Source organism: Bacteroidota bacterium (genome assembly GCA_016713925.1).
Classification (GTDB): domain Bacteria; phylum Bacteroidota; class Bacteroidia; order AKYH767-A; family OLB10; genus JAJTFW01.
Map to the genome: position 1 here is coordinate 1,095,760 of JADJOH010000008.1, position 83,180 is coordinate 1,178,939.

Annotated in this window: 69 protein-coding genes and 4 pseudogenes (1 of these 73 running past the window's edge); 29 read left to right on the top strand and 44 right to left on the bottom strand. The window is 42.2% G+C overall.

Annotation, left to right across the window (positions count from 1 at the left end):
• The 8 genes and pseudogenes from IPJ86_18465 to dcm all read right to left on the bottom strand — a co-directional run.
• Positions 1-2,168 carry the 5' portion of a hypothetical protein gene (locus IPJ86_18465; protein ID MBK7889203.1) on the bottom strand. Its footprint begins 1,207 nt before the window's first position, so only the first 2,168 of its 3,375 coding nucleotides appear in the window; its start codon is at positions 2,166-2,168; the stop codon falls past the left edge of the window.
• A 1-nt stretch (position 2,169) separates the two neighbouring features.
• Positions 2,170-3,351, bottom strand: coding sequence for an ATP-binding domain-containing protein (locus IPJ86_18470; protein MBK7889204.1), 1,182 nt, complete (start codon positions 3,349-3,351; stop codon positions 2,170-2,172).
• Positions 3,330-3,908, bottom strand: a complete 579-nt coding sequence (locus IPJ86_18475) for an NERD domain-containing protein (GenBank protein ID MBK7889205.1) — start codon at positions 3,906-3,908, stop codon at positions 3,330-3,332. Before IPJ86_18475 ends, IPJ86_18470 begins: the two co-directional genes overlap by 22 nt.
• Positions 3,908-6,433 (bottom strand): hypothetical protein, encoded by a 2,526-nt coding sequence (locus IPJ86_18480; GenBank protein MBK7889206.1) that lies wholly within the window; start codon positions 6,431-6,433, stop codon positions 3,908-3,910. Before IPJ86_18480 ends, IPJ86_18475 begins: the two co-directional genes overlap by 1 nt.
• Positions 6,434-6,456: 23 nt before the next feature.
• On the bottom strand, positions 6,457-7,698 hold the full coding sequence (locus IPJ86_18485) for a DNA cytosine methyltransferase (protein ID MBK7889207.1): 1,242 nt from the start codon (positions 7,696-7,698) through the stop codon (positions 6,457-6,459).
• 2 nt (positions 7,699-7,700) lie between these two features.
• Positions 7,701-8,132 carry a DNA mismatch endonuclease Vsr gene (gene vsr / locus IPJ86_18490; protein MBK7889208.1) on the bottom strand — a complete coding sequence of 144 codons (432 nt, stop codon included), beginning with the start codon at positions 8,130-8,132 and terminating at the stop codon, positions 7,701-7,703.
• A 680-nt stretch (positions 8,133-8,812) separates the two neighbouring features.
• Positions 8,813-9,570 (bottom strand): annotated as a pseudogene (locus tag IPJ86_18495) (hypothetical protein).
• Positions 9,557-10,540: a DNA (cytosine-5-)-methyltransferase gene (gene dcm / locus IPJ86_18500; protein ID MBK7889209.1), complete on the bottom strand. Its 984-nt coding sequence runs from the start codon at positions 10,538-10,540 to the stop codon at positions 9,557-9,559. The pseudogene IPJ86_18495 and the gene dcm overlap by 14 nt, the downstream one beginning before the upstream one ends.
• A gap of 453 nt (positions 10,541-10,993) precedes the next feature.
• Between dcm and IPJ86_18505 the strand changes: the two genes are divergently transcribed.
• From IPJ86_18505 to ggt, 5 genes are all read left to right on the top strand, one after another.
• Positions 10,994-12,136, top strand: coding sequence for a DNA polymerase III subunit delta (locus IPJ86_18505; GenBank protein MBK7889210.1), 1,143 nt, complete (start codon positions 10,994-10,996; stop codon positions 12,134-12,136).
• Positions 12,137-12,203: 67 nt separating this feature from the next.
• Positions 12,204-13,913 (top strand): hypothetical protein, encoded by a 1,710-nt coding sequence (locus tag IPJ86_18510; protein ID MBK7889211.1) that lies wholly within the window; start codon positions 12,204-12,206, stop codon positions 13,911-13,913.
• 12 nt (positions 13,914-13,925) lie between these two features.
• Complete coding sequence (locus tag IPJ86_18515; GenBank protein ID MBK7889212.1) at positions 13,926-14,432, top strand: gliding motility lipoprotein GldH; 507 nt, start codon at positions 13,926-13,928, stop codon at positions 14,430-14,432.
• A 238-nt stretch (positions 14,433-14,670) separates the two neighbouring features.
• Positions 14,671-15,156 carry a thioredoxin family protein gene (locus tag IPJ86_18520; protein ID MBK7889213.1) on the top strand — a complete coding sequence of 162 codons (486 nt, stop codon included), beginning with the start codon at positions 14,671-14,673 and terminating at the stop codon, positions 15,154-15,156.
• An 8-nt stretch (positions 15,157-15,164) separates the two neighbouring features.
• Positions 15,165-16,886 (top strand): gamma-glutamyltransferase, encoded by a 1,722-nt coding sequence (gene ggt, locus IPJ86_18525; GenBank protein ID MBK7889214.1) that lies wholly within the window; start codon positions 15,165-15,167, stop codon positions 16,884-16,886.
• Positions 16,887-16,932: 46 nt separating this feature from the next.
• On the opposite strand, the gene IPJ86_18530 is transcribed toward ggt, so the two are convergent.
• Both IPJ86_18530 and IPJ86_18535 read right to left on the bottom strand, forming a co-directional pair.
• The gene (locus IPJ86_18530) at positions 16,933-18,459 is read right to left on the bottom strand and encodes a hypothetical protein (GenBank protein ID MBK7889215.1); all 1,527 of its coding nucleotides are present in this window, start codon (positions 18,457-18,459) and stop codon (positions 16,933-16,935) included.
• Positions 18,456-20,897, bottom strand: a complete 2,442-nt coding sequence (locus IPJ86_18535; protein MBK7889216.1) for a T9SS type A sorting domain-containing protein — start codon at positions 20,895-20,897, stop codon at positions 18,456-18,458. Before IPJ86_18535 ends, IPJ86_18530 begins: the two co-directional genes overlap by 4 nt.
• 412 nt (positions 20,898-21,309) lie before the next feature.
• Between IPJ86_18535 and IPJ86_18540 the strand changes: the two genes are divergently transcribed.
• The 7 genes from IPJ86_18540 to IPJ86_18570 all read left to right on the top strand — a co-directional run bounded on the left by IPJ86_18540 (position 21,310) and on the right by IPJ86_18570 (position 27,901).
• Positions 21,310-21,669, top strand: coding sequence for a four helix bundle protein (locus tag IPJ86_18540; GenBank protein MBK7889217.1), 360 nt, complete (start codon positions 21,310-21,312; stop codon positions 21,667-21,669).
• Positions 21,670-21,985: 316 nt separating this feature from the next.
• On the top strand, positions 21,986-22,900 hold the full coding sequence (locus IPJ86_18545; GenBank protein MBK7889218.1) for a TerC family protein: 915 nt from the start codon (positions 21,986-21,988) through the stop codon (positions 22,898-22,900).
• Between the two features lie 60 nt (positions 22,901-22,960).
• Positions 22,961-24,568: a sulfatase-like hydrolase/transferase gene (locus IPJ86_18550; protein MBK7889219.1), complete on the top strand. Its 1,608-nt coding sequence runs from the start codon at positions 22,961-22,963 to the stop codon at positions 24,566-24,568.
• 510 nt (positions 24,569-25,078) lie between these two features.
• Positions 25,079-25,873, top strand: a complete 795-nt coding sequence (locus IPJ86_18555; protein ID MBK7889220.1) for a class I SAM-dependent methyltransferase — start codon at positions 25,079-25,081, stop codon at positions 25,871-25,873.
• A gap of 434 nt (positions 25,874-26,307) precedes the next feature.
• The gene (locus IPJ86_18560; GenBank protein MBK7889221.1) at positions 26,308-27,009 is read left to right on the top strand and encodes an ABC transporter ATP-binding protein; all 702 of its coding nucleotides are present in this window, start codon (positions 26,308-26,310) and stop codon (positions 27,007-27,009) included.
• 2 nt (positions 27,010-27,011) lie between these two features.
• Positions 27,012-27,560: a cob(I)yrinic acid a,c-diamide adenosyltransferase gene (locus tag IPJ86_18565; protein ID MBK7889222.1), complete on the top strand. Its 549-nt coding sequence runs from the start codon at positions 27,012-27,014 to the stop codon at positions 27,558-27,560.
• 119 nt (positions 27,561-27,679) lie between these two features.
• Positions 27,680-27,901 (top strand): DUF2795 domain-containing protein, encoded by a 222-nt coding sequence (locus tag IPJ86_18570; GenBank protein MBK7889223.1) that lies wholly within the window; start codon positions 27,680-27,682, stop codon positions 27,899-27,901.
• A 181-nt stretch (positions 27,902-28,082) separates the two neighbouring features.
• Here IPJ86_18570 and pbpC read toward each other — a convergent pair.
• From pbpC to IPJ86_18590, 4 genes and pseudogenes are all read right to left on the bottom strand, one after another.
• A pseudogene (pbpC, locus tag IPJ86_18575) lies at positions 28,083-30,373 on the bottom strand (penicillin-binding protein 1C).
• A gap of 13 nt (positions 30,374-30,386) precedes the next feature.
• A complete protein-coding gene (locus IPJ86_18580; GenBank protein MBK7889224.1) occupies positions 30,387-30,620 on the bottom strand; it encodes a 4a-hydroxytetrahydrobiopterin dehydratase in 234 nt (77 codons plus the stop codon).
• Between the two features lie 222 nt (positions 30,621-30,842).
• Positions 30,843-33,167, bottom strand: a complete 2,325-nt coding sequence (locus IPJ86_18585; protein MBK7889225.1) for a hypothetical protein — start codon at positions 33,165-33,167, stop codon at positions 30,843-30,845.
• Positions 33,164-36,238, bottom strand: coding sequence for a hypothetical protein (locus tag IPJ86_18590; protein ID MBK7889226.1), 3,075 nt, complete (start codon positions 36,236-36,238; stop codon positions 33,164-33,166). The genes IPJ86_18585 and IPJ86_18590 overlap by 4 nt, the downstream gene beginning before the upstream one ends.
• Before the next feature lie 287 nt (positions 36,239-36,525).
• Here IPJ86_18590 and IPJ86_18595 point away from each other — a divergent pair, with 287 nt between their 5' ends.
• The gene (locus tag IPJ86_18595; GenBank protein MBK7889227.1) at positions 36,526-36,891 is read left to right on the top strand and encodes a DUF983 domain-containing protein; all 366 of its coding nucleotides are present in this window, start codon (positions 36,526-36,528) and stop codon (positions 36,889-36,891) included.
• Positions 36,892-36,952: 61 nt separating this feature from the next.
• Here IPJ86_18595 and IPJ86_18600 read toward each other — a convergent pair whose 3' ends face one another.
• Positions 36,953-37,948, bottom strand: a complete 996-nt coding sequence (locus tag IPJ86_18600) for an NAD-dependent epimerase/dehydratase family protein (protein ID MBK7889228.1) — start codon at positions 37,946-37,948, stop codon at positions 36,953-36,955.
• Between the two features lie 205 nt (positions 37,949-38,153).
• Between IPJ86_18600 and IPJ86_18605 the strand changes: the two are divergent.
• From IPJ86_18605 to IPJ86_18630, 6 genes and pseudogenes are all read left to right on the top strand, one after another.
• A pseudogene (locus IPJ86_18605) lies at positions 38,154-39,430 on the top strand (tyrosine--tRNA ligase).
• 243 nt (positions 39,431-39,673) lie between these two features.
• Positions 39,674-39,886, top strand: a complete 213-nt coding sequence (locus tag IPJ86_18610; protein ID MBK7889229.1) for a hypothetical protein — start codon at positions 39,674-39,676, stop codon at positions 39,884-39,886.
• 40 nt (positions 39,887-39,926) lie between these two features.
• Complete coding sequence (locus IPJ86_18615) at positions 39,927-41,618, top strand: thioredoxin domain-containing protein (GenBank protein ID MBK7889230.1); 1,692 nt, start codon at positions 39,927-39,929, stop codon at positions 41,616-41,618.
• Positions 41,619-41,951: a hypothetical protein gene (locus IPJ86_18620; protein ID MBK7889231.1), complete on the top strand. Its 333-nt coding sequence runs from the start codon at positions 41,619-41,621 to the stop codon at positions 41,949-41,951.
• A gap of 37 nt (positions 41,952-41,988) precedes the next feature.
• Entirely contained in the window at positions 41,989-44,037 is a 2,049-nt protein-coding gene (locus IPJ86_18625) for a M13 family metallopeptidase (protein ID MBK7889232.1), read from the top strand.
• 47 nt (positions 44,038-44,084) lie between these two features.
• On the top strand, positions 44,085-44,312 hold the full coding sequence (locus IPJ86_18630; GenBank protein ID MBK7889233.1) for a hypothetical protein: 228 nt from the start codon (positions 44,085-44,087) through the stop codon (positions 44,310-44,312).
• Here IPJ86_18630 and IPJ86_18635 read toward each other — a convergent pair.
• Together IPJ86_18635 and IPJ86_18640 are read right to left on the bottom strand one after the other, a co-directional pair.
• On the bottom strand, positions 44,290-45,876 hold the full coding sequence (locus IPJ86_18635; GenBank protein ID MBK7889234.1) for a DUF2330 domain-containing protein: 1,587 nt from the start codon (positions 45,874-45,876) through the stop codon (positions 44,290-44,292). The two genes, IPJ86_18630 and IPJ86_18635, sit on opposite strands and share 23 nt — an antisense overlap.
• 34 nt (positions 45,877-45,910) lie before the next feature.
• Complete coding sequence (locus IPJ86_18640) at positions 45,911-46,774, bottom strand: RnfABCDGE type electron transport complex subunit D (GenBank protein ID MBK7889235.1); 864 nt, start codon at positions 46,772-46,774, stop codon at positions 45,911-45,913.
• A 188-nt stretch (positions 46,775-46,962) separates the two neighbouring features.
• Between IPJ86_18640 and IPJ86_18645 the strand changes: the two genes are divergently transcribed.
• The gene (locus IPJ86_18645; GenBank protein MBK7889236.1) at positions 46,963-48,210 is read left to right on the top strand and encodes an ABC transporter permease; all 1,248 of its coding nucleotides are present in this window, start codon (positions 46,963-46,965) and stop codon (positions 48,208-48,210) included.
• 550 nt (positions 48,211-48,760) lie between these two features.
• On the opposite strand, the gene IPJ86_18650 is transcribed toward IPJ86_18645, so the two are convergent.
• The 6 genes from IPJ86_18650 to IPJ86_18675 form a co-directional block, all read right to left on the bottom strand.
• Entirely contained in the window at positions 48,761-51,610 is a 2,850-nt protein-coding gene (locus IPJ86_18650) for a VCBS repeat-containing protein (protein ID MBK7889237.1), read from the bottom strand.
• Positions 51,611-51,639: 29 nt separating this feature from the next.
• Positions 51,640-52,890: a T9SS type A sorting domain-containing protein gene (locus IPJ86_18655; GenBank protein ID MBK7889238.1), complete on the bottom strand. Its 1,251-nt coding sequence runs from the start codon at positions 52,888-52,890 to the stop codon at positions 51,640-51,642.
• Positions 52,859-53,578 carry a hypothetical protein gene (locus IPJ86_18660; protein ID MBK7889239.1) on the bottom strand — a complete coding sequence of 240 codons (720 nt, stop codon included), beginning with the start codon at positions 53,576-53,578 and terminating at the stop codon, positions 52,859-52,861. The genes IPJ86_18655 and IPJ86_18660 overlap by 32 nt, the downstream gene beginning before the upstream one ends.
• A gap of 228 nt (positions 53,579-53,806) precedes the next feature.
• Positions 53,807-54,853, bottom strand: coding sequence for a M42 family metallopeptidase (locus tag IPJ86_18665; GenBank protein ID MBK7889240.1), 1,047 nt, complete (start codon positions 54,851-54,853; stop codon positions 53,807-53,809).
• Between the two features lie 146 nt (positions 54,854-54,999).
• Positions 55,000-56,433: a pyruvate kinase gene (gene pyk, locus IPJ86_18670; GenBank protein MBK7889241.1), complete on the bottom strand. Its 1,434-nt coding sequence runs from the start codon at positions 56,431-56,433 to the stop codon at positions 55,000-55,002.
• A complete protein-coding gene (locus tag IPJ86_18675; GenBank protein ID MBK7889242.1) occupies positions 56,430-56,909 on the bottom strand; it encodes an IPExxxVDY family protein in 480 nt (159 codons plus the stop codon). Before IPJ86_18675 ends, pyk begins: the two co-directional genes overlap by 4 nt.
• A gap of 380 nt (positions 56,910-57,289) precedes the next feature.
• Between IPJ86_18675 and IPJ86_18680 the strand changes: the two genes are divergently transcribed.
• The 4 genes from IPJ86_18680 to IPJ86_18695 all read left to right on the top strand — a co-directional run bounded on the left by IPJ86_18680 (position 57,290) and on the right by IPJ86_18695 (position 59,470).
• On the top strand, positions 57,290-57,940 hold the full coding sequence (locus tag IPJ86_18680) for a hypothetical protein (GenBank protein MBK7889243.1): 651 nt from the start codon (positions 57,290-57,292) through the stop codon (positions 57,938-57,940).
• Between the two features lie 56 nt (positions 57,941-57,996).
• Entirely contained in the window at positions 57,997-58,368 is a 372-nt protein-coding gene (locus IPJ86_18685) for a hypothetical protein (GenBank protein ID MBK7889244.1), read from the top strand.
• A gap of 137 nt (positions 58,369-58,505) precedes the next feature.
• Positions 58,506-58,817, top strand: coding sequence for a T9SS type A sorting domain-containing protein (locus IPJ86_18690; protein ID MBK7889245.1), 312 nt, complete (start codon positions 58,506-58,508; stop codon positions 58,815-58,817).
• A 209-nt stretch (positions 58,818-59,026) separates the two neighbouring features.
• The gene (locus IPJ86_18695) at positions 59,027-59,470 is read left to right on the top strand and encodes a nucleoside deaminase (protein ID MBK7889246.1); all 444 of its coding nucleotides are present in this window, start codon (positions 59,027-59,029) and stop codon (positions 59,468-59,470) included.
• On the opposite strand, the gene IPJ86_18700 is transcribed toward IPJ86_18695, so the two are convergent.
• Positions 59,471-59,911 (bottom strand): response regulator, encoded by a 441-nt coding sequence (locus IPJ86_18700; protein MBK7889247.1) that lies wholly within the window; start codon positions 59,909-59,911, stop codon positions 59,471-59,473.
• Positions 59,912-60,138: 227 nt separating this feature from the next.
• The gene (locus IPJ86_18705) at positions 60,139-60,489 is read right to left on the bottom strand and encodes a hypothetical protein (protein ID MBK7889248.1); all 351 of its coding nucleotides are present in this window, start codon (positions 60,487-60,489) and stop codon (positions 60,139-60,141) included.
• A 139-nt stretch (positions 60,490-60,628) separates the two neighbouring features.
• Here IPJ86_18705 and IPJ86_18710 point away from each other — a divergent pair, with 139 nt between their 5' ends.
• Positions 60,629-61,060 (top strand): BrxA/BrxB family bacilliredoxin, encoded by a 432-nt coding sequence (locus IPJ86_18710; GenBank protein MBK7889249.1) that lies wholly within the window; start codon positions 60,629-60,631, stop codon positions 61,058-61,060.
• Positions 61,061-61,559: 499 nt separating this feature from the next.
• On the opposite strand, the gene IPJ86_18715 is transcribed toward IPJ86_18710, so the two are convergent.
• Positions 61,560-62,327, bottom strand: coding sequence for a 1-acyl-sn-glycerol-3-phosphate acyltransferase (locus IPJ86_18715; protein MBK7889250.1), 768 nt, complete (start codon positions 62,325-62,327; stop codon positions 61,560-61,562).
• 44 nt (positions 62,328-62,371) lie between these two features.
• On the opposite strand from IPJ86_18715, the gene IPJ86_18720 reads away from it, so the two are divergent.
• Both IPJ86_18720 and trpS read left to right on the top strand, forming a co-directional pair.
• Entirely contained in the window at positions 62,372-63,166 is a 795-nt protein-coding gene (locus IPJ86_18720; protein ID MBK7889251.1) for a phosphatase PAP2 family protein, read from the top strand.
• Positions 63,167-63,189: 23 nt separating this feature from the next.
• Entirely contained in the window at positions 63,190-64,182 is a 993-nt protein-coding gene (gene trpS, locus IPJ86_18725; GenBank protein MBK7889252.1) for a tryptophan--tRNA ligase, read from the top strand.
• 251 nt (positions 64,183-64,433) lie between these two features.
• Here the strand turns inward: trpS and IPJ86_18730 are convergent, their stop codons facing one another.
• The 12 genes and pseudogenes from IPJ86_18730 to IPJ86_18785 form a co-directional block, all read right to left on the bottom strand.
• Positions 64,434-64,682, bottom strand: a complete 249-nt coding sequence (locus IPJ86_18730; GenBank protein MBK7889253.1) for a hypothetical protein — start codon at positions 64,680-64,682, stop codon at positions 64,434-64,436.
• A 160-nt stretch (positions 64,683-64,842) separates the two neighbouring features.
• Entirely contained in the window at positions 64,843-65,346 is a 504-nt protein-coding gene (locus IPJ86_18735) for a DinB family protein (protein MBK7889254.1), read from the bottom strand.
• Between the two features lie 185 nt (positions 65,347-65,531).
• Complete coding sequence (locus IPJ86_18740) at positions 65,532-66,227, bottom strand: capsular biosynthesis protein (GenBank protein ID MBK7889255.1); 696 nt, start codon at positions 66,225-66,227, stop codon at positions 65,532-65,534.
• A gap of 46 nt (positions 66,228-66,273) precedes the next feature.
• Positions 66,274-67,284 carry an SDR family oxidoreductase gene (locus tag IPJ86_18745; protein MBK7889256.1) on the bottom strand — a complete coding sequence of 337 codons (1,011 nt, stop codon included), beginning with the start codon at positions 67,282-67,284 and terminating at the stop codon, positions 66,274-66,276.
• A 113-nt stretch (positions 67,285-67,397) separates the two neighbouring features.
• A complete protein-coding gene (gene rfbB, locus IPJ86_18750; GenBank protein ID MBK7889257.1) occupies positions 67,398-68,456 on the bottom strand; it encodes a dTDP-glucose 4,6-dehydratase in 1,059 nt (352 codons plus the stop codon).
• 140 nt (positions 68,457-68,596) lie between these two features.
• The gene (galE, locus tag IPJ86_18755) at positions 68,597-69,640 is read right to left on the bottom strand and encodes a UDP-glucose 4-epimerase GalE (GenBank protein MBK7889258.1); all 1,044 of its coding nucleotides are present in this window, start codon (positions 69,638-69,640) and stop codon (positions 68,597-68,599) included.
• A gap of 45 nt (positions 69,641-69,685) precedes the next feature.
• Positions 69,686-70,975, bottom strand: coding sequence for a nucleotide sugar dehydrogenase (locus tag IPJ86_18760; protein ID MBK7889259.1), 1,290 nt, complete (start codon positions 70,973-70,975; stop codon positions 69,686-69,688).
• Positions 70,968-72,028: pseudogene (locus IPJ86_18765) on the bottom strand (Gfo/Idh/MocA family oxidoreductase). Before IPJ86_18765 ends, IPJ86_18760 begins: the two are co-directional and overlap by 8 nt.
• Entirely contained in the window at positions 72,028-72,600 is a 573-nt protein-coding gene (locus IPJ86_18770) for an N-acetyltransferase (protein ID MBK7889260.1), read from the bottom strand. The pseudogene IPJ86_18765 and the gene IPJ86_18770 overlap by 1 nt, the downstream one beginning before the upstream one ends.
• Before the next feature lie 196 nt (positions 72,601-72,796).
• Positions 72,797-73,771 carry an SDR family oxidoreductase gene (locus IPJ86_18775; GenBank protein MBK7889261.1) on the bottom strand — a complete coding sequence of 325 codons (975 nt, stop codon included), beginning with the start codon at positions 73,769-73,771 and terminating at the stop codon, positions 72,797-72,799.
• Between the two features lie 15 nt (positions 73,772-73,786).
• Entirely contained in the window at positions 73,787-75,118 is a 1,332-nt protein-coding gene (locus IPJ86_18780; GenBank protein MBK7889262.1) for a UDP-glucose/GDP-mannose dehydrogenase family protein, read from the bottom strand.
• Positions 75,119-75,178: 60 nt separating this feature from the next.
• Positions 75,179-76,294 (bottom strand): DegT/DnrJ/EryC1/StrS family aminotransferase, encoded by a 1,116-nt coding sequence (locus IPJ86_18785; GenBank protein MBK7889263.1) that lies wholly within the window; start codon positions 76,292-76,294, stop codon positions 75,179-75,181.
• Between the two features lie 285 nt (positions 76,295-76,579).
• On the opposite strand from IPJ86_18785, the gene IPJ86_18790 reads away from it, so the two are divergent.
• Together IPJ86_18790 and IPJ86_18795 are read left to right on the top strand one after the other, a co-directional pair.
• A complete protein-coding gene (locus IPJ86_18790; protein MBK7889264.1) occupies positions 76,580-77,197 on the top strand; it encodes a hypothetical protein in 618 nt (205 codons plus the stop codon).
• Positions 77,198-77,338: 141 nt separating this feature from the next.
• On the top strand, positions 77,339-78,622 hold the full coding sequence (locus tag IPJ86_18795) for a 3-deoxy-D-manno-octulosonic acid transferase (protein MBK7889265.1): 1,284 nt from the start codon (positions 77,339-77,341) through the stop codon (positions 78,620-78,622).
• Here the strand turns inward: IPJ86_18795 and IPJ86_18800 are convergent.
• From IPJ86_18800 to IPJ86_18825, 6 genes are all read right to left on the bottom strand, one after another.
• Positions 78,606-79,262 (bottom strand): hypothetical protein, encoded by a 657-nt coding sequence (locus tag IPJ86_18800; GenBank protein MBK7889266.1) that lies wholly within the window; start codon positions 79,260-79,262, stop codon positions 78,606-78,608. The two genes, IPJ86_18795 and IPJ86_18800, sit on opposite strands and share 17 nt — an antisense overlap.
• Before the next feature lie 174 nt (positions 79,263-79,436).
• Positions 79,437-80,324, bottom strand: coding sequence for an ORF6N domain-containing protein (locus IPJ86_18805; GenBank protein ID MBK7889267.1), 888 nt, complete (start codon positions 80,322-80,324; stop codon positions 79,437-79,439).
• A gap of 270 nt (positions 80,325-80,594) precedes the next feature.
• Complete coding sequence (gene rodA / locus IPJ86_18810; GenBank protein ID MBK7889268.1) at positions 80,595-81,857, bottom strand: rod shape-determining protein RodA; 1,263 nt, start codon at positions 81,855-81,857, stop codon at positions 80,595-80,597.
• 381 nt (positions 81,858-82,238) lie between these two features.
• Entirely contained in the window at positions 82,239-82,586 is a 348-nt protein-coding gene (locus tag IPJ86_18815) for a hypothetical protein (GenBank protein ID MBK7889269.1), read from the bottom strand.
• Positions 82,587-82,608: 22 nt separating this feature from the next.
• Complete coding sequence (locus IPJ86_18820) at positions 82,609-82,809, bottom strand: hypothetical protein (protein ID MBK7889270.1); 201 nt, start codon at positions 82,807-82,809, stop codon at positions 82,609-82,611.
• A gap of 202 nt (positions 82,810-83,011) precedes the next feature.
• The coding region (locus tag IPJ86_18825) for a hypothetical protein (GenBank protein ID MBK7889271.1) at positions 83,012-83,180 on the bottom strand (169 nt) is incomplete at its 5' end.

The window sequence follows — 83,180 nt, forward strand, 5'->3', positions numbered from 1 at the left end:
TTTGCTGTGCAAAGTTCTTCAATCATTGTTTCATACAAACCAACCATGGAACCTAACGGACCCGAAATTAAATGCAACTCATCCTGTATAATTAATTCCGGAGGTGAGAATGGTCTTTCATTTTCTCTGAAACCAAAAATTGTTTTTGCTTCCGGTCTCCATGTCAGCATTGCGAATTTGTCAACCGTTCCGATTAAAAGAGTAGGGGGATTGGTATAAATATCTTCATCAATCACTACCAAGGGCAAATTGAAATCTGCTTTTGAAAAATCGCATTGCTGATTGTCGCACTGATAAATGATTGTTTCTTTCGTTCCAACTCTCCTTCGCTTATAACCTTTTACTTTGTTTGTTCTTGCTTCTTTCAGATAGCCCATTTGTGAACCACACCAAGGACATTTCAAAACGATGAAAGGATTATCTTCTTCTCTGCCTTGCTCCATTATTTGAAATGCTTTCTTCGCTGCATCTCTTTTGTTTGGAGTTGAATCAGAACCAACCCAAAGTCCAATTGTAATTCTCGGTGTTCCTAATTCTTCTTCGTTTTCTTTTCTGATTTTATCACATGCACAAATCAATGATGCTGCTCTTTGAAATTGTTGTGCTGTTAGCAGTCGCAATGTGTAACGCATCAATACAGTTGTGCCTGAATCGTTTTTGTCTTTTAACCTTTTGAGAAAAATTGTAAACGCTGACAAACCCAAATATGCTTCTGTCTTTCCCCCACCTGTCGGAAACCAAATCAAGTCCACCATTTCTCTGTCTTGATGTTGTGCATCAAACATTGAATTCAAATTCATAAGAATAAAAGCAAGCTGAAAAGGTCTCCATGCTCCAAGTCCTTGTTTCCAGGTTGAACTGTCATTGATGTTTGGAATGATTGCATCTTTCAATCCTGTGATGCTTCCTCTTTCAACAATCCAGTTCCGTGTTTCAATGCTGTAATTAAGTTGTTGCAACAACATTGCTCTGTTCATCAATTTGAAAGCACGATTAACTTTTTCATTCGTGTTCAATAGTTGAACTCCTTCTTTCATTCTTGACAAACACAAACGGCAACTTTCAATGTGTCGCAATGCAGTTTCTAAAAGTTCGTCTTTCAATTCTGCATTTGCAATTCTCTCTTGTTCGTTTATCCATGTTATGTATTCTGAATTCAGTTTGACAAGATTGGTTGTAATATCTTTGCCTGACAAATCGCTTAGGTCAAACATTTTCAGTTCAACACTTTTCAATTCATTCGGAACAATTGGTTTTATTTCATAAGAAGGAATTGCATTTGTTGTAATTGAACTTGTAAAAGTTTCATCGCTATCATTCCATGAAGGTGAACAACCGTGTCCAACCGCAAAAGTTTTCTTCTTTCTGAAAAGTAAAAGGTTTGATTTTTCATCTTCCTTGTCTGTCTTTGCTGATGCTGCTTTGTAAGGACAAAAACATTTTTCATCCGCACTCACCGAAAATGAAACTTGAAAAAAACAATCTTCGTTTTTGATATTTTCTGTTCCGCCTGTGTTTAAATTTATGAGAGTAAAAGTTAGCAGATGAATGTTTTTACCTAAACTTTCTCCGTGTGTTCTGTTACGGATATTCAGTTTCAGATTTATTTCCTTTCCGTCTTTGTCAACCAAAACTTTGTCAACGAATTTCCCTGACTGTAACGGAATTTCATTTGCATTCAAAGTGAATTCTTGGTCTAATGGGATTCGGTAATATGCTTTTCGTGTTACTGCTGTTCCATCTTCTTTGGTGTAGGAATATTTTTTGATTTCATAAACTGCAACATTCGCTTTCACTTTGAAACCGTCTTTCGGAATTTGTGAAAAGCAACTGAACCCCATTGCTGACGGAAGAAAACTATTTGCCAATCCTATTTCTTCTTCAAAGTCCTCACTCATGTCAACTGGTGCTTTGCTATCTTCAGTTTTTACAGGGTTATCAGTATTCTTTTTTTCTTCTTCAATTTTTTCTAAAACTTTATCTTCATCAGAAGAAGTTGAATCGGCTTTATCAAAAGTCGCTGCTCTCGGAAATAAAACCCCTGCACCGTATCTCAACCGTGGTGGCTCGTTGATTAAAATTTCTTCCCCGTTCTCCTGTATGTGTGGCTTCACGGGGTCAGGACCAATCAATTCCCTTTTTATAAATTTCAGAATATCGTCTCTCATTTTAATTGAGTTTTCTTTTTAGAAGCTCTCGGTAATCGTTTCGCTTTGATTCCGCAATGAGCAATATCAAACCATATCTTGCTCTGCTCATTCCAACATACAACAATGACTTTGCAACTTCACTTGTCAAATCTTCAATGTCTGTAATCACAACATAATTGCTTTCCATTCCCTTGTATGATTGGACTGTTGCAAAGCCAAAGAAATTTTGTGTGGCTGCAATCTCATTTGTGTTTTTTATTTCTCTGATTGTAAAACCGGAAAATGAATTGGGACATGAGTTCTCAAACTTTCTTGGTGAAATAATTATCAATTCATGCAATGGCAATTTGCTTTCGGAAAGATTTTTCAACTGCTCAGCTAATAATTTCTTTTGCTCTGCTTCGTCTTTGTAGAAAAGATATTCAACTGGAATACCTTCTAAATGTTCAAGTAAAAAAGGTGGCTTTTCAAATCCTGAAATCAAAGAAGTTTCTTCTCCAACTTGTTTTGTGTTTCGGCAATTTATTTTCAAAAGAAAGTTGGAATGTTGTCCTGAACTTTTAAGCAAGTCAATCATTTCCAATTTTGAAAGCTGTGCATAGATTGCTTGCCTTTCAAAGTCACCGTAAATTTCCCAATCTCCATTTTCTAAACCGCCTGTTACCATTGAATCAAACAAACTCAAATATTCTTCTCTAATTAAGTCCTGACCTTCATCAACTATCAACTTGTCAAACTTCTTGCTGATTCCTTTTTGATAAATGTTCTTCAACAATGTCGGTAAATACTTTGTGTAAAAAATTTGTTTGCTGCTTTGCGATTTATCGTAATCAAAACCTTTTGATTGCTCAAATAAAAAACTGTGTAAACTTGAAACTGTTATTTTGTCTTTCCATTCTTCAACTTGCTTTTGCATCCACTCACCAATTAAACGGTTGTAGCAGGTAAGAAAAACTGTTTTGCCTTCTGACGCTGCTCTCACTGCTGATTCAAGAGCAATCATTGTCTTTCCTGTTCCGGCACTTCCTTGTGTTACGCTTCTCTCATTGAGTTGAATTGAATCAAGAATTCTGTATTGTTCCTCTGTGTATTGTTTTACTTCCTTATCAAACTCTGTCAAACGTTCTTTAACTGTTCGCACTCTTTCAAAATCTCCTCTTAATAAATTACACAACAAATTCAAATCGTTTGTATTTGGCAAAGAATCTTTTTCTGAAAACCATCTTTGCCTCTGTGCTTTTGTGTAAACTGCTGAACTAAATTCTTGAAGAAATTTTCTATTCCGTTTTGCATTGAATCTTTATCAAGTATTTGCCAAGGTTCATATTCAACACTGTGCTTGTCAAAACTGATGTGAGGAAACGCACAAAGAAAACCGGATAAAACTTTTGTGAACTTGTGTCCTCTGCCAAATTCTTTTTCAATTGCGGAACGCAATGAAAACATTGCATCCCTTGCCTGATTGAACGGTCCCACATTGCTTGTGTTTGTGACATTGAATTTGTTTGTGTAATGCCAAACACCATCAATACATTTTACATCACCGCCTTTTACTTCCATCACGAAAATTCCACCGCCAGGAATTAAAATCAGAAAATCAATTTCACCATACAAGCGAACCGTGTGTTGAGATAAGTTAAGTGAGTGCAACACAATCCAATCTTTAGAGAAAGGGCTGTTCTTGAGAATTTCAAACAGCATTTTCTCACCTGTGCTTTTGCAATTCTTGTCTATGTATGGTGGTAATAGTTTCGCCATTAGATAATTTCCTTTTGCAGTAATCTGTTTACATATTTCACATCAATATTCTCCCACACATTTGAAACCTCATTAACTTTCAAAACGATTACACTTCCCAATCCTTCAACCAAAATTTTCTTGTTGATTATTGAACTGTCTGCAAACTCGTGAATCTGTGCTTTGATTTTGTCAGTGATAAGGTCAGAAGCTTTCATTCTCCAACCTGTCATTTTCCTAATCGCTTCTCTTACTGTGTTGATGTTATCATTCAGAAGATTTGAGTTTGTCAAAAGTGCAATACTGATTAAGTCAGCGTTATCATCAGGACCAATTCTGTTTTCGTCTTGTAACCAAGTTCTGATAGTAACTTCATGCTTCTTACAATCATTTTTCCGCAAGTCCTCAACTAATATTTTGAAATCATTTCCTATTGAAGCATAGTATTCTTTCATAAGATTTTTCCAAAGTTCTGTCCACTGTTTTACAGAAGCTAATTCTTTGGTGTTGATGTTCTTCTCAACTAATTCAACCAAAATATCTCGGTCGGTATTTATCAATGCAATTACATCACCGGTTTTCAATCCTTCAACTTTTCTCCTGTGAAGATTTGCTTTTGCACCATGTTTTTCAATCAATTCGTTTATGACTAAAAACTTATGCGATTCGGTTGTGTAAATAAAAAGGTCGCTTTCAAAGACAATCCGTTTTGCTTTGATACTATCAATCATATTTCCCTTCGCTATGTATTTTGAATACTGTGCGTTGTCAAGTTTGAATTCAAAATCTAAAATGTCAAAGGAGTTTTCAGAAGTGGTTGAAACAACTTCATCACCTGAATACAAATCAGAAAAACCTTTTGTTTTTTCTGATTCACCTGCAGAACGAATGCCTTTGCTGTTAATCGTTGCCTTGATGTTCTCACTGTATTGTCTGTTTCTTCTTTGCAATGAATTGTAATACCTATTTTCAAACTGGTAGAGCAAAACTGTGAGTTCTGAAAAAAGAAATGAAGATAGAATTCTGTTAATGTTATTTGACTTTGCCCAACCTGTAAGAATCCCTTTTATTGGTTTGCTTGAAAGTAAACTGTCGTTCACATCAGCTACGGAGATTACTTTCGGTCTGTGTGTGTATGCAGGTTTAGGAAGTGAATTATTTAATGCCCTTGCTTCTTCTTCTGTTGGGCAAATGATGTAATCATAATGCGTTGTACTCATTAGCACTTTCAATCTTGTACATTTTTCAGATGGATTTGAAGCGAAATTTTTAATTACAGATTTGAGAAGTGAAATACTTTCTTCAATCGGTTTGTGTGAATCGCCTAACCACATTCTGCACCGAAGAAACAAGGTTTCAATACTGTTGATTTTAGAATTGAAAACTGAAATTTCATTAGCAGTTGGTAAGTGAGAAATTCTTGAAACAAGATTAGTGAGTTGAATAAGAGAAATTTTCAGTAAGGTCAGATCATTGTTGGATTCATCTTTCACTATGGAATGAATTTTCTGTGTCGTGGTTTCAAGTTCTGTGTTCTGGCAAATCTCTTTTACAAGATTGAACGCAAGATATTTTCTCAGCTTCTTGTCAAATGAATGGAAGGGAGAAAGGTTTGCCGTTGTTTCAAGTTGCAAATTCTCTTTTGTGAAATTAAAAAACTCAAAACCAAAGTTGCCGATAGTTTCAAAACTTTCTATCTCTGATAAATCAGTTATTAAAATTGTCGGAATGCCTTTTACATCAATGTCTGAAAAGTCAGTTCCTCTTTCCTGAATAGTTGCAAAACCGTCAATGATAATTTTAGAAACAGAAGTTGCTGAAAGCGTTACATACAAAGCAAGAGTTGAAAGGTTATTTGAAATGAGTAGCGGACTGTTTATGTCTGCTGCTCCATTTTCATCAATCTTTCCTTCCCGAAAATATTCCGGCAATGAGGCAAGGTTCATTTCAATTTCTGCAATTGAATCATCATAGGATTTGAATTTGCTTACAAGGCAAATTTTATTCTTGATAAATTCTTTGTTGCCGTAAGCGTCAATATTTAAAAGTTTTTCTGTCGGCGTAATGTTTCTTGATGGCAAAGCTTCTTTGACTGTTTTGAGAGAAGATAAAACCTTTCTGCTTGCTGGTGCTTTCTGCAACATGATTACATCAGAGAATCTGATTGTAATTTCTGCGCCGGAAGAATCTTTAGTTCCCTTTGTTTTGAAAGTAACTCCGTTTGATTTTATTCCTCCCCATTCTACTATTGCAATGTTGTTTAGAATAAGTTTTTCTCCTGGTTTATATTGTCTGTATGATTCAAAGATTTCTCCTTTGAAATGTGCAAAGTCGTTTTCAATGAGAAATAGAACTGTTGGAATAGAAAGCCATTGAGCAGCAAATTCCTTTGAAGGAAAAACTAAACAAAGCTTGTTTGTTGTATTGCTTGCGAAGAAATCCGAAATGAGTTGAAGCGAATCTTTCAGAGGCAATGGAAGTGAATGAGCTTCATCGTGTTGCCCTGCATAAGAGTATTGCAGTTTCTGAATTAGTCCTTTGTTCATCGTTGTTCACTTTAAAAGTGGGTTTAGCCATTTAGTAATAGTTCCTTTATTGATGTTGCAATTTTTTCAGCCATCAATGGCGGAACTGCATTTCCAATTTGTTTGAATGCTGCTGTTCTTCCACCTTCAAAAAAATAATCATCAGGGAACGATTGAATTCTTGCTGCTTCACGAACGGAAATTGAACGAACTTGTTTCTTGTCTGGATAAATGTAATAGTGTCCGTCCTTCGCAATGTGAGCAACTACAGTATGAGAGTGACCAGTTGGGTCAACTACTTTATAACGGTCAAGAAATGCTAAAACATTTTTATGGGTTTGTAATCGATATGGTAGTTCGTCATATTTCAACCGTTGCTTTCCATTCAACCATTTATCAATTGCGATGCAATAAATTTCCAAATCTCTTTCGTTGTGTTGTCTTGTAATGTGTTGCGTAACGAAGTCAACTCCATTTCTCGTTCCTGTTTTTTTAAGATATTCGTTAATTGGTTTTGTGTAATTCGCAATATGTAATTCTTCTCCTGGTTTTAATTTCGGCAAGTCGAAGAATAAATCTTTTTTTGTCTCCCAGTTATTTACTACTGTTTCAAGTTCTGGAAAATTGAATTTCTTTTTTCCTTTATGTCCGATAATGATAACTCTTCTTCTTTTTTGCAGCACTCCATATTCCTCTGCATTCAAGACGGTAGGCTTTGCAACTGAATAACCAATTGATTCAAAAAGTTGCATCATTTCGTTTAGATATTTTTTGTTTCCGGCTGTGAGTATTCCTAAAACATTTTCAAACACAAAATATTTCGGTTTGTAACGAATGAGAAATTCAGCATAGTAGCGAAACAAAAAATTTCTTTTATCGCCTTCCATTCTGTTCGGGTCTCGGCTTCTGCCTACAAGTGAATAGGCCTGACAAGGCGGGCCTCCAATAATTACATCAACTTTTTTTAAATCAAGTTGCAAGTCAATTTTTGCGAAAATATTTTCAATGCTCTTTTCAGTGATTTCCTCATTGATGACTGATTCAAGTAATTCTTGTGGAATGGAATTCCACAATTCATTTCTTGAAATTTCTTGTTTCAAATAAGCGAAATACTGATTGAGTTTTTTCTTCTGCTGAAAATGATGAAACGCAACTCTTGTCCGTAAAGTGTCGGATGCTTCTGTACTCATCTCAACATGAGCAATTGGCTCAAAATTCTCTCGGATAAATCCTTCAGAAAGACCACCTGCTCCCGCAAAAAGATCTATATATGTGAGTTTACTCATACTTATATATCTAATGATAATTTGTTAAATCGTGTCAATATTTTATTCAAAGTACTCTTTTGTTTTAATTTCTTAAGTTCACATTCAAAGATGGTAAATGCTTTCCAACCCAATTTCTTCAATTTGGCAAAGTTTTTCAGGTCATTAGCCTTGTTTTTATTAATTTTCTTTAAACACCAGTCTGTCCTTGTTTTAGGTATAACAAAATACTTGCAATTGTCATGTCCATGCCAAAAGCAGCCATGAACGAACAGAACTGTTTTAAATTTAGGGAAAACCAAGTCTGGTTTTCCCGGCAGTTTATTGTCGTGTAATCTGTATCGCAAGCCGCTTGAATGTAGAAATTTTCTTATTACTAGCTCTGGTTTTGTGTCCTTGCTCCTAATCTGGCTCATGTTAAAACTTCTTGTCAGCTTATCGTGAACATCTGCCATGGTTCGAAGTTATTAAAGCATTAATGAAGAGGCTCTTATTAGAGTTTATTAGGTTGTATGTAACTTGAATTGAACTCAAAAATAGGGATTGTAGTGATGCGGACGTAAAGTTTTTTAAAGACTATAAGAATCCCCTCTGTTAATCCCCTACGACAATCCCCCTCCTCCCAATCCTCCCCCCCATTCAATTCCACGATGTAATAGGTCAGCAGGCCGTTAAAGTAAGACTCCTTACCAGTAGTCGTGAGGGGCGGGTGAGTCATGCCTTGTTGTTTTTTGGGTAGCCCGGTTCAGCTGTCTTATCACTGCAGCAGGCCTTTACCCAGTTTCTGAATTGTGATTCCCCACTGGAGCACGATAGCTGCGGTCGCGAGGTTTCGCGATAGCTCCTGTAAGCGGGCAGCGAAGAGGATGCATGCCGATTTTTACTTTGTGTATATTTCCGGCGGCAGGGTATTTCAACTGTTTCCTTCCAAAGTGATGCAATCGCGAAGCCCGATTCACCGATTTACCTAGCGGGTGCCAGTTTTGAAGATGTGAAATGTTATGATGGGTTGGATAATTGAAGCTGTATTCAGGGAATAGTGCGTTTAAAAGAAAACACGGATTTAATGAATTGGCGGATTTTTGCAGACTTGTGCAACGGCTACCTGTGTTAAGTGCTGTTGCGCTCCCTCTCGTCAAGGATTTCTTATCTTTTGAGTGACTGTCACCCAAGATTTGTCGAACCCAAGTGCTTTTAAAATTTGGTCTTTGTCAAGCGTTTTTGGCTTCTTGATTTTGATTACTAAACATTTTTCTGGAACGTCTTCAACAATTGTAAACTGTGAACCGTGCGGTTGCCAAGTAAAACAATGTTCTCCTGCCTTTTTGTTTGATCCAACAAGGTTATTATTCTTGTTCCATTCCCAATTGTATAGTTCGTAGTCATATCGAATGGTTTCAAACTCAAACACAACAACTTCGGAAAGGTCGTTTGACTTCACCATAACTACCGTTCTTAAATGTTTATATTTTTCTCTGATTGCTGAAACTCGCTCGTTCCAAATTTCAAGAACAAGTTTGCCGATTAAAGTCGGGTCTGCTTTTGGTCGCTACGCTCGCCAAATGAATAGTTCGGGGAATTTCGTCCTGAAATTAGTCTTACTTGTTTTTGGGTTGATGGCTTTGTAGCTTTTACAGTCTTTGCACCCCAAGCGGTGTTGCCCAATACAACATCGTCAAGCCCAACATTTGAAGGTTTCCAGTCAGCACCAATGCAAGTTGCAAAAATGCTTTCCCATTCAGTGCCTTCAAGTTCGGGTTTACCTTTTGAAGCCAATAAATAAATTAACTCTTTGCCAAGCAAAAAGGGAAAGTCCTTCGGGAATTCGTTTAACGGAAAAGCCGAAACAGACTTGCTTACTGTTCGTAATTTTGGTAATTTATTGTTCTCCATATCTGACTTCATATTCTCTTAAAACCGAAGTTATATCTATAGAGTTTGCTACAAACGGTAATAGTTTTAAAATAACTGCCTTTACTAAATTCACTGGAACTGCATTTCCAGCTCGCCTTCTTGCTTGCCCGTCCGCAACTACAATTTTATAACTGTCGGGAAAACCCTGTAAGCGGAACAATTCTCTTGGCGTTAATCGTCTTTCTCCGTTTACAAGTAAATAGTTGTATGATGCTCCTGCACGCAATGCACAGGAATATGGATAAGAACAAATATTGCCTGCTTTGTTTTCGTGCCAAATAGAAAGTTTGTAAGCTGACTTGTGAGTTTCTTTACGTTTTTGCGCAATATATTCAGATGCGTAATGCTTCTTGTCAACTTTTTTTTCAAGAATTTCTGAAAGCGGCTTGAATGGTCTAACTGGTGAAGGAAAACTGAACATGATTGGCTCTCTGTGCCCAACGATAATAACACGTTCACGTTTTTGAGGAAGTCCGTAGTCAAGTGCATTTAGTACTGCAAATTTTATGGTGTATCCTAAATCTTTTTCTAAAGTCTTGATAATAGTTTTAAGCGTTTTACCACCGTTATGTCCAACAAGTTGTTTGACATTTTCAAGCACAAAAGCCTTTGGCTTTTTGTGTTTTATTATTCTTGCAATGTCAAAAAACAAGGTTCCCCTGATGTCATTAAACCCTTGCATTTGTCCGATGATGCTGAATGGTTGGCAAGGAAAGCCTGCAAATAAAATGTCGTGGTCGGGAATATCTTTTTCGTCAACTTTTGTGATGTCACCTGTAGGTCTATGTCCAAAGTTGGCTTCATAGCTGTCTTGGCAATATTTGTCAATGTCCGATGAGAAAACACATTCAGGGATGAGGTCGTTTTCTATGCAGGCTTGGTCCATCGCTGTCCGAAAACCACCGATGCCACAAAAAAGGTCTATAAATTTTATTCTTTCCATTGTCATGGATGTTAGATGGTCAAAGTTAATATTTTGGCCTATATGGTTTTCGTTTTGTGTCAAAAGTTATCCAGACTGTCTGTTGATGTAGGGTTTTCCTGCAATTTCGCCTAACATTCACTTACTTGCAGCAATGCCCTCCTCGCTCTGTCCCTCGTACTCGCTCTGTTCCTCGCTCTGTTCCCCCCTCCTCCCAATCCTTCCCCCCCCATACAATTCCGCGAAGTGATCGGTCAGCAGGCCGTTAAAGAAAGACTCCTCACCAGTAGCCGTGAGGGGCGGGTGAGTCATTCTCTTCTGTTTTTTGGTCAGCCCGGGTCGGGGGTGTTGCACTTTAACCGGTTTTCTCGCAGTTTCTAGCCCTCTCCCTCGTTACCCTTCCTCCCCCTCCTCCAATCTCGTCAATTGACGAGAGTTCCTCCCCCCCCCATTCCCCCTCACTTCCCTATCTTTGCCCCCATGCAATTCCGCGATGTGATCGGTCAGCAGGCCGTTAAAGAAAGACTCCTCACCAGTAGTCGTGAGGGGCGTGTGAGTCATGCTCTTCTGTTTTTTGGTCAGCCCGGCTCGGGAGTATTGCCGCTGGCACAGGCCTTTGGGCAGTTTCTGAATTGTGAATCTCCCCTGGAAGATGATAGTTGCGGAGTTTGCGGTTCCTGTAAGCGGGCGGCGAAGATGGTGCATCCCGATATTCATTTCGTGTATCCGATTGTGACGGGCGGTGGAATTCAAAAGCCGAAGAGTATGGATTATATCGCGCAGTGGCGGGAGCTGTTGCTGGCCAATCCCTACGCGAACCTGAATGAGTGGGTGGACTATATCATGGTGGGCGACTCGAAGTCGAAGCAGGGTTTTATTCCGGCAGAGGAGGCGCAGGAGATTGTGCACAAGATTAATCTGAAGGCCTTCGAGGGAAAGTATAAGGTGATTATCATCTGGATGCCCGAGAAAATGAATACGGTCTGTGCGAATAAATTGTTGAAGAGCTTCGAAGAACCTCCTGCCGATACCGTTTTCATCCTCGCCTCCGAAGCCCGCGATCAATTGCTGGTGACGATTCAGAGCCGGATGCAGTTGGTAAAGTTGTCGCGCTTGCAGGAAGAAGAGGTCGTGGCCGGACTGCAAAGTCAGTTTGATTTTCCGGAACCCGAGGCCTATGATATTGCCCGGCTTTCGGAAGGGGATTATAACCTGGCGCTGGAAATTGCCGGAAGGGAAAAGGGTGCCGGGAGTCATGAAGAAGCGTTCCTGAATTGGATGCGTCTCTGTTTCAATCCGTTGAAAGTGATGGACAAACTCCTCGCCTGGGTAGATGGGATGGCGGCGGAAACGCGCGAAGAACAGAAGCAGTTTCTGGCGGCGAGTCTGCAGGTTATCAGGGAATGTATGTTAGTAAATGTCAGCGAAGGTCCGCTGGTGCGGCTCGAGGAAACGCAACGGGCTGCTCTTCAAAAGTTTATACCGTTTATCAACCTGAATAATGTGGATCTTTTTTCCGAGGCTTTGAGTGAGGCGTCGTATCATTTGGAAAGGAATGCCTATGCAAAGATCTTATTCTTAGATTTGTCGTTGAAGGTCAGTCGGATTCTTCAGATAAAATGATTACCCGGTCCGGATTCGGATCGTCTCTATATATGCCAAATGGCAATGAACATAAAAAAAGCAATCTATGGGATGTAGCTCGTGTTCAACTGCCACCAGTACCGGAACTCCTGCAGGCTGTCGTAGTAATGGCACTTGCGGAACAGGTGGATGCAATAAATTAAACGTCTATAACTGGCTCTCTGATATGTATCTCCCCGAAGGACAAAAGTCTTTCGATATAGTGGAAATACGATTTAAAGGAAGCCGTAAAGAGTTTTACCGGAATATCAATAACCTCGAGGTGCACGTCGGGGAAATGGTGGCAGTTGAAGGAAACCCCGGTCACGATATCGGGGAAGTTAGTATGGTGGGGGAGTTGGTGCGGTTTCAGTTGCGTAAGCGTGGACTGAAGGAAGATTCTCATGAAATAAAACAGTTGTACCGTACCGCCAAGCAAGCGGATGTGGACAAGTGGAAGGAAGTAAAGGACCTGGAGTTTACCACGATGCATAGCTCGCGGAAAATGGCATTGGCGCTGAATTTAAAGATGAAGATCAGCGATGTGGAGTATCAGGGCGATGGCAAGAAAGCCACCTTTTTTTATACCGCCGATGATCGCGTCGATTTCCGTGAACTCATCAAGCGTTTAGCCGATCAGTTTAAAGTGCGTATCGAGATGCGTCAGATCGGTATGCGTCAGGAAGCAGCCCGCCTCGGTGGTATCGGCTCCTGCGGAAGAGAGTTGTGTTGCTCGACATGGCTCACCGATTTTAAAGTGGTGTCTACGAGTGCTGCACGTTATCAGAATTTAAGTTTGAATCCCATTAAGCTCGCCGGACAATGTGGTAAGCTGAAGTGTTGTCTCAATTATGAGCTGGATACGTATATGGATGCCGTTAGAGATATTCCTGATTCCGGAATTAAGTTGCTGACAGGAAAGGGAACTTTGCTGCATCGCAAGACGGATATCTTCAAACGCATCATGTGGTACGCCCTTCTTCCTGAACCAAGGGAAGGCGATGAGCGTACTTTCTTCGGCGCGGAGCAATGGGTGCCGATGGATGTGGATCGTGTCAAGGAAATTATCGCGTTGAATAAACAGGGTGTGAAACCGGATGATACCGGTGCCATTGAGATGGAAGAGGAAGAGGATGAATTGGGTTACGATGATGTGGTGGGACAAGATAGTCTGACCCGCATGGACCGGAAGAAAAAGAAGAAGAAGAAAAAGAAACCGGGTGCAACATCTTCCGCTACTCCTTCAGAAGCAGGCGCTCGTCCGCAACAGCCGCAACAAAAAAATCCGCAAGGTCAGGGACAACAACGTCCCCAGCAGAAACCTGCAGGTGGTCCTCCTCAGCGTGGCGCAAATCCGCGTCAGCAACCGCAGCAGGGAGATGCATCGCAAAAGCCACAGCAGCAGAAGCCACAGCAGGAGCAACGCAATACTGCTCCCGGTCAACAGCCGCCCCAAAATAAACCACAGCAGGAGCAACGCAATGCACCGCCCCGCCGACAGCCTCCAACGGGCAATCAGCCTCCGGCGCAGACCTCTGCTCAGCCAGCGCCGCAGCAAAAGCCGCAGACAAATCCGCAGCCGGCCCCGCAAGCGCCTAAGCCCGCTCCTGTTTCTCCGGCTCCATCTCCACAACAACAGGGCGCCCGTCCACAGCGTCAGGCACCTGCAGAAAATGGAAATGCTTCGGGAAGTCCGGCAACGCCTCCGGCAAATCCAACACCGGCACCTTCAGGAAATCGTCCGCCGAGGAAAGCGCCGGGAAGTGATAACGCATAAATAGTAACAACAATGAACCGCGTACCAACTATCGGTCAGGCCGTAACGAAAAGTAAAAACGTTTCGAAGTTTATGGTTTTCCTGCTGCTTGTATTTTTTTCCGCTTGTGATTCTTCCGTAGTGTACGAAGAGAATCATAAAATTGAAGACAACAACTGGTCGGCGGATAAACCCATGACCTTCCTGGCCTCTATCGACGATACGACCAGCGCACACAATGTCTATATCAACCTGCGGAATGCCAGCCATTATCCGTTCAGCAATATTTTTCTCTTCCTCAACACCACTTTTCCGGGAGGAGAATTAGATCGCGATACGCTGGAGATTATGCTGGCCACTCCTGATGGGAAATGGTTGGGTGAAGGCTTAGGTGATATCTGGGATAACCGTGTATTGTTTAAGAAGAATGTCAGCTTCCCTCAAAAGGGAGAATATCGATTTGAATTTACTCAGGCGATGCGATTGAATCCATTGCCGGGAGTAATGGACGTCGGAATAAGAATTGAGAAATCGAAATAATAGGCCGTTAGCAAAACGAAGCTACCGGCTTCCGGCTACCAGCTACCGGCTTTGGGCTTTCTGCGAAGGGCGGAGGCAGTGGGCTGCAAGATAGGAGCGGAGTACTGGACTCTACAATCCATAAATTATTCCCAAAAGAGAATTAATTCGCAATAAAAATAAGCCGGAAGCCCGAAGCCCGAAGCCGGTAGCCGGAAGCCCGAAGCCGGTAGCCAAAAATCAGCTAATAAATAAAAACATGCTCCGTATACTATTTCTTTTAACAATTATAAATTCCGTTGCAATTGCGCAGAAGGATTCGGTATTGATCTATCGTCCGGAGGCTGATGCGAAAATGGAAATAGGGGAGAGCGTGAAGAAAGCAAAGGCAGAGAAAAAGCATGTGATGTTGATGATCGGCGGGAACTGGTGCCGCTGGTGTAAAATGTTTGATAGGTTTAGTCATTCGAATGCGAAAGTGGATTCAACAATGAAAGCCGATTTTATCTTTCTGCATGTGAATTACAGCAAGGAAAATAAGAATCTGGATGTTTTAAAATCACTTTCTTATCCGCAGCGCTTTGGATTTCCGGTCTTCGTGGTGCTGGATGATGAGGGTAAAGTAGTGCATACACAGAACAGTGCTTATCTGGAAGAGAAGGAAGGCTACAGCGAGGAGAAAGTAGTCGACTTTTTGCATCAATGGCGTAAGGATGCTTTTAATCCGGAGTATTATCTGAAATAAAATTAAACATGACTTCATTGAGAAAGTACTCTTGTCGTTTTACCTGCTGCTCACTGTTGTTCAGTTTACTTTTTCTGTTTTCGTCTTCTTCCGCGCAAACGAATTATTCCTATTCTTCAAAGAAAAACCTGAATGGACTTTCTGCTGCAGTCGTTGCTGCTCATCCCCTCGCTGCCGATGCCGGGACATTGATGTTCAGCTATGGCGGGAATGCTTTCGATGCGGCTGTGGCTACTCAACTGGCGCTGGCTGTCGTTTATCCACGTGCGGGAAACCTGGGCGGCGGCGGATTTTTAGTGGCCTTGATGAAGGACGATGTGGCATTTACCATCGACTTCAGAGAAACTGCTCCGTCTAACGTTCACGCCAATACGTACGTGGATACCCTCACCGGACAGGCCGACACCGGCAGATCATTGAATGGTCCTTCTTCGAGTGGTGTACCGGGAACTGTTGCGGGTTTGATGGAGACCAATCGCTATGCCCGTTTACCCTTTGATTCATTGATCGCTCCTGCTATCCGTTTAGCTGAGCAGGGATTTTGTATTACCGCACTGGAAGCAGAAAAGCTGAATAGCAATCGTGCTGTTTTTCTGAAGAATAATAAGGAGAAAATACTTTTTGTGAAAGATGTAAATTGGAAAGAAGGAGATACCCTTCGGCAGCCGGTTTTGGCGAACACCCTGAGACGAATAGGGAAGAAGGGGCTCAATGATTTTTACCGGGGAGAAACGGCAAAGTATATTGTGGAAGAAATGCAGCGTGGCGGTGGTTATGTCACGGAGAAGGATCTGGAAAATTATCGGGTGAAGAATGGTGATGCCATGCGTTTTGATTACAAGGAGTATTCGCTGATTACGATGCCCCTGCCTTCTTCCGGAGGAATAATCATGCAGCAGGTCCTCACGATGATGCAGATCCTTGAAAAGAAATATGGGAAACCGGCCAACCTCGTTCAGTTTTATCAACGCTTCATAGAATCCGAACGCAGAGCCTATGCCGATCGTTCCCAATGGCCCGGTGATCCTGCTTTTGTGGATGTTCCGGTCGATACCTTGATTTCTAAAAAATATCTAACGGCAAGGATAGCCGACTTTAATCCAAACAAAGCCGGAAGCAGTAAAATCACTGAACCCGGAGTCATCGAAAGTGAAGAAACCACGCATATCAGTGTCGTGGATACATTTGGAAATGTCCTCTCCATTACCACCACGCTGAATGGCAACTATGGTTCTAAGACGATGGTGAAAGGAGCAGGCTTCTTCCTGAACAATGAAATGGATGACTTCAGTATTCAGCCCGGTGTAGCCAATCAGTTTGGTGCAGTCGGCGGAACGGCCAACGCCATTGAACCCGGCAAACGTATGCTCAGCAGCATGTCGCCCACCATCGTTTTAAAGAACGGTAAATTTTTCGCGGTCCTCGGCGCACCCGGCGGCACCACTATCCCCAGCTCTGTAATGCTTACATTTTTGCGAATAGCAGATTTAAAACAAGACCCGTCCACCTCAGTCAACGATCCCCGCTTGCATCATCAATGGCTACCGGATATCGTCAGCGTTGAAAAAGGATTTCCATCTGACATTGCATCTTCCCTTGAAAGTAAAGGCTATGTCGTCAACTACAGATCACCATTCGGAACGATAGAATTAATCGTCGCAGATCAGGATGGTAAACTAAATGGTATTGCGGATTCGAGGGGAGATGATAGTGTAGCGGGGGAGAAGTAGAATGGTTGCGGATTGATTTCATATCCTCAACACAATTTTTTACCACTTACCTGGAATTAATCACCGCAAATTTATTTCTATGTGCCGATGCATCATTACCGAGATGAAGTAAATAAATTCCGTCACTCAAACCAATATTCAAATCTACCTTATATTCTGTTCCCTGGTTAGCCGGTAAGATGCCGTTTTGAACCAACTGGCCATTGGAACTAAAAATACCATAAGGCAACTGCTGCGATTGTGCTTTTCCCAGTTGAATAAAAAGACTGTTGTTGCTATAATAACTTTTCATTTCAGGTAATATATTGTTTTCGGTTTCTAAACCGACCGTTAACGTATCGCATCCACTTCCTGCCGCCGCTCCCAATCTATAATAAGGAAAAGAAGGTATGCTCGATCCGTGATAGGAGATCAGTTGCAGTTGATGTTGTACAAAATTGCAGTTCGTATCCGGCTGGTCAGGGTCGTTGATGACATGCAGGAATCTTGATCCACCCCAGCAGACCATGTAGATTTTATTATCGGGGGCCAATTGCATCCTGTAGAAGTAGTTGGGAAAGGGATCCGTAAAACCATCGAAAGTGCCAAGGTGTTTCTTTCCCGAATCCAAGGGTGCAGCAAGAAGATCATATTGGTAGAGATCATAAGAAGTAGAGATATAAAGGTAGCGGGAGTTTGGTGAAAACGCACATCCCAATACAGCACTATCAATAATCGGTGTGTAAATAATACTGTCTTTGAAGGAAAGCGTTCCATTGCAGCGATCGAAATCATAAAGGATCACTTTGTTTTTTGCCACAGGTTGTCCGAGGTCTGAAGAAGTATAGGCGAAGAAGTTTCCATCCGGCGAAAAATTACTTTGTCCGCGGATTAATCCATTTCTTATTGAAACAACATTGCCGGATTTAATGATGGTGTCTATTCCTGTAGGAGTGACCAGCACAGAGTAAAATTTGCGTGATTCATTTTCACCAATTACGACCCACCAGTCGCGTCCGTTCCCATGTTTCACCGCGTTCAAGGTGCGATAGGTAAGTGTATCGTTAATGACGACCTGCTTCTTTACCGTCATCGCGCCCGCACCGCCCTGAAGACTCATGTCAATTTTACTTAGTCGCAATTCAAGTGGAAGAAGGTTGTTTCCTGCAATTGCACCGCCAATGTGAAAGATGAGATATTCGGTGGAAGAACCAGGCTGGGGCAGAATGAGGGCGCATTGTTCGATGTTTAATGAATTTGCACCGTTGGTAATATCATCCATATTAAAGGTGTCGGCATTAAATAAAGGTGCATCAAATTTATTTGCAACGAAAACACCATTGGTATAAAATTGTAGTAAACCTTGCGCATTGCAAATAGAAGTGGATGTTCCAAACATGGGGAAGTATCCGTAATATCCAATGGTGTCTGGTTGTCCGAACATAAAGTCCAGGGCAGGATATGCTTGCCATGCAGAATATTGATAGCCCATCATCCATTTGTTGTCATACTTCTGTGCAGAACTTGTAAAAGCAGTACAAAGTAGAAGTATGAAAAGTGATGTTGAAGTAAACCAGGAGTGTTTTTTGCTCATTGCCTGATAAGTTTTATAGTTTGACGGGATGATTTACTGATCAGCTCTACGAGATAAAGTCCTTTGGCGAGATCACCCGAAGAAACAATCCTGTTTTCATTGCCTGCTATTTGAACAGTTTGAACAATCACACCTTGCAGGGTTCTGATAATTGCATTTACCACATCCCGAGAATTGTTTTCTATTGAAAAATTATCGGTGAATGGATTCGGAAAAATGCGAATGGAAGCTGGCGCTGAATTTTCATCCTCTCCGGTAATGCAGTTTTTAACGTTTATATTTCCCGGTAAAAAGTAGGTGTTTGTTCCGGAAAGGTTAGAAATGGTAAGACTTACAGGGTAATTTCCTGCAGTGTTATACTGAACAATTGGATTTTGTTGTGTAGACCAATCCGGAAGTCCGCCGGGCAAATTCCAGTCGTATTGGGCAAACAGGTCATCAGTAGTGCAATAGTAAAATACATATTGGTATTCGCAGATAGAATCTTTGTTACTTGAAATGACAGCTGCAGGCGGAGTGAATTCCAGTATACCGATATTGTTCAGTTGTTTTTCGCCGGAAGCAGAATTGATGTAAGGAAAAAATCCTCCGATCATGACATGCGTGGAATCCAGATTTAAACTGGTATAGGGAAATATCCCTTCTGCTTGTAACCATAAAGTATCATTCACTTCTTTGAATATCCCGTAATTTTCATCAACGGAGAATAATTCATCTCTAAGATTCAGAGGATTGAAGGTGTCAAAGTAATCAGCATTGACCATGCCTAAAGTATCTAATGAATTATCTGTTACCTTGTACATCCGGGTTTGTGATCCAACAAATAAGGTGTCGTTTAGAATCAACATTTTTCCGGTTTCCTGTTGTATTCCCACACTCACCCAGGTATTGCCATTCAGATAATACAAGTCGTCATAAAGTACGGATGCGTACAATTTGTTGTGATACCAGGCTAGCTCGTATGCGCCCAATCCCCAAAGTTGTGAACCGATATTCAAATCATAAAAGGAAGTGCCGTCATATCGTGCAATATATTCAATAGAGTTGCCTCCAATGTTGTAGAAGTTTCCGGCAATCATTAAATCGTTGCCAACGACTAATAATTTTAAAATAGTTTTATCTGCTCCGGTTGAAACCGGTTGCCATACTGTTCCATTCCATTTTGCAAGTCCATTGACAACCGTTGTTCCGGCAAATCTAAAACTACCTCCTGCATACAGTTCTCCATTATAAAACGCAAGTGAACGCACCGTACCTGTAAAACCACTGTCCATCGGATGCCATTGATTGCCGTCCCACATGGCGATCATAGGTGCGAATTGGTTACCGGCGAAAATGAAAAATCCTCCAACGTATATATTGCCCGTCACCGTATCTTTCGCGATAGTTGCTACACTGGCATTTTGCCAGGGATCCACATAAGCAGCCGCACATTTCCCCGTGTTGGAAATGACCTGATTTTTATAACTGATGATGCCAGGGTTGATGACTGAATTGATGGAATAAAAGTTTCCTGCAATGTATAGCGTAGAGTCATAGCTCAAAAATGAATAGTATTCAGGACGGAATGTCGCGCCGGTGCCTGTGATTCTTGAGTAACATACGCGTTCACCCAATTGACCGTTGTCGATTTTTCGGATGATATTATCCTTTGTATTGGTGGATGCGACGGAGTACATACTGTCATAGGTAATATAAATATCACCCATGTGAGAAAAGGCATGGTCAATGCCAACCGGAAAATAGTATGCAGCTATGCGTTGTTGTCCGCTCCATCTGACTATGGTGTCGTTTACTATACTGTACAGCGTATCTTGTATTGAAAATAAATCATTGCATTGATACCATGTTCCGCTAGGAATTGTTATTCCTCCGGTATTTCCGAAACCATCCACCCATCCCGGTGCACTCACGGAGTCTCCGTTAAAGGTGGTGAATTGTCCACCCAGGAATAAAGTGTCGTGCACGATTTCCATTTCTTCAGGCGGATAGTTAAAACCATTTCCAACTGCAGACCATGTCCCGTTTTCGTATTTTGCAAAATACCGGGCGTTGACTCCGTCGATGGAAGTGAAGTTGCCGGAGGCGTAGAGCGCACCTTTGTACATTTTAACACACCATACCGATCCTGAAGGAGGAATAGTATAAAGCGATTGCCATTGGGTCCCGTCCCAGGAAGCCAGATGACTGATTCCCGGATAGCCGTCAATGGTAAAATTTCCTGCACAGTATAAAATACCATTGTCACTGTGTAAATTGTAAACAGCTCCAATCACCCCGGATTGCAACGAATCCCACGAGACACCATTCCACATGGCGATATTGTTTGTCTTCAATTCATTCATCGCATCAAAATATCCGCCTGCATAGATGTTTCCTGAAAGGCTGTCAACGCACATGGTATTTATTAAGCCCTGGCACTTGATGCCCTCTCCCATTGGCAGTAGCTTTTGACAATAAGCAGTAGGGCAGATGCAAAGAGAAATGAGAAAGATCCGAATAAATGGAATGGTATTCATGATCTAAATAGTTGAAGGTGACAGGTTCATTTCTCAAATGTAAGAAAATGTTGATTGAAAAGTCCCCGTACATCACATTTTTCCTTTAATCCGTCATTTGAATAGGTTAACCATCTTTTACGAGGGGATAAATGAACAAACCTCATGGGATGAGCAGGGTAATTGCGCTACCTTAAAAAATGAGTAGTACAAGATTTTTCAAGTCCGTAAGGGGAAAATTATTCTGAAGCGCTCGTCAAAGATTTATGTTAATCATTTGTATTCGTTTAGAGACGAGTAATGGCTTTCGTCCACCTTATTTTTGCGTTCAAATTAAAATCATATGGCATACATAGATATTCATGATATGGAAGTTTATAAACTTTCCAGAAAACTCTCTTCAATGGCTTGGGATATATACGTCTCCTTGCCCCAGTATTTAAAATTTCACATGGGCGATCAGCTCCTACGCGCCAGCGACTCTGTTGGCGCAAATTTAACGGAAGGTTATTTTCGTTACACTTACAAAGACAAAAATAAATTTTATGTCATTGCAAGAGCATCCCACGGAGAAGCCTTTAAACATTGGATGTCACTACTATTAGAGCGCGAGTTGATTAGTCTTGAGTTGCATGATGATTTTTTAGCAACCTCCAAAGATCTGAATGTAAAACTGAATAACTTCATTACAAAAACCAGAGGTCAGTCCTGAATAATTTCATCGGTACATTGAACCAGGTTGAGATACTTTGAGATACTTTGATATACAGTTGGAATACAGTTGGAATACAGTTGAAATACAGTTGAAATACAGTTGAAATACAGTTGGAATACAGTTGAAATACAGTTGGAATACAGTCGATATACAATATAAGACCGTATATCAAAGTATATCAAAGTATCTCAAAGTATATCAAAGTATCTCAAAGTATCTCAAAGTATATCAAACTATCTCAAAGTATATCAACTGTATATCAAAGTATCCCAACCGTATATCAAAGTATATCATTTTCACCTAATTTCGCGCCATGGATAATTCTGCCTTCTGGATCGGCTTCAATCTCTTTATTCTCGCTATGCTGGCTTTTGATTTGGGTATAGTGAACAGAAAAGAAAAGGCGATATCGTTCAAGGAATCAATTTTATGGGTGGCTTTCTGGTCATCGCTGGCATTGGCGTTTAATGGACTGGTGTATTATTGGTTCGGTCCTGAAAAGGCATTTGAGTTTCTAACCGGTTATGTGATCGAATGGTCGCTGAGTGTGGATAACCTTTTTGTGTTTATCGTGATCTTTAATTTTTTCAAAGTGCCGAAGCAATACCAGCATAGAGTATTGTTCTGGGGAATTTTGGGCGCCTTGATCCTGAGAGGAACATTTATCGTGGTGGGAGTAGCCTTGTTTAACAAGTTTGAATGGATGATCTATATTTTTGGCGGCATCCTCGTCTTTACCGGTTTGAAGATGTTGTTCTCAAACGAGGAGGAGGATCCGAAACTGGATAAGAATATTTTTGTGCGCGCCTGCAAAAAGATTTTACCCGTGACGGAAGAATACCATGGCAAGGATTTTTTTGTGAAGAGTAAGGGAAGATGGCTGGCTACTCCGCTCTTTATCGTGCTGGTCGTGGTGGATTTTACAGATTTAGTGTTTGCCGTTGACTCTATTCCGGCAGTACTTTCCATCAGCAGTGACCCTTTTATCGTATATTCCAGTAATGTATTTGCGATACTCGGACTTCGATCTCTTTTCTTTGCCTTGAGTGGGATGATGGATTTATTCCGCTACCTGAAGTACGGTCTCGCGATTATACTCTCCTTCGTCGGCGTGAAAATGTTGATCTCTCATTATGTGCATATCCCGGTAGAATGGGCCTTGTTCGTGGTCGTGATGATTCTGGCCACGAGTATTATGATTTCGTTGGTGAAGAAAGAAAAAGTTTAACCGGGTTATTTAAACCTTTGCAATTGGAATAGATCAAAGGATGCTGTTAACACTGCCTATATGAAAAAAAATCTCCTGTTTACGCTCTTCGTTTTCGTTCACTGGTTCGGCTATGCTCAGCAAAATACCATTATCATTATCGCCGATGATCTGGGTACTGATTATCTCGGCTTTTATCCCAATGATGGCGATACTGCCAATACTCCTGTTCTTAGAAGTCTGTTAGACGAGGGCGTGTTGTTTTCTAATGCCTGGTCGAATCCGGTATGTTCTCCAACACGTGCAGGATTATTTACGGGTCGGTATTCGTTTAGAACAGGTGTTGGATATGTTGTCGGATTATCTAACAGTCCTCAGTTGGATACTGCGGAGATGAGCGTTGCAAGACTCCTCCGCGATTTTGCCCCTGTAAAATATGCTACAGCGAATGTGGGGAAATGGCATTTGCATACCACAATGCCTCCGGCCAAAAGAGTGTTTCCAAATTATATGGGCTATGATTTGTACTCCGGGAATTTTAATGGCGCCATCACCGATTTCTATCAATGGACCCGGATTAAGAATGGCGTGATGGATACTGTTTCCACCTATGCAACCACTCAAAATATTAATGATGCCATTGACTGGCTGGATACTTTAAGTTCCAATAATCCATTCTTCCTCTGGGTCGCATTCAATGCACCGCATACTCCTCATCATAAACCTCCTGATAGCCTGATCAGCAATCCCGGACTTCCCGGTACTCCCGGACATATCAATGCAAATCCTTCCTTGTATTTTAAAGCAGCCATAGAGGCGTTGGATACAGAGGTAGGAAGGTTATTTCAGTACCTGGATCAGAATAATCTGCGGGATAGTACCAATATTATTTTTATAGGAGATAACGGTCAGGAAAAATCAGTGGCGAAAATTCAGGATACCACTCATGTGAAAGGGACTTTGTACGATTACGGTATTCATGTGCCGATGATCATCTCCGGACCTGCTGTAGTAAATCCAAACAGGAGCAGTACAGCACTGGTAAATACCGTCGATCTTTTTGCAACCATGCTGGAGATGGGTGGATTTAATAACTGGCTCCCTTTTATTCCTCCTGCAAAACTTCCTGTGGATGCAGTGAGTCTGATGCCGCTCTTGAAGAATGATACAACTGCCGTTCGGAACTGGGTATTTTCAGAGCAATTTCAGCCGGTCAGCAATCCCAAAGACGGGAAGACCATCCGCAACATCGATTATAAACTCATCGATTTCGATAATGGCACGCAGCGTTTTTACAACCTCACCATCGATCCGTTGGAACAAGTAGATTTATTGTCGCAAACTTTAATGACCTTCAACGATACCCTGAATTACAACGAACTCTGTAATGCCTTGAATACATTGGTGGGCGCGCCGCTCTGTTCCCTGCAAACTACAAGTATTTCAGAGGGCCTTAATCCACACAACAACGTACTATTAGTCCCCAATCCTGCAAATGAAGAAGTGCAGGTGATACTGCACGATATGAACCAGCTATCATCTGTTCATGTCACCGATGTAGCAGGCCGTACAATTCATATTTCAACCATCGGGTCAATCGATACGAAGCCTTTACCGGATGGAATTTACCATCTCCGTATATCCACGCTAAAAGGAATCTTCCACCGCCAATTGATCGTGAGACATTAAAAAAAGGAAACATAATTATCATTTAATCCTTTGCGACCGCTGCGCCTCCGTTGCGCTCTTTGCGCCTGCCGACCGCAGCTTGCTCCTTCGCTCAAGCTTTGGAGCACACAGTTAGCGAAGGTGGGTTTAAACTTAAATTCATATATAGCCGAAAATATGAATGGGCCACAGATTATTATGATTGAATATGATGTATCATGATTTTACGCTACGACTTCATTGCTTTAGTTAAGTTAGCTGTGTCTCAATTTCTCTGCGGCTCCGCGTCTCTGCGAGAAACCTTTAAATAAATGATAAAGTAGCTGCGGCTACTGTGCTTCCCTGCTTCGCATTCCACACAGGATCTTCACTTCGCTTAGATCCTCGTCTCTAAACTTTGCGTCTCCGCGTCTCCGCGAGAAACTTTTAAAAGTTGATTTTGGTTTTGTATTTGTAAATGAAATAGAGGTAACTATTTATTATCCGTTTGAGTGATTATCATTATTTTCACCCCGTTAATTATTCATTCAAGTGAAAATCCTTCCATCTCTTCAAATGATAATTCGCTTTGCCAAATACTATATTTCGGCAACCAATCGTCATGGACTTCAGGGACCATTTGCTTACCAACTCAACGAAGCCGTTTTTCGCCATGACAGGAGAGAAGCTGTGCATAAAGAAATTGAAGCAACACGTGATCATCTTTTAAAGAACCACCGGAAAATAAATGTACTTGATTTTGGCGCCGGCTTTGGAGGAAGGGTGTACAAGGAAAGAACAATTTCATACATCACTAAAAATTCGTCAAAGCCTCCCCGTTATGCCCGGATGCTTCATCGTTTGGTAAAACATCTGAAGCCAAAGCTCATGTTGGAACTCGGAACATCCGTCGGGATAAGTGCGCTCTATCAGTCTGCCGGAAATCCGCAAGGCCGAATGATCACGATGGAAGGCTGTCCCGAAACAGCGACGATCGCCCGGGCTAACGTTCAGCAATTTCCTTCTTTGAACATTGAAATAGTGGAAGGTGCTTTTGAGGAAAGTCTGCCGCAATTGTTAACGAAGATCGATCAGATCGATTATCTTTTTATCGATGGTCATCATCGTCTTGAACCGACTTTGAAATACATCGATCTCTGCTATCCAAAACTAAGCGCTGAAGCAGTCATCGTGGTGGATGATATCAACTGGTCACCTGAAATGCAAGAGGCCTGGAAGCAGCTCAAGACGGATAAGCGTTTTACATTAAGCATTGATGTTTTTATGATCGGGTTGCTCTTCGTGAATAAAAATTTGAGTAAGGAAGATTTTGTTATTCGGTATTAAAGATCAATCAACGTTTTTAGCGAGCTAGACTTTTTTTCTCAATCGGGTTGGATTTAGACAAGAAGTTTGCTACATCTCTAGACAAGGAATCGTGGATTTAGATAGAAATAGTAGAAAATATAGATCCTGTCTCCAATCATAGGGAGCATTAATTCCAAGGCGGATTTTAGGTGAAACCAATTCTGATTTAAACCCGCCTGCGCCGAGGCTTCGGTAGTCAGGCGCAACGTTAGCAGCGATGAAGCAGCGATTTATCTTAACAAATCATAAAAATCATAACCAATCTGCGGCACATTAGATTTTTATTGAGCTGGCAGTTGATTTATCCTGAGGTATCCAATCTCTGTACTGAAATGCTTTTTAAACCCCCTCACCTAAGCTGATGAAACCATTTTCTTCCCTATTTTTGAAGCAAAGCCGTTAACGTGGAACCCATCATCAAAGTCAGAAATATCTCCCGGATTTATAAAGTAGGACTGGAAACCATTCATGCCCTGCGCTCCATTACCCTCGATATTAATAAAAACGAATATGTGGCACTCATGGGCTCCTCCGGCTCCGGTAAATCAACACTCATGAATGTCCTGGGCTGCCTCGATACGCCTTCAGGTGGCGAGTATCACCTCAATGGAATCGATGTATCTCACCTGAACGATAATGAATTAGCAGAGATTCGAAACAAACAGATTGGCTTTGTGTTTCAAACATTCAACCTCTTGCCGCGGAGTACGGCACTGGAGAATGTGGCGCTCCCCCTCGTCTATGCCGGCTTGAGTAAGGAAGTCCGTGACGCCAGAGCCTTGAAAGCATTACAGGATGTAGGCCTCGGTGATCGGGTGACACATCGTCCCAATGAACTCTCGGGAGGGCAACGTCAGAGGGTAGCCATCGCCAGAGCATTGGTGACAAATCCTGCCATTATCCTCGCCGATGAACCTACCGGAAACCTGGACTCCAAAACCTCCGGTGAGATCATGGGCCTTCTCGCTGAAATCCACGATAAGGGGAATACCGTTATTCTGGTGACGCACGAGGAAGATATCGCGCGCTATGCCCATCGCATCGTTCGCTTGAAAGATGGCCTAGTGGAATCAGATGGGGAAAATCAGAAGCGCAATTCGTTAACAACAGCTTAATCATGAAAATTTATACTAAAACCGGAGATAAAGGTCAGACCTCATTGATTGGTGGAACAAGAGTCCCCAAGCATCATCTCCGCATAGAAGCCTATGGCACAGTAGATGAACTCAATTCCTGGATCGGCCTCCTCCGCGATCAGCCCATTGACGACCATAGCATCACCATCCTGCTCGAAATTCAGGATCGGCTGTTTACCATCGGCTCTCATCTGGCTAGTGATCCTGAAAAAAGTCGCATGAAATTGCCCGAAATCACAAATAACGACGTGCAACTTCTCGAAAAAGAGATCGATTTGATGGAGGATGAACTTCCGGAGTTAAAATCTTTTGTGCTTCCGGGAGGTCATCCCGTCGTTTCTTTTACCCATATTGCCCGTTGTGTTTGTCGCCGATGTGAACGCTTAGTGACTCATCTCAATGAGGAAACACCTATAAATGAAGTCATTGGAGTGTATCTGAACCGGCTTTCAGATTATTTATTTGTCCTCAGTCGATTCCTGGCGAGTCGAAATAATGCCGCCGAAAGCCCCTGGATGCCGAAAGTGTGAAAAAAACATCATAAAAATATTTGGTTTATTAGTATTTCATTTTATTATTTTTGCGCCCCCTCCTTGAGGATTTAAACTATTCTTCTCACTAATCGTAAAACGACAATTAAATTTCAAATATGTACTGGACCCTCGAACTTGCACAACACCTTGAAGATGCCCCATGGCCGGCAACAAAGGATGAATTAATCGATTATGCTATTCGTTCAGGTGCTCCGATGGAAGTGATCGAAAATCTTCAGGAATTGGAAGATGAAGGTGAACCCTACGAGAACATCGAGGAAATCTGGCCGGATTATCCTACAAAAGATGACTTCTTCTTTAATGAAGACGAGTATTAACTACTTCAGCATTAGACCCCTTCTCAACAAGGGGTTTTGTTTTTTTCTACGATGGGGTATATACATTTGAATTGCGAGTGCTGATTTATGCCGGAGGTTTTATTTGATTTGTCCGGGATGTAGTGGATTAAAAAATGTTTCCTGCCGGCGAATGCTTTTGTGAATGCTGTACTTCAGGTATTCAATAAAAAACAACCTGAATAGAAACATCACTGTTCCTGCCTTTATCATCGGTGCAGGAAATTTTAATTTTTCCTTCTACCGGACTAAAAAAATATTTGTCGCCTGCTTTAGCCGTTTTATAAAAATTATCATTGATGAACCAACTCACCGTAGTCACATCTGCCGCAACAGCACAACTCAGCTCCAGCGATCGCGGATCATCTTTTTCGATGAGATATTCCTGTCCTTCTATTAAACTAAGAATGCGCGGTTTGCTTCCTTCAAAGAGTCGCGTGCAAAGCGGATTATGCGGAGGAGGTATTTTTACGGGGACATTATTTTCTCTGTAGAATTTCAGAATTTCAGCCGGAGGGTTTTCGTAGATTTTTTGCTGAGAACCCTCTTCAGGTAGACAGGCGGTACAATAGCTGATGGTTTCTTCATGATCGACAGCATAAGCGGTAAGGTGCGTGCAGGTGGCAGTGCTGCTCATCCCGGGAAGAAAATAATCAATGACTTTTTCCGTACAGCGTTCGCCGGGGATATATCCACTCTGTGGACAAACATACCGGAGGTCTAAGTGCGCGTCGGGTTTATACCAGTTTCCTGTTCCGTTGTAATCAATACTGTTAAAAACCTGGAAGAGGAGGGGAGTGGCCATATCCGCACCCGTTAGTTCAGGAATTCCTTTTCCATCGAAGTTGCCTATCCACACCCCAACTGTATATCGCTTGTTGTACCCAATGCTCCATCCATCCCTGCGACCGTAGGAAGTACCCGTTTTCCATGCTACTTTCGGAATATGTAAACTGTTTTCAAAGAGATGGGGTAAGTCGCTCCTGTTCATTTTGGTGAGAATACTGCTCAGGAGATAGGCGGCAGAAGTACTGATGATTTGCACGGAATCTTTGTTTCTGTGATCAGCCTGGTTATAACGGTTAGGGAGATACGAACCATTGTTGGCGAAAGCAGAATACACGCCGCATAGTTCTTCCAGCGTCATGCCGCAGCCTCCGAGTATGGTGGACAACCCCAACTGATGTTGTTTGGCAAATGATCTGCAGCCTGCTTCCAATAATTTTTCACGGAAATCAGGAATGCCGATTTTTTCCAGCAGATGCACCGCCGGAATGTTCAATGATGCCGATAAAGCATCTTCGGCACTGATCAATCCATGATAACGCATGTCAAAATTCTCCGGACTAAATCCATCGTAATTCACAGGGACATCGGCCAACATGGTTTTTGGGGTGATTAATCCACGGTCGAATGCAAGTGCATAAGCCAATGGTTTCAAAGTACTGCCCGGAGAACGAATCGCTTTTATGCCGTCTACCTGTCCCGAATAATAGGGATCGGAATAATCCTGACTTCCGGCGTAAGCAAGTACAGTATGTTGTAAATTATCGATGACCAATACAGCCCCGTTGGCGATGCCGATATTTTGCAATCGCTTGAGATGGTTGTAGCAGAGCTGAGAGATTTTCTCCTGCATATCCGCATCAAGGGTGCTGTGAATTTCATGATCGGCAGTTTCGGCGGTTAGTCGTCTGGAAAGATGGGGAGCTATGAAAGGCAATGGACGACGATGCATCTCGATGGGTTCCGTCATGGCTTCTTCCAGATCACTTTGATGAATGACACCTTCGGCATTCAATTTCTTCAGCCAGCGGTTTCGCTCACTGAAAAGAAGCGCATTGCCGTTGCCGGGACGCAAGGAAGAAGGGCGGTTGGGGATAATGGTCAATGTCACCGCCTCCGCAGGACTCAATAACGCCGGTGCCTTACCGTAATAGATGAGAGATGCCGCCTTTACCCCTTCAATATTACCGCCATAGGGGGCGAGGGAGAGATAAAACCCAGAATTTCATTTTTGGAATAATGCAGCTCCAGTTGAATCGCCCTGAATACTTCAATGAATTTACTCCCGATGTTCCGCGATCGGGGTTCAAGTAATCGAACCACTTGCATAGTAATCGTAGAGGCTCCCGAAGTCCGTTGTCCTTTGATGACATTATTAAAGGCTGCCCTCACAATAGCCATCGGATTGAATCCCGGATGATAATAAAAGAACCGGTCTTCCTTACGAATCAATGTCTCCAGCAGTAAACGATCTACCGATTCCGGCATACAAGCCATTCTCCATTTATCATCTGCACTCAAAAATACATTGAGCACTTTTCCCTTTCGGTCATACACCACCTTCGACCATGAAGGTTGCGGAATGAAGGAAAAGGTCAAATCCAGGATGCCAAATACGAACGCAACGAGTATCAAGGAAAATAAAATCCGCCGGACAGTTGCTTTCATCTATAGCCGTTCACTAACCGATAATTTGATCAATCTTTTCTGCCAGATTTTTATCGCGATCAGTAATGACCCCTCCGGCATCGTGCGTGTTCAGACTTATTTCAACGGCATTGTACACATTTCTCCAGTCGGGATGATGATTCATCTTTTCTGCAATAAAGGCGACACGCGTCATGAAACCAAAGGCTTCGGTAAAATCCTTGAACTTGAAAGTCTTCGTTAATTTATTATCTTTTTCGATCCACATCATACTATTATTAATTAAAATATTTCACTGTATATTAACCTAAAAACTTCATGCTAATTAGGAACTGACTTTTTTACCACCGAGGCACTAAGAGCACAAAGTTGCACAGAGCTTTTACAAAATAATCTCCACGAACCTCAACGTATCCCAACATACCCCCACGTATTTCAACGTATATCCATCTATATCCATCTATATCCATCTATATCCACGTATATCATTCTACTGCGAAACGATAATCCTACCCGCACCATGTATAGAATGGTATTCTCCGGAGTACATGGCGTCAGCACTGACGGGGCCCATGACGTAGTTGCCGGGGCTTACGGCACGTACAACGTAATAATAGTACTGTGGCTGTTGTCCTATCGAAGTGTAGATGTTAATGCGGTCATCACGCATGTCAATATATTCAGAAGCACTATTGTTCTTGATCCAGTCCAGATCAGGGATGCTGCTTACTCTTGGATTTTCGATTTCAAATCCTGCGGGGAGTAAATCGGTGACCACAACATTTTCGACGAAGGTTCTGCTGTTGTTTTCGAGTGCGATTTTGACAACAATTAAATCGTTTTGTTTGAAACTATTGCCGGTAATTTCTTGTCCGGTTCGGCTGTAAAAAGTTTTTCTGACTTTTAGTATTTTATCTTCCTGTAAGAAACTTCCATCTGAAGTAAGACCGGAGCTGGTCCAGAAATAATAGAGGTTTCCATTGCCGTTGGTCGTAATGTTTACCTTGTTATTTACTAATCCTTTTCTGATGATCAGATCTTTTCCATCAAAACTATAGGGTTTGCCTCCCTCTGTAGTAAGATTGGCGGTGATAGTAGATTGAGCCACTTTCTTACTGAATTTTCCCAATGCCAGGAAACTGAGCGCGCGTTCCTGCGTATTCATCCAACTGTTTTTCTCCAATTCCTTGCTGAGATTTCTGACGAGTTCTCCTACTTGTGGATGGTCCGGATCTGAGTGAAGCAAGGCGTTTAGGGCCATCGCCATGTCACGGATGTAACTGTAAAAACTTCCGCCGGTAGAGGATATACTGCGTTCCCCTTCAAAAGCCTTTGGCAATAACTCGTTGTACGTTTTTCGATCACCAATGGCCAGGTACGTGCAGGCCAACAGGTATTTAGAATCAATCGCCAGCTCTTTAAACTTCGATTTATAATAATTCATACTGCTCTTGTCGGCTTTGTTGTTTAAAGCCAAAACATAAAGAGAGTAGAAAATATCTTTCGCAGGAGATTTTCGGATGACCGTTTTGTTTGAGCTGTCATAATACCAAATCTCTTCTGTGTTTTTTTCCTTGATATTTTTTTGCAGAAATTTTAACAGCTTCTCCATTGCAGCCGCGTTGACCTGATACCCTGCTTTAGCCGCCTCCGTTAAAAAGTGTGCTGCATATACGCTGGTCCAGTTATTACTCATGCTGCTTCCCGGCCAGGTGACAATACCGCCATTGTAGTGCTGCAGACTGATAATTTTACTAATGCCCGCCTGTACATTCGTTTGCACGTTGATGGTATAGCCCGGTTTATTGGAGATGGTTTTTGCAAGATCTGCAAAGTATATCTGTGGAAAGGCAGTACTGATCGTTTGTTCCGCACAGCCATGAGGATAATCTAAAAGGTAGTTGAGGTGGTCTGCGAAATTGACCAGCGGTGATTTGCTGATGTAGAGTTCAGCACTTGCAGAAGAGGGGATAAATCCGGTTTTCATATTTATTTCTGCTACCGCTCCTCCTTTTATACTGCCACTTCCGTTTTGTTTTTGCAAGCTCGCCGGTGGACGAATTGTAATTTCCGTCTTGTCACGATAACTTTCATTCCCGTTTTTCACCTTCATCGTAAAGCTTCCTGTTCCACTGAGGGCTCCGGCAACCACTTTATAGAGGATGCGCTCTTCTTTACCCGGCTCTACACGAATGGAAGTGTTGGGAGTATTCACAATTTTGATTTGCCCCTCAGTTTCCGGTTGCAATGTAGCATTGATGAGTTGTTTGGTGGTATTACTGAATGTTACCGGTACATAAACCGTATCACCAGGACTCGTAAATCGGGGAAGTGAGCTGCTGATAACAATAGGATCAGCAACTTTAATATGTGCTTCAGCACTGCCAAAGGCATTGTCCTGATAGGCTACAGCCATCACCCGCAGGTCACCGCTAAAGGAAGGGATATCCATGGTGTAGGAGGCAATACCCGAAGCATTGGTTTTTAAGAGGCCACTCCAGGCAGAAACCAGTTTGACCCGTTTATTGGTGATGGGATTTACTCTTTTTGCCAGGTCATAACCGTCTCCACCGCTGCTGGACCTACGCTGTTTGATATCGGGTAGTAAATAAGGATAGAGGTTGTAGGATTCCACAGCCAGCGATCTCTTTTGATAAAAATATTCGTAGGGATCAGGCGTTTTTGAATTGCGTAGTTGCAGGATACCCTCGTCAACAACTGCAAGCGTTAGCTCCACATTTTTTCCGGGCGTGGTTTTAACCTGGATGACTTGTTTGGTGATGGAACGGGATTTCTCAGCAGCGGTAATGGTCAATGGGATTTTATTGTTTTTTCTTCTACCATCACCGGAATGACACCATGAGCAACCGTAAGTGGAATAGATCCATCATCGGCTTTTCGGAACAGCGTGGCCGTTATATAGACGTTTGGAAGTAAGTCCTTAGTGATAGGGAGAACCAGTTCTGCGGCCTTTTTATCCGTGTTGATGTAATAGTACTTCAGTACTTCGTTTTGCTCCACCGTGATGAGCAGCTTGCCGTTGAAGGGTGTTTTAAAAAGGAATCGGGCGTTTTCACCCGGACTATAGCTTTCTTTATCGCTGCCGATGTCAATGGTGCCTTCAGTATTTACTGCAAACGAATTGCTTCCGGTGAAGCCCCATCCATAGGCATAAAAATCCTGCTGAATAAACCGGTCAGATCCCGGAGCACTTACCCGCATCACATATTCTCCGGATTCATTCGGCGTAAATGGGATCACTAATTCACTGTTACCAATATTGACCTGTCGGTCCTGAAGTACCTTTTCCTCTCGCTGTGACACATAATAAAGTCGGTTACCATAGTCGCGTTGTAAAACATTGTGGTAATTGATTTTTATAATTCTGATTCTTGCTGTGGAAGCAACGGCTTGTCCTTTATTGTTCAGTGCGATCAAACCTAACTGAAGAGATTGCCCGACACCGGCATAGTATTCACTCGTTCTTGATCCATAATAAACCGCTTGTGTTTCTACGTCAAAAGCAGCTACGCGATTGACCGGTCGTCCGGTTTCATCGAATACAGTGACAAATGCTTTGCCCTGTAGTTTGCCGGTTTCCCGATACATGGGATCAAGAAATAGGGATTCAGTAATACTTCCGTCATTTCCTGTCTTGCCTTGTTTAAATACCGCGGGGAAATTAATATGATCAATTCCTCTGATGCCAAAATTGAATCCTTCATAACCCTTCGGTTGAAAATAAGTTTTGCTCAAATTGAATTGTATCTCATAATTGCGACCTGCTGCTGCCGTGCCGAAGAGGTTGTTCGCCATTGCCGACAATTTTACGGAGTCGCCAATCGCATATTGTGCTTTATTGGTTGTAGCTTTTACACTGATACGGTCCGGCATAAATTCTTCTACACTGATGGCTTTACTGCTGAGTAAAATGTCATTGGCAGCATAGAGCTCAAGGGTATACGTTCCTGTAACTGTTCCGGCAGGAAGTTTAAAATCCTGGGTGGAGGCTCCTTGTGCGTTGAGTGTTTTGCCTTGTGTACTGAATTCTCTTCCATTCGGCAAGACCAGCTTAAATTTCACAGGCATATTTTTCATCGCTTTCCAATCGCGGTTTCGAACCACGGCATTGAAATTCATAGTTTCTCCCGGACGATATATTTCCCTGTCTCCATAGATGAAGGCCATGTATCCATTATCGTTTTCGCGGTAGCCACCGGTTTCAAAGCGACTGGTTTCAACACGTGTGTCCGATAAGAGCATGTAGTTGTAATCGTTCCCGCTCTTTGCCGTAATCAATGCCGGCTTAAATTGTCCAAAACGCTCCTTGAGTCCGGTAAATTTCACCATCCCTTCATCGTTAGTCTTTCCGGAAAAGAGAACCTGGTTGTTGGAACTGATGATGTTTACATTCAAGTGCTGAAGGGGCGTGGCTTCCTTCACTGAATTGGCGAAAACGATGATCTGATCCGTTCCTGTTCGGGCAATTAATCCGATGTCAGATACGGAAACCAGTTTCGTGGCTTTCATCCAGTTGTTTTCAGAGGATCGTGCACTGATCAGATAAATACCTTTGAAGGGAAGCTCATCATCAAAATTCAGGCTCAGCAAACTCTGACCGTTTTGTCGGGGCAGATCCTTGACTTCATACTCCTGATCCATGATCTTATTGCCATACCGTTCCGGCTCATAGTCATTGTAGACATAGCTATAGCCATTCTCTTCCCCTTGCCAGTCTTCATATCTATTGTTATTCATGAAAGCAAGAATGTTGTTCTCATAAATTTTATAAATGGAAACTTTTATTTTTGGAATATTGACAATTTGCAAAGCAATTTTCCGACTCCCTTTCGAGGTCAGGTACATCCCCTTGGTATTGACAAAACCAATGCCCGGCTCCTGTTCTCCGAAAGAAATGTCACTGTAGTAGTCGTTGCCAAATGTGCCACCCAGCACCCCTTGTAAATTTTTGTTGATGGTAATGGAGTAGGAAGAGCCTGCGGAAAAGCCGCCCCGAAGAAGAATCCCTGATTCCATTGTCTCCACTCTATAAATTGGAGAGGGTTCTACAGCAATTAGTTTTTCAAGATCATTGGGGATAACCGGCTGGTTGGTATAAAGCCGGATGATTCCTTCTCCATTTTCAAAAGTGGTTTCTGTACTTGTAATTTCTAAAGAGGATACAGGGTTTACAGGGGCACTGTATGTAAGTAGAGGCGCGACTTCGGTACATTCAGTACACTTGAGCCCTTTATTGATAGTTATGATGATTTGACCATTTAAGGCTTCACCGCGTTCTATCCCCTCTGTACGGATCTGCAGGCTTTTCGAGACCGGCTGATCGCCCACTGCAACAACTGCACTTTTCCCGTTAATCTCAACACTTAAAAGTTGAGCCAGTGAAGAGGGGTCTATATCATAATTAAAATGCAAGGTGGCATTTAATGTTAGTTTATCTGTAGATCCCGGTGAAAGTGTCCACCAGGTTTGAATCCCTTTTATCTGCAGCGCACCCGTGCTGAAACCGATTTCCTGCGCTTCAAGATTCAGCGTTCCGGAAGAATATTTAAGCAGAGCGGTACTGAGGTTGATTTTGTAGTTGGTAGCCGGTTTAAATCCCGCTGCCGGACTAAAAACCAATTGCTTTGAAGAACTCCATTTAAAGACTCCCTTTACCGCAGGTTCGATGCCCACATAGGCGGTCGAATCCCAAATCCCCAGCACACTATCCGGTGCAAGGCCGTGGCTGAAATCAAATACAAGGTTTTGAAAAATATCAAGGGTGTCACTGAGGTTAGAATCTACCAGAGTTACACGGTTTCCGGGAGAGCAGGAAATGATAAACAGGATCAGGCAAGTGCCGGATACAAGAAATAAGCGTTTCATAAGTTGGTTTAGGTTTGCTGGGATAACGGAATTGTAAATGGATTGATATATCTGTGTAAAAATAATTTTTTTAGCGGTTCAAATTGGCTTTTCGAGTCTTTCTTTAAGATATTTAATTTCTCACTTGCAGACTCCTGAATCGAACGGGTTTTATGGATTTAAGGCTTGCTCGATAGATATGAACATTCATTTTTTTAATGAGATGGCATGGATTTGTTGCTTTCCTGTAACCTTAGTTACTTAATCACTCCTCAAAGTTCACGACCTTTGTAGCCTTATCTATAGTTATGCTGAACAAACTGAAAAGTTCCTTCTTTCATAAATGTCCCCGTTGTCTGGAGGGAGATATGTACGCGGATATGAATCCCTATCATTTAAAAGAAACTGCAAATATGTACACCCATTGCCCGAAATGCAATCTCAATTTCATCCCCGAGCCGGGTTATTTTTATGGGGCGATGTATGTGAGTTATGCTTTTACGGTAGCCGTTTCCGTGGCTGTGTTCATTGCCCATTATCTCTTCTCCTGGGAGCAGGGTACTTTGTTTTTTATCATCATGCTGACCATCGTCTTAGCCGCACTGGCCCCATATACTTTCCGGACATCCCGGGCTATCTGGTTGAATTTTTCATTAAGTATGATCCGGAACTGAGGAAGAAAGTACTTAAAGGCAGTTAATGTGATCTGCATTCGACGATTTACAGAAATAGGGATCAGCTTTGTTTTCTCAGGAAGGGAAGTGTGAATGCAATAGATTCATCTATACTCCTGAATTGAAAACCTTCCGCTTTTATCTTTTCCGCTGAATAATGAAACCGGCTGCGCGCTGATCGTGCCGTTTCCCTTGTGATGAATGGCTTGCCACCGGTGAGCTTACAACGGATAAAGTCTATAGGCCAGACGAGTGAAGTCATCCAGGATTGAATCTTTATGGAAGGGGCTTTAACTTTGAGTCCGGCTGCTATTTTCTCAAAGAGCTTTTTGAAACTTAAGTCTTCTGCATTGAGAATGTAGCGTTCACCGGTCTTGTTCTTCTTCCATAAAAAAAGTATGGCGTCACAAACATCTCTTACATCAACAAACCCGCTTACACCCTCTGTATAAAACGGAAAACCATTTGCTACCTTTTTAAATAGTTCGGAACTGCCTTTATTAAAATCACCAGGTCCTAACACAATGCTTGGGTTAACCATGACTCCGGGCAATCCTTCGGCTACTCCTCTCCAGACTTCCCTCTCCGCACCATATTTACTGATCGCATAGTTCGAAGGATGTGTGGTGGGGTCCCAATGCGAATGTTCATCTAATTGTTGATCTCCGGAACTCCGGCCCAGTGTGGCTACAGAACTTACAAAACAGAAGTAACGGAAATTCGTGGTTTCGAGACATAAATTTACAAGATTTGCTGTTCCTTCTATATTCACCCGCTCCATCTTTTGCGCTTCTTTGGGAATAAAAGAGATCATGGCAGCACAGTGGAAAACGGTATCTATGCCTTCGCATGCCCTTTCTAATGTGTCCAGGTCGAGCAAGTCTCCCTCCAGCCATTCAATTTGAGCACTAAATTGATCTTTTTGGCTGAGGTACTGATCAAAAAACCTCGTGCTCGCTCCCTTTCTTTTCAATGCCCGAACGGTATGGCCTTCAGAGAGGATGGCATAAAGCAGGCGGGCGCCAATCATGCCGGTTCCTCCTGTAACTAAAATCATTGGACAAAGATAGTGCATTCGGGTAGGCAAATATATTTCCGGCGGGGCAGGAGGGAACTTCGGCTGTGTAAAATTTGTACGATTCCCTAATGATAAAGAAACCCTGACGAAGACCCTTCGCGTATTCGTAATATGTAAATTTGCAGCGGACCAAATCAGGATATAAAAGCCATTAAGGAATAGAGCTATGACATTACCGCAACCACTGAATTTTATTGAAGAACTGAAATGGCGGGGGATGCTGCAGGACATCATGCCGGGTACTGAGGAAATGCTCAGCAAAGGACCTGTAAAAGGCTATATTGGATTTGATCCAACTGCAGATTCACTGGGTGTAGGAATCTGGTACAGGTAATGACCTTGTTGCATTTCCAACGCTGTGGTCATCAGCCGGTTGCCTTGGTGGGAGGTGCTACCGGAATGGTAGGTGATCCTTCCGGTAAATCCGCTGAAAGGAATTTGCTGAATGAAGAACAGTTGCAAATTAATCTGAATGCCCAGCGCAAACAACTTGAAAAATTTCTTGATTTCTCTGCCGGACCATCTCAGGCGATGATCGTTAATAACTAATACTTATTTAAAAACTTTTCCTTTCTTGATTTTATCAGAGATGTAGGCAAGCATATTACTATTAATTATATGATGGCGAAGGACAGTGTCCAGCGCAGAATGGAGACCGGTATTTCGTTTACAGAGTTCAGCTATCAGTTGGTGCAGGGATATGACTTTTACTACCTGTGGAAGCATCTGGATATGAAATTACAGATGGGCGGTTCTGATCAATGGGGGAATATTACTACCGGCACTGAACTGATCCGGAGAATGGAAGGCGGCGAAGCGTTCGCCTTAACCACTCCGCTGATAAAAAAAGCCGATGGAACTAAATTCGGAAAAACGGAAGGTGGAAATATCTGGCTTGATCCTGCAAGAACATCTCCCTATAAATTTTATCAGTTCTGGATGAATAGCTCTGACGAAGACAGTAAAAATTATATCCGCATTTTTACTACTATGACTAAGGCAGAGGTGGAAGCCCTGGAATCTGCCCATGATCAATCACCGCATCTTCGCCTGTTGCAGAAAGCCATCGCTAAAGAAGTCACGATACGAGTGCACAGTGAAGAGGATTATAATGCAGCAATGGAAGCCTCTGAGATTCTCTTTGGAAATGCACCAACAGAAGCGCTAAGCAAATTGGATGAAGATACCCTGCTCAGTGTTTTCGAAGGAGTCCCTCAAGTCAATATTTCAAAGTCAGATTTGGAAGCCGGCATCGCTCTTTTGGATCTGCTCGCTGATAAATCCGGTATATTTCCCTCTCGCGGTGAAGCAAGGAAGTTGGTGCAAAGCGGTGGTGTGAGTATCAATAAACAAAAAGTCAGTGATCCCAATGCACAACAAACAGCCACTGATCTCCTGCAAAATAAATATCTGCTCATCCAAAAAGGCAAGAAAAATTATTACCTCATCATCGCAAATTGAAATCGGTTCATTAAACTGTATCCCAACAGTAGCCCAACCATCTCTCATCAGTATATCAACCGTCTCCCAACAGTATATCAACCGCATCCCAATCGTATCCCAACAATATATCAACCGTATCCAAAAAGTATATCAACCGTCTCCCAACAGTATATCAACCGTCTCCCAACCATCTCCCAACCATCACCCAACAGTATATCAACAGTATATCAACAGTATCCCAACCGTATATCCCTCCCTCCCATGTCTCCTCTCCGTCGTGTTATTATCGTTCTCCTCTCAGTAGGAGGTGGTTCAGTACTCTCCTATGGAATTTATAAATTACGTCGAGGTGGTGGTGAACTGACAACACAGGATACTCATTCCTTATTGACCAATATTGTTTTTTCAGTGGGTATTATTCTGGGAGTTGGATTTATGTTTTTATGGCGGAAGAAGAAAGGTCTTGATAATTGAATCCTCCGATTGTTTTAACCCTCGCTAACCCCTATACAGAATGAAAATTCCGAATGCGCTTATTCATTCCACATCTCCCTACCTGCTCCAGCATGCGTATAATCCGGTGCAATGGTTTCCCTGGGGGGAGGAAGCCCTGAATAAAGCGCGGGAGGAGAATAAACTCATTATTGTGAGTATTGGTTATTCCGCCTGTCACTGGTGTCATGTGATGGAGCATGAAAGTTTTGAAGACGAAGAAGTGGCGACTGTGATGAATAAGTCCTTCGTATGTATTAAAGTCGATCGCGAAGAACGTCCGGATATCGATCAGATTTATATGGATGCCGTACAGTTGATGACGAGTAGAGGGGGATGGCCTTTGAATGTGATCACCCTGCCCGATCAGCGTCCTATTTATGGAGGTACTTACTTTCCAAAGGAACAATGGCGAACCAGTTTGCTGAAGGTTGCCGCTTTTTTTCGAAATGATCCCGACAAGTGTACGGAGTATGCCAACGAACTGACGGAAGGTGTGAATAAGATCAGTAAAGTTGTTCTGGTACCGGATAATGCCGATCGTTCTTTTCCTGACCATGCGGAACTGCTTCAACGTTGGGCGAAACAATGGGATAGGGAAGAAGGAGGTATGTTGCGTGCGCCGAAGTTTCCACTTCCCGATAGTTATCGCTATTTAATGGCAGCAGCATTTATACGGAAAGATGCAGATGCTATAGATTATGTGAAGATGACATTGAGTAAAATGGCATTCGGTGGTATTTATGATCAGGTGGGAGGAGGTTTTACCCGCTATAGTACAGACATGACCTGGAAGGTACCGCATTTTGAAAAGATGCTCTACGACAATGCGCAGATGGTCTCGCTTTATTCAGATGCCTTTAAACTGACAGGAAATAAATTGTATCAGGATATTATCACAGAGACACTGGAATTTATCGCGCGCGAAATGACCTCGGTAACCGGTGGATTTTATTCAGCGCTTGATGCAGATAGTGAAGGAGTAGAAGGAAAGTTTTATTGCTGGACGATCGATGAAGTGCAGGAGGTAACCGGAGATGATTTTAAGTTGGCAAGCGAATATTTTAATTTTAATGAGCAGGGCTATTGGGAACATGATGTATATATTCCACTTCGGAAGAATAGCGATGAAGAAATTGCCGGACGTTTTGGTTTGAGTTTATCCGAATTGAATATACGTATTTTCACGATCAAAGAAAAATTATTTCAGCGGCGTTCCGGCAGAGTGCGTCCCGGACTGGATAATAAAATGCTCTGTTCCTGGAATGCCCTCATGATTTCCGGGTATCTCGATGGGTATGCGGCATTGCAGAAGGAAGAATATCTAAACGCTGCGATCAATGCTGCATCGTTTATAGAGAAGGTCTTCCTGAAGAACGATGCGCACTTACTGCATAGTGCGAAGGAAGTGAATGGAGAAGTGATGGCTACAGTTGATGGATTTCTGGAAGATTATGCTTTTGTCATTGATGCATTTATTTCGCTTTATTCGGTGACAATGGAAACTTCTTACCTGGAGTTGGCCTCTCGTCTTACACAAACGACGATGGAAGAGTTTCATGACAAAGATTCCGGTTTGTTTTGGTTTACTTCTTCAAGAGCTGAAAAATTAATTGCCCGAAAACACGAAGTGCAGGATAATGTTATTCCTTCTTCGAATGCTGTTATGTCGCATAATTTGCTGGGTTTGTCGGGGATTAATGGTGATATATGAATGGAAACATTGTACAGGAAGATGCTGGTGCAGATGAAAGACGAGGTCGTGCGTGCTACACCCTGGCATAGCCGGTGGGCGAGGGTGTTTTTGGAATTGGAACAGGGCACGGAAGTCGCCATTTGCGGAGATGATGCTGCAATAAAATTAAGAGAAATACTGCGGAATTATCTCCCAACGAGTGTAATAGCAGCCGGTGTATCTTCTTCTTCCATCGCTTTGCTGGAGCACCGTTTTGTTGCCGGAAAAACTGGTATTTATGTTTGCAGGAATCAATCGTGTCAGCAACCTGTATTTTCTTCAGCCGAAGCGATCTTGCTGATTCAGGATTAAAGTTTTGAATTACCTTTGGTCGCTCTTAAATGATACTATGAAAAAAAACCTATGGGTAAGTATTGCTATTGTCGGAATACTATTCACCTCTTGTAACGGCCCTAAAAAAGATAAAGAGGCCCTCGCCTTTGCAGATCCATTATTGGAAAACAGAGATACCAGTCTCTCTCCCGGCAACGACTTTTTCCGTTATGCCTGTGGTACCTGGTTGAAGAATAATCCCATTCCCACCGCTGAAAATTCCTGGGGTATCTGGAGTTTAGTGCAGGAAGAGACGTATAACCGCATGCGAAAAGTGAGTGAGGAAGCGGCAGAAAAGAAATCAGCAGCCGGTAGTAACGAGCAAAAAATTGGCGATTTTTATTTTTCGGGTATGGATACCGTTACCATTGATAAATTAGGTATTACTCCTTTGAATGCCGACTTGCAACGCATAGATGCGATAAAGGATTTGAAGTCGCTTGGAGAGGTGATTGCGCTGCATCAGACCTATGGTGTTGGGCCTGTTTTCGGTGCATATATTTTTCAGGATGAGAAAGCCAGTGAACAACAGGCGCTGCATTTTTATCAGGGCGGAATTGGCTTACCGGACCGCGACTATTATTTTAATACTGATAGCCGGACTAAGATGATCCGTAATGAATATGTACTTCATCTGGCCGCCATGTTTAAGTTAATGGGAGAAGATAGTGTAAAGGCTAAGTCGAATGCTGCTACTATCATGAAAATTGAAACTACGCTTGCAAAAGCTTCCAGAAAACTCGAAGACCTCCGTGATCCGTATTTGAATTACAATAAAATGCAGGTCGATGGATTGAATTCCCTGACTCCTTCCATTGACTGGAAGTCGATGTTAGAAGGGATGCATATTAAAAATGTAGATTCCGTGATCGTCGGTCAACCTGAATTTTTCCGTGAGGTAGAGAAGAGTTTGAAAGCCTATCCCATCGAAGACTGGAAAGTGTATCTGCGCTGGCAACTGGTAAATACTTTTGCGGCCTATCTCAGTAAGCCATTTGATGATCAGAATTTCAAGTTTTATCGCACGGTATTGAGTGGAGTCAAAGAACAACGTCCGAGATGGAAGAGAGTAGTGGTTGAAGTGGAAAATTCTATAGGTGATCTGCTCGGACAATTGTATGTTCAGGAATATGTTTCTCCTGCATTTAAACAACGTTATCAGGATCTTACCAATAATATTCTTGAAGCATATCGGGATCGTATAAATATGTTGAGTTGGATGTCGGATTCTACAAAGCAAAAGGCGTTGGTGAAGTTGAATTCAATTACAACGAAAGTCGCTTATCCGGATAAGTGGAAGGATTATTCCGCGCTGCAAATAGAAAGGAATAATTACGCCGGGAATATTTTGCGAAGCCATGTCTGGGCTCATGATTATGAAGTAGCGAAATTGGGTAAGCCCGTGGATCGTACAGAATGGGGAATGACTCCTCAGACGTACAATGCCTATTACAATCCTTCCAATAATGAAATCGTATTGCCGGCTGCTATATTTATTATTCCGGGTCTTGCGGATTCATTGGCAGATGATGCGATTATATATGGTTATGCAGGTGCATCGACAATCGGTCATGAACTTACCCATGGCTTTGATGATCAGGGGCGGCAGTTTGATGAGAAAGGAAATTTGCGTAACTGGTGGAATTCAAATGACGAGATGGAATTCAATAAAAGAGCTAAGCTGATTGTGAAGCAATTTGATGAATTTAAAGTGTTAGATAGTTTAACTGTAAACGGCGAAGCTACTCAAGGTGAAAATATTGCCGACCTCGGTGGCGTTGTACTCGGCTATGAAGCATTCAAGAAAACGGAACAGTATAAATCCGGTAAACTCATCAATGGCATGACTCCTGATCAGCGTTATTTCCTCGGCTATGCACTGAGTTGGTTAGGACATATGCGCGATGAGACATTAGCGATGCGCATCATGACGGATGTTCATGCTCCGAATTTCCTTCGTATCAATGGACCCCTCGCCAATATCCCCGAATTCCACAAAGCTTTCAATATAAAAGAAGGTGATCCGATGTTTCGTCCGGATAGCCTTCGGGTGAATATCTGGTAGTAGTGACAGGTCGCGACCTGTCTCTATCACCCGACCTGTCTCTGGTAATGACAGGTCGCGACCTGTCTCTACTACGGACCGACCTGCCCGTCATGACAGGTCGCGACCTGTCACTACGACCTGTCTCTGGTAAAGACAGGTCGCGACCTGTCACTACCACCCGACCTGTCACTACTACCCGACCTGTCACTACCACCCGACCTGTCACCGCGACCACCCCACCGGCCCGTCATGACAGGTCGCGACCTGTCACTACGGCTTTTTCCTGTGCATGAGGAATAATCCTGTAATCGCAGCGAGGGCAACAAAGCCATAGGATAGATCTTTTTTCTCCCCCTGTTCGGATTCATCCTGCATGACGAAATCATCCTGACTGATGGCTGCAATGGAATCGGGTAATTTCACATCGTTACTTCCAATCGGATCATTTTCAGACGGCACAAGCTCAGTCGGTTGTGGACGGAAAGGTTTTGTTTTTTGATTTTTATTCTCTTGATGAATTGATCCTGTCTTGCCATCCGGAGGTTGCGGTGCCCTGTACCCCTGAAAATAAGACGGATATTCCCTGTACCGGCTCACATCCCAACCGGTGAGTGTTGCCAGTTCTCTTAACTCGTTTTTCCTGCTTTGAATTTTTTGCTCCTGATAGGATCCCCATTCCGGACAATCATTGATGTAAGGTGCCGGATGATTTAAGATATAGCGACATTGAAATTGTTCCCGGTTAGGAGTTTCCTGAAAGATAAGGTCTTGAGGAAAGTCTCTTCTGTTATACGTCACGTGCAATCGGGTGAAGAATAACTGTCCCGTATAGCCGCTCCATCCTCCCGATTGTAACCAGTTCACTCCCGCTTCGGTTATTTCATTGTATAGAGGCGGCTGACTCGGGCAAGGATCGCACTTCACTGAATTTTGTCCGCTGAGGTCCCAGGCATATTCAAGAAATATATTGTCGTAACCTTCCCTGCGAATATTCTCTTTATACAGATCCGTATAGAACTTTCCGAAATGATCTTTAATAAATATCGGAACATTACGGTCGCTGGGCATTTTTACCGTGCGGTAGTTACTGGTTTCTATTCTTCCTTTTTGTGAAAATGCATAGATGATCATGTCCTGATTCCCTTCTCCATTCGCCATCCCTAAACGAATCGGAAGCATGAACTTGGGCGAATTGAAACTGATTTGCAATGGTCGCAGAATCTGACTCGACAAGCGCTGCTGCTCTTCCAGATTTACTTTTACCACAAAGAATTTCATATTGCTTTTGATATAAGGTTCCAGTACTTCACGGGCTCCATCCGGAATTTTATACCCATGATCATTTAACCATCTCTCCAATCCTCCTGATTCCTGTGCGTTGAGAATTTGTATGTCATATTCTCCAACGGTATATCGTGCCACCACAGCTACTCTATACATGTCTTCTTCTCTCGACATCTCGCTGTCACTTACAGGAGCTCTGCTCTTCATGGTAGCCGCTGCCTGTACGCTCTCGTTCAAGTACATGCGCTGGCATGGTCCCTGGTCATGGTACTCTACCAGTCGGGGCCCGGAGTAAGCATCAAACTGATCGAAAATGCGTCGCTCCACCACTTTGATATCTTCTCGCTGTAGTACTGTTGGAACAGGAATCACCATGGCGAAATCAGAAACATTGCCCTGGAAATCGGAACTCATAGTTATTGTGCTTCGGTCTCCGTTTCTCACGAGGATGACTTGTGAGGTTTTGTTAAATAATTTTGCATCTGCTCTTGCAACATAGAAGCCGCAAAAGGCTTGCACCTGCTGTTGTGTGAGGAGGAACAGCAATGCCAATAGGAGGTTTTTTTTATTCATGATAGATTTATTTTTAGATGTGTTTTGTTAAGAGTTATAAAGCAGGGGCTGTGGTAATTTTCTCCGGTATCCGATCCTGCCAGGTCCATCGCTCGCCCTTGAAGAAATAATCCAGTACAGATGTCAAAGGCGAAAGCAGAAATAAGGCCCATAACGGTGATCCGTTGACCCAATGGTAGGCTTGTAAATAGAAGGCGAGAAGTCCGACGGAAAAAGCCCAGATTATGCGTACAATTTTATGGGAAGGAGTAGAGGCCGGATCGGTAATCATAAAAAAAGTGAAGAGTAACAACGATCCGCTGGTAAATAAATGTGTCAGGGCATCCACCGGCCAGTTTTGCCATAAGAGCATTCGTATCAGAAAAGCTCCTCCATAAGCGGCGATAAAACTTAACGCTAACTCCAGTCGGTTGGCTCGGGTGACAACAAGAAAACCCAGGATGCCTACTAAGAATAACCAAATGCCTTCACTTCCCCATTGCCCGGGTGATATCCACCCCTGACCGGTTATTAAGATGGTGGCGCATATGCCTACGTTGGCCGGATTGAAGAAGTGCTTACCATTGGTTTTGAAAAAGAACTTTGACGAAATAGCGATAAATGCGGCCAGAATTACTACTGTGGTTTGATCGCTCCGAAACAGCAGACATAAGCTAAAAGAGGTGATCAACGCACTTTTTAAGGAGTGAATGGGCAGTCGAAGGAGAAGGATACCGGCCAGTTGTGTCGTTAATGCTATCAGGAATGTTAGGGGAATTTGCCATCCCGGCATCGACCAGTTGAGGGCGAAAAGTCCGGTCAGGAGAAAGATGAATAAGAAGGTGAGTTGATAATGTCTTGCGTCGGAGCTGTAATCAGCAATCCATCGGGAAGTTCCCGATCTTATTGTTGTGAGCATATGGAAGAATTTTGAAGGTAGATGTAGTGCCGACAGGAATTCCATACCGTCCGGAAAGAAAAATCTGCATTTTAGGGCACCATGACCCGGAAGAAGACTTCCTTCGCTTAACTTAGCGTCGCGGAATACCCGACTTAATAAAGTGGCGGACTTCCATAAATAAACTCACTTGCAAGAAGAATAATCGTATGTTGATTTTAAGATTGATCAGAGAGAGTATCATCATGGCATGGCATGCGTTGGTTGTAAATAAACTGCGTACGTTTTTATCATTGCTGGGTGTGACGATCGGCATCTTTGCAATTATCACGGTCTTCACCGCCGTGGATAGCATGGAAAATAGTGTGAAGGGAAGCGTAGAAAAATTAGGAAATAATACCGTTTATGTGCAGAAATGGCCATGGGCTTTTGGTGGCGACTACCCCTGGTGGAAGTACTGGCAACGCCCGCTTCCCACCATCGATGAGTTGACGCAATTAAAGGATCGCTCTCAGCTGGCAGAGAATATGGCGTTTATGGCTTTTTTAAATGGCCAGACTTTAAAGTGGGAAGGGAATGTGGTGGAGAATTGTGATGTCAGCCTGGTGAGTCATGATTATGAAAAAATTTCAGGATTTGATTTGTACGATGGCCGGTATTTTACGGAAGCGGAATCGAATGGCGGTTATCCGGTGGCGTTAGTGGGCTTTGAAGTGGCTGCCAATTTATATCCTTCTATTTCTGCATTGGATAAACCGATCACCGTGAAGGGGCGCAAAGCTAAAATTGTAGGCGTGTTTGCCAAAGAAGGCGAGAGTATGATCGGGAATAGTCATGATAAATCAGTAGTGCTTCCCGTGAATTATGGCCGTAAGTTTATTGATATCCGCACCGATCGCTCCGGACCGATGATCATGGTGAAAGCAAAACCGAATGTGACCAACGCGGAACTTATCGACGAATTGAAAGGGCATATGCGGGCGATCCGACGATTGCGTCCCGTAGAAGAAGATGATTTTGCATTGAATGAAACGAAATTGCTTTCCGCTCAGGTGGGTCAGTTGTTTGATGTGATTTCATTGGTGGGTGGAATCATTGGGGGCTTTAGTATTCTCGTGGGTGGTTTTGGTATTGCTAATATTATGTTTGTATCAGTGCGGGAACGGACTCCCATCATCGGTATTCAAAAATCACTGGGAGCTAAAAACTATTTTATACTCGTTCAGTACCTCACTGAAGCTGTTATCCTTTGCCTCTTCGGCGGCGTGCTGGGTCTGCTGCTGGTGTACTTCGTGACCCTCCTGGCAAGTGGCTCCGGTTTTGAGATGTCATTGTCATTGAAGAATGTGATAATGGGATTGAGCGTCTCTGCTATCATCGGAGTCATCAGCGGATTATTTCCCGCCGCTTCTGCTTCTCGTCTCGATCCGGTGGAAGCCATACGGGCGAATGGGTAGAGTAGTGTTTCTATTAATAGCAATAGATTTCTACCAATGAAAAATGGCGGGATTTTTAATCTCCCCTGATGCATTTAACCTTAACTAATATTCCTTAGTTCCACAGAAAAAACAGATGGTTTTACTAGTATTAGAAAATCAGTATGATGCTGTAAATTAGAAGTGTCTTATGGTATAACACGCTTGATAAGTCTTACCTGAGACCTGATATGAGCTCTTCGATGTACAAGCCCTGTAGGGGCGGTATCTCTGTAAATAAGAATATCATCTTCTCCCCCTATGCCGGCAGCCGACCTTGGTCGGCTGCCGGCGGTTGAAAGGAAAGGCGAGTTTGTCGGTTACAGAGATACCGCCCCTACAGGGCTTATGACGAAGAAATAATCATCTTCACTCCGACGTTATTTCTTTTCTTTTTTTTTGCACAAAATTTTCTCTTGAAATTAGCCTTCTAACTCCAGTGCTTAAATCAGGAACAATCGCATAAGATTTCTATCCATAAAAAAAGGGGAGATGTTTAGTCTCCCCTGATGTTTTTAACCTTAACTACTATTTAGTACTTAATCAATTTTTGCTGGTAACGATTTCCGGATTTCATTAACTCAACCGTATAGACTCCCGGTTGTAATCCGGATAGCGATAACGTGTTTTGCAAATTGTTGAACGTATTGTTGGACACCCTTCTTCCTGTTGCATCATATAGGTTGACAAGTACCTCTCCCGGCTGCTGGAGATGGATGTTGAGGATTTCGTTCGCAGGATTCGGGAAGAGTTGAATGCCTGAGGCATCAATACTCTGCAGACCTGTAGTGCTGATATCAACCGTCACCTGAACTTTGTTACTGGTGCAGGTTAATCCGGTCTTCTCTACACTGATGTCGTAGAAGTAGTAATAATACTGACCTCCGAAATTATTGCCGGTTAAATTAATCGCATCGGGAATGGAATAGGGATAACTCACACCAACTGAATTTCTTTTCAGTCGTGGTGAAATATTTCCCCAACCCGGGATGGCCTGATTGAAAGTGGCATCCGTAGTTAAATAATAGTCTGTACCCGGACTTAATACGAAATCTAATGTAATCACCTGAGAATCCGGAGCAATGGTTACATCCATAAATTGCAGTAAACTATCCGCGCTGTTTCTTAATTCTATTCTGCGCAAGCCCGGAGTATCAGTATACACTTTAGCCGTTTTAAGTGTGCAGGGTTTAATCACATCAAAGAACATGCGTGCATTGGTCGTGTTCGCACTGAATTGGGTATTGCCTGATGGTACAAATAATCCTGTATTAAATGTTCCGGCATTATATTTTTCAGAGTTGTCTACCCAGTAGTTTGTTTGTGCAGTAAGTACGGGTGTGGTAAAAGTGGGTCCTGTAAAAATAGGTGTAGTTGCATTCAATGAATCATACCAGTTGATCACCGTTCCTGTTGCATTTAATGTGGCTGATCCGGGACCTTGTATTGTCACATTATTGGTTGTTGGGTCAGGTACTACATGTACAGTCACAGAAATGGGCGTAGAGGTAAATTGCGCACAGAATCCCTGTATGGTTAATGTGTAGACACCGGTTTGTGTAATAGTAGTAAACGGCGTGAAGTCACCATTTGACCAGGTAAAACTACTTGCACCATAGGTTTGTGATTGCAAAGTTATTGAACTGCCATTGCAAAATTCTGTTTCACCGGTGGCTGTAATTACAGGTGTTTGATCAGGATCCTGTTCAATGATAAATGTAGGGGAGATGGCTTTACAATTATTTCCTGCTGCGCTGACTTCTACATTATATTCACCACCTGCTGTAATGTTTAGCGTTTGTAACGTGCTTCCATCATTCCATAAATAACCTAAACCGGCAGTAGTGGCGGTAAGCGTTTCTGTAGTCCCTGTGCAAATTACATTGTTTGTCTGACTATAAGTGACACTTGCTACAGGAGAAACACAATCATTTTCAATGATCGTCATGAACTGATCCACTTGTGGATTAATTACTGTTGTCGTAATTCCGCTGGGGAACTTTACTACAATGGAATCAATGGTGGTAGAAGTGCCAAGACCGAAATGTAACATGGCTGTATTTGTTGTTCCATAGTTATCACCGGCTCTTACTTCGCGAATCTGTGTTCCCCATGATCCATAAATTAATGCTCTGGCTCCGATAGCACCTTTATTACTGATCGTGCCAAGTAAATTGATGGTAATAAAATGATTGTTGTTGCGGGTGTTGTTCATCCATAACACATCATCAATATTAGAAGGATTGTTGTAGGCATCCCCATAGCTGGTGTACAGGTCAATTAATCCATCGTGATTTAAATCTCCGGTTGCAAAAGAAAGCATGTCATTGGTATTAAACAGCCCTTCGATTTTTGTAAATGTTTTATTTCCGTTATTGTGGAAATAGCGGTTAGAGGAACCGGCAATAAGTAAATCTACAAATCCATCGTTGTCAAAATCCTCCATCGTGCTTTCAACAGGAGTGATATCAGAAACATTAAAACCACTATTGGCAGTAATGTCGGTATAATGTCCGGTACCGTCATTTTCAAGAATCTGACTGGCATGATCGTGATTGGTGACTAATAAATCTAAATCACCATCATTGTCAATATCTCCGAAGGAAGCTGTCCAGGTTTGCCAGCCGACATTGATATTATACGCAGCGGCATCTTCTGTAAAGTTATTATTGCCGTCATTGACAAACATGACATTGATCCTTCTGCCATCAGCAGGATTTGTTACACCCTGCTTGCACTTGGCAATGTATAAATCAAGGTCGCCGTCGTTATCAAAATCAGTCCAGACACTGCCATAGTTTCCGCTATCATCTGTTCCGGTGACATCAAAATTTATTGTAGTGAATGATTCAACTAAGGTACCTGTTCCATTGTTGATGTAAACATGACTCATGGCATTGTCATCACAAACGAAAAGATCAACCCATCCGTTGTTGTCGAAGTCAGCGAAGGTCATGTTTTGTACAAAGAAACTGGAGTTGGGTATGCTGACAAGTGTAGCGGTAGTTCCGGTGTTATCTGTCATTAATATCCGCACAGCCGGTCCATAAGCACCTGCCGCTACATCCATAAATCCATTGTGATCTAAATCGGCAACAGCCATACCCCATGCCCAGCCTGCGGATGAACTAAAGGTTCCGAGATAAATGGTTTGAAATTGATTGTTGGTGCGCTGCACGTCTACATAGCAGATTCTGCCATCGTCCAGGCGGATAATGTCGTCAAGTCCATCAAAATTCCAGTCAACTACAGCCAGACAATTACCACTTTTTATGGTGCCATTGGTCAGCTTGACATTTTGATTCTTGAATGTAACCTGAGCATTGATACCTGTGGATATCAATAGTGAAGTTACAAAGAGGAGTGAATAGAGTTTTTTCATTTAAGGAGTATATTGTTTCGGATTTCTGTTTAATATTTGATTACTTTTTTCAGGGTTTTTTCATTGCCTTTTCTGAAGACAAGATAATAAATACCCGGCTGGTCAGGGAGTGTCAAGTTAAACCTTTTTGTTGAGTTCCTGAAGGGAGCCAATACTCTTTCTCCATTTGCTTTAAAGCATTCTATTTCAACGTTTAAGGTGGATGATTCAATATGGACAATGCCGTCTTTCGTTGGATTTGGCCAGATCTTTATCGCTGCAGGAGATGTTGTGGAAGCAATACCTACCGGAATGTTAATATTGTTTAACGTATCGGATGCAATTAAGATGGGGTTTTTATTGGCATTGGCATACATGTTCAGAAAAGTATCGATTTCTGCCGAGCTGAATTGCTGCATCTCTGAAAGAAAGGCCGGTGGTAAGGTCTGGTAATACACATTGGCATAAACCGTAAGGTCGCCGATATATCCATCTAAAGGAACATGATAATGCACGATATCAGCACCACTACCTTCGATTCCTGAAATTTTATTGAAGTCGGAATCAAATTCTGCGTCACCCACAATTTTGCAGGTATCGTATACAGGATGTAAGGTGGTGAAGCCCAAAGGTGGAAGTCGATTGTCTTTGAGTTGTACGGCCGCTCTTTCTAAAACCGTTGTCCGGTCGCCATTTACATCTCCCATCACCATTTCATAAACCTGCGTACGGCTGCTGCTCCTGATCACATCATGATGCGGCTCCAGTATGGTGTCAATATTGGCCACTTCAAAATTACTGTCGAATATTCCTGAAGAAAATAAAGTGTCTCCATTTGCTTTCAATACGATGAATTGAAGAACGGCTCTTCTGGAGGGATATCCACTCGGAAATTTATGTCCGGCTTTATTGAGTAGGCTGATGTTAAAATAAGCCGTGTCTCCTACAGCAGAGTCATAGGTTGAAACAAGGTCGAGCGTTTGCTCTCGTAACAAAGTGGTATTTGCTTTGAGTGTGGAATCGAAATTTTTATCAGGTGCAGTTACTCCCAGACTGATTTTATTGTCTTTTATCAATTGAACCATGAACGTATTGGCTCCTGCAAAAGTGTGGAGGTTAAATGGCGTTCTTCCCAACAATGAAACGTATCCGTTCGCGATCTTTATCGGATCTTCAATTTTGGGCATATGGCAAGTCTGACAGGTCATTTGCTGTCCTGTGGGATAATCAGAATTAAGATACTCATGATACGTGGCCTGCTCTACAAAACTACCTCCGGTTGGAGTTCCGGTGAGATCCACTGTATTTGAAATTAAAGTGTGACAGGGAGAACAGGATTTGCTCTCTGATAAATGGAGGACCGTAAGAAGGCAATAGCGAAACATACAATTGCATAGGCCCGATAAATGGACCCGGAAACGGACCGTAAACTACGCGATTGGTATCGTAAGGAATCTGTCCTGTAAACAAAACACCAAGACTGGAAGAATCTTTTATTCCATGGCAACTATGACAGGAAACTCCCGATTGCCCGAGCGAGTCAATCGCAAGATCAGCCAGCGTATAGTGAGGTTGTCCTTTGTAGAAAGCCGTGTAATGTCCGAGTGGGGCATGGCATTTCGTGCATAAATTTTGAAGCTCATTCGCATGCGAGGGATTCACCAATACTTCGTGACTCACCTTAGCTCTCCAGAAGGGATCAACAGCCGCAAGTCCCATCATGGAAGTTTCCCAATCGTCATAGAGATTTACATCCATTCCGTTGAGGTCCACATTGGCTGCTCCAAGAGAATCAAACCCATGGCAGCCCTTGCAATTTTGTGGAAGTGAAAAATACTCTCCCGAATCAAGTGGGGTTTGCATATAGGATTTGAAAAAGGATATTTCTTCTGGTGAATGAAAGGGGTTACTCGTTTTTCCCGGAAACGAAAAACGTAGAAGAATTACGACGACAAGCAGGGCCGTGAGGTATGGAATTTTCTTTTTCATGTTGGTCACTCTGAAAATATACGAATTTGCGATCGCTTTCGTTACAGATTTTCGGGAAAATTAAGGAAAACTATTTACAGAAGTCACTCTTTTCGTTAAAAGATTACAGGAATAAAAAAAGTTTTAAAAATGGGCACTTCCGACGCTGAAGAACAATGTTGTAACGTCTGTTTTTAACAGGTCCTTAAACTGAGTAAATAGGGTGGAAATTGATCAAAAACCGACAACTTATTTCCAGACTTTCCAATTATAAGAATGGATATCCTTTAAGCTATGTGCCAAAAGGTCAATACAGCATTGAATATCACTTTTATCTGCCATTTCTATGGCCTGATGAATATGTCGGGTAGGAATGCTGATAGCACCGGCAATAGCTCCGGTTTTTCCATTGCGCTGAAGTCCTGCTGTATCAGTGCCCCCGGCAGGCAAAATCTCCGATTGCCATTTGATTTTATGCTTGTCGGCGGTTTTTCTTAAGAAATCCACCATTCGGGTATCACAAATGGTGCTGGAATCCATAATTTTTATGCCGGCTCCTTTGCCCAATTCCGTCACCATTTCCTGCGGACGTGCTCCGGGAGTATCAAAGGCGATGGTGGTGTCGAGGTTGATGCCGAAATCAGGCTCAATATGATGTGCGGCCACCGATGCGCCCCGCAATCCGACCTCTTCCTGGACCGTGAAACTGGCATAGAAATCATAGGGAATATTCCCCTTCAGCTTCCTCAATGCTTCTATCAATATAAAAACAGAAACGCGGTTGTCAATGGATTTGCAGTTGACGCAATTTCCCATTTCAATCAATTCCCGCTGGCGGGTGACCGGATCTCCAACAGAAATGATCTTGTTCACTTTCGCTTTTGGGAGTCCGAGGTCAATAAAATAATCCTGTATTTGTGGTGCTTTGTTTCGTTCTTCCGGCGTCATTAAATGTATCGGTTTGGATCCCATGACTCCAACCACATCTTCCTTCCCATGTACGATGACGCGTTGAGCTGTCAATGTTTTTGGATCGAATCCACCTAATGTATGAAAGCGTAGAAAGCCCTTGTCATCAATATGAGTCACGATAAAACCAATCTCATCCATATGTGCCGCCGCCATCACTTTGGTGCGGTCCTTTCCTCTGCGGATAGCCGTCAGATTGCCCATCTTGTCGATGCTCACTTCATCTGCAAGTGACTTTACTTCTTTTTGTACGATTTCACGAATACGGTTTTCATGCCCCGGTGCGCCCGGTGTTTCGCAAATAAGTTTTAGAAGAGAAAGATTCATAGTGTTAAATTAGAGAGGACTAAGGTATATTTTATTCTTAAACCCGGAAAGGGGAGTCCTCTTTTTTTATTAAGAAACAGGTATACAAGGGAATGGAACAGGATGAACAACCGGGCACAATAAGTCATCTAAAATTGCCAGGACAGTTATTCGATTTTGGTGAGTTTTATAGTGTTAGCGGTTGATCGTTCCTGAAGGGGGGTACTCGCAATATGTATGATATAATGTCCTTGCTGAACCAGCTCTTTGTCGACAAGGTATTTTTTAATATCCGAAATAGTGACATCTGTACTTTCATACTTATCATAGTAAAAGCCCCGAATGCCCCATACCAGATTCAGGGTGTTGAGCAGTGGACGATTGTCGGTGAAGATATAGATGAAGGCTTTTGGCCGGTGAGCGGCTATCTTAAAAGCAGTGGTACCGGAATGCGTCATGGCCACTATAGCGGAAGCATCGGTTTGCTTGGCCATCACGGCAGAGATATAGCAGATGTTTTCCGGAATGAAATTCGGGGAATCATTGGCAGGCGCATGTTCACGGAAATAAATGGAGTCCTGATCTTCCACTTCACTGATGATGCCTTGCATCGCGCTCACCGTCTCAACAGGAAATACACCCACAGAGGTTTCAGCACTCAGCATCAACGCGTCGGCGCCGTCGAAAACAGCATTGCCCACATCGTTGGCTTCGGCACGTGTGGGACGGTAATTTACAATCATGCTTTCCATCATTTGGGTAGCAATGATCACCGGCTTGGCCGCTGCATTGCATTTTTTTACGATGGACTTCTGTATCACCGGCACTTTTTCCATCGCCATCTCTACACCCAGATCTCCGCGGGCCACCATCACCCCATCACTCACCTGAATGATGGCATCGATATTCAGCACCGCTTCCGGTTTTTCAATCTTGGCAATGACCCGTGTCATGCTGTTACGGGACTTGATGATGTTCTTCAACTCAATCACATCTTCCGGTTTTCGCACAAACGAGAGACCGATCCATTCTACATCGTGCTTTAATGCAAAATCGAGGTCATTTCGGTCTTTTTCGGTAAGGCTCGGCAGTGAGATCAGCGTATTGGGAAGGTTAACACCTTTTCTGCTGCTCAAAGGTCCGCCATGGATGACTTTTGTTTTTACTTTTTCATCCGGTAAAATTTCAGTCACTTCTAATTCAATTTTGCCATCATCCACCAGCACGGTATCACCGATTTTTACATCCTGATAAAAGTGCGGATATTTTATAAAAACCTCCGTGCTGCTGCCCGGCACCTCATGATGGTTTAATAAAAGCTCATCTCCGTTTTTCAATACGATATCTTTCTCGAGCAAGTCGCCGATACGAATTTTCGGTCCTTGCAGGTCGAATAAAATGGCGATATGTGCATTTAGTTTTTTGTTGAGATCACGGATGGTGTGGATGATTTTTTCCATCATGGCATAATCACCATGAGAGCTGTTAATTCTACAGACATCCATCCCGGCAAAAATCATTTTTTCAAGAGTTTCCTCGTTAATGCTGGCAGGACCAATGGTGGCAACTATCTTAGTTCGATTGTATCGGTTGATGATCATTTTACTGGTGGGAGTTTTGGTTTTTCCCCGTCTTTGTCAATATAGGGTTCCAGATAGAGAAAGTTTTCCGCCGATTTTAATCCGGACGGTTCAATTTCAAAGGTACTGCTCACTAAACTTATAAATCGGATTTTACGTTCGAGTTCTTCAATGGTGGTATATCGGCTATAATTTTTAATAACCAAAAAATAATCGCATTGTTTCAACTCGGGAATAAAATAATATTTATTTCCTTTATTGGAGATCAGATACACTTCCTCTTCATCTTCGTTTAAATAAAAAAAGTAAGGAAAGAGACAAGTGGTCCCCTTGTTATCCGGCTTTATTTCCAGATCCGGAAGTTTTTCAAAATTGTAGAGTAAATACCGGTTAAGTTCAGCACATAATTTATAATCGCGATAGGCACAGAAAATCCCTAAGAGCAGGAAATCATAATCCGGCTTAAAGTCTAAGGTAAATGTCTGTTTTTTTGCCACGTCTCAAAAGTAGAGAAAGGGTGCCCTTTAAAACAACGAAAAATTAGCCCGTAGTCCGGAGTTCTTAACAGTAGAAAGTTCAAAGTGTTGTTGCTGATTTACAGCTATTTGTATATCAAAAGTATTTTTTGCTTTTGTGAGGAGCTGCTACTCCCCATTGCTTGCGGAAGTCTCCTTCGGAGAATTAGACTTTTGCTCGTGATGGGGAGCGACGCCTCCCTCACTTCCAGCTACCGGCTTTGGGGTTAAATGATGTTATAATGATAAACCCAAGCGTCCGCCGCGCATTCCTTGCGCCTATGCGGTTAACCTACAGCATTGGCTAGTCAGAATTTTAATGACCGACCGGTTTTTCAAGGTTATTCCCTAATTTTATTGTGATGAAAAATTTCTTTTGCGCTTTGCTTTTGATGACTGCGGTTTTTGGTGGCGGGAAGGTGTTCGCACAGTTTAATAACAACACTTGGATTTTTGGTGATAGTGCAGGGATAAGTTGGAATTCGACAGGTGCAATCACACAGTTTAAATCTGCAATTGATGCACGAGGGTGTGTAAGTTCAATTTCTGATAGTAACGGTATTGTTTGCTATGTATATCGTAAAGACCTCTTGATTCCTGTTAACGGTGTAGCAATTAATAAATATCATTTAATGATGGAAAATGGGAATTACATGTATGGGGGAGGTTGGTATCATGAACGATTGATAATTCCAAACCCTGACAATGATTCCTTGCTTTATATTTTTTCAGCCAGCGTCACTTCAAGTGGCCCTTTCGGATTATATTATTCAAGAGCAAATTACAAAGCAAATAATGATAGCGGAATTGTCATCCAAAAAAATGTAATGCTAAATAATCTTCCGGCATTTGATGCCTTGATGGCTGTTCGCCACGGTAATGGCAGAGATTGGTGGTTGATTTTTCAGCGATGGTTTGCACCTAATGCAACGACTCCCACTAACGCATACTTTTATTATTTAAAAGACCCTTCAAGGGTATTTCAGGGCCATTCAACCAGAATACTGGATTAGATCATAAAACCAACTTAGGTCATTTAGTTTTTAATACTGATGGGAGCAAATTTGCAATGGTTTCAATAGCAGGCTTAATTCAACTCTGCGATTTTGACAGATGTACCGGACTGATTACTTCTTTTACTGCAATTCAACCGGAGGGACCCGGGCCATTTCCATTGGTATTAACAAGTTGCGCCTTTTCACCCAATGAAAGGTTTTTATATGTTTGTGAAGCCTCAATTAGCACGCAGCCATCTACTATCTGGCAATATGATTTAACAGCAAGTAATATTGCTAACTCCAAAGTCGCCGTAGGTGTTTTTAATGATCCGAATATGGGTGTTTGGTCAATACTTAAAGCACCTGACGATAAAATTTATATTTCCACATTTGATGAAAATTTTGGGCCCTATCCGGATACCAGTACAGCATACTCACCATAAACTCCAACCTCTCCGTCATCAACCAACCCGATTCACTTGGCCTCGCCTGCGATTTTCAACCCTTCAGCTTTTACCTAGGTGGCGCCAGAACTTATTACGGCCTCCCCAACAACCCCGATTACGAACTCGGTGCCTGGGTGGGCTCGCCTTGTGATACGCTGAGTGTGGGTGTGGAGGATAATGTACCGGAGCAGGAGTTGTTTTTTCAGGCATGGTATAATAGCGAGTGGAATATGATTCACGTCAACGCCTCCAAACTCAAAGGGAGAACGGGGAGTTTGCGGTTGTTTGATTTGGAAGGGAGGTTGGTGTTTGAGAAGAAGGTGGAGGTGATAGCGGGAGGGTATGTCACGGGAGAGATACCGATGAATGCGGTGGCGAATGGGGTTTATCTGGTCAATCTTATTACTGATTCGGAAAGTGTTTCGTCGAAGGTTGTCAAATTTTAGTCACATAAAATTAATATTTAAACGCGGCGATCGCGGAGGTTTCGCAGCGATCGCGGCGGTTTATCATAACAAATCATAAAAATCCTAATAAATCTGCGGCCCATCAAGTTTGGATTCACGAACGGTAGTAATGAGGCAGGATTGATAATTTGTAAAACTACCGGCAGTTGTTGAATCGTATCCCGTTCTCAAAAGCTTACCTTTGCAGCATGTTACTTGATGATGAATATTTCATGCGTGCTGCACTCTCGGAGGCGAAGGTTGCCTTGGAAAGGGATGAAGTGCCGATTGGAGCGGTGATTACTGCAAATGGTAGAATCATTGCCCGCGGACATAATCTGGTAGAGCATCTAAATGATGTTACTGCCCATGCGGAAATGATGGCGTTTACAGCAGCAGCAAATGGATTGGGAGGGAAGTATTTAAAAGATTGTACCTTGTATGTTACACTCGAGCCCTGCCTGATGTGTGCCGGTGCCGCTTTCTGGACACAGATTTCCCGAATTGTGTATGGGGCCAGTGATGAAAAACGAGGCTACTCTTCCGTTTCTGGTGGAGATCATGTCCTGCACCCTGCCACCCAGGTGAAAAGTGGTGTGTTGGCAGAAGATTGCGCGGCCCTGTTAACAGCGTACTTTAAATCGAAACGCTGATTATACGTTAATAGCTTGTAAAACCTGCTGCGTAAGTGGCTTGTTGAGGAATTTCCGCACAAACGGGTTTTTGTTGGCTCTGTTCAAATCCCTGAAACTCTCTGAAGTGGAAAGCATGACGATTTTAATTTTCATGCGTTGGTTTTCAGGCAGTTTTTCGAATTCGTCAAGAAACATAAAACCATCCATTTCCGGCATCATGATGTCCAGGAATATGATTTCCGGCCAGGTAGATTCGGTGGCGGTTTTCAAAAAGGTTAATGCTTCCTTGGCTTCCTGGTAAGTAACGACATTCTCTGCGAATCCATTCGACTCAATCATCTTTTTGTTGATGAAATTATCAAGCGAATTGTCATCGATTAACATTACTGACTGGTACTTTTCCTTCCCGGGGGTACTTTTTTTCTCTGCGGTACTTTGACTCAAGATCTGGCTGCTCATTTTTTTCTCTTCTGTGTTCTTTCTTTTTTTTGTTGGTCTGGTGCTGGAAGGTTGGATAGGGTTTGAAACGCAGTCCCCGCCTCGCGGTTGAGTAAAAAGTAAAATTGTCTTACATTGATCTTGCAGGAAACCTTGCATTTCTTACAAATTAATGGGAGGGTATTAAACAGGAACAGTCGGCATATAGCCAACTGCTCCCTCCAAACCAACCAACAGCCTAACAGGTGTTAACCTGCCATCCGAAGCTTTTGCTGCACCGTTTCCGGTACCATCGATTCCACATGATATCCGTAGAGTCCTACATATCCGGCTTCCGGGTAGGGAACCATGTCAAACCAAATGTTTAATCCGCTGAAAGTTACTTTGCACTCCGTCGGGACTTTGTCATTGAAGACGAAATTAATTTCAGGGTAGGCTTTTAGAATTGCCGAAGGGATTTTTGCACCTTTCCGGCATTTCCATTCCCCGAGTAAGGGAAGAGCTGTTAAGTTGGAGTCGATCAGCCGTTTGTTATAATCAAACCGCATTACAGGGAATGCGTCACGCAGATCGTTTTGTGTCATTTTTGATTTTTTCATGTTATTTCTTGAAGGCTTGCTATGCAATGATACATGCAGGGTTTCACTCTGGTGGTTAAATATTCACATGAAAGTTACATTTCTTTTGCAGCAATGCATGTTGCCTTCGTACCTTTGCAAAGAATTTAAAATAGAAAATATGCCATACCCGGAACAATTATGCGCTCCCATGCGCAAAGAACTTACCAGTATTGGATTTACTGAGCTAAAAGATGCAAGTGAAGTTGATACCAACATTCCTACTGCGAATGGGACTTCCTTGCTTATGCTTAATTCAGTTTGTGGTTGCGCGGCAGGTGCTGCACGGCCCGGTGTGAAGCTGGCCCTCAGCAGGACTGAATCAAAGCCGGATCATCTGATTACCGTTTTTGCAGGTCAGGATATTGAAGCTACCGTTCAGGCACGTAAATACCTGGCGCCCTATCCTCCCTCTTCACCTTGTATTGCCTTATTCAAAGATGGAAAGGTGGTGCATATGCTCGAACGTCATCATATTGAAGGACATTCGGCAGAGATGATTGCTGAAAACCTGAATGCAGCCTTTGAAGAATTCTGCTCGGTAAAAGCTTAATAATTCAATTGGAATCTTACAAAAGCGGTCTCAAAAGGATCGCTTTTTTTATTTGTGAAAGGGACGGTACGAGTATTTGCTGACTTGTACCTGCATTCAAGAGTGAAATTATAAGTCAACTAAATTCAACCGCTTAAGTTGTTGTCTACAGAGAGCGTGGCTGAAAATATTACACATCTTTTGGAAGATTATAAATCCGCTTTTTCATGAAAATTCGACTTTATTTTTGACTGTAAATAATCCTAGTTATAAATTTCTGAAAATTAAATCTTCGATTTAAACGCAGCGACCGCCGCGAACCCGCCGCGAACGCAGCGTTTAAGTTTGGAATCTTTACTGCTTTGGATGGTGTTTTAATCACTCTAATTTACTTTATACCTGCTCTTAGTGCGGTTTATATCCCCTTTGGACTTCTAAGCTTTATGGAAGTAGGCTCCGTTTATCTGTGCCTGCCGACCAAGGCTAAAGCCAGGGTGGCCAGCTGAGCAAGAAGTGGAAATTAATCGCACTTAATAAAAGGGCATTTGCCTTCTTTCTCAATAGCATTCCGGATGATTTCCCGCACCTGATCCCGCAGTGCATTGGCATCCGCTTCCGTCAATCCGGTAGTGGAAATGGCTTTGTGGATGATAATTCTGGAACGACCCGGTCTCAATACCATTTTTTCATTTTCCCGATCCGGAAAAATACTCCAGTTATCCAGAAAGGTAATGGGTACAATCGGAATTTGCATTTCAATCGCCAGTTTGAAGGCGCCGTTTTTAAAAGGTCCTAACTCCGGTGCACAGGGTGGGATGGTGGCTTCCGGAAAAATAGCCAGACTAATTCCCTTAACTAAGTCCTTTCGGGCCCGCTTATAGGCTTTATGCGAATCCTTTATGCTACTCCGGTCAACTGAAATATTCATCCGTTTGAAAAATATATTGAACATGGGTACATTTCGAAGCTCTGCCTTACCCATAAAGTGAAAATAGTTGGGGAAGGCAATATTCGCGGTTAAAATATCCAGATAAGAAGAGTGATTGGGCGTGATGATATAGGCTTGCTTCGGATCAAGTGCTGATTCTTTTTTAATCGTATACCAGATCCCTGTGGTAAAAAGTATCCAATGTGCCCATATTTTCTTTAATCTCCAGGCATAAATAAACCAATCTTCACGACTCAGCAACAGCAAAAAGACGGGGTAAAGGGGAAGAAAGAAGAGAAATCCGCTCAAAAAGAACCAAACACACCAGATTCTTCGAAGGAGGAACGACAGATATTTCACTTTACAAAGATACCAAAGTATTTTTCTTCGTTTATTTTCACCCCATGAATCGTTTAGGTATCAAGAGAGGTTTCCGGAGATGGTCTGAATCCTTTATTTTGGGCTCTAACCATCCCCTGGCCAGGAATTTACAAGGGCGGTTTCCCCGGTTATTCCGGTTTTTTTCGTTGCGATTCGATCCCCATCACTTTCGTGGATTGCCGCTGACATTATTTTTAATTGGTGCGGTTATCAATGCATTCATATTGAGTGAGCTTGCTGAGGAGGTACGGGAAGTCTCCCGGTTGAGAGATCTGGATCGTTTGCTGGCACAGTATTTTTTTGATTTACGTAGCGACGCATGGGCAGATCGGATTTATCATTTCACCCGATTGGGAAGTTCTCCTACTGTATTGACATTGCTGGGATTATTGTCGCTGTTCTTGTTGGTGAAGAAACGAATGAATGCCTTTATCGCCATCTTATCTGCTCTGACAACAAGTGCAATGACTGCTTTTGCGGGAAAACTATACTATAAATATCCGCGGCCCGTCGATCAGGCATGGTATGAGGAGTTTTCGTGGTCTTATCCAAGCGGACACGCCACGGTAGCCATGGCTTATTATGGAACGCTGTTTTATCTGCTGGTGATGCATTCTGAAAATTATAAATGGAAAGGGATAGTCGCATCAGTCGGGATCATCTTCATTCTGGCAATGGGTTTTAGCAGAGTGTACCTTGGAGTTCATTATTTGAGTGATGTGATCAGTGGCTATTGCATCGGCTTTGTTTGGTTATTGTTTTCGATTACTTTGCTGGGATGGCTTGATTTCAGGAATGAAATCCGGCGGCAAAACTGATTATCGATTATCTTCGCAGCCGTATGGAAACAGTAGTTAGCGGAATCAGAAGCACAGGTAATTTGCACCTGGGTAATTATTTTGGAGCGATGAAGAATTTTCTGCGGATGCAGGAAGAATATCATTGCTTCTTCTTTATCGCCGATTATCATTCTCTCACTACACATCCTCATCCTGAAAATCTGAAAAGTAATGTGCGGCAGGTGCTCGCAGAATACATTGCCTGCGGTTTAAATCCTGATCAATGTACACTCTATATTCAAAGTGATGTGCCCGAAGTAGCAGAGCTGTATTTATTGCTCAATATGAATGCCTACATGGGCGAACTGGAACGAGCGACAACATTTAAAGAGAAAGCCCGAAAGCAGCCCGATAATATCAATGCCGGTTTATTGACCTACCCCGTTTTAATGGCTGCGGATATTCTTCTGCATAAAGCAGCAAAAGTTCCGGTAGGGAAAGACCAGGAACAACATCTGGAGATGACACGCCAGTTTGGAAATCGTTTTAACAGAATGTATAATGTGGATTATTTTCCTGAACCTGTAGCTTTTAATTTCGGAGGGCAACTGGTGAAAGTTCCCGGGCTGGATGGCACAGGTAAAATGGGGAAGTCGGAGGGAGAAGGAAATGCCGTATTTCTTTTTGATACCGACGAAGCATTACGAAAGAAAGTGATGCGCGCTGTCTCTGACGCGGGACCAACAGAACCCAACAGTGTGAAGTCCGAAGCGATACAAAATTTATTTACCTTGATGAGTCTTGTTTCTTTACCTGAAACTCTTCAGTTTTTTGAGAATTCGTTTAATGAATGTACGATTCGCTATGGTGATATGAAGAAGCAATTGGCAGAAGATATGATCACTTTTATTCAACCCATCCGGTCAAGAATAACAGATACCTTAAAAGACGAGCAACTGCTGAAAAATGTAATGAAGCTGGGCAAGGAGAAAGCGCAGGCTTCTGCAGCTAAAACCGTGCGTGAAGTGCGTGAAATAATGGGGATTAATTATTAAGCTAGCTACCGGCTTCCGGCTTCCGGCTTCCGGCTTGCCGGCTACGGCTTCGGTTTCGGCTACCGGCTATCGGCTTCCGGCTACCGACTACCGGCTACCGGCTTCCGGCTTATTTTCAATACGAATAAATTTTCTCTACGGAATAATAATGCAGCTTACGGCACTAACATTTCAACTCTTCTCTAAAAGTGAGGGCCGGCAGCTGGTAGCTGGCAGCAGGCAGCCCAAAGCATTTTAATGGATTGTAAAATTTAGATTGGAGTAACCGCTTTAATAAACTTAACGTTTATCTTTTCCATCAATGATTTGCAGTATTCATAATTGCGTTGTGAAACTGCTCTTCTGAAAATGTTTAGGTTTTGCAATGAAATGAAATAGTAATCGCTTCGGTAAAAGTCACTGTCAATTTGTTTGTCAATGATTCCGTATTTAATTGCTCCATTGATCAATTCAAATTTTGCAGTGATGTTTAAATGTAGTTCGATTTCGTTGCCTTTCATAGTGGAAGATTTGTAGTCTTGTTACGGCAAAATACGATCCATAGTTTTAAGAAATCTGCATTGTTTGGGTTAATCTTACATTATGTAAAAATATTTATTCAGAAGAAGTATGTCTTGTGGATAACTTATGCTTTCAGGAAACAGAAAAATAAGGTACAGGTTATTTTACCTTAACAAGCTCTCTGTAATAACGGATCATATCCGTTGATCCTACAGCAGTAAAGCCGGCAGAACGCAACATGGTAATCAATTGTCCGCGGTGGTAAGTGCTATGGTTCATGACATGCATAACGATCTCTTCGATGGTGTTGAAGAAGGAAGTGCCGTCGATGGATTTGAATTCGACAGACGATAAATGTCCGTTTTCAGATAATTTTTCGACAAATCTTACAAAGTCAATGCTGCTTTGATGAATGGCATCCAACGATTCTTCAAGGGTCCCCTTGAAATAATGACTGGGCCAGGTGTTCGGTGATTCTCCCTGCAATCTCTTGTACCAGATTTCCTGTGCATCCCATAGATGATAAAGTGTTTTTCTGACAGTAGGAAAACTACTGGTCATTTCCTGGTCAGCAATGCTATCGCCGGCCTCTTTGATATAGGAACATATCCGGTCGTTCGCCCAGACATTATAATTGCAAAGTTGTAACAGATGTGAAGCCATAAATTTTATGCAGTAGGGTGAGGTGGTATGTGGAGGAAGTGGTGAATTTTAAAGAAGTGTACTTTGGAGGAAGGAAAGGGGGAGTGATTTACCCGAATGTTCAATTCATTTGCAGACCATTCAGGAATGATTTATCATACTTGCAGCCATTTGATTTGAAAACATATTCCGGTGCTGAAAAGAGTTTACAATTCCCTGTTTAACAAAGGCATGTCCAGAATTTTCTTCAAATATTTTTCTTTGGTCACTTGCTGCAATGCACCGGCATGACGGAGGTGATGCATGTCGGTGCCCAGCGCGCCAATGATACCCATGTCGATCAGTTTTTCAGCTACTTTTTTTGCATCCGGTCCATAATATCCTGCCAGTGAATTCAAGTTCAATTGAAGGGTGACACCCATTTCATAAAATCGTTTGTAATGATCCAGGTCTCTATGCCAAAAGGGATAACGTTCAGGATGTGCCAATACCGGTTTGTATCCCAGTACCTGCGCCCGGAACAAGACCTCATTCACATTGTCCGGAGGATTGATATACGATACTTCTACAAGCAGATAATTATCTCCAAAAGTCAGTAATTTCTCTTCTTCCAGTTTTCTGATAAATCCATCGTCGAGATAATACTCCGCGGCAGCGCTAACTTCTACAGGGATATTATTTTCAACAAGTGCTTTTTTAAGTGTAGCTAAACCTTCTAAAATTATCTCAGGAGTGTTTCGGAAATAATCACTCATGATATGAGGAGTGGTGATGAATTTACTGTAGCCTAATCCATGCATGATTCGGATGAGCTCCAGACTATCTTCAATTGTTTTGGCACCATCATCAATCCCCGGAATGAGGTGAGAATGCATATCGGCTTTTAAAGTAGAGAAGTCAATGCTTTCTTCTTCATCTGATCCGGAGGAAAATTTTTTAAAGAATGATTTAAGCATGCGCAAACGCTTTTCGGAACCACGCCACCGTTATTTCGAGACCTTCCCGCAGTTGGTAGTGAGGTTCGTATCCCAGCAAATTCTTTGCCATAGATATATCAGCCAGGGAGTTTTTTATATCCCCTTTACGTTCGGGAGCATAAGCCGGTTGCCTTTTGCTGCCGGATATTGAAGCGATGGTCTCGTAAAGCTGATTCACAGATACACTTTCACCAACGGCGACATTATATACTTTGTTGTACGCCTCCTGATTGGTAGTAAACAAGGCTCTGATATTGGCCTGGACCGCATTTTCAACAAAGGTAAAATCTCTGGTTTGATTGCCATCTCCGAAAATAACAGCTTCCTTATCAAAAAGTAAGGAGTTCATGAACAAAGGAATGGCAGCGGCATAGGGTCCATTCGGATCCTGGTTGGGGCCGAAAACATTAAAATAACGTAAACCTATGATTTCCATTCCATAGTGCATAGCAAAGACCGAAGCGTATAGTTCATTGGTCAATTTAGAAACAGCATATGGGGATAAAGGGCGACCTAAATTTTCTTCCTTTTTGGGAGAGGCAATACTGTCGCCATAAACGGAACTGGAGCTGGCATACACCACCCTCTTTACACCGGCATCTCTTGCAGCGATCAGCATGTTCAGGTAGCCTGTTGTATTGGCATCACTTGTTGCTACCGGATTTTTTATGGATCGGGGTACAGATCCTAAAGCAGCCTGGTGGGTCAGCAGACTCATCCCTTCGCATGCTTTTCGGCATTGCTCCGGATCAGTAATATCACCTTCGATAAATTCAAACTGGGGCATGTCCATGAAAGGCTCCAGATTTCTGATAAAACCATTGCTGAGATTATCAAAAACTCTTACCCTGGAAGCACCATGATGAAGTAGGTATTCCACGATATTTGAACCAATAAAACCTGCTCCGCCACTGATAAGGACGCTGGCATTTTTTATGGATTCATTATGATAGATGTTGTTGTATAGAGGAGGGGATGTCATAATCGGTTAAGCAAAAGTAAGATAAATTACTGATTAAAATTCCGCTTTATGATGATCCGTCAAATCGGCTTTCCGAACTGATTTCCCGCTAAATAATCTCTGCTGAATTTGCACTACCGGAGGTCATACTGCTTTTCGTAGTAATTTTTATATTCTCCGGACGTCACTTCATTCACCCATTGCTGGTTGTTTAAATACCAATCTACCGTTTTTTCTAAACCTTCTTCAAACTGTAAAGAGGGTTTCCAGCCCAGCTCCTTTTGTAGTTTTGAGGAATCAATAGCATAGCGCAGATCGTGTCCTGCTCTGTCTTTTACAAAAGTGATGAGCTTTGCGGATGTGCCTTCGGGTCTATTCAATTTACGATCCATTACCTTGCATAAAAGCTGAATCAGATCAATGTTCTTCCATTCATTGTGTCCGCCAATATTGTACGTCTCTCCATTTTTTCCATAATGATAGATGACATCAATGGCTACCGCATGGTCTTCTACAAATAACCAATCGCGGATATTTTCTCCTGTACCATATACCGGTACCGGTTTGTTGTTGCAGATATTGTTAATAGCAAGCGGAATCAATTTTTCCGGAAACTGAAAAGAGCCGTAGTTGTTAGAGCAATTCGAAATCAATGCAGGCAATCCATAGGTATCGTAATAAGCGCGTACCAGATGATCCGAACTCGCTTTCGATGCAGAGTAGGGGGAGTGTGGATCATAGCGGGTGTCTTCGGTAAAGAAACCGGAATTGCCCAGCGATCCATACACCTCATCTGTACTGATATGATAGAAACGCTTGTTGTTAAAATCGCCCTTCCAAATCTCTCTTGCCGCATTCAGGAGATTGACCGTTCCCACAATGTTGGTCATGATGAACTCCATCGGATTGGCGATGCTGCGGTCTACATGTGATTCAGCAGCCAGATGAATAACACCTTCAAAATCGTATTGGCGGAATATTTCCAGCATGAATTCACTGTCGCAAATATCTCCTTTCACAAAGCGATAATTAGGAGCACGATCAATGTCACGCAGATTCGCCAGATTGCCGGCATAGGTGAGTTTGTCCAGATTGATAATGGTGTAATCGGGATAGTTTTTGACAAAGCGTCGCACAACATGTGAACCAATAAATCCGGCTCCACCGGTAATAAGAATATTTTTTTTACTCATTGGATGTTTACTTTAATCGTTAATTGCAGAGGATAAAATTTACTGCCTGTTTATTTTGTATTCGGATGTAATGGTGGTGAAGTTGAATATTTCTGTGCTGGCATTTTTCCTCTAAAGGAGACCGCATAAACTGCAGGGAGCTATTTACTCGTTACCAATGATTTTTTCTGCAACACCTGTTCCCATGCCCAGGCGGAAGTGATCATGTCTTCCAGCGTATGCGTGGTCTTCCAGCCCAATTCTTTGTTGGCGTAGGAAGTGTCAGAATACACTTTTTCTACATCTCCACCACGGCGCTCCACGCATTCATAATTGACTTTTACGCCTGTTATTTTCTCGAATGCATTGATGATTTCAAGGACGGATAATCCGTTGCCGGTACCTAAATTAAAAAGCTCGTATTTATTTTTTGTTTGGCCGGAAAGCATTCTGTCGATGGCTACCACATGCGCACGTGCAACATCAACCACATGAATATAATCACGAATACAACTTCCATCAGGTGTGTTGTAATCCGTACCGAAGACTTTCATTTTATCTCTCTTGCCAATTGCCGTTTGTGTGACAATAGGGAAAAGGTTAAGCGGTGCACCAACAGGGTATTCGCCAATTTTAGAAGAAGGATGTGCTCCAACCGGATTGAAGTAACGAAGAGAAATTACGTTGATGTTCATCACCGCAGTAGTGTCTCTCAAAATATCTTCACCAATTTTTTTGGTATTTGCATAGGGACTCTGAGCAGGTTTGACCGTTGCGAATTCATCGATCGGTAAATAGTCGGGTTGTCCGTATACAGAGCAGGAAGAGGAAAAGACAAAATGTTTTATGCTGTTTTCACGACATAATTCCAGTAAATTCAGGAGTGAAACCAGGTTGTTACGATAGTACTCCAATGGTTTTTCTACACTTTCACCTACTGCTTTAAATGCGGCAAAATGTATGATGGCTTCCACTTTGTGAATGCGCAAAAATTCCTGAACAGCACTTTTGTTATTCAGGTCAATATTGGCAAAGCCGGGACGAATACCCGTAATTTCTTCTATGGAGTCCACCACTTCACCGTGTGAATTACAAAGGTTGTCGATGATCACTACATCGTATCCTTTTTCAATTAATTCTACTACGGTATGTGATCCTATGAATCCGGTTCCGCCGGTTACCAGGATAGTTGATTTTTTTGTCATGGCTGCTATTTTATGGTTATACGCAGCATCCGCAATCTTGTTCCCTTACAGACTCCAGTACTTGAGGTCTTTTATCTTGCCATTCAGGATGCCTTTCAGATCTACAATCATTGCTTCCGGCTTCGTCATCTTTTTAAAATCTTCCTCTACAAGTCCTTTGTATTCTTTGTGATTCACAGCCACCACCACTGCATCATAATCTGTCGCCGGGGTCTTGGTGAGCTCGTAGCCATATTCCAGCTTTAATTCATCACTGTTCGCACGTGGATCAATTACATCCACATTTACTCCATAGGATTTGAACTCATTGATGACATCAGAGACTTTAGAATTTCGGATGTCTTCCACATCTTCTTTAAACGTGGCGCCCATCACTAAAACTTTGCATTTGCTTAAGTCTTTTCCCATGGCAATCAGTTTTTTTACGGTCTGCTTCGCCACGTAAAATCCCATGGAGTCATTGACATAACGTCCTGAATTGATCACCTGGGAATGATAGCCCAATTCCTGTGCTTTGTAGGTCAGGTAATAAGGATCAACTCCAATACAATGACCACCCACAAGACCCGGCATAAAGCGAAGGAAATTCCATTTCGTACCGGATGCTTCCAGTACTTCATAGGTGTTAATGCCCATCTTATTGAAAATGATGGAAAGTTCATTCATTAAAGCAATATTCACATCCCGCTGTGTGTTCTCTATGATTTTGGCTGCTTCTGCCACTTTAATGGAGGAGGCTTTGAATACACCGGCGGTTACAACAATCTCGTAAACTTTGGCAATATTATCCAGTGATTCGGCATCACATCCGGAAACAACTTTCGTAATTTTAGCGAGGGTATGCTCTTTGTCACAGGGATTAATTCGTTCCGGAGAATAACCGTCTTTGAAATCAGTTTTATATGTTAATCCTGAGATTTCTTCAAGAACCGGGATACAATCTTCTTCGGTACATCCGGGATAAACGGTAGATTCATAGACGACATAGTCCCCTTTTTTAAGCGCTTTTGCAATGGAGCGTGTGGCGCCAAGCAAGGGTTTTAAATCCGGTAATTTATGTTCATCAATCGGTGTAGGTACAGCTACAATAAAGAAATTGGCTTTTTTAAGTACGTCAATAGAATCTGTAAACTCTATATCACAACCTTCAAATGCACTGCTTTCCAATTCACCGCTAGGGTCAATATTTTTGCGCATCAGTTCTACACGCTCTTTATTAATATCGAACCCTATTACGGATACTTTCTTTGCAAACTCTAATGCAATCGGGAGACCAACATATCCAAGTCCGATTACAGCTATTTTATTTTTCTTATTTACAATATCATTATACATTGCGGTACAGTATTTCCGGTTTATTAAGTTTGCGAAGGGCGTAAATGCGTTCAATTATATCAACCACTTTCAGGCCTTCTAACGCATTTGTGGTCATAATAGTTCTTCCTTTTAAGGTGTCAATTACATTTTCAATAATGTAATGATGATTGGCAGCAGAACCTTTGTAAGTGCCATAATCATTGGCCGGGTTCACTGGTGCAAGTTTAGGCATCGTGTAACCATCCATATGACAATAGACGACTTCATTCATGTACTGTCCACCAATTTTTAAGCTTCCCTTGCTGCCAATGACAGTAATGCTGCTTTCCAAATTAGTATCAAATACAGCAGTGGTGTAATTGATCGAACCCATTCCTCCATTGATAAATCTGAAGTTGACAATTCCTGTATCTTCAAAAGCTGTTGATTGCTGATGATTAAAATCTGCGAAGACACCGTTGATATCCGTGATATCACCAAAAACCCAATACATGATATCTATAAAGTGGGAAAACTGGGTGAACAATGTGCCCCCATCGAGATCACTGGTGCCTTTCCAGGACCCTTTTTTATAATACCGGTCATCGCGATTCCAAAAGCAATTTAATTGTACCAGGAATACGTCTCCCATATATTTCTGCTCCACCACTTCTTTCAGCCAGGCCGATGGTGGTGAATACCTGTTTTGCATTACCCCAAAAATCGTTCTTGATACCTGCAGCGCTTTGTAAATGATATGTTCACAGTCTGCTTTAGTAATCGCCATGGGTTTTTCACATACCACATGTTTATGATGCTCGAGTGCTTTTAAAGAATGTTCTGCATGCAATCCATTCGGGGTACAGACATTGACCACATCGATTTCCGGTATGGCTTTTAACATTTCTTCCGGAGTACTAAAAAATGGAATGTCTTCAACACCTTTTAAATTCAATTCGTTTTTCGGACGAATATCACAGATACCCAGAATGCAGATTCTTCATTCCTGCGAATCATTTCAGCATGACGCATACCGATATGTCCACATCCAATGACTGCGAAATTTATTTTACGATTTTGATAATTGGTCATCAGGAGATTCGGCTTACACTATTTGCTTTTAGTTGATAACGCTGCTGACTTTCGGGACATGTTGCCATTCCATCTTTATCAAATTGCAGCTTATGTCCATATTCACTCATCCATCCGGTTTGTCGGGCCGGATTGCCAATCACAAGCGCATAGTCGGGAACATCTTTTGTCACCACAGCTCCGGCTCCGATAAAGGCGAAAGATCCGATATCATGTCCGCAGACAATCGTTGCATTTGCTCCGATGGAAGCTCCTTTTTTAACCCTTGTTTTCGCGTACTGACTTTTTCTATTGACAGCACTTCGCGGATTCGTCACATTGGTAAAAACCATACTTGGACCAAGAAAGACATCATCTTCACAAATGACACCGGTATAAATAGAAACGTTGTTCTGCACCTTAACATTGTTACCCAAAACGACATCAGGAGAAATCACCACGTTTTGACCGATATTGCAATTTTCACCTATGACACAGTTCGACATAATATGACTGAAATGCCAGATTTTAGTTCCTTTTCCTATTGTACATCCTTCATCAATAAAGGCAGACGAGTGAGCGCTATATTCCATTAGATTTTTCATGATTTGCCCGGCAGTTAAAGGTTGCTGAGCAGTAGTGAACTGTTGCTGTCGCTGATAAAATTATACAATTTATCCTACACCTCCTGTTTGCCAAATTTCATCCTTTTTTTTCTTGGATGTAACTATCTGAAATGGCAAACACTGCATAGTTTCCCATGCAGTGTTCATCGGTTTATTTTTTATATCAGGCGAAGCGGTGAGCCGTCTTGTTTAATTCTTCAGGAGGCAGACTTCTGAAGTAATCATAGGTGTATTTGAGTCCTTCTGCTCTGCTGATTTTGGGTTGCCAGCCAAGAATTTCTATGGCTTTGCTGATATCCGGTCTCCGTTGCTTTGGATCATCCTGAGGCAATGGGTGCGTAATTAGTTTTTGATTGGTGCCCGTTAACTTGATAATCTCCTCGCCGAATTCGCGAATCGTGATTTCCTGAGGATTACCGATATTCACCGGATAGGCATAGTCACTGAAGAGCAGGCGGTATATACCTTCAATTAAATCATCTACGTAGCAGAAAGATCGTGTTTGTGAGCCATCGCCAAATACAGTGAGATCTTCACCACGCAATGCCTGGCCGATAAACGCCGGTAATACTCTGCCGTCATTCAGTCGCATTCTTGGACCATACGTATTGAATATTCTGACTATCCTGGTTTCCAGATGGTGATAGGTATGATAGGCCATGGTGATGGCTTCCTGAAAACGTTTGGCTTCATCATAAACTCCTCTCGGACCTATTGGGTTTACATTACCCCAATAATCTTCGGTTTGTGGATGAACAGTAGGATCACCGTAGACTTCACTGGTGGAAGCAATCAATATTCTTGCATTCTTCACTCTTGCGAATCCTAACAGATTGTGAATCCCTAATGAACCAACTTTCAGGGTTTGAATAGGAATCTTTAAATAATCTATCGGACTTGCCGGAGAGGCGAAATGTAATATATAATCTATTTGTCCGGGAACATATACGAATTTACTGACATCGTGGTGATAGAATTCGAACTCCTTCAATCGAAAGAGATGTTCGATATTCCTTAAATCGCCGGTGATAAGGTTATCCATTCCTACTACGTCAAATCCTTCCTTAATGAAACGATCGCAGAGGTGTGAGCCGAGAAATCCTGCGGCGCCTGTAATAAGAACTCTTTTTCTTGACATAATAGGTGGTTTAAATCAGGAGAATGCAGGAACTTGTGGGGATACTGTTTCGCGTCCCATGCTGCTGTAATAGAATCCTAACTCTGACATACGTTGTAAGTCATACAGGTTACGGCCGTCGAAAATTACTTTTTCCTTCATGGTTGCTTTCATCTTTTCAAAATCCGGAGTTCTGAACAATGCCCATTCCGTAGCAATCAACAACGCATCAGCATCCTGAATGGCTTCATAAGGATCATTGGCATAATGGATAACTTCACCCATGGTGCGTTTTACATTTTCCATTGCTTCCGGATCAAATGCACTTACAGATGCGCCTGCGGCAATGAGGTCACGGATGATATACAAGGCAGGTGCTTCACGAATATCGTCAGTATCCGGCTTGAACGCCAGACCCCAGATAGCGAATTTTTTACCGGCCAGGTCACCACCGAAATATTGTTTCAACTTCTCCACCATAACCGTTTTTTGTTTCTCATTCACCTGCATTACTGACGAGAGAATTTTGAAATCGTATTTATAGTCCTGTGATGTTCTGTACAATGCCTGGACATCTTTAGGAAAACAACTTCCACCATATCCGATACCGGCAAAGAGAAAGCGCTTACCAATCCTGGAGTCCGAACCAATACCAATACGAATAGCATCCACGTTGGCTCCAACGCGCTCGCAAAGATTGGAGATCTCATTCATAAAAGTAATCTTGGTAGCTAAAAATGCATTCGCCGCATATTTTGTCAATTCTGCAGAACGCTCATCCATAAAATATATCGGATTTCCCTGACGCACAAAAGGAGCATAGAGGTCACTCATGATCTTCTTTGCTTTTTCACTGCGGGTACCAATCACCACACGGTCCGGCTTCATGAAATCATCCACTGCAAAACCTTCACGCAGGAATTCCGGGTTAGAAATAACATCGAAATGAACGGTACAGGTTTTAGCAATCGCTTCACGCACCTTCTCAGCAGTTCCCACAGGAACAGTGCTCTTATTGATTACAATTTTATATTCACGAATCAAACGGCCTAACTGCGATGAAACACCTAAAACATAGGATAAATCAGCAGAGCCGTCTTCACCGGGAGGAGTAGGCAAGGCAAGAAAGATAATGGTTGCGTCTTTAACAGCCTCTTCTAAATTTGTGGTAAACTGAAGACGACCTTGTTTGATATTTCTTTCGAAAAGAATGTCAAGATGAGGTTCATAAATGGGGATAATGCTGTTACGCATTTTCTCCACTTTATTGGCGTCAATGTCAACACAGGTAACGTGATTTCCCATTTCGGCAAAACATGTACCTGTAACTAAACCTACATAACCGGTTCCGACAACTGCGATATTCATATTTGATCTTTTTTATAGTTTATAGCCTTTTTTTACTGAAATTGTAACAAAAGGTTTCAATCAACGGTTGACAAATTCAAGAACACTGGAGGTGATATAGGCAAGATCTTCATTGTTCATTTCCGTATGCATCGGCAGGGAAATGACATGATCACAAAGCGCTTCCGTTACCGGGAAATCCCCTTTTTTATATCTCGGATCCATATACGCTTTCTGCATATGCAACGGGATAGGATAATAGATCATGGATGGAATCCCTTTACTATCCAGGAATTCACGCAAAGCGGTTCTTGAAACCCCATTCAGCACCAACGTATATTGATGAAATACATGCGTAGATCCATTTTCGCGGGAAGGGGTTTTTAATTTGGGATTATTCGCAAAGGCTTTATCGTAATAATCAGCCACCTGCAAACGTGAAGCACAGTATTCATCGAGATGCTGTAATTTGACACGAAGGATAGCCGCCTGTATTGTGTCGAGTCGGCTGTTTACTCCAATTTCATCATGATGATATTGCACACTCTGTCCATGGTTAGCAATCATTCTGATTCTCATGGCCAGTTCGTCATTTTGTGTAAAGATGGCTCCTCCATCTCCCATACAACCTAAGTTTTTGGAAGGAAAAAAGGAGGTGGTGCCAATCGTGCCTATCGTTCCGGCCTTCATAGTGGTGCCATTTGACATGGTGTATTCTGCTCCTATGGCCTGTGCAGTATCTTCTATCACATATAGATTATGTGCGTTGGCGATTTCCATCACCCTTTGCATGTTGGCACATTGACCGAATAAATGAACCGGAACGATAGCCACCGTTCTGGAGGTAATTGCCCGCTCTAATGCATCACAGTCTATAGTGAAGGTGTCCGGATCCACATCTACCAAAACAGGTTTCAGTTGTAAAAGTGCAATCACTTCTGCCGTCGCCACATAGGTAAAACTGGCCGTAATAATTTCATCCCCCGGTTTAAAATTCAAAGCCATCATGGCTATCTGTAAAGCATCTGTTCCATTTGCACAGGGAATCACATGTTTGACTTCTAAATAATCTTCTAACTCTTTCGCGAAATGCTTAACATCCGGTCCGTTAATATAAGCGGATGAAACGACAACATCATGAATCGCTTTGTCAATTTCCGGTTGAATCTTTTTGTACTGACCAATAAGGTCAACCATCGGCATTTTTTTTAATGTCTCCATCGGTGTTTCGGGGTAATTTGTAAAACAGGTTTCGGAGGGCAAAGATAAGATATTTTCAAGTGAAACAGGTGTAGGGATTTACATGGTAAATTGCCTATTTTTGCCCATCCATGACCAACGGAATCTTCAAATATATATTGCTCCTTGTGGGCTGTCTTCTCTCGGGTCTGACTCCGGTAAAAGGACAGGCCAGCCTGAAGGATTCTTCTATTTCCATGGTGATGATCCGGCCCTCCTACGGTCTTCAGTTCCGGTGGAGATTTGGCTAATCGATTTGGATTCAATCAATCGGTTGGAATGGGGGTGACTTATAAGAATAAGAAGGGTTGGATGATCACGGCCGAAGGTTCTTTTATTTTCGGGACAAAAATTAACCAGCCGGGTCTTTTTTCCGGATTGACTACCTCGGAAGGTACTATTATTGGTTCGGATGGACTTTATGCCGATGTGAGAGCATTTGAGCGGGGATATTATGTCACTCTGGGAGTTGGCAAAATATTCAAAATGGTAAAGCCGAACCCGAATTGCGGATTTATTATTGAAGGTAGTCTGGGATTCATCCAACATAAAATTAAAATCCAGGATAAGAAAAATTCAGTTCCGGCCCTGAACGATGAGTACTTAAAAGGTTATGATCGTCTGACCAATGGTTTGGCTGCCAGAGAGTTTATTGGGTACCTGTATATCGGAAACCACCGGCTGATTAATTTTTTTGGTGGGGTAGAGGCCGTGCAGGGTTGGACAGCCGGGCGCCGCGATTTTATTTTTACCGATATGGAGGCAGACAAATCCGCCAGATTTGATTTGCTGTTTGGATTCAGAGTAGGCTGGATCATCCCTCTTTTCAAAGAAGCACCTGATGAGTTTTATCTTTATTAGTCATTCCTTTGGATGGGGTCTTTTTGAAGATTTGACTCAATTTAAAGAACCTTTTAACAGTTAAAGAGTAAAAGATTGATGGCCATTTTACTGCTGTGAAATGGAAATAGTGAGAATGAAATTGTATAAAACAGGAGAAAAATGGAGTTAATTTACCGTATAGTTGTAGCAATGTATGGTGCGTTGATTTCGTTCGCCTCTATTTTTAACAATAAAGCCCGCTTATGGGTGAAAGGAAGGAAGAAATGGAAAAGCAAATTGGCAGAGGCTTTAGGCGGGACGTCAAAAAAACGAATTTGGTTTCATTGTTCTTCATTGGGCGAATTTGAACAAGGTCGTCCTGTTTTGCAACAAATACGAAATGAATTCCCCGATCATTTTATTGTTTTGTCTTTTTTCTCCCCCTCCGGTTATGAAGTAAAGAAAAATGAAAAAATAGCAGATTATGTTTGTTATCTTCCTTTGGATGGACCGTCAAATAGTAAGATGTTCGTTCAATTGCTGAACCCTTCGCTGGTATTTTTTGTAAAGTATGATTTCTGGTATTTCTATGGGAAGCAACTTCATGGTAGAAAGATTCCCTTCTTCTGCATCTCTGCTATTTTCCGTCCCGGTCAGGTGTTTTTTAAATCCTGGGGAAAGTTTTTTAAAAAAATGTTGACCCGTTACACGCATTTGTTTGTACAGGATCAGGCTTCCCTCGAATTATTATATCGCAATAGCATTCCATCTGTGACGGTTTCGGGAGATACTCGTTTTGACAGGGTTCTTGAGAATAGTACACGCGAAGCAGCATTTCCCGCGATCAGGGATTTTTGCGCTAAAGGAGTTGCAGTGGTTGCCGGTAGTACATGGCCACAGGATGAAAAAGTGCTGGCAGGAGTATTGGCTAAAAATCCAACGATGAAATTGGTGATAGCTCCTCATGAGTTGGGTGAATCACGTATAAAAAATATCGAAGCGCGATTTGCAGGTAAAACCATCCGCTACTCAACGATAAGTGCCGACATCCCGGCAAATGTAAATGTCGTTATCATTGATAGTATCGGTATGTTGTCATTACTCTACCGTTTTGGGAAGTACTCTTACGTAGGTGGTGGATTCGGAAAGGGAATTCATAATATTCTCGAAGCTGCGGTATACGGTCAGCCGGTTTTCTTCGGTCCTAATTTCAAGAAGTTTAAAGAAGCCCGTGATTTGAAAGCAACAGGGGCGGCAATGAATATTAAGAATGCAGAGGAGCTGAACAATTCGATCAATAGTTTGGAAATAGATGGTTCTTCCTATGAACAACTGACTTTAAAGAACAAAAAATACATTGAGAGTCGTAAAGGGGCTACAGAAATTCTGATGAATTATCTGCGCCTGAATCATGTGGTAAGAGTGATGGAGAATGTTTTTATTTTCTCTATTCTTGATTTTTGAGATAGATAAACTCTCCTTTCATCATGGGGTGTCTCCCGACCAGCCTTTTCTGTTCAACTGTCAAATAAAAATTCTTGAAAATGACTTCAAAGATCCAGGGTTCGGTCTTTACTTCAAAGTAATTTTTCTTTGTTTCCGGAATGAAGATTAAGGTATGGTCCGGACAAAATTCAAAGTAGACGCCAATGCTGTCGAATAAACCGGTCTCGAGTGTGGCAAGACCTTCCGGATTGCATTCGGCATACGACGTGTCCTTTCCCGTAAATCCCATGACAAAAAAGTACCGGTTGACTACCGGATTGGCATCTTTTATTTGAATGGAGATTCCTTCATCGTCTTTTTTCTTTGAATCAATGATCTTTAAAGCCGGCCCATTGGTAGTGTCGGAGGTGAATGTAATCAGGAATTCGTTAGCCAGAGAGGGTTGACCATGCCATTTCCCACTGCCATATCGATCAAGCGCTCCGGAGGAAAAAAAGAATTCAAAGGTGGAGTCGGGATTGATTTTAAAGCCGGATGCCGTTTCCCGAACCCCTTCTAAATAGTATTCGCCGCATACCTTGCAGGGAGTTTGTGCTTCAGTAAATCGACCGAATAAAAGGGTGATAATTAGTAAAGAGATGTGGAAACGATTGTTCATAGTGGGACTGTCTCAGAACTTGCTTGAATATCGAGATCGTTTTCGTTTGGAATAATCCCTGGGTCTTTAATGAAGCTGTTCAACAAAATATTGAGATGTTTTTCTTCCATTGGTTATTGCTTTCTATTAATGCTAAGTTAACGATCTTGTGGTCGTGATCCAAATACTATAAATCTATTTTAGTATACTTGTAATGGAGTATAAAATACTTTCAACGGAGTTTTTGTCCATTTTGGAAAAGGCAAACCACTTTTTTCCTAAATCTTTTAATGAAGCTCCCAAGTGATAAACTTCTTTATCATCTATTATTAAAAATCGATCATGACTCTTGTTGAAAGTCTTCACTTCAAAATTTCCATATTGGCTAATAGCTTTTTGGATATCGAGCGCGAGTTGCTTGTTTAACGAATCAGTAAGTAAAATTACTTTTACATCTTTTTGCTTTTTAGAAAGGTGGGTTAATGTATTTTCGTCAATGTAGTTGTCTATAAGTATTATACTTTTCCGAGCTGAGCGTATGATTTTTGAGGCTAAAGTATAAGCGTCAAATACCTGTCCGTTGAAGAATATTCCTTGACGAGGGATTTGTTCGTGCCGTTCAAGTGCATTAAAAATTTGTTCAAATTTCATTTCATTTTCAATATTTTTCCGTTCAAGGCCTTCCATTCGCTGAAGCAATCCATTGTGGTTAGCAATTAATTTTCTCATTTCCACAAAAGCTATGATAATTTGAATGCTAACTTTAATAGCAATTTCACTACGCAAAACGGCGGACAACATTGCGACACCTTGTTCAGTAAAAGCAAATGGATTGGAAGTAGTATACTTTAGCGTTTCGAACCGGTCGCAATTTGCGACCAGTTCGTCTTTCTCACTTGTATTGAGTTGGAATCGAAAGGTCTTCGGGAATCTTTCACTATTTCTTTTAACCTGCTCATTTAATCGTTTTACTTCGATATGATAAATTTCTGCGAGGTCTCGGTCAATCATCACTTGCACGCCACGAAATGTGAATATCCGCTGTTCAATTTTCTTTCGAGATAAAATTAATGCCTTATTCATAACTGATTAGCTAAAATATTTTACACGAAAGTAAGTACAAATTCATTACAAACGAAGCGATGATTTGTATACAAGGTCGAGGAAGGGTTTAATGAAAATTTTCACGAGCCGGTTCTTTCCCCGACTTTTTTTCTTAGTCGGAATCAAATTTAATGTGACTTCTTTTCGAATGCCTTAAAGTCTTAGACTATATCAGAATAAATTGTGGTACTGTAAATCCCCACCCTGAAGCAGAGCCTCGTTCCTCGGCACGCTTCAGGGTGTGTCTCATTATCGTAGAATATAAATTCTATAACTGTCCAGTTTAATCAGCACAAATAATAGCACCGTAAATCCCCATAGGGAAGAACCGCCATAACTAAAAAAGGGCAAGGGGATACCGATTACGGGCGCTAGTCCTATGGCCATCCCCACGTTAATCATGAGGTGGAAAAAGAGAATAGAGGCGACCCCGTAGGCATAAATCCTTGTGTATTGGGATCGTTGTCGTTCTGCTATGAAGATGATGCGATAGAGGAGTCCGAGAAATAAGAGAATGACCACAGAAGTGCCGATAAATCCCCATTCTTCTCCTACAGTGCAGAAGATAAAGTCCGTGCTTTGCTCCGGTACAAAATCATATTTGGTTTGAGTGCCCTGCAGGAATCCTTTGCCGGTCAACCCTCCCGATCCAATGGCAATGAGGCTTTGATTCACATTATACCCGGCGCCTTTCGGGTCAGATCTTTTTCCCAACAATACCTCAATTCTTTCGCGCTGATGGGGCTGCAGTAATTTGTTGAATGCATAATCCACACTGAAAACAACGCCTGAGCTGAGTACAGTGATAATGAAAATGACTAAAAGATTTTTGCGTGTTTTGCGCATGAGTAAATAAGCGATCAATCCCAGACTGCCAATGATTCCAAGCAAAATCGTATTCGGGACCATTAATGCCAAAATGAATAATACTCCGGCAAAGAATCCGAATATTAACACGTTTTGCGATAATCCCTCTCTGTAAAGCACAAAGATAAATGCAAAAAACACCAATGCAGATCCGGTATCATTCTGTAACAAAACCAGTGTCATTGGCAGAAGAATAATTAAACCGACTGTGATTTTCGTCTTCAAATCCTCCATCCGAATTCCCAGTGAACTCAGGTATTTAGCTACGGCCATGTTCGTGGCGAATTTGGCGAATTCTGAAGGTTGTAGTTTAAAACTGCCAATCTCAATCCACGACCTCGCCCCTTGTACATCACGCGCAATCACCAATACAACCAGTAGAATAAATATGACAGTAAGATAAATGGGAAAGGAGAAGGCAGCATAAAATTTCCCTTCAATAACCAATATCGAAAGCCCGATAAGCAATGAAGTGCCGATCCACAACATCTGTCGGCCATAACTCTGCGTCATATCAAAAATATTTTTGTGCTCCTCGTTGTAAACGGCAGCATATATATTGATCCATCCCATCAGCACCAAAATCATATACAGCCCCACCAGGACCCAGTCAATATTTTCGAATATGCTTTTCTGCTTACGCAAGGAATTAGTTTGTATAAATTGTTATTAACTTATTTCTGAACTTTAAACTCTAAACTCTAAATTCTAAACTTTGAACTCTAAATTCTAAACTTAAATTCTAAATTTTAAACTCTAAACTCTTAAATTCTAAATTCTAAATTCTAAATTCTAAATTCTGAATTCTGAATTCTGAATTCTGAATTCTTAATTCTTCGTCAGGATTTTGTGTTTTGCCGGTAGCCTTCTGCTTATTTTGCTTTAAGACAACTTTCGAGGAATCACGTTAGCAATCCGGCTTTTCCAGACTTTTGTTTTCCAATGGTAGTAGGTTGCCTTTCAACATTCTTTCTTCCAGTGGCAGTCTTTTAATTTTAATGCTGTCATTTAAATACTTCTCCATCATCAAGCTGGCAATAGGAGCGGCCCATGTTGCGCCAAATCCCTGCGTTCTCTACCATCACGGCAATAGCGATTTTCGGATTTTCCCCTGGTGCAGGCTACGAACAAACTATGGTCCTTCCCATGCGGATTCTGCGCCGTACCGGTTTTCCGCAAATGATGACCGTGTCGAATCGGGCGATTCTTGCGGTTCCTGCTTCCACTTTTTTGCATGCCATCTTGAATGATATCAAAATACTGCCGGTCAACTTTACTGAAATGTTTCGTGTCCAGATTTCTGGAGGTATTGGGTTTGCCGTCAATTTTCTTAATGACGTGTGGCGTATAGAAATAGCCTTTGTTAGCAATAATGCAAGGATATTTGCCATCTGCATCAGGTTAATGCCCAACTCTCCCTGACCAATTCCCAATGAATAAATCGTAGAAGCCTTCCATCTCCCTCTCCGTAAATTTTATCATAAAACTCAACTGAAGGAATAAGTCCTTTGAGCTCATGCGGCATATCCACCCCGATTTTTATTCCAATACCAAAACTCATCTGGTACTCGCGCCATAAGCGATAGCCCTTTTTCACTGCTGCCAAATTTTTTATTGTCGATGAATGACCGAAACGTATTGCAGAAATAGGGATTGCAGGAATATTGAATCGCACCCTCTAAAGCAATGGGAGGATGGGGATGACATTTCACACTCTTACTCCCTACAACGAACGAATGTGGATAAATGGTGCCGGGGTTGATAATGCCTTCCTGCAATTCGACGAGGCATTCGTCAATTTAAAAAGTAGAGCCGGGAGGATAATAGGCTTGCATGGCGCGATTAAAAAGTGGTTTCAAAGGATCCTTGAGTAACTGGGAGTAGTTTTTAGAGCGTACCCTTCCCACGAGTAAATTGGGATCGTAAGAGGGACTGGAAATCATGGCTAATATTTCACCCGTCGCCGGC

Bases quoted from the DNA above. Each gene is read 5' to 3' on its own strand.
- IPJ86_18580 (MBK7889224.1), bottom strand. From the start codon at position 30,620: ATGTGGATCGAAAAAGATAATAAATTAACGAAGACTTTCAAGTTCAAG.
- IPJ86_18770 (MBK7889260.1), bottom strand. From the start codon at position 72,600: ATGGAATATAGCGCTCACTCGTCTGCCTTTATTGATGAAGGATGTACA.
- IPJ86_18785 (MBK7889263.1), bottom strand. From the start codon at position 76,294: ATGGTTGACCTTATTGGTCAGTACAAAAAGATTCAACCGGAAATTGAC.
- IPJ86_18475 (MBK7889205.1), bottom strand. From the start codon at position 3,908: ATGGCGAAACTATTACCACCATACATAGACAAGAATTGCAAAAGCACA.
- rfbB (MBK7889257.1), bottom strand. From the start codon at position 68,456: ATGAGTAAAAAAAATATTCTTATTACCGGTGGAGCCGGATTTATTGGT.
- IPJ86_18705 (MBK7889248.1), bottom strand. From the start codon at position 60,489: ATGAAAAAATCAAAAATGACACAAAACGATCTGCGTGACGCATTCCCT.
- IPJ86_18700 (MBK7889247.1), bottom strand. From the start codon at position 59,911: ATGAGCAGCCAGATCTTGAGTCAAAGTACCGCAGAGAAAAAAAGTACC.
- IPJ86_18620 (MBK7889231.1), top strand. From the start codon at position 41,619: ATGGAAACATTGTACAGGAAGATGCTGGTGCAGATGAAAGACGAGGTC.
- IPJ86_18760 (MBK7889259.1), bottom strand. From the start codon at position 70,975: ATGTATAATGATATTGTAAATAAGAAAAATAAAATAGCTGTAATCGGA.
- IPJ86_18510 (MBK7889211.1), top strand. From the start codon at position 12,204: ATGGGATGTAGCTCGTGTTCAACTGCCACCAGTACCGGAACTCCTGCA.
- IPJ86_18550 (MBK7889219.1), top strand. From the start codon at position 22,961: ATGAAAAAAAATCTCCTGTTTACGCTCTTCGTTTTCGTTCACTGGTTC.
- IPJ86_18610 (MBK7889229.1), top strand. From the start codon at position 39,674: ATGTCTCCTCTCCGTCGTGTTATTATCGTTCTCCTCTCAGTAGGAGGT.
- IPJ86_18795 (MBK7889265.1), top strand. From the start codon at position 77,339: ATGGAGTTAATTTACCGTATAGTTGTAGCAATGTATGGTGCGTTGATT.
- IPJ86_18565 (MBK7889222.1), top strand. From the start codon at position 27,012: ATGAAAATTTATACTAAAACCGGAGATAAAGGTCAGACCTCATTGATT.
- dcm (MBK7889209.1), bottom strand. From the start codon at position 10,540: ATGACAATGGAAAGAATAAAATTTATAGACCTTTTTTGTGGCATCGGT.
- IPJ86_18680 (MBK7889243.1), top strand. From the start codon at position 57,290: ATGAAAAATTTCTTTTGCGCTTTGCTTTTGATGACTGCGGTTTTTGGT.
- ggt (MBK7889214.1), top strand. From the start codon at position 15,165: ATGACTTCATTGAGAAAGTACTCTTGTCGTTTTACCTGCTGCTCACTG.
- IPJ86_18590 (MBK7889226.1), bottom strand. From the start codon at position 36,238: ATGAAACGCTTATTTCTTGTATCCGGCACTTGCCTGATCCTGTTTATC.
- vsr (MBK7889208.1), bottom strand. From the start codon at position 8,132: ATGGCAGATGTTCACGATAAGCTGACAAGAAGTTTTAACATGAGCCAG.
- IPJ86_18645 (MBK7889236.1), top strand. From the start codon at position 46,963: ATGTTGATTTTAAGATTGATCAGAGAGAGTATCATCATGGCATGGCAT.
- galE (MBK7889258.1), bottom strand. From the start codon at position 69,640: ATGACAAAAAAATCAACTATCCTGGTAACCGGCGGAACCGGATTCATA.
- IPJ86_18805 (MBK7889267.1), bottom strand. From the start codon at position 80,324: ATGAATAAGGCATTAATTTTATCTCGAAAGAAAATTGAACAGCGGATA.
- IPJ86_18730 (MBK7889253.1), bottom strand. From the start codon at position 64,682: ATGAAAGGCAACGAAATCGAACTACATTTAAACATCACTGCAAAATTT.
- IPJ86_18650 (MBK7889237.1), bottom strand. From the start codon at position 51,610: ATGAAAAAACTCTATTCACTCCTCTTTGTAACTTCACTATTGATATCC.
- IPJ86_18635 (MBK7889234.1), bottom strand. From the start codon at position 45,876: ATGAATAAAAAAAACCTCCTATTGGCATTGCTGTTCCTCCTCACACAA.
- IPJ86_18640 (MBK7889235.1), bottom strand. From the start codon at position 46,774: ATGCTCACAACAATAAGATCGGGAACTTCCCGATGGATTGCTGATTAC.
- IPJ86_18695 (MBK7889246.1), top strand. From the start codon at position 59,027: ATGTTACTTGATGATGAATATTTCATGCGTGCTGCACTCTCGGAGGCG.
- IPJ86_18530 (MBK7889215.1), bottom strand. From the start codon at position 18,459: ATGAGCAAAAAACACTCCTGGTTTACTTCAACATCACTTTTCATACTT.
- IPJ86_18685 (MBK7889244.1), top strand. From the start codon at position 57,997: ATGGTTTCAATAGCAGGCTTAATTCAACTCTGCGATTTTGACAGATGT.
- IPJ86_18515 (MBK7889212.1), top strand. From the start codon at position 13,926: ATGAACCGCGTACCAACTATCGGTCAGGCCGTAACGAAAAGTAAAAAC.
- IPJ86_18600 (MBK7889228.1), bottom strand. From the start codon at position 37,948: ATGATTTTAGTTACAGGAGGAACCGGCATGATTGGCGCCCGCCTGCTT.
- IPJ86_18505 (MBK7889210.1), top strand. From the start codon at position 10,994: ATGCAATTCCGCGATGTGATCGGTCAGCAGGCCGTTAAAGAAAGACTC.
- IPJ86_18630 (MBK7889233.1), top strand. From the start codon at position 44,085: ATGACAGGTCGCGACCTGTCTCTACTACGGACCGACCTGCCCGTCATG.
- IPJ86_18800 (MBK7889266.1), bottom strand. From the start codon at position 79,262: ATGAACAATCGTTTCCACATCTCTTTACTAATTATCACCCTTTTATTC.
- IPJ86_18710 (MBK7889249.1), top strand. From the start codon at position 60,629: ATGCCATACCCGGAACAATTATGCGCTCCCATGCGCAAAGAACTTACC.
- IPJ86_18780 (MBK7889262.1), bottom strand. From the start codon at position 75,118: ATGAATATCGCAGTTGTCGGAACCGGTTATGTAGGTTTAGTTACAGGT.
- IPJ86_18735 (MBK7889254.1), bottom strand. From the start codon at position 65,346: ATGGCTTCACATCTGTTACAACTTTGCAATTATAATGTCTGGGCGAAC.
- IPJ86_18535 (MBK7889216.1), bottom strand. From the start codon at position 20,897: ATGGGAGAGGGCATCAAGTGCCAGGGCTTAATAAATACCATGTGCGTT.
- IPJ86_18595 (MBK7889227.1), top strand. From the start codon at position 36,526: ATGCTGAACAAACTGAAAAGTTCCTTCTTTCATAAATGTCCCCGTTGT.
- IPJ86_18660 (MBK7889239.1), bottom strand. From the start codon at position 53,578: ATGAAAAAGAAAATTCCATACCTCACGGCCCTGCTTGTCGTCGTAATT.
- IPJ86_18720 (MBK7889251.1), top strand. From the start codon at position 62,372: ATGAATCGTTTAGGTATCAAGAGAGGTTTCCGGAGATGGTCTGAATCC.
- IPJ86_18520 (MBK7889213.1), top strand. From the start codon at position 14,671: ATGCTCCGTATACTATTTCTTTTAACAATTATAAATTCCGTTGCAATT.
- pyk (MBK7889241.1), bottom strand. From the start codon at position 56,433: ATGATCATCAACCGATACAATCGAACTAAGATAGTTGCCACCATTGGT.
- IPJ86_18480 (MBK7889206.1), bottom strand. From the start codon at position 6,433: ATGAACAAAGGACTAATTCAGAAACTGCAATACTCTTATGCAGGGCAA.
- IPJ86_18545 (MBK7889218.1), top strand. From the start codon at position 21,986: ATGGATAATTCTGCCTTCTGGATCGGCTTCAATCTCTTTATTCTCGCT.
- trpS (MBK7889252.1), top strand. From the start codon at position 63,190: ATGGAAACAGTAGTTAGCGGAATCAGAAGCACAGGTAATTTGCACCTG.
- IPJ86_18485 (MBK7889207.1), bottom strand. From the start codon at position 7,698: ATGAGTAAACTCACATATATAGATCTTTTTGCGGGAGCAGGTGGTCTT.
- IPJ86_18745 (MBK7889256.1), bottom strand. From the start codon at position 67,284: ATGACATCCCCTCCTCTATACAACAACATCTATCATAATGAATCCATA.
- IPJ86_18665 (MBK7889240.1), bottom strand. From the start codon at position 54,853: ATGAATCTTTCTCTTCTAAAACTTATTTGCGAAACACCGGGCGCACCG.
- IPJ86_18570 (MBK7889223.1), top strand. From the start codon at position 27,680: ATGTACTGGACCCTCGAACTTGCACAACACCTTGAAGATGCCCCATGG.
- IPJ86_18775 (MBK7889261.1), bottom strand. From the start codon at position 73,771: ATGTCAAGAAAAAGAGTTCTTATTACAGGCGCCGCAGGATTTCTCGGC.
- IPJ86_18615 (MBK7889230.1), top strand. From the start codon at position 39,927: ATGAAAATTCCGAATGCGCTTATTCATTCCACATCTCCCTACCTGCTC.
- IPJ86_18625 (MBK7889232.1), top strand. From the start codon at position 41,989: ATGAAAAAAAACCTATGGGTAAGTATTGCTATTGTCGGAATACTATTC.